Source organism: Bacillus sp. FJAT-29790, from assembly GCF_019039215.1.
In the GTDB taxonomy this organism is placed as follows: domain Bacteria; phylum Bacillota; class Bacilli; order Bacillales; family Cytobacillaceae; genus Cytobacillus.
On record NZ_JAHNZZ010000001.1, the window covers coordinates 2,056,715 to 2,172,057 of the forward strand.

Consider the following 115,343-nt stretch of genomic DNA (forward strand, 5'->3'; position numbering starts at 1 on the left):
AAACCCAGCTTTTAATCCTAATTTAGATCCACCAATGGCAATATTAGCAGGAGAACCACCTACGTATTTCGAAAACGTCATCGTTTCTTCCATCGGACGGTTGTACTCAGTTGCATTTAAATCAATGCAAGCACGGCCAATCGCAATGATGTCGTATTCTCTTTGGGCATTAAATTCATATTTCATTTTTGATAACAGCTCCCTCAAACATTTTGTTAACGATTTAATATCCATTCATGATCAGGGTCGTTGTGGAATTTCCAAATTCTTGTCGGTCCCGCCATCACATTTAAATAATAGGATGTGTAGCCATCAGGAACACCCACTGGATGATACCCTACCGGTACAAGAACGACATCACCGTTCTCAACGGTCATTGTTTCATCAAGTGAACGATCATCTGTATAAACGCGTTGGAATACAAATCCTTGTCGCGGGTTCATTTCGTGATAATAACTTTCCTCTAAAAATGACTCCTCAGGTAAATTATCCCGATCATGTTTATGCGGCGGATAGCTTGACCAATTTCCGCTTTCTGTATAGACTTCAACAACTAGCAAACTATTAGCAGTTGGATCTGAATCGGGTAAAATATTGTGCACTAGTCGTTTATTATTTAGGATTCCTCTATTTTCGATCCCATTATCTGAAGCTTTAATCAGCTTTGTCGGCAATTGTTTTTCGGAAGGAGAATAGCATAATGCCACTCGAGCTTGGGTCACTGCTTCTACTTCAAAGGTTCGATCATTTGAGACATAAACACTATCTGTCGGTTTTTTTTCAAAAACGCTCTCACGAGTACCAAGGTTATCGAATCTTTCTTCGTTAGCCGTTACGTTTATTTTCCCTGTTAACGCTACAATACAGCATTCTCTCTTTACTAACTCTTCTGAATATTTAGAACCTGAAACTAGATCAACGATTTTAAATCCAACATATTCTAATGGAGAATCTTTTTCCGTCACCTCATGAACAAGAATAACTCCTGGTGAAATTTCACTATCTTTTGGTTTTCGAAGCAATTTACTCATATGATTACCTCACATTTTCTTCATTCTAATACGAATCTGATTTCGCTTACATTATTGAAAAGAAGGAAATGAACAGAGAAGAGTCGATTATTCCTTTTAATCATTTATCTAAAAACATCAATAAATGATACTCTCTCTGTTCCAATCTTATTTCCTTTCATTTCTCTTAACCTAAAAAGTTTCAGTCGTTTTTATTATTCGAAAGATGGTGCTTTATAGCGTGCTGTGACAACTTTTTTACGAGTATAGAAGTCAACACTGTCCTTTCCGTTAGCGTGTAAAGTACCAAAGAATGATGACTTCCATCCTGAGAACGGGAAGAATGCCATTGGGGCTGGTACACCTAGATTAACTCCCAGCATTCCCGCATCAATATTTTCACGGAAGTAACGGATTGAAGGAGCATCTGAAGTGAAAATACATGCGCCATTAGCAAATTCTGAACGATTGGCTGTTTCTACGGCTTCTTTTAAATTTTTTACACGCATGATAGACAATACTGGAGCGAATATTTCATCTTTCCAAATCGTCATTTCAGTTGTAACACCATCGAAAATAGTTGGACCTACGAAATATCCTTCATCTAATTGATGTTTGCGGCCATCAACAAGAAGTTCTGCTCCTTCTTCAATTCCTTTTTCGATATAATTAAGCGTACGTTTTTGATTTTCTTCTCTGATAACCGGTCCTAAGAATACACCATCATCTAGACCATTACCTATTTTAATATTTTCCGTTTTCTCAATTAGTTTTGCTAAAAACGCATCAGCAATCCCTTCTTCTACCGTTATGACAGAGGATGCCATACAACGTTCTCCAGCTGAGCCAAATGCTGAACCAATAATGTTAGTCGCTGCGTCTTCTAAATCAGCATCATTTAAGACGACAACATGGTTTTTAGCACCACCTAAAACTTGGACACGTTTTAAATTCTCGCTAGCTCTCTTGTAAACATATTCTCCAACAGGTTTAGAGCCGACAAATGAAATCGCTTTAACTTCAGGGTGATCTAAAATACCGTTAACGACATCATGTGCACCATGAACTACGTTGAATACACCTTTTGGAAGTCCGGCTTCTGTAAATAATTCTGCTAATTTCTCAGTTAATAATGGTGTTCTTTCAGATGGTTTCATAATAAATGTATTACCTAATGCGATTGCCATTGGGAACATCCAGCACGGCACCATCATTGGGAAGTTAAAAGGGGCAATTCCTCCAACGATACCAATTGGATAACGATAGTTTGTAGCTTCAACATCTGTTGCAATGTTAGCTAGGGAATCTCCCATCATTAATGTCGGCGCACCAGCAGCAAATTCTACATTTTCAATTCCGCGTCCAACTTCTCCTCTAGCTTCCGTAAGGTTTTTTCCATTTTCAATTGTGATTAACCGAGCTAATTCTTCACTATGTTTAATTAACAATTGATGAAAATTAAATAATACTCTTGCACGCTTTTGAACTGGCTCATTTTTCCACTTTGCAAATGCTTTTGCCGCAACCTCCACAGCGTACTCCACATCTTCTTTTGTTGAAAGCGGAACTTGAGCAATAACTTCTTTTGTTGCTGGATTATAGACATTTTCATATTGCGTCGTTTTACTCTCAACCCATTCACCATTTATGTAGTTTTTAATTTTTTTTACTTGTGTTAATACTTCAGACATGTTTTCGTCCTCCTTTAAATTTGCCTAGGCACAGATAATATGATTTATTTACTTGATTTTAACTCCTAATAATTGGGTTACACGTTAATTATTGTTACCTTCTTCGCAATGGGTCTGTTGGTTTCAAAAATGATATCGATTAAATAGTGGAATTTCGCTTTACTTTCACCAACACTTTTACAATTCTCACCTCTTTTTATATCATTTTTGTTATGTTTTGGTTAAATGTTGGTTATGTTTGATTACATAATAAAACTAAAAACGCTTACAGTCAATATATTTTAATAATTTATTTTTATCTGAATTATAAATCTTATAATAAAGGTCATAATTAATATGGTGTCTTTCACTCAGATGTCCTCACAAAATTGAAAGACAGAGGGTTGAAAAACCCTCTGTCTCTTTAGAAAATACGGAATTATTAAATTTGAGACTATGAATCTTTTTTTTAATATAAAAAGGGACAAAATATGGCAGTTTTTTTGAGTGTGAATTTTTAGAAATCCGAACGGATATTAGATCAATAGAGTAGACTTCATTTTTTCAGGTAATATCCTCTACCTCACTTTTTCTTAGTAGTCTCTTCATTCAAGTACAGAATACATTCTGTACTTAAATGAAGGGGCTAAGTTATTGGCGAACCCCATTATCAAGGCACGTTTTTTTAAAAAAGTGGACATCATACAAAATTGATGCCTCTCTTTCGTAAGCCTAGGTTGCTCACGCGGGTAGAAAAAGGTCATAACCAATTTTCGAGATCGATTCTGCTTGTGTTTGCTCGGCAGATCCGGATGTCATCCACCATCGCCATTCATTCTATCCTAGTCCTTGAGTACAGATTTTTTTAAGCCGTGATAACTTTATTGTTAACCGGCCGAATTTAGCGTAGAGATTTTCCAATGGTCCAAAATCATATGCCTTTAGCTATTTTTTCAACCGAGGCATTTATTTAAGAAAAACTTTCTACCATTGGCATTGGTTTTCATTTAATAGATATTTTTTAAATAGACATGATCATTCAGTAGATCATGTTCTTCAAGTTTTCTATATAAAGTAGCAAGGCTAATATTTAATTGAACTGCTATTTGTTTTTTCGCTTTAACCGAATGGCCATATTTACTTAGCATATTTTGAAGAATTTCCTTTTCATGGAGACTGAGCATAGCTTTTAAAGAAGGATATTCAGAGGAATAATCCTTTTTTTCTAACATTCGTAAAGGAAGACTCTGAGCTGTAATACGATCCGTTTGTTCCATGTTTACGGCGTACTCGACAGCATTTTCCAATTCGCGTACATTTCCCGGCCAGCGATATTTTTGAAACATTTCGATCACCTTTGGTTCAAACCCATAAATTTCTTTATTCAATGAATTTGTATGCTCGGATAAAAAATGGTTCATTAAAATTGGAATGTCTATCTGCCTTTCTCGCAATGGTGGCAGGTTTAGCGGGATAACATTTAAACGAAAATACAAATCAGCTCGGAACTCCCCTTCATGTACCATTTTCTCTAAGTTTTGATTCGTTGCTGCAATCACTTTAATATCAATTGGGATAAGACTGCTGCTGCCTACTCGTTCTACTTTTTTATGTTGTAAAACATGTAAAAGCTTTACTTGCAAGTGAAAAGGAAGGTCACCAATCTCATCTAAAAAAATGGTTCCTCCATCTGCCATCTCAAACTTACCGATTTTCCCTTCTTTATTGGCACCCGTAAACGCTCCTTTTACATAGCCGAACAATTCACTTTCAAGAAGAGTTTCAGGGATCGATCCGCAATTAACGGAAATAAAGGGGCCTGAGGCTCTTTTACTGGCATTGTGAATCGCCATAGCAAATACCCCTTTTCCCGTACCGCTTTCACCAGTTAGCATAATGCTTGAATTACTATTACTTACTTTCAGGGCCTGATACTTTAAACCTTTTATAATATTGCTTACACCTTTTACCTCGGAGAAAGATAAATCCTGTTCACTTGACGTTAAAGAATAAGCCAGCTTTCTAACGTCAGACATTTTACGAATAGAAGCAACGGCTCCATATACTTGGCTTTGGTTGGAAATAGGGGTGGCTGTTACAATGAAGTGGAAATGTTGTTTTGAAGTTTGGTAGATTTCTTCTTTCTCTGAATATCCTTTGCCTGTTTTTAAAATAGACAACATCGGTGATCCTGGCAAAATCTTTTCGAGTGGCCTCCCAATAATATTTTGTTTATCTTCATTAAGCAGCATTTCAACCGTGTGATTACAATGTGTAATCATACCATTTTTGTCGATAGCGAGAATACCATCTTGTATCGATTCAACAATTGTATTCAATTTATTTTTCGTTAACAGCAATTGTTTGGTCGTTTCCATTTCAGCCACTTTTCCAGTGATTAGTTCAGACATACGCCATAAGAAATTTAACATTTGCTTTTTGTTCTCAATAAGCCTGTTATGTTGTTCTTGATCAAAAGCCAAGAGTCCAATCACTCCAATTGCTTTCTCTTTATAAAGGATTGGACAACAAATTTCAGCTACTTCTTTCCGCTCACCTGTAAGTACGAGTGGATCATACATCGGATCATTCTGTGCATCCTCTACCACAAATGCTTGTTTGGTTGAGAGTATCCGCCCATATAAATAACCAGCCTCTTTTTTTCCGCCTTCTTCTTTCGTATTTATTCTATTCCTGCATTCACCTGTCCCAGCCATGACGGTCAGAGTCTCATCTACTATTTCTGTTTCAACTTTTAATGCTGTCGAAATTACATCTGCCACCTGTTGCACCAATTCTTGTATTCCCTTCAAAAATGTCATGCGTTCACTCCTCCTTCTTTAGAACTATATGTAACTTATTTCTATTTTCTTTTTAAAAACCCTTTAATTAAACGAATCTTCTATGTATTTATTAAGTAATGATGCATTTAATTACTTAGCAGTCCCAAACCACTAATGAAAAAAAATCCTTTATAATGGAAAGACAGGCTGTCTCCTGTTCAATTCCATTATAAAGGATTATATTAATGGACAAGAATGCGCTAACTTTTTATCAGTAAATAGGTTTCTTCTAATCTAAAAGTCTATTGAAATATCATGTTTCAGGACATAAAAATCGCTGTTGCAATCTTAAATTGGTTCTGTCGCTAGTAAATCCATTTTTTGATTTTCCATATGATAAAATTCCGACCTTCTATCTTTAAGTGGCGTTACTGAACCAATATTCCGATTTCTTCTCAATATCTCTAAGTCCACTTCTCCAACAATGATCGTTTCGATATTCGAATTACACTCTCCAACAATTCCTTTTTCGGGGAATGTAAAATCACATGGTGAAAAAATACCTGATTGAGCATACTGAACATCCATATGTGGAACATGTGTCAAATTCCCAGCCGTTCCAGCGATTACTGTATATACTTGATTTTCAATGGCCCTAGCTTGCGAACAATATCTTATCCTTAAATAGCCCTGCTGATCTTCCGTTGAAAACGGTGTAAAGATAATTTGTGCCCCCTTATCGACAGCAATGCGAGCAAGTTCCGGGAATAAAATATCATAGCTAATGAGCATAGAAATTTTTCCACAATCGGTGTCAAAGACATTGACCTCATTCCCCGGCTGTATCCCCCACCATTTTCGGTCATCTGCTGGAATGTGAATTTGACGCTGCCTGTCAATCGTACCGTCCCTCCGGAAAAGATAGGCAATATTATATATTGATTGGTTTTCCTCAACGAAATGGGAACCAGCAATAATATTCACATTATACTTTATGGCTAACTCCGTGAATTTCTTCAAGTATTGTTCCGTAAAGCTCGTCAACTTTTTCACTTGGAGACTAGGGATGTCTTCTCCGAGAAATGATAAAAGCTGCATAGTGAATGTTTCCGGAAAAACGACAAAATCAGATCTAAAATTAGCACTCGCATCAATAAAATATTCACATTGATTGGCGAAATCAGAAAATGAATCTATTTGTTTCATCATGTACTGCACAACTGAAATCCTTACCGGGAAAGCTCTCTTATAATGATGCCTTGCGTTCGGCAAATAATCCACGTTATACCATTCCATTAATGTGGCATGTTTAAGAGAAGCAGTATCATCCGATAAGTAATTGGAATTTACCCGTTTTAATACAAAGCCATTCATCATTTGAAAGGTTAAAACTGGGTCATAAAGATTTTGCTTAATGACTTCATCTACATATTCCCTTGCAGATAATTTATCAGAGTACTTATTATAATTAGGAATCCGTCCACCAATAATAATGCTCTTTAAATTCCTCTCCTGGCAAAATTGTTTTCTCGCTTTATATAGCCGTTGTCCTATTTTCATACCTCGAAAATCCGGATGAACAGCTACATCGATTCCATAGAGATTCAATCCGTTTGGGTCATGATTTCTAATTAATCCATTATCTGTTATTTCATCGTAACTATGGTCATCATCGTATTCATCAAAATCAACAATCAGGCTTGAACATGAACCAATAATTTTTCCGCCGTATTCGACACAAAACTGACCTTCAGGGAAGATTTTTAAATGGCTTTCTAAATGCTCAATCTCCCATGTTTCCATATTCGGGAATGCAAGTTTAGATAATTCAATGATTTCATTTAAATCTTCTGGTCTTATATTTCGAACAATTATTTTTTTATCAATGTTTAATGGTTCATTATTTGACATAAAGGCCAGTCCTTCCTTTGTCTCATTTGATTATTATTTTATTTTATTGTTGGCTGTTTTCGTAACTTTTGTTACTATTTAATCAAAAAGAGGTCTAGTGGTCTAGTTGATTTCCGCTCCAGGATGCTCGCTTTCCGCGGGGCGGGCGGTGAGCCTCCTCGGCGCCTTGCGCCTGTGGGGTCTCACCTGTCCCGCTGCTCCCGTAGGAGTCTCGCACCCTTCCGCTCCAATCAACGTCATACAAAATCTATTTAAAAACAACAATCATTTAGTAAAAAACTTATTGCTTGATTTCCGCCCAGACCCTGTCATAGATTACAGTGGACTCTCCAACATCTACTGCATGAATGCCTCTTTTAACTTCTTCCTCTGGAATTTCGACTTCTTTTCGTACATTCTCAGGCAAAAGCTTTAATGCTTCGATGTTTGGATTCGCATATGGATAATCCATCACAATCTCTTTGCTTACTTCAGGGCGGAGAATATAATCAATAAATATCAACGCATTATCCTTATGCTTCGCTCCTTTAGGAATAACAAAGTTATCCTGCCATAAACTCATATATTCCTCTGGATAGATTTTCTTTATTGCCTTGTTTTCCCGAATGGCCAAACTCGCTTCAGCCCCGAAGACAATTCCGCCTTTTACCTCCCCACTAGCCAATAGTGCTTTGGCATTATCGCCATCATACATTTTAATATTTGGTTTTAATTTCTTTAACCATTCACCAGCTTCTATAATTTCTTTTTCGTTTACACTATTAGGAGAATAACCTAATACGGCTAAAGCTGCTCCAAGCATTGATCTTGGATCATCAAGAACTACTAAACTATTTTTAAATTCAGGATCAAGTAAATCTTCGAAAGAGGTGACTTCCTTTTTCACGAGATCTGTGTTCATGACAATAAGCTCTTCTCCCCATAAATAAGGAATTGAATATTTATCATCCGGATCAGCATCTTTACCTAAGAACTCCTCGCCAATATTCTTGATATTAGGGATATTTTGCTTTCCAATTTCTTCGACAAAACCTTCTTTTACTAGCACATCAACGTAATAAAGGGAGGCAACAGCAAGGTCATATTGTCCTTTTCCAGCGCTTAATTTTGCGAACATTTCTTCATTTGAAGAATACGTACCGTAATTCACTTTAATACCTGTTTCTTTTTCGAAATCTTCAATTACTTTTTCAGGCAAGTATTCTGCCCAGTTAAATATATTTAGCACTTTTTCATTCGAATCTCCTGCTGTCGATTTACCTCCACAACCGCTTATAATAACGGACGTTAACAACAACACTGCAAATAGTAATCTGAATCTACCTTGAACCCTCAAAAGCTCCCCTCCTAAATTTGCATATTTCTATCAAAAAATTAGGCTGTTTTCGTAAACTTAGTTGCAATGTAAGCAAAAAGTGGTATAGTTGATTTCCGCTCCAGGATGCTCGCTTTCCGCGGGGCGGGCGGTGAGCCTCCTCGGCGCCTTGCGCCTGTGGGGTCTCACCTGTTTCGCTGCTCCCGCAGGAGTCTCGCACCTTCCGCTCCAATCAACTTCAGACATAACCTATAAAGAAACAAAAATCATTTAGAAAACAGCCCAAAGTTACTTTCCACTATTATCTTTTTCTCATCTGTAATCTTTGAGCAATAATAACGAACGTAAGTGTTACCGCAAGCATTAACGTCGATAAAGCGTTAATTTCTGGAGTAACTCCGTGCCGCACCATCGAGAAAATTTGCAATGGCAAGGTCGTACTTGCCGGGCCGGCAACAAAAAAGCTAACAATGACGTCGTCAATTGAAACAGTAAATGCTAACATAGCACTGGCGGCAATCGCCGGGCCCAAAATAGGCAAGGTGATTAAACGAAAGGTCTGCCACTCACTTGCTCCCAAATCCCTTGAAGCTTCTTCGATTGACTGATCAAATCCTTTTAATCTGGCATTAACCACCACTACAACAAATGGGATCGAAAAGGTGATATGAGCTATAAGAAGAGTGCCCATTCCTAATGGGATCTCTACCATTGAAAAAAATGCTAAAAGCGCAATACCCATAACAATTTCAGACATAACGAGTGGGACGTAAAGCATTGCATCTATTATTCCTTTTCCTCGAAAACGATACCTGTACATCCCTACGGCTACTAGTGTTCCAAGCATCGTTGCAATGACAGTGGAGATCAGTCCAACAGTAAGACTAATCTTTGTTGCTTGTAAAATACTAGAATTGGTCCATAGCTTCGCATACCATTCAAACGTAAATCCCTTCCAAACAGCATTGAGCTTAGAGTCGTTAAATGAGTAAACGACTAATATAACAATAGGGACATATAGAAATGAGTAAATAAATGATGCATAAACGATCGAGGACCATCGAGTAAGTTTACTCATATTACAACAACTCCGTATCATCAGTTTTCCCACCAGATACCTTTAAATAGAAGGTAATCATTAACAAGGTAAGGATCATTAAAATGATGGATGCCGCAGAACCAAACGGCCAGTCCCGCGCTGTTAGAAATTGATTTTTAATTAAATTACCAATGATCATTGTCTTTGCTCCGCCCATTAGATCAGATATAAAGAATAGGCCTAATGTCGGTATAAAAACTAGCAGAGAAGCTGCAACTACTCCCGGGAACGTAAGCGGCAATGTTACTTTTAAAAAGGTTTGCCATGGGCTAGCCCCTAAATCATTTGATGCTTCTAAAAATGTTTTGTCTAATTTTTCAATAGACGCGTATAATGGTAAAACAGCAAATGGAAATAAAGTATAAACGAAACCTACAAGAGTGGCGCCGCTATTATATAGCAAGGTGAGTGGTTCAGATATCAGCCCTACTTTTTGTAAAAGGGTGTTAATTACACCTTCAGTTCTCAACAAAACAATCCATGCGTAAGTACGTATTAAAGAATTCGTCCAAAATGGAACAATAACGAGCAATAACAACAACGTCCGGTGCTTAACTTGTGTCTTAGCAATAATATAGGCAAAAGGATAACCGAAAACGATACAAATTAAAGTAGTAGCAATCGCCATGACAAGCGATACGAAAATAATCCGTAAATAGAGGGGTTCAAAAAATCTGGTGTAATTTTCGAGAGTAAATGTATACTCAATTCCACCATATGTTCCCCTGGACATAAAACTTACTACCAATACTAGAAATAGAGGGATAAATAAAAACAGCAACAACCAAATTGTGACAGGAGATAATGTCCAAATTGCAGCAATGTTAATTTTTTTTTTGAAGATTTTATTTTCGGTTCGATGGAAACGCTTTCAACAAGCGTCGCTTTCGCCTTTTCCAATACTTCCCACCCACCTTCATTTAGTTTTTTATTAGAAGCTATTCTATTGGAGTCTGACTCCCCTTCGCAGAACAAAAAATAGTTTCTTATTTATCTTTTTAATGTATGTACAGATTGATGAACCCAAATCTAAGAAGTTAACAAGACAGAATTTTTCGGATGCCAACTAATATAAAATTGATCTCCTACCTCAATTGTCCCCCTATTTTCTTCTGTTTCATTTACCATCACTTGTTGTCTGTTAGGTAATGTAAATATCAATTTAGTTACAGAGCCAACATATATTTTTTCTTTAAAAATACATTTCATGACTGACATATTTTCTTCTGGAACGGAATGAATCATTGCTTTTTCGGGCCTGACAGCAACATATACTTGCTCTGGAATATCGTTTCCAAACATACGAGGCGCTTTGATTTCTTGCCCTCCGCAATCAATAAAAACAAATTGATCGTCCATCCCGGTCACATTACCTTCGAAGATATTTGTTTCTCCAATAAATTCAGCAATAAATCGGGTCTTTGGACGTTCATAAATTTCGTTCGGAGAACCAATCTGCTCAATAACCCCGTCATTCATAATAATGATACGATCTGACATCGTTAACGCTTCTTCCTGATCATGTGTCACATATATAAAAGTGATTTTAAGCTCCTGTTGAAGATGCTTTAATTCCACCTGCATTTGCTTTCTTAGTTTTAAATCAAGCGCCCCCAATGGTTCATCCAACAGTAATACCTTTGGATTATTTACTACAGCTCTAGCTACCGCCACACGCTGCTTCTGTCCTCCGCTTAGCTGATCAGGCTTTCTATAAGCAAATTTCCCCAACTGTACAAGTGTGAGGATTTTTTCTACTCGATTCTTAATTTCGCTTTTTGGTACTTTTTTCATTCTCAGCCCGTATGCAATATTATCGAATACAGTCATATGCGGAAATAAGGCATAGCTTTGAAACACTGTATTTACATCGCGCTTATATGGCTCAACATTGTTTACCATTTTTCCATCTACCCATACCTCGCCCTCTGTTGGTTGTTCAAAACCAGCAATCATCCTTAACGTAGTTGTTTTTCCACAACCTGAAGGGCCTAGCAATGTAAGAAATTCTCCAGACTTTACTGATATATTAATATCTTCCGCAGCGACAAAATCTTTAAATCTTTTAGTCACACTTTTAAGTTCAACCATTGTCTCACTCAAATTATCTCCCCCCTCAAAAAATGTTTCTATTTTTATTAATGCATTTTCTGTGCCAATCTTAAAAAAACAAGTAAATTTACAATAACTAAATCTATCGATTTCTCATTTATGATAATAATATTATCTTTACTTTACAAATTATTCTGAATTTTTTGATTAGAACGCATTTTATATCTGTATTTTAAATTCTTCTTTTCGTTTCTCATAAATAAAACATAATTATCAAAATTGAGAAGTTTTTCTTTATTTAATTCATAATAATATTTGATAGGTAGTTAAACCTTATCCTAGCAAAGATTATTTTTAGTTTTTCAGTCCCTATAGGAAAATCTTCAAGAAAGTTTGTCTAATAGTTTAAAGTAATACTTCATAATACTAACTGCTTTTGCATGCTGACTATAAAAAGGAATTGGCTTTAAGTGCGTTTTTTCTAACGGGTTTCTTCCTTCACCCGTTGCAAGAACATTTGCCGCGATCAATTTCCCCATTAAAGTCGACATTGCAGCCCCATGACCAGCGTATCCAAAAGCAAAATGAGTGCCGTCTTCTAATTGGCCCATATATGGGATTTTTTCTTTTGTAAACCCAACCTTTCCACTCCACTCATATTCGATATTAATGTTTTTCAATTCAGGAAAGACTTGCAGCATACCTGCATGAAGCTGCAAAAATAGACGTTTGGCATCACGCTTACTTGTTGTTCTTCCTGACCCACCAAACGCCAGACGATGATCTTCTGTTTTTCTAAAATAATATAACAAGTTTTTTGTGTCATAAATTCCTCGGTTTTTTTTAATTAATCCATTCAATATGTCTGGCGATATTGGTTCTGTTGCAATCATAATGCTTTCAACCGGTACTATTGTTCTACCAATAATCTTATGAAGATCCCCTGAATAGCCATTTGTCACGATAACGATATGATCAGCGATGACCCTGCCTTCATTGGTTGTCACTATCACTTTGTCTTTAGAATTTCTTTCAATTTTAACAGCTTCTGAGTTTTCAAAAACGGTACCTCCAAGCTGTTCAATTACCTTCGCTAACCCAAGCGCATAATTTAGCGGATGAAAAATAGCACTGTTCTCGTCAACACAGCCTCCCACATAAAGCGGACTATTCAATTCATGATGCAATTCTTGCTTTTCAATGATATTCACTTCGTATTCAAAGTCACGCATTAGTATTTCTTGTTCACGCTTTAAAGCCTCTAAGTGTGAAGGTTTGTAAGCAGCATTCAAGTGACCTTCCCTATGAAAATCACAAAGAATAGCATTTTCTTTGATTATTTTTTCTATAAGATCAATAGAGTCTAGTGTCATATGAAGCATTTGTTTCGCTTTGTTTAAACCATATTTCTTTGCTAGCTGACTCATGGATAGTACATAACCTGTTAACATTTGCCCCCCATTTTTTCCACTTGCACCGTCGCCAATCCTCCCTTTTTCAAGAATAGTCGTTTGGCAATTACTTTTTTGCAAGTGATATGCCGTTGACAAACCAGAAAATCCACCACCAATAATGACGACATCACATTCTTTATCTCCTGTTAGACTTGTCCGGTTAATTCGCTCCCTTTCAGTTGCTTCCCACACTGGATATTGTTTCATTTTCTCCTCAACCTACTTTCAAACAGCCGATTTTGTTTAAATTTCCATGTAAACGCCTTCGGAAGGTTTCCCTACACAAAGGAACATTTTTTTTGTTGAAAGGTTCATGATAATAGAAAAAATTGTTTCCATTCTCCTATGCGGAGGAATTTCTTCATTAATGAAATGATTAATGGAATCTGGATAATTAAATTGGTCTGAAAACCATTCTTTGAAATTATTTTCCGCTACCCTTTTATTTTGTGATATATGATGCTCAATTAGCTGCTTTGCCCGCTTCATTCTCACCATAGAATCCTCTTTAATACGTTCATTTGTATCAATTAGGCGTGATTTAATAAACGAAGAACAAATATGATTCGTATGAACAACGAAGCCATTTATACTTTCTTCAATATGAATACCTATAGGACTTACTTCCGTGTTAAAGACCATCCCATTTTGGCTGTCGGCAGAGCCAATTAAAAAGTTTGCAGTAGATGCCATTAACCCATTATCTATCCTTAAAATCGCCTCTGAATGAGTAAATGAGTTTAATATACTCCTTAACCCTAAGTGTATTGGAATCTGATCAGATTTTTTATCTGTTAACAGTGCGTTCAAACAAACACCAACCCCAGCGGAATTAAGACCTATTTTCCCAATGATTCCTCCCTCTGTTACCATTTTAATACTGGGTTTTTCAGACTGTTCTATTTCAAGATAGAGAAGACTCTCTGTTTGTGTTGATTTCCAATCCCAGTTTTGTCCGATGATTATACTTGAAGAAATTGGAGGCATGACTCCAATTGCCGTGCAACCATCTGAGAATTTCGTATATTTTCCCGACAAAGCAATTTCACTTCGTGCATTTAATGCTAAAATATCTTCAAAATCAACTCCAGCCCCGATCGCTACTCCTTCCATTTCTTCAATTAAGTCAATGTCATACTTGGAAATAGCTTCAATATGTTTCATTGCTAGTTCCCTTGCCTCGCGCCAACCAATTTGACTATACTCATAAAAAAGCTTTTCATAGGTTTCTAAACTATTCAGTACTTCTTTTTTTCCTTCCAATCCGTGCTTTTTTCCAATCTCTTTATAGGTACCTTGTAAATAAAGTTTTTTAATCATCAAACCACCCTTTTCTAAATACAATAAATAAAAAAAAGACCCTGAACTTAGCGTATTTTTTCCTCATAGCAACCATTTCGGAATATCGGTTTACAGAAAATCAATTTAGATTAAAACCAATCCTTTTAATCAGTATGCAAATTACATGCCAAAAGAAAAACCATTTTATTCATCATGGCACTTTTTTGATTTTTGTTTTTAAAAAACAGTAAGTACTGAAGCAAATAAACTTTTTCTAAATTAAGTTGCATTGTGTGCAAAATAGACGCATCAAAGTCAAAATGGATACATATTCAGAGAATTATGGAGTACCAAGTAGCTTCACGTCTGTAGCAAAAATAACAATCACTAAGAAATTACCTTCATCAAACCGTTTCAATAGATTTTCTCATTAGTAAGAAAGTAAAATTAGATCGCAGTCTGACACTTGAACAGATTTGCTTTTGCATAAGCATTAATTGGTTGAAAGATCTTATTTCGCAATAAAAACAGAAATTTCTAATAAATGAGAATATTATTATTTAAACTACTATCAAAAATTCTTCACACATCTACACTATACAAAATTTTCACTATTGCTGTTTGATTACTCTACGTTTTCAGCCCAGTAATACACAAAATCAAAGGAAAATTGCTTAACTTATAGTACAGAACCAGAATAATAGCTGTTAAATAATTCTGTATCTAGTTTTAAATACTTAGTAGAATCATCATCACTCCGTTTCATCTTTGAAAAGTTTAAATCCCCGCTCTTACGAACAGGGATTATTCTTTGACTTTAAAGATAAAATAAACAGGTTCAGTACTAAGTCTCAATATAAAATATGAAATTCTCAAATCCTTGATAAATTATTAATGTAGAGAGCAATGGATGATAAAGAAAACTCATCTATTAACGAAGTTTGTGTAGGTGAACACAGTGGCATAGTTACACTATTATTCCTTACCAATTACTGGGAAAATCAAACACCACTTCATTCTCACTTACCACTGATTCAGGCCATCTTTCGGAAATGGTTTTCGACTTTGTAAAGAAGCGGGCGGTGTCAGGTCCGAACATATGGCCCTCGCCAAATTTTGAGCGCTTCCAGCCGCCGAAGTTGTGGTAGCCGACAGGGATTGGAATTGGTACATTAATCCCTACCATGCCTACTTGAATTTCTTCAGCGAATTTTCTTCCGGCATATCCGTTCTGCGTAAATATCGTGACTCCATTTCCAAATTCATGCTCATTGATCAATTCAATGGCTTCGTCAAGACTATTTACACGGATAATGATTCGTGCCGGTCCAAAAACCTCTTCGCGGTAAATTCGCATGTTAGGAGTAACATGGTCTAAAAGGGTTGCGCCAAGATAGAAGCCGTTCTCCTCTTCTACCCGCGGATTTCTCCCGTCTACACATAGTTGCGCACCCTCTTGAATACTTTCCTCAATAAATCTTTCTACATTTTCCTTCGATTCTTGGGTAATTAAAGCACCGAAGTCTGCACTTTCATCGTTATATGCACCGACTTTCAGCTCTGCTACCCGGCTTTTTAATTTTGCTACGAATGCTTCCGCTGTTTTCTCCCCGATTGGAACAGCTGCTGAAATCGCCATGCAGCGCTGAGAAGCAGCTCCATATGCCGCTCCAAGAAAAGCATTCACCGCATGATCTAAATTCGCATCAGGCATGATGATCATGTGATTTTTTCCTCCGCCAAATGCCGCCACGCGCTTATGATTCCGGCAGCCTTCCTCGTAAATATATTCGGCAACCCTCGTAGAACCAACAAAAGAAATGGCAGGGATTTCGGGATGAGATAATATCGCATCCACCGTCTCTTTATCGCCGTTAATAACATTCCATACGCCATCAGGCAAACCTGCTTTTTTCCAAAGCTCTGAGAAAAATAACGCCGAATTCGGGACACGTTCCGATGGCTTCAAGATGACCGCATTTCCGCAAACTACCGCCATCGTAGTCATCGCAACTGGTACCATAAAAGGAAAATTAAACGGGGAAATAGCCGCAACAACTCCGAGAGGCTGTTTAATGGAGAAAGCATTAATATCTCCGCCAACATTTACAGAGTATTCACCTTTTAACAAATGTGGAGCATTAATGGCCAAATCTACGGATTCAAGTCCTCTACCAATTTCCCCTTTTGCATCGGAAATTGTTTTGCCGCTCTCAAGACCGATCATTTCTGCCAGCCGATCCGTTTCTTCGATTAAAAGACTTCTAAAGCGATGGATAATTTCCACTCTTTTTGCAACAGACGTTTTAGCCCAGCCAACAAAGGCCCTTTTCGCTAATTCAACTGTTTCATTCACTTCCTCTACAGAAGCATACGGACATAAAGCTGTTATTTCACCTGTCGATGGCTTAAAAACCTTTCCAAAACGGCCACTCCTTCCCGCTGTCTTTTCTCCGCCAATAAAATGATATAATTTCTCCATTTTAACTAGCCTCCTATTTTGTCATTCCGTTGATTTACTACCTTCTTAAATTCTTTCATATGAATCCTCTATTTTATGACTCTCTTATTTATAGTTGAACAATGCTGTTTCTATTCCTAAAAAAATTTCTGTATTTTTAAATAATTATCCCTTGACAAACACACATGACTTCCTTCATAATCAACATTAAAATTCAGAACGATAAACAAAGCGATGATTAAGGCTAGTAAATGGGAAACGGCGAAAGAGAGTGAAGCTCAGCGGCTGAAAGGCTTCACCGTCCACTTGACCATTGAACCTATCTTATGAGCTGTTAGGTAAACCTAAACGTGCTTCCGGCGTTATCGGACTCGAGCTGCCTTTTTCAAAGAAAAGCGCAATGTACACTTCTTGCTATTTAAAATCAGTTTTTTCTGAATGGAAGAATGTACAGGTGTTTCTCTTGTTTGAATTGAAAAAGGTAATTGAAGGTGGTACCACGGAAGCAAAGTCCTTTCGTCCTTTACAGGATGAGAGGACTTTTTTATTTTCTCAAAAATAAGGAGGAATCGATTATGAAAAAACTGGCTATTATCGGGGCAGGTTCAATGGCAGAGGCTTTAATATCTGGAATTGTTGAAAATAGATTAATGGACAGTGGTCAAATATGGATCACAAACAGAGGAAATCAAGAAAAACTAAACGAGTTGCAAACACAATATGGTGTTCAAACAACCTATCAACTGGAGGACCTTTTTAAAGGTACCGAGATGGTCATTTTAGCTATGAAACCAAAAGACGCAGCTAACGCTATTACACTTATTAAGCAGCATTTAACGAAGGAGATGCTCATTGTTTCCATATTGGCTGGTGTATCAATAGACAGTATCGAACGGCTGTCAGAAAAAACACTTGCTGTTGTAAGGGCCATGCCGAACACATCAGCTGCAATCGGAAAATCGGCAACTGCCCTGGCAGTCAATGACAAAGTGTCTGAAGTACAAATGAAGCTTGTGAAAGAAATGTTTGAAACCGTCGGCCTGACAACCATAGTAAAAGAAGAGCAGCTAGACGCCGTAACCGGATTGTCAGGAAGCGGGCCTGCATATATTTATTATCTTGCAGAAGCAATGGAAAAAAGTGCAATCGACATTGGGCTCGAGAAACAAATGGCGAAAGAATTAATTGTTCAAACATTGCTTGGAGCAGCTGAAATGTTGTCCAAATCCACTAAAGAACCACAGCAGCTCCGGAAAGAGGTAACAAGCCCAGGCGGGACAACAGAGGCAGGAATAAAAGTTTTGGAAGCCTATGGCGTCCAGCATGCATTCATTGATTGTATCAAAGAAGCCACCGCACAATCGAGGCGGCTTGGTCAAACGTTTAGCAATGGGGTAAAGGTATAAAATAACTATAATGCTTTAAAAGGGTTAATTCTTTTTCAATTTTGGGAGGCACTGCTATACTAGGCCTATAATATTTTTTAAAAATAGAGTCAAGCAGAAATTCGTTGATATATTGAGAGTTCCGTTAATATGTTTAGCGTAGCTTCACTTATTTTTGAAAAATAACAAAGGAGGCCCTTTTATGGAAGCAAAGCTTTTTACCCCTTTTACAATTAAAAATACAACGTTTAGAAACCGGATTGTCATGTCCCCGATGTGCATGTACTCCTGCCATCATGAAAACGGCATGGTTGAAAATTGGCATCGGACCCATTATACAAGCAGGGCTGTTGGCGGGGTCGGGCTGATCATTGTTGAAGCGACGGCAGTTACCCCACAAGGCCGGATCTCATCGCGGGATTTAGGCATATGGAGCGACGAACACGTTAACGGTTTAAAAGCGCTGACAGAACTCATCAAAGAAAACGGGGCCTCAATCGGCATCCAGCTTGCCCATGCAGGAAGAAAAGCGGTGCTAGAAGGCGAAATCGTTGCCCCATCCGCCCTTGCCTTCAATGAAAACATGAAAACACCAAAAGAAATGACGAAAGATGACATTCGTGAAACGATCGAAGCATTCAGACTTGGAGCAGAAAGAGCAAAAAAGGCTGGTTTTGAAGTAATCGAAATTCACGGGGCGCATGGCTACCTCATTAATGAATTTCTGTCTCCGCTAACTAACAAGCGCACAGATGAATACGGTGGTTCACAAGAAAATCGTTACCGCTTTCTTCGAGAAGTAATTGAAGCGGTAAAAACCGTGTGGGATGGTCCCCTATTTGTCCGAATTTCGGCAAACGATTATCATGAGGAAGGCTTAACCGTTGGAGATTATGTACAGATAGGCCACTGGTTGAAAGAGCAAGGTATTGACCTAATCGATGTCAGTTCTGGCGCTGTCGTCCCGGCTCGAATACCTACTTTCCCTGGCTATCAGGTTAAATTTGCTGAAAAAATTAAACAGGAAGCCAATATTCCGACAGGTGCTGTTGGCTTAATTACTTCCGGCATTCAGGCAGAAGAAATTTTGCAAAACGAACGTGCTGATTTGATCTTCATCGCTCGTGAACTGCTACGGGACCCTTACTGGCCGCGATCAGCCGCTAAAGAGCTTGGTGCGAAAATCGAATCACCGAAACAATATGAACGAGGATGGATGTAAGTTTATTGAATGTTCCTTAATTTATAGAAAACTGCTAATTACACAACAGGGATGGACCTAGCAAGATCCATCCCTGTTGCTTTTTTAGTGTGATTATATATATTCATCTGAGTTGATTGGAGCGGAGGGCACTTTACTCCAGCGGGAAATAGAGGGAGCGGGAGCCTCCCCGCGGAAAGCAAGTGCCCGCAGCGGAAATCAACGGACAAACTTTGAAGGCTAAAAACAAAAAATATGCGAAATGAGCCTTTAAAAAAGATTCAAAGAATCAAGAAATACGACAATAATAACAAGTGGCACAATATAGCGCATCAAAAAATACCAAGCTGTAAAAAATGGGTTTAACGTCCTTGATCCCTGGATAATTTCACTTTTTAAGATGTCTTTCTTCATTCGATAAGAAACGAAGATGGAAATTAATAGCGCTCCTGTTGGCAAAAGGATGTTGCTGACGAGAAAATCAGCACTGTCGAAAATCGATTTCCCAAAAATCGTCACGTCAGATAGGGTACTAAATGATAATGCAGATGGAATGCCAACCACAAAAATAGCTGCTCCTATCACCCAAGCCAAGCTGCTTCTCCCTTTCCCATTTTTGATCTTTAATGCCGCGACGATTATTTCAAGGATCGAGAAGGCAGATGTAAGAGTTGCAAATAAAAACAGTGCAAGGAAGAGCAATAAAAAAACTTTTCCGAATATGATCTGATCAAAAACGGACGGCAAGACAATAAAGAGGAGTCCTGGACCAGCGGCTGGTTCAAAACCCAACGAAAACACGGCGGGAAAAATGGCAAGTCCAGCTAAAATCGATATGAAAAGATTCATGATTACAACCGAAAATGCCGGCTGGATTAGGCTTTCCTTTTTCGATAAATAAGAACTATACGTGACCATCACTGAGACCCCAACACTTAATGAGAAAAAAGATTGACCCATTGCAAACAAGACACTTTCAGAAGTCAGGCTTGAGAAATCGGGCTTTAGAAAGAAGGCTACCCCTTCCATCGCGTTATCCAGAGTAAGCGAGCGAGCAATCAAAATGATGAATAACAGGAATAGAGCTGGCATCATTATTTTACTCATCTGCTCAATCCCTTTTTGAACGCCTCTTGCAACAACAACGATAGTAATGACTAAAAATATTCCTTGGGAAATGACAACATGTACCGGGTTGGACACGGCGCTTTCAAACAAGGCTTCATAATCGACTGAACCATGGGCCCCAATCTCACCTGAGACACTGTAGTATAAATATTGAATAACCCAACCGCCTATCACACTATAAAAGGATAAGAGCAGAAAACACGAAAATACTCCGAGATAACCAATCCAATGCCATTTCGATGCTGGCGCAATCGCCTTATACGCAGAAATTGCTTCCTTTCCCGTACTGCGTCCAATCACAAATTCACCAAGTAAAAGCGGAAACCCGATAAGCAGGGAAAAGATTAAAAATAATAAAATAAAAGCTCCGCCTCCGCTAACACCCGTTACGTACGGAAGTTTCCAAATTGCACCGAGCCCGATCGCTGACCCGGCAGATGCTAGTATAAAGCCAATTTTCGATGACCATTGTTCATCCTGCTGCATAATTGCTCCCCCTTTATTATTAAATCCTGCCGTTTAGATAACTACCCAATTTCCATGCCTACCCACTAAACATTTGAGAAATACAAAAAAAGCCACAACTTCTAAAAGGGACGTGATTGCTTCACGCGGTACCACCCTTTTTGAAAGCTTGTGACTTTCCACTCAATATGTTAACGGAATAACCGTCCCTGCTGCAAGTAAAAGCGAATGAACTAGACACCTGTCTAGTTTCAAGAACTTCTCATCTTTTGATAAAGAAAAATGCAGCAAAGAAAAGCTCCAAGATGAAATTCATCTTACCTTTGTATCAGTTTTCACCGGACACTGACTCTCTACTAACAGGGAGATAAGACTTAATAGATTCTCTTCATAGCTTTATTACTATAATATTTGGTTAACTGAAATTATAGTATGCTCTTACAGGCAAGTCAATAAGATTCTACAAGAATAGATGAATTGAGCGAAAATTATTATATTGCGAGTGCGAAATTGACTCGAATCAGCGAACCAAAGCCCCCTTCATTTTTCAATCGGGAGTGAAATTTCTTTAAAATCCTCAGCAATTACAGTATTAGGAAATATCGCTTGTGATTCCTTTTCGAGCCGGGTCCAATCTTCTCGATTATATCTGGAGCTAATATGAGTTAAACAAAGTTTTTTCGCCCCTGCTTTTTGGGCTATTTCAGCAGCTTGTGTAGTTGTAGAATGATAGTATTCAAAAGCAAGTTTTTCTTCCCCATTTGAGAATGTCGCTTCGTGAATAAGCAAATCCGCATCCAAAGCTAAATGAACGGCCGCCTCACAAATTCTCGTATCACCAAGTACGGTTACGACACGCCCTTTTTGTGCTGGCCCGAGAAAAGGTGCCGCTTCAATGATTCTCCCATCCTCAAGCTCTACCGTTTCGCCATTTTTAATCTTTTTAAAAAGAGGTCCAGGTTTTATCCCTGCTTCGATCAACTTTTCTGCCAGTAGTGTCCCTGGTCTATCCTTTTCGGCAATTCGATACCCATAGGAAGGAATGCCATGTTCAAGAAGTCTGGCTTCGACTATAAATTCCTCATCTTCGAAAATCAAACCTTCTTCAACTTCAACAACCTTTAATGGATATTTCAAAAAAGTCTGGCTGACAGAAAAGGAGATATCCACAAATTCCTTCAACCCTTTTGGCCCATATAAAATCACTTCTGTTTCTCCCCCCTGAAAGGAACGGCTTGACAAAAGGCCTGGAAGCCCATAAATATGGTCGCCGTGAAGGTGGGTGATAAATATTTTCTCAATCCGCCTCGGTTTAATCGATGTATGTAAAATCTGATGCTGAGTTGCTTCCCCGCAGTCAAAAAGCCAGATAGCTCCCCTTTCCTCAAGTAATTTCAATGCGATAGAAGTGACATTTCGCTGCTTGGCAGGCATCCCAGCCCCAGTTCCTAAGAAAAAAACATCCATGGTAAAACCCTCCGTTAGTTCTGATTGTTTCCATCATACTACAGGAATATATTAGCTACAATTTTTCATCCATACAGAGGTACATCCTACTATTGTGGATAACAACTATTCATTTTGAGGAAGCTAATAGTATTAACTTTTAAAAATATCTAAATTTCAGCATCTATTGAAATTGTTATTCTTAACCGACAGATTGTGACATTCAGATAATAAACATCCATAGTTGCTTGGCTTGATTAAATGATTCTAACGAAAATTGCGATAATTTAATTCCCTCCCTTTCATTGGCTCCATTATTCTTTTATTATGTTAGCGAAAGTATTAATATTGTATGGTATAGTTTTTGGTAGAAGATTTTAAAATGTCGCTCATGTGGCGATATTTTTACTGTCGTTATCGAATTTTGATTGAAAAGAGGTCCATAAAACGTGAAAAAAGATGAAAAACCGACCGCATTGATTATGATTTTCGGAGCAACAGGGGATTTGGCCAATCGAAAATTGTTCCCATCCCTATACCGATTGTATAAAACAGGAAAGCTCTCAGAGCGTTTTGCTGTTATCGGTATTGCTAGAAGACCACTATCGAATGAGGAGTTCCAATTAAGTGTAAAAAATTCCATACAAACCGCAGTTGATAATAATGAGGACATAACTGAATTTATTTCTCATTTTTATTATCATTCGCATGATGTCACGGATTCGAGTTCCTATTTGGCTTTGAAAAAAATGGCCGCGAAATTGGATAGCCATTATGCTTTAGAAGGAAACCGCATTTTTTACTTGGCAATGGCCCCTGAATTCTTTGGCACGATTGCTGAACATTTAAAAGCAGATGGATTAACTGATGTCCAAGGATTTAAACGTCTTGTCATCGAAAAACCTTTCGGACACGATCTAGAGTCTGCGAAACAGTTGAATAAACAAATTAGACAATCTTTTTCCGAAAATGAAATTTATCGGATTGACCATTACTTAGGAAAAGAAATGGTGCAAAATATTGAAGTGATTCGTTTTGCAAATGCGATTTTTGAACCGTTATGGAATAATCGTTATATTTCAAATATCCAGCTAACGTCGAGTGAAGTGCTTGGTGTAGAGGAACGGGGTCGTTATTATGAAAATAGCGGTGCTCTTAGGGATATGGTTCAAAACCATATGCTGCAAATGGTCGCTTTACTCGCCATGGAGCCTCCGATTCGTCTGACTACCGACGAAATCAGATCGGAGAAAGTTAAGGTCTTCCGTGCGATGCGTCCATTAGAGGGAGATTTGGTCAAGGATTATTTCGTTCGCGGCCAATACGACAAGGGCATCAACGATGGTAAAGAGGTTCCTGCTTATCGAGAAGAGCAGATGGTTGATCCGCAGTCAAATACGGAAACTTATGTTGCCGGGAAGCTAGTGATCGATAATTTCCGCTGGGCCGGAGTACCAATCTATATACGGACAGGTAAAAGAATGGAAGCGAAATCAACAAAAATCGTCATTCAATTTAAAGATATTCCGATGAATTTGTATTACCAAAGCGAGCAAACACTTAATCCAAATTTGCTCGTTATCCATATTCAGCCCGAAGAAGGCATTACCCTCTACTTAAACGCTAAAAAGGCAGGACAAAATATGGAAGCAACACCTGTAAAGTTAAATTTTGCGAATAAAGGGATAGATGGAATTAATACGCCTGAAGCTTATGAGAAGCTGCTTTTTGACTGCATGAACGGAGATGCGACGAACTTCACCCACTGGGATGAAGTAGCCCTGTCATGGAGCTTTGTCGATAAGATTTCTGAAGTGTGGGAAAATACAAAAGCAGAAAACTTCCCGAACTACAAATCAGGAACGATGGGACCGCGTGAAGCTGATGAACTATTAGAAAAAGACGGGTTCTTTTGGTGGCCAGTAACGGATTTAGATGTGAGTAACTGCTAAGCGACAATTCATTGTGGGTACAAAAAACAGCCTAGACAATCTTATCTGGGCTGTTTCCTTTTACAAGTTTTGCATCACTATTCGCGAGTTACATACTTCTATTTGCAAATTCTTCATCTCTATTCGCAAGTTTCACACTTCTATTTCCAAATTAACACTTCTACTCTTTTTTGTAAGGGAAATCATGTAAAAAGTCTTTATTAAAACTTGTTTCCGCGCCAATGTTTTGTTGCTGTTTTTTTATTTCTGGCAGCATTACGGCATTTTCAATAATATGAGCGCCATATTTTTTGCGCAATGCGGCCATTGTTTGAAAAAGTGGTTCTTTCTTCGCTTCTTTTTCAAAACTGAAAAGATCAAGCTGTTTAACAGCCTCGGTTTGTTCAACTAAATCCATGCCGGTAATCCCAAGAAGACGAACCGAATTTCCACTCCAATGTTTTAAGAACAGCTGCTTTGCCATTTCAAAGATTTCATCTTCCTGCTGAATCGGATTGTTAAGTTTTCGGCTTCTTGTAATCGTCTTTCTATCCTTGAACCGGATAGTTATGCCTAATGAGGCAGCAAGGACCTTTTTTCTTTTTAGTCTAACGGAAACTGTTTCAGCTAGCTTTGCTAATACATAAAGCAGCTCCTGCTGATTAGAAATATCCCGCGGCAAGGTTGTTGAATTTCCGATACTTTTAAACTCAGCGGCAGCCTCGGGATCAACAGGCCTCCGATCATTCCCATTCGCTTTTTCCTTCAGACGCGGACCATTGATTCCAAGAATCGATTTTAGCTGGATTTCATTCGCCTTTGCTAAATCACCAATCGTCCGAATTTGGATCGTCCGCAATTTCTCACCGGTCTTTTTCCCAACTCCATGCATTTCCTCTACATCCATCGGCCAAAGAACCGATCGCACATCTCTTTTCCGCAGCACGGTTATTCCCATCGGCTTCTTCATGTCAGAAGCCATCTTAGCGAGAAATTTATTTGGCGCAACCCCAATGCTGCATGGCAAATCAAGCTGCTGTAGAATTCGTTTTTGAATCGTATCAGCAATTTCTAGAGGTGTTCCATACTCATAGCTTTCTGTTATATCCACATAGCCTTCATCAATCGAGACAGGTTCAACGAGGACAGAATATTGGCTTAAAATCTCAAACATCCCAATGGAAGCAGCCCGGTACCGATCGAAGTTAGGCTTTTTTACAATCAGCTGCGGACAAAGCTTCTTCGCTTCCCATAAAGGCATCGTTGTTTTTACACCAAAGCTTCTTGCTTCATAGCTGCACGTTACAATGATCCCTCGCCGTTCCTCTGGATTGCCAGCAATGGCCAAAGGCTTCCCTTTTAAAGAAGGATGATAGGCCATCTCCACTGATGCATAAAAACTATTCATATCAACATGCAAAATGACACGCCCATTTTTCGGATACATTTGTTTCATGCCGACACTTCCTTGCACGTATTCTCCTTATATTTTAACAAAATGAGCTAGTTTGTTTCATCTTTAAACAAAAAAACAGAGGTTCATCTTCAACCCTCTGCTCAAATGTACTTATATAGTTTCTTTTTGGGACTTCATAAATTCCTGTATTTCTCTAATCCCATCAAGTGAGTTAACCAATATAGACGGGTCAATCATGGTGACTACTCGTGAATCCAGGTTTGCGATGCCTGAAAAATAAGTCGTCTTTTGGTAACCAATCAGCCCTACCTGCTTTAATTTATCAGCTGGGATATCAATGATTTCCTTTGCATCTGCCACAATTACACCGATCGAAAGCGCATCGGTCTGTAAAACTAGCATTTTAGTTAATTCATTAGCCCCAATTGACTGGTTATAAAGTATTTTTCCAAAATCAACAACTGGAATTAGTTCACCTCTAACTTTAGTAATCCCATTCACATAATTAGGTAAATGAGGGATTGGAGTAATCCCGTCCACTTTTTCAATTGAAATCACAAATTGGATCTGTATTGCATATTCTTCCTGCCCAACTTGAAATACTACGACTTTATTTGTTTCTTCCATAGCAAAACCCTCCTGTGATCAAGTGGGTATATTTCCCCTATATATATATTACAAATATACCATAACTGTTGGAATAAGAACTAGTCAATAGATACAAAATTACTAGATAAAGTGAATCTTCCATCAGTAATAATCGGGATAAAAGAAAAATAATAATAATTTCATAAAAAAAGAATTAGGAGCCTAATCTTCTGTATCATCAAGGCCCTAATTCTATCCCATAGCTAATATTTATTTAGTTGCCTTCAACTGATTGTATTGCTCAACAATCCCTGCAAACAATTTCAATGTTGGACCAAGCTGTGTATACTTCTCAATCGCTGTTTCTAGTCCGTATTCCTTGATAACAGTTTGAACTTGTACTGCTTCCTTATCACCTTGATAATCATACATGAAAGCTGCGGCAATCCCTTTCAAAAGATATTCAGGCTCTTTTCCAGTCACTTCAGCATATTGTCTTGCAGGGCTAACCAGGCGGTCGTTTGGTCCAAGCTTACGAATCGGTGAACGTCCTACTCTTGTGACTTCGTCAACAATATAAGAATTAGAGAAGCGTCCGATTATCTTTTGAATGTATTTCATATGGTCAGCTTGGTTGAAGCCGTATTTTTTTACTAAAAATTCACCGCTTTCTTTAAGCGCCCCCTCAACCAAGTCGCTAATTTGCCGATTCTTCATTGCCTGATTGATGGTGTCCACTCCGAAATAATAACCAAAGTAGGCAGCCAACGCATGCCCTGTATTGACAGTGAATAGCTTACGTTCAATATAGGGTACTAATTCTTGAACATATGTGATTCCTTTAACAGGCGGTTTTTCTCCGATAATCTTTGGCTCCTCTACCACCCATTCATAAAACGGTTCAACCTTCACCATGAGTTTATCTTCATTCACTTGATTCGGAACAATGCGGTCGACCGTGGAATCCGGAAAGCCAAAGAGCCCTTCAAATTTTGACTTTTCGTTAACTGTTAATTTTTCAAAAATCTTCTCTTTTAAAAGTGAACTGCCGCCAATCATATTTTCACATGCAATAATATTTAGTGGGGTATTTGTTTGTTCCACACGTTTGCGCAAACCATCCGCAATTAAACCTGAAATCATAGGAAGAATATTTGGCCCGATCGCAGTTGTTACTAAATCAGCTTCTGCAATTGCAGCAATCACTTGCTCTGGGTTTGACGCACTATTGATTGCTCTTACATTTTTAATCATAATCTCTTCTTGCATCTGGTCTGCAAGCACAACCCGATACTCTTGTTTTTCATTTAGTAAACGGACAATTTCGTCGTTTACATCTACAAAGCAAGTTTCATACCCGGAATGATATAATAAATTCCCGATAAATCCGCGGCCGATATTTCCCGCTCCAAAGTGGACAGCTAACATATTAGTTTACCTCTTCAAAGATTGCTAAAATTTCATCCGCTGATTTTGCGGAAACCAGCTTCTCAATATTTTCTTCTTCTGAACAAACAATCGCAATCTTAGATAGAATATCTAAATGTTCATTATCTTTACCAGCAATTCCAATTAATAGCTTTACGATGTTTCCAGCACCGAAGTCCACACCTTGAGGAACTTGAATGAAGGAAATTCCCGATTCTTTAACAAACGACTTCGACTCCTCGGTACCATGTGGAATCGCTACAAAATTACCCATGTAAGTAGAGGTTAATTGTTCTCTTTCAAGCATTTTTTCGATATAGTTTGAGTCCACATAACCTTTTTCCACAAGAATGCTTCCTGTTAATTTAATTGCTTCTTCTTTAGATGCTACAGCGGCATTTAATAAAATATTTTCTTTTGCCAAAATGGATTTCGTCATGATTAAACACTCCTAAATTCTTGTAATTTCTCATTGAAAAATTGATCCAATCTTGCTGTAAGCAATCCTGCTATCTTGACATAGTCTTGTGATTGAAAAACGGCTATATTTTCTTCACTTTCAATTAACAATGAGCTTAAATAACTTAACACTTCTAATGCTTTTTCCGATGTATTTGTAGGCGATAGCAGTAATACTAAAAACTTCATTTCCACTTCATTTTCATCCATACCGGCAACCTTTATTGGCGTTTGCAGGACAGTTATACCAAAGCTCGGATGCATCACATGTGGTGAAAGTGTATGAAATAATGCCATCCCCGTTTCAGGAATACCAATTGCCCCAAGCCTTTCTCTTTCAAGGAGTTTCTTAACGACAGCTTCTATATCGTCAATTTTTTGTTTATTAAAGAGCTTTAGACAAGCTTGAGTTAATATTTCTTCTTTAGTTATGTACCCGCTTATTTCGTTTACTTCAAACCCCTTAAGTATAGTGCCAATCGTTTCCGCATATTCGCGGATACGATGCATTTCCTCAATTAACTTGGCTGCACTCTTTTTGCTCACATTGGCATTGAACGTGACTGGGAGATGTTTTTCGGTAATGTTCACGATCCTATATTCATTGATAAAGGAACGAATCTTCTCAATCTCATCTTTATTTAAAAATGGATTTACCACAATATAATCTAATTCATAATCCGGAATAGGGATCGTGGAAATCACTAATTGATAATCAGCACTTTTCATTCTTCTAAATTCCATGACAGACACATTTTGGATATGCTTTAGTTCAGGGAACTCTTTTTGTAATCTTGTTGCTAGCATTTTAGATGTACCAATCCCACTTGAACAAACTACAAGAGTTTTAAAGTTTATAAGCTCTCTGTTGCCCATAACCGCTGCTCCAAAATGCATGACAAGATACCCTATTTCCTCTTCAGGAACATAAAAACCATGCAATACCTGCTCTGCTGCCTGTTTGACGATTACAAACAAATCAGCATAATCTCGTTTAATTTTATCTAACAATGGGTTACTTATCCCCATCTTTTGCTTCATTCGATAGATAGCTGGCTTTAAATGCATGACAAGTCCTTCAAACAAGGAGCGATTTGCCGATAAGTCCATTCCGATGGATTTCCCAACATTTTCAATTAGGTTCTTTGTCATAATGGCAACCTGTAAGCTGGTATCCTCGTTAAAATATTCATTATCATGCCTTAGCTTCGCACCTTTTAAGTGCATAGTTATGTATGCAATCTCTGCCTCAGGTATGTTAATAGTAAAAACTTGCTCCAATTGAGCAACAATTTTTTCTGCAAATTTGTATTCTTTCGTTACTTTTTGATTATCCAAATAGGATTGATTAATAATAATCCCTTCGCCTTTTAGTATTCGTTCCACAGCCAATGCTAAATGAACGACTAAACCAATATAGGCACTATCGGCCATCGAAAAAGGTAGTTCCTGGACAATCGAACTCACTATTTTTTCAACAGTAACGAGCTTTTTCTTTTCAACAAGTCCCATAAGTCTTTCAGAGATGGTATGAATTTGCTGGACCGATCGCTTTTGAATATTTTCACGTGTCAATGAGAGAATTTCTGATTCATCAAGATATTCAGAGATTAGACTGCTCATGGCCCTTCTTTTAGCGCCTTCATCACCTTCTAATTCAACTCCATAGCCTCTTCTTCGAATGAGCGCTAAACCAAAGGTTTGTAATCTCTCTTCCAGTTTGGTTAAATCAGCACTCACCGTAGCAATCGTAATATTTAAATCGTTGGCAAGACTAAGAAGTTTTATAGGTTCATTTGTTTCTAATAGCTCACTTAAAATAATGGTTTGTCGTTCATCCGGCGTATATTCTGTATGCGAGAGATTAAACAAATGCAGCTCCAGTTCGCGAATTTTGTTATGTTCACCTATTATTTGGACGCCAACCCCTGATTTTTTCAGTAATGAGAGGTTGTATTCCCCGAGAATAATCTCTACGTTTTTTAAATCCCGATGGATCGTCCTTCCACTTACACCAATTTGATCTGCAAGATCTTTCACGGTCATTTCATCCGTATTCTTAAATAAGATTTCAAGGATTTGTCTTTCCCTTGCGGAAATATACATACTTCTCACTCCCTCAAAGTCGACCGTCAACCTTCAGTCTTACGATGTTGCCAAAATTTCTAATGACAATATAAATTTTATCCCCATCTATCCCACTATACAACAGAAGCTTTATTATTTAGTCAACTTCATTGTTGACATTATTAAAATGGACGAAAGCCTAGCACATTGCATCTAGGCTTTTTGTTACACTATTTCTTTAAATTATTTACTAATTCCTCATACCTAGGACTATTTAAAAAGTTTTCTACTGAAATATGCTTAGCGATTGGAAGTTTTGCTTTTGCGCGGTCTGTTAAGTCTTTGTGGGTAATGACCACATCAGCGTCTTCTGGTAAATTGTTAATTGCTGTGTTAATTACCGTTACATCTAAGCCAGCCTTTTGCATTTTGTTTCTTAATATAGACGCACCCATTGCACTTGATCCCATACCAGCATCACAGGCAAAAACAATTTTGTTTACATTTTCAGGATTAATAGCATCTTGTGCGCTTGTTAAAACTGAAGAAACAGAGCTTTTCTTGCCTTTCATTTCTTCCATCTTTGCTGCCGCGGAAGATAAATCCTCATCAGTTGCTTTGCTTGTCTTCAAGATTAATGACGCCACAGCGAAGGAAACAGCTGTCGCTACTAATACACCGGCTAATACTCCGACATAATTTCCTTTAGGAGTCATCGCAAGCAGGGCAAAAATACTACCTGGTGATGGCGCTGCCACAAGACCTGCATTAAAAAGGTTAAACGTGAATACTCCACTAACTCCCCCTGCTATTGCTGCAAGTAAAAGCTTCGGTTTCATTAAGATATATGGGAAGTAAATTTCATGAATTCCACCTAAGAAGTGGATAATTACTGCACCTGGTGCTGTTTGTTTCGCTGTTCCTTTTCCAAACAACCAGTAAGCAAGCAGGATACCTAATCCTGGGCCAGGGTTTGTTTCTAGTAAGAAGAGAATTGATTTACCGACTTTTGCCGCTTGATCAATTCCTAAAGGGCTTAAGATCCCATGGTTTATCGCATTATTAAGGAATAGTATTTTGGCTGGTTCAATAAAGATATTTGCTAATGGCAATAGGTTTGCATTAACAATCACTTCAACACCTTTTGCTAAGGCCTTACTTAAGCCTTCAACAACTGGTCCAACGCCTTTATAAGCTGCTAATGTTAAAAGACCACCTATAATTCCTGCAGAGAAGTTATTAACTAACATTTCAAATCCAGATTTGATTTTACCATGAATAGCTTCGTCAAATTTCTTAATGACGTATCCTCCGATTGGCCCCATAATCATGGCTCCTAAAAACATCGGAATATCTGTTCCGACTATTACACCCATAGTAGCCGTCGCCCCTACGACACCACCGCGAATGTCATAAACCATTCGACCACCGGTAAATCCAATTAATAATGGCAGTAAGAACGTGATCATTGGGCCTACAAGTGTAGATAGGTCCTCATTAGGCAGCCAGCCCGTTGGTATAAATAATGCTGTGATAAGTCCCCAAGCGATGAAGGCCCCAATATTCGGCATAACCATACCGCTTAAATAACTGCCGACCCTTTGTATTTTTACTTTTACATCTGATTTATCTTTAACTGATTCATTCATCTCTTCTTCCCCCTTCAACTTATTTGTTGTAACCTTATACACTTAGATTAAAGCGTTTTCAATAATCAATCAATTTAAACAAAACTTCATTTTGTCATTCGGATTGTTGCCAATATTTATATTTCTTTACAAAACGATGAAAAACCAGAAAACTTCTAATTTTTTTCACCTGTAACATTGAAATAAAGTTTGATCAAATTAACTTCTCACAAACAGCAAAAAAGAGAACCGATTCGGTTCTCTTCCCTTGCTATTGTGCAGTTACTTCTTCAATGATCGCAATCACCAACTCAGCGAGTTTATTTAATTCTTCAATTGGCATACGCTCATTTGTTGTATGGATTTCTTCATAGCCGACAGCAAGGTTAACTGTTGGGATGCCGAAGCCTGCGATAACATTTGCGTCACTGCCACCACCGCTATTCAATAGCTCACAGCTGCGGCCGATTTTAGCTGCAGCCGCGCGGGCTACTTCGACGACATGGTCACCAGCGCCAAATTTAAAGCCAGGGTACATGATCTGTACTTCAACTTCTGCTTTCCCACCCATTTCTTCAGCCGCACTTTCAAAGGCTTCCTTCATTTTGCTGACTTGCTGCTCCATTTTTTCACTAATAAGGGATCGTGCCTCAGCTAAAATATCGACATGATCACAAACGATATTCGTCTGCCTTCCCCCTTCAAAGCGGCCGATATTAGCAGTCGTTTCTTCATCAATTCGTCCTAGAGGCATTCTAGAAATCGCTTTGGCTGCCATTGTTATTGCTGAAATGCCTTTTTCCGGCGCAACGCCCGCATGAGCTGTTTTTCCAAGAATCGTTGCTTTCACCTTTGCTTGGGTTGGGGCAGCGACAATAATATTGCCAACTTTGCCATCACTATCAAGAGCATAGCCGTATTTCGCTTTAATTAAAGCAGGATCGAGGGCCTTCGCACCGACTAAACCGGACTCTTCTCCAACCGTAATAATAAACTGAATTGTGCCATGTTCAATGTTTTGTTCTTTTAACACTTTAACAACCTCAAGCATGACAGCTAGACCTGCTTTATCATCAGCGCCTAAAATGGTCGTGCCATCCGTTACAACATAGCCATCTTTAATTGATGGCTTAATTCCGTTTCCAGGCACGACCGTGTCCATATGAGATGTAAAATAGATCGGATCGACGCTCTCTTTTGCCCCTTGAAGTGTACAAATCAAGTTTCCTGCCCCATGGCCAGTCACTGCTGTTGTATCATCTTCATACACTTCCACACCTAAATCCCGGAATTTCTTCTTTAACACCTTTGCAATTTGTGTTTCATACTTTGTTTCCGAATCGATTTGAACAAGCTCTAAAAATTCATTTAACAATCGTTCGTGATTAATCATTAAAGTTGGTACCTCCAAATATTATATGTTTACTAAGCCAAGTATACGCCTCTGCATTCTATTTGCAAATATAACAGGATTTTTGCAAATAAAGTGACTTTTTTGCAAATACATTTGGGTTTTACAACGGAATATTACCGTGCTTCTTTTTTGGGCGCGTTTCCTTTTTGTTCCTTAACATTTCGAGTGACTGGATGATCTTTATTCTTGTTTCACGCGGATCAATCACATCGTCGACCATTCCCCTGCTCGCTGCCACATACGGGTTCGCGAATTTTTCGCGATATTCTTCGATTTTCTGGGCTCTTGTCGCTTCCGGATCCTCGCTATTTTGGATTTCTCTTGCGAAAATAATATTCGCTGCCCCTTGTGGTCCCATCACCGCTACCTCTGCATTTGGCCAGGCAAACACAAGGTCGGCGCCAATCGATTTACTGTTTAAGGCTACATACGCACCTCCGAATGCTTTTCTTAAAATAACCGTAAGCTTCGGAACTGTCGCTTCTGAATACGCATACAATATTTTCGCCCCATGACGGATAATCCCGCCATGCTCTTGTTTAACACCAGGGAAGAATCCTGTTACATCCTCAAACGTAATCAGCGGAATATTGAAAGAGTCACAAAAACGAATAAACCTTGCCGCTTTATCGGATGAATCAATATCAAGGCCACCCGCCATAAATTTCGGCTGATTACAAACAAGGCCAACGACTTCACCTTTGATTCTCGCTAAACCGACAACGATGTTTTTGGCAAAATCCTGCTGAACTTCCATAAAGGAGTCAGCATCTACAACCTGTTCAATCACTTTACGAACATCATAAGGACGAACTGCATCAAATGGAATGACATCCGTTAAATCCGGACGATAATCATCATCCTCGTTAAGCTGAATAAACGGAGGTTTCTCCTCATTGTTTTGCGGCAGGAAGCTAAGTAGTCTACGAACCTGTCTGATCACTTCTTCCTCCGACTCCCCCTTAAAATGTGCATTTCCACTAATCGTATTATGTACTCTTGCACCGCCTAAGTCTTCAGGGGATATTTGTTCCCCCGTTACTGTTTCAATCACTTTCGGACCCGTAATAAACATTTGGCTCGTTTTCTCAACCATGAACACAAAATCCGTAATTGCCGGAGAATAAACTGCTCCGCCCGCACAAGGCCCCATGATTACAGAAATTTGCGGAATCACACCTGAATAAATCGAATTCCGGTAAAAAATATGCCCATAGCCATCAAGTGAGACAACACCCTCTTGAATTCTTGCTCCACCTGAATCATTCAAACCGACAAACGGTGCTCCATTAGAAGCTGCTAAATCCATCACATTCGCAATTTTCTTCGCGTGCATTTCGCCAAGGGCGCCCCCAAACACGGTGAAATCCTGGGAAAATAAAAAAATCGGCCTTCCATTCACTTTTCCATAACCAGTCACAACTCCGTCGCCTGGTCCTTTTTGCCCTTCAAGTCCAAAGTCCGTGCAGCGATGTTCAATAAAAGGATTTAACTCAACGAAAGTGCCAGGATCGATTAATAACTCAATCCTTTCTCTTGCCGTCAGCTTCCCTTTTTCATGCTGCTTTTCTATTCGTTCATCGCCTCCGCCCATTTCGATCTCCCTGCGGCGATCATATAATTCATTTATCTTTTCGTAAATGTCTGCCATATTCTTATTTCAATCCTTTCTTTTCGCAAAATTCATATAGGACGCTTCCTGTAGATTTTGGGTGCATGAAAGCAACTTGCGCTCCTCCAGCCCCCGCTTTTGGCATCTCATTAAGCATTCGGATTCCTTTTTCTTTCATTTCATTGATCCGCTCTTGGATTGAATCCACTCCTAATGCTACATGGTGAATGCCTTCGCCGCGTTTTTCAATATACTTAGCAATTGGGCTCTCAGAACTTGTCGGTTCTAGTAACTCAAGCTTCGTTTCTCCGGCTTTCAGAAACGCAACCTTCACCTTTTCACTATCGACTTCTTCGATTCCAAGAAGCGGAAGTCGAAGTATTTCTGTGTAAAATGGCAGAGCCTCTTCTAGTGAACGGACGGCAATTCCAATATGGTCTACTTTTTTAATCAAGCCTGTTCCCCCCTGCTCGAATTACGATTTATGAATAACTGTTTACGTAAACTTTGTTGCTATTTAAACAAAATAAGGTACAGTTGATTTCCGCTCCAATCAACTAAAAAAGTATTAAAAAACGAATACTTTAACTATTCGCTAATTATGTCGAAAATCCTTTTAAAATCGAGCGGTTGTTCAATTTGAATTTTCTTAGTAAAATGGATGTAAGAGAATGATGTTTATGAGGAGGAATGAAATTGTCTAATAGAAAAGCAAGAAAGATTATTGTTTATTTAATGATATTTGCCATGCTTGCATCAACACTCTTAGTAGGAGCAGCCATGTTTTTTTAATAGATTATTAAGAAGAGCGCAAGGAGCCTAAAGCTAGACAGTTCACTGTCTTAAAAAAAGTTATACTTTCTACCCATTGAAAAAGGGCTGTATCTCCTACAGTCCCCTTTTTTCATTTAATTGCACCGTATTCTTTTCCCAGCTTCTCATAACTCTCCGCAGAAGTAACGACTAATATTTTCGTGCCGATCGGAACTAAATCATATAAGGATTCAACCGCTTCATTTTGTAATCGAATACAGCCTTGGGATATATATTTTCCGATGGAAGCCGGATCGTTTGTGCCATGAATCCCATATGTCCTTCCATCTGTCTCTGCAGCGTCAAATCCAATCCATCTTGACCCTAATGGATTATTAGGAGCTCCGCCCACGATATCTTTTTTCCGGTAATAAGGTTTCACTGCTTTCACAGTGATTGTAAAAAACCCTTCAGGTGTTAAATCCTCAGTCTTCCCAGTTGCGGCTGTAATGACAGTTTGCACCTTGTTATCATTAATAAATGCTACTTCATTCGTCTTTTTATTGACAATCACAAAAGGATCCCCAGGCGTTGGATTTAGACCTAGGGGCCAGATGGGCGAGAGAACAAAAGTAATCAACATAGCGGAAACGAACTTAAGCATGCAAACACCTGCCTTGTTCTTTTCCTTAGTTTATCCCGCATTAACGGGCAGTATCCCCCACTTCAAGGAATCCAATAAGCTGAAGTAGGGGGACTGCCCGTAAAAGCCCGCCTTAGGAACACAGACTAAAAACGCCACGTCCTCGAAAAAGAAGAGCACTTTTTCTTCGTGCGATGATTATGCTGACGAAGCTTTCCTTATCCTGTGGCAACGTCTGCGTGACCCACTTCCTGTGGGCCGCAACTAACCATCAGTGGAAAAGATCAACCCCTGATGGAAGGTTCACCTTAACCGAGCTCCTCCCGAATGATTCACATTCTTCCCTTTATTTAGCCCTTGAAAAGAGCTTTTAATTAATAAGTACTGCTCCATTTCTTTTACAAATTGAAAAAGGGCAGCACGAGCTTCAAATTCCTCGCGGGTTTTTGGCAAATCCATTTCAACAAACGAATCCCTCATTGTATTCAGCTTCTTTAAAAACTGGATTGCTGTATTTCCCGGATGGATATTTTCTGACAATTCCTCAATGAAATCAGCAATCATCTCACTTTGGTCGACCGTATGGGTAACAGAAGTGACGATTGGCATGACCCGTTCAATAATCTCGAATTGTTTTTCCCTCATTTTAAAATATTGATAATATAAATTTTCTTCACGCAAAAAGTGATTTTCCACATCTCGATATGCTAACGTTTCGGCCTCGTTGATTAATTGTATCGTTTCTGTTATTTCCATTCCATCCCAATTACTTTCATTCATCCGTAAATAAATCACAATCTCATCAAAAATACGCTTAAAATTTTCCTCGATTTCTATTTGATATTCCTCCAGCCTGCGATCAAGGCTCGGCATATAAAGATTCGCCATAAGGGCAACTCCAATACCAATAATAATTATGCCCAATTCATTAAGAAGCAGCTCGCTTGTCACATGACCCGCTGAGTAAATATGCAGAATGATGACGGTGCTGCTGACAATTCCGTCACTCACTTTAAGCATGACAGCTGTTGGAATAAACAATAATAATAGCAAACCAATCATTAAAGGATGGTACGAAATACCTTCAAATAAGATGGCTGAAAAGGCCATTGCTATTAAACAAGCGAAAAATCGAGCCCAGGAGATCTGTAGTGATTTTTTTTTCGTAGCTTGTATGCAAAGGATTGTAATAATACCTGCCGAAACATAATTCTCAAATCCAAGTATTTGTGCAAAAATAATAGCTGCTGGCGTTCCAATTGCTGTTTTAATCGTTCTGTAGCCTATTCGAAACTTCATCTGATAATATCCCCTATAAAGTCCAATTGTGGTAGATTCTCAATCAAATTCGCCTTGGCGTATTTACGCCCAGATTTTTACCTTAGCTTGCTCAATAAATTCCTTAAAAAATCGAAAGGCTCGCCGGAGGCTTAACTTTATTCAGCGGGAGTTTGCCCTCCCTCTAAATTGGATACCTATTTGCATTCATCTCGCCACTTATATCGTTTAGAGACTTCTGCTGAATAAAGTTGAAATTATCTCCAAAAAAAGAGAAGATGATCAAATTTGATCATCTTCTTCAATAGATTATACTTTTTAGAGCATTTTTTGCAAGAAATCCTTCGCACGATCAGAAGAAGGGTTCGTAAAAAATTCTTTTGGTGGAGCATCCTCCACAAGCACGCCACCATCCAAAAAGAGCACACGATCAGCAACCTCTCTCGCAAAACCCATCTCATGGGTGACAATTGCCATCGTCATCCCGGTATGTGCGAGTGATTTCATTACATCTAATACTTCCTTTACCATCTCCGGATCAAGCGCGGATGTAGGTTCATCAAACAACATGACATCGGGCTGCATGGCAAGTGCACGAGCAATCGCGACACGCTGTTTTTGCCCTCCTGATAACCGGTTCGGATATTCGTTGGCTTTAGAAGATAAGCCGACTTTTCCTAACAGTTCAAGGCCTGTCTTCTCTGCTTCCTGTTTCGACAAGCCCTTCACCTTCATTGGTGCATAAGTTAAGTTTTGCAGAACTGTCTTATGGGGAAATAAGTGGAAATGCTGAAATACCATCCCAACTTTCTGACGCACCTTCATAATATTTGTTTTCTTATCTGTAATATCTTGGTCATTGATTAAGATATGTCCACTTGATGGCACTTCTAGCAAATTGATGCAGCGAAGAAAAGTAGATTTTCCCGATCCTGATGGACCAATAATTGCAACAACTTCCCCATTTTTGATCGACGTCGATATTCCTTTCAAGACTTCGAGCTTCCCATACGTTTTATGCAAATTTTCTACCTTAATCACTGCGTCTCATTCTCCTCTCGACCGCTTTACCAAGGAATGTTAATGTAATGACCATTAAGTAATAAATAAGTCCTGCTAATAGTAATGGTTCAATGAAACGGAACTTGTCCGCTCCGACCTGATAGGCTCTGCGCATAATATCCATAACTCCGATTGTTGTCACAATCGCAGATTCCTTTGTCAGCGTTATAAACTCATTCATTAAGGCTGGCAAAATATTTTTCAATGCCTGTGGCAGAATGATATTTAGCATCATCGGCCGATATGGAACGCCAAGCGCCATTGCTGCTTCACTCTGGCCCTTATCAACAGCCAGAATCCCCGCACGAATAATTTCAGAAATATAAGCAGAAGAATTCAATCCGAATGCTAAAACAGCTGCCACATATGGCTCAATTTGGTACCCAAAGATTTGCGGGGAGCCAAAATAAATGATCATTAGCTGTAAAACCATAGGCGTACCCCTGAATATGGATGTATAAGCATCCGCAATCCATCCGAGGGCTTTAATCGAACTAATTTTAAATAAGGATAGAATAATTCCAAGTAAAAATCCTAATATCCCTGCCGCAAATACAATTTGGAGTGTCACACCAATTCCTTTTAATATATAAGGCAGGGAAGGCATAATAGAAGAAAAATCAAAGTTCATCCTGTAAACCAATCCTCTCACTATCGAATAAAGTGAAAACTTCCATTAGTTGGTTTGATATCTGTTAATCTGCGATAGAATCGTAAAGAGAAATACGTTCAGAAAACAAAAGTCTTCTGAACGCTTCATCATTATTTTCCTTCAAACCATTTATTAATGATTTTCTCAACCTCGCCGTTATCTAACATTTCTTTCAATACTTTATTGAACTCCTCTGTAAGTTCACTGTTCTTCGGAAATGCGATGGCATAACCGCCATCAGCATCTTCAATTGTGAAGCCCTCTAGGTCAGAATCCTTTGCTAAATATCCATTTGCAACTGTATCTTCAATAAGCGCAGCATCAAAACGTCCTGCCTTAATCTCCTGAATCAATTCTGGAATCCGATTGCGGTTTTCAACCTTCATATCTACTTCTTCTGTTAAATCCTTCGCTTTTTCTTCCTGAATGGATCCTAATTGGACTCCGACTTTTTTCCCGCTAAGTTCTTCAACTGAAGTAATCCCGCTGTCTTTTTTAGAAACAATCATATGCTTTGAAGTATAGTAGATTTCACTGAAGTCTACACTATTTTTTCTCTCATCAGTCGCAGACATAGCGGACATAACAAAATCAACCTGCCCGGATTGTAGCGCCTGAATTAAACCGCCAAAATCCATATCACGTATGTCCAAATTATAACCCAGCTTTTCTGCTACAGCTTTTGCAATATCAATATCTAGCCCGATAATATCATCGCCTTTTGCTGTATCAATGAATTCAAACGGCGAATAGTCAGCAGAAGTTCCCATTTTCAATGTTTTTTTCTCATTTGAATTATTTTCACCTGAACCATTGTTTTTATTGCTTGTACCACACGCTGCCAGTAACCCAACTATTAAAACACTTACAACAAAATATGAGAATATTCTTTTCATCAAAATATTTTCCTCCTATAATTTTTCGAATATTAGTAATTTTCATAATTACAATTATATTATTATTGATCTTCTATCAATTTTCAAGTGTTTCAGTGAAAATTAATAGTTATTCTCTAAAATGTATTTTAACACACCTTCATATTTATGCAATAAAATCATTAAATATAAAATATATTATTATAATGTTTTATTATTCCGAAAAACACAAAAAAAAATCCCGGATGTCCAAAACCGGGATTTTTCATATTCATTAAAGATCTTCGCAAAATTGTTCAAATGCATTCTGAAGCTTTTGGACGACTGCCATTGGTTCGTGGCCTTCAATTTCATGCCGTTCAATCATCGTGCAAAGCTTGCCATCTTTCAACAGTGCAAAGGATGGAGAGGATGGCGGATATCCTGTGAAATAATTACGAGCTGTTGCTGTTGCTTCTTTATCCTGGCCGGCAAATACTGTAACTAAGTGGTCAGGGCGCTTATCATAGTGTAAGGAATGAACGGCAGCAGGACGGGCGATACCGCCGGCGCAGCCGCAAACAGAATTAATCATCACAAGCGTTGTTCCTTTTTGTTCAACAGCCTTTTCGACCTCTTCCGGTGTTTTTAATTCTGAATAGCCAGCAGACACCATTTCTTGGCGTGCCTGTGTAACAATATCATTCATAAATAAATTGAAATCCATATTCATCAAATTCGCTCCCCTACAAAAATTAGAATTGCTTTACATACATCATACCAATTGTAGCGTATTAATTTCAATTAAGAGAATCGAAATGTGTCATTCAAGCGCTTGTTTCATAGTTTGGCCGATAAATTATGAAATTTGGCCGTTAAATGGAGATAATTGGCCGTTAAACCTTAAATTTTGGCTGATAAACATCAATAATTGGCTGATAAATTGAAAAATACCAGTTTTAAAAAAACTGCCAATAGGATGGCAGCTTTTTACGTAAGGTTCTTCATATATACATTGAAAAGCTCTTCAACTGCTGAGGTTACTGTACGATCCCCCGAAATGACTTCGTTTTCTATTTTCGGCAGAAGCTGCTTAACGTCTTGATGATAGAAAAAGCTGAATTGCAGCTGATCGATAATCATCGAATAAATCCATTCTTTCGTTTGTGTTCTTCGTCTGTCTTCAAAAACGCCTGAGCTCTTCGTTTTCTCCTCAAACGTTTGAATCGTTTGCCAGATTTCTGTCATCCCCTCTTGATAGAGACCTGAGCACATAAATGCCTTCGATTCCCAGCCTTTTGTGGCTGGCTGAAGGAAATGCAGGATGCGATTATATTCATGCTTTGTTTTTAATGCCAGCGTTTTGTTCGACCCATCTGCTTTATTAACGACAATCGCATCAGCCAGTTCCATGATCCCTTTTTTCATCCCTTGCAGCTCATCGCCTGCACCTGTCAATACAAGCAGCATGAAAAAGTCAACCATATCCCTGACAATAACTTCACTTTGGCCGACGCCGACGGTTTCAACAAGAATCACATCAAAACCGGCCGCTTCACAAAGGAGCATCGTTTCCCTTGTTTTTCTGTGAACACCGCCTAGCTTGCCGGCTGACGGTGAAGGTCGGATAAAGGCCTTCGGGTTTCTTGAAAGCTGCTCCATTCTCGTTTTATCGCCAAGAATGCTGCCACCGCTAATACTTGAGCTTGGATCAACAGCAAGGACCGCAACCTTTAAACCAAGATCACATAAAAAAGTACCAAATGCTTCTATAAATGTGCTTTTTCCCGCACCTGGAACACCCGTAATCCCAATTCGAAGCGCTTTGCCCGAATGGGGAAGGAGTTTTTGCAAAAGAGCCTGCGCATGTCGAAAATGATGCTCAGCGTTGCTTTCAATTAAAGTGATCGAACGGGCCAGCAAACTTCTGTTTCCCTTAAGGATTCCTTCAGACAATTCCTCTATATTTAGTTCTGATTGAGCTCTCTTTTGGAATTTCCCTTTCTTTACAAAGTTTGAAGGTCTATGATCACTTTGAACACCTTTTCGCACGATGCTTGAAAAATTCTCTGGATTTTTTTCATCAAACCATTCTGGCTTTTTATCCATTTATTGTGCCACTTCCTCATAGCCAAGCCGGCTATAAATCACTCGAATCACCTTTTGAGCTGCAACCGGAATGACTGTTCCAGGTCCAAAAATAGCAGCTGCCCCATGATCCAGTAAATATTGATAATCCTGCGCTGGGATAACCCCGCCAATAACAACGAGAATATCTTCACGTTCAAGCTTTTTAAGCTCTTCGATCAGCTGAGGAAGAAGTGTTTTATGGCCTGCTGCAAGGGAACTTATTCCAATTACATGGACATCATTTTCCACCGCTTGAATCGCCGTTTCTTCAGGAGTCTGAAATAATGGGCCGATATCAACATCGAAGCCTAAGTCGGCGAATGCCGTAGAAATCACCTTTGCTCCCCGGTCATGCCCATCTTGACCCATTTTTGCAATTAGAATCCGGGGCCTTCTGCCTTCATTTTCTAAAAATTCATCGGTCATATTCTTTACTTCCGTAATTTCTTCCTCATTTGAAAAAGCAGAACTATAAATGCCGCTAATGGACCTAATCATTGCTTTATGCCGATTTGCTACCTTTTCAATGGCATCCGATATTTCACCAAGAGTCGCTCTTTCTCTTGCTGCTTGAATAGAGAGCTTAAGCAGATTTCCTTCTCCTGTTTCAGCTGCCTTTGTGATTGCCTCAAGCGCTTTGAGCACCTTTGTCTCATCTCTTGAAGATTTTAAACGGGCAAGCTTCTCGAGTTGTTTTGAACGAACAGCAGTATTATCAATGTCTAAAATTTCAATTGGTTCTTCTTTTTCCAAACGGTATTTATTGACACCGACGATTATTTCTTTACCCGAGTCAATTTGCGCCTGCCTTCGTGCTGCTGCTTCTTCAATTTTCATCTTTGGCAAGCCCGTTTCAATCGCTTTCGCCATTCCGCCTAAATTTTCAATTTCTTCGATATGCTCCCACGCACGTTTAATTAGATGATCTGTCAAAGCCTCGACATAATAGGAGCCGCCCCAAGGATCTATGACATTCGTAATTCCGGTTTCTTCCTGAAGAAACAGCTGGGTATTCCGGGCAATTCGAGCAGAAAAATCCGTTGGCAAGGCGATGGCTTCATCCAGCGCATTCGTATGAAGAGACTGTGTGTGCCCCATTGCCGCTGCATGCGCTTCAATAAGCGTTCTCGTTACATTGTTAAAAGGATCCTGCTCTGTTAAACTCCATCCCGAAGTTTGGGAATGAGTCCTTAGTGCCATCGATTTCGAATTTTTCGGTTCAAATGTTTTCATCATTTTTGCCCAAATAAACCGAGCGGCGCGCATTTTCGCCACTTCCATGAAATAGTTCATGCCAATTGCCCAGAAGAAGGAAAGCCTCGGTGCAAAGGAATCGATATCAATTCCGGCCTTTAGACCTGTTCTCACATATTCCAATCCGTCTGCAAGTGTGTACGCTAGCTCAATATCAGCAGGTGCTCCCGCCTCCTGCAAATGATATCCTGAAATACTAATACTGTTGAATTTCGGCATGTATTTTGACGTATATTCAAATATATCAGCAATAATCTTCATCGACATTTCCGGCGGATAAATATAAGTGTTCCGAACCATGTATTCTTTTAAAATATCATTTTGGATCGTTCCTGAAAGTTTCTCCTGGCTGACTCCCTGCTCTTCAGCTGTCACAATAAAGAAAGCCATGATCGGCAGGACGGCCCCGTTCATCGTCATTGAAACAGACATTTGGTCAAGTGGAATGCCATCAAATAGGGTTTTCATGTCCAGTATGGAGTCAATTGCCACTCCTGCTTTTCCAACATCACCGACAACTCTTGGATGATCAGAATCATAGCCCCGATGTGTCGCCAAATCAAAAGCAACCGATAAGCCTTTTTGCCCCATTGCTAAATTTCGGCGGTAAAAAGCGTTGCTTTCTTCTGCCGTTGAAAAGCCGGCATATTGACGTACTGTCCATGGCCTGTTTACATACATCGTTGGATAAGGTCCTCGTGTATAAGGGGGGAGACCTGGTTTATCGTCTAGATGCTGAAAATTTTTAAGATCCTCTTCCGTATAAAGCGGCTTTACTTGTATCTGCTCGTTTGTTTCAAAAAGGAGATCCTCAATCGACTCGTTTAATTCTTCTTCCGTTTTCTTTCTCCATTCTTCCTTTGACAGCTGCACGCCATCGAAAAGGGCGATCTTTTTGAAATCAGGCTTCTTGGTCATCACTTGCCACCCCCATCTCATTCAGCAGAGAAGTTAGAATTTCATAACAATTACTTCGAATATGAATGAAATCTTTTATACCTGCCTGCTTCAAAGTTTGCTGATTGCTCTCTTCAGGAAGGCCAGCTAAAAATACGGTAACATTCGGCTGCTTTTCTTTAATCAGACGAATAATAGCCACTGCGAGTTCATCATATTGCTTATTTGTTCCGCAAATAAAGTAATGCTTTAGATTTGTCTTTTCAATAAAATCCAGTACCATTTCCGGGTTAGAAATGTCCTGACTTTTTACGGCCTGGATTCCACCAGGGGCAAGAAAGCCGGTCATAAAATCAGCTCTCGCTTTATGCTCCTTTAATTCCCCTAAACAAATAAGTCCAGCCCTCGGCTCTCTTCCAGACTGCCTGATTTTTTCCGCTGCCCGCCGCAAGCGTTCAAATGGCTCAGATAAACGCAATTGCGGGATTCTCTTACTTTCCACTTTGATTATGCTATTTATGTTTTCCCCCTCACTCTGAAGGGGCTGCTCATTTATATTGGCAAAAATATTTGTGCCAATTATGCTTTGTTTTCTTTGAAAAATATCTTTGCTTCTTTTCTTTAATACGTCTGCAATCTGATCTTGAATCCAGCCGGACTTTAATACTTCAGCCATTCCTCCTTTTTCTTCAATCTGAAGGAAGAATGCCCATGCTTTCTCGGCTAATTCATTTGTTAAATGCTCCACATACCAGGACCCGCCAGCTGGATCTGCTACCTTCTGCATATGGGCTTCTTCCTTTAGAATCAGCTGTGTATTGCGGGCGATTCTGTCGGAAAATGGAGCAGACTTTCCTTCCGGTTCATTAAATGGACTTACATGCAGGAACTGTATGCCGCCAAGGACAGCTGCAAAAGCCTCATTTCCTGCCCTCAATAAATTGACATAGGGATCATAAGAGGTTTTAGTAAAAGACGACGTTTCAGCTGAAATGACCATTTTTCGATCCTCTGCTTTTGCCCCGTATGCTTCGGTTACTTTATCCCAAAGGAATCTTGCCGCCCGGAGCTTGGCAATTTCCATAAAGAAATTTGCACCGATCGAAAATTTAAAAACCATTTTTGTTAGAATTTTTTCGAGGCTGACTGATCGCTCAATCAACTGTTGTAAATGGCAGACTCCCGTCGATAAAGCAATTGCCAGCTCCTGCACGGCATTTGCCCCGCCTTTATGGTAAACACAAGTGTCAATTAAAATAGTCCGCAGCTCTGGCATATTGCTATCTGCTGATTTAATCACTTTGACCCATTCATCATAACCCTCATCGAATGATTGTACTGAGCCACTGACAGCGGCTGCAGCTAATGGATCCATTCCGATATAGCCTGAAATTTTTTTACTGTTAGGTAGCTGTGACAACTTGGAGAGAATAAGCGCTTGGTGCAGATTTGTTTCTATACTAAAAGGATATTTAGCATAGATATCCTCGACAACTTTTTCAAAATCATTCATATTCATTTTATCTGTATCAAGCGAAATTGCAGTCTGACCTTTTTCAAAAGATGAAAGCAGTGTTCTTTTTAAACTTTCGTCGTCTTCAGCCTCCAGCTTTTGCGCGATTTTCCATTCGCCTGTAAGATATCCTAGTGAGTTGGCACCCCTTCTATAATCAGAATGCCCCGGATATTGGGATACCTCCTGAACTTTAAAATCCTCCTGTGAATAAAGCGGTTTTAATTGAATATTTTCATACGTATTTTTTGATAATGAATCAATGGACTTTCCTTTTAACGTTTCTTCTGCTTTTTGCTTCCAAGCTTCTAGGGTTTGTCGCTCAAACGTTTCTTCAAACATCTTATTTATTGTCATAATAACTGTCTAATCTAGACAGCTTCCCCTCCCTTCATTTTATCCTATGACGCAGCTAATTAATGCAGGAAAGTCAGTTCCATTTCTGTTCATGATCAAAGGATACCGCAATTGTACCAAAATTCAAAATTATCATTTCATAACTATTTTAATATACATATTAAAATCTAGCAATTAGTATGAAGGATTGATTATGCTTAATTTGTGAGAAAAACAAAGCTGAAGTTGAAGGATTTATTAAAAAACCGCTGCAAAGAATTTGCAGCGGTTTTAGTGAATCGATATTAATAAACAGATGTCGTTTCTTTCGATGTGTTTTCAAGAATTTCTTTAATACGCTGTAAGAATCGTCCGCAAACGAGACCGTCCAATACGCGATGGTCAAGGGACATACATAGGTTGACCATATCGCGGACAGCGATCATTCCGTTGTTCATGACAACAGGACGTTTTACAATTGATTCAACCTGTAAAATGGCTGCTTGCGGGTAATTAATAATTCCCATTGATTGAATGGACCCGAATGAACCCGTGTTATTTACAGTGAAAGTTCCACCTTGCATTTCTGCTGATGTCAATTTCCCACTGCGAACTTTCGCTGCAAGCTCATTGATTTCACGCGCAATACCTTTGATCGTTTTTTCATCAGCATGTTTAATAACTGGAACAAACAAGGCATCTTCTGTCGCAACAGCAATTGAGATATTAATGTCTTTCTTTTGAATAATTTTGTCGCCAGCCCACATAGAGTTTATTTGCGGGAACTCCTTAAGCGCCTGTGCAACAGCTTTTACAAAGAAAGCAAAGAACGTAATGTTGAAGCCTTCTGTTTTCTTGAATTCGCCTTTAATCGAATTACGGTAATCAACAAGATTGGTTACATCCATTTCCATCATTGTCCAAGCATGCGGAGCTTCATGCTTACTGCGCAGCATGTTCGTAGCAATTGCTTTACGAACGCCAGATACAGGAATTTCAATGTCACCAGGTAATACAGGTACATTTGGAGCTGGAGCTGCCGGTTTTGTTGGTGCTGGAGCTGTCGCTTTTGCAACAGGAGCTGCTTGTACAGGAGTCGCTTTAGCTGCCTCCACATTCGCACCTGCTTTTGGAATGTTTCCAGACTCAATGATCTTTGTTAAGTCTTTACGTGTTATACGGCCGCCTGCACCTGTTCCTGACACTTGACTTAGGTCAATGCCATGCTCTTGTGAAAGCTTTAACACTGCAGGAGAGTAGCGAACTTTGCTACCGCCTTCTCCTACAGGTGCTGAAGTAGCCGCTGAAGTTTGGACCGGTGCATTGCTAGTTGTTGGTGCTGTTGGAGCTTCTGATTGAGAAGCTGGTGCTGTTGCCGGCTCCATTGCACTTCCGCCTTCAGTTTCAATCGTAAGGATGACTGCTCCTACTTCGTAAGTTTCGCCTTCCTCAGCGATTAACTCTTTAATAACTCCAGTAAATGAAGATGGCACCTCTGCATTTACTTTATCTGTCATTACTTCTGCAAGTGGATCATATTTATTAACTTTATCGCCAACGGAAACGAGCCATTTACTGATCGTACCTTCCGTTACACTTTCACCTAATTGAGGCATTTTAATTTGTTCAATTGCCAATGGGTTTACCTCCTTCAACGACTATTAATATTCAGCAAGCTCTCGCATTGCTTTTTCTACTTTATCTGGGTTTACCATGAAATATTTTTCCATTGTTGGAGCATATGGCATGGCCGGTACATCTGGGCCTGCAAGGCGCATAATTGGTGCGTCCAGTTCAAATAGGCAATTTTCAGCAATAATAGCTGAAACTTCGCCCATAATGCTTCCTTCTTTGTTGTCCTCTGTTAACAGTAGAACTTTACCTGTTTTGGAAGCAGCTTCAATAATTGCTTCTTTATCAAGAGGGTAAACTGTTCTTAAATCGAGAATGTGAGCAGAGATACCATCCTTGGCTAATTTTTCTGCTGCCTGGAGAGCGAAATGGACACATAATCCGTAAGTGATAACGGTAATATCCTCACCTTCTCGCTTCACATCTGCTTTACCGATTGGCAATACATAATCATCATCAGGAACTTCGCCTTTGATTAAACGATAAGCACGTTTATGCTCAAAGAAAAGGACAGGATCTTCATCACGGATGGCAGCTTTTAATAAACCTTTTACATCATATGGAGTAGAAGGCATTACAATTTTTAGACCAGGCTGATTTGCAAAAATAGCTTCAACAGACTGGGAATGGTATAATGCACCATGCACGCCCCCGCCATAAGGAGCACGGACTACGATCGGACAACTCCAATCATTGTTCGTACGGTAACGAATTCTTGCTGCTTCAGAAATAATTTGGTTTACTGCCGGCATAATGAAATCGGCAAACTGCATTTCAGCGATCGGGCGCATTCCATACATTGCAGCTCCGATCCCAACCCCTGCAATTGCTGATTCAGCAAGTGGCGCATCGATGACACGATCTTCGCCAAATTGATCATATAATCCTTGGGTTGCTTTAAATACCCCACCTTTTAATCCTACGTCCTCACCTAGAATAAAAACTTTTGGATCTCTTTCCATTTCTTCGCGGATCGCCATTGTTACCGCATCAATATAAGAAATTACAGCCATGTTTGTTCCCCCTTACTATTCAGCATATACATATTTCAGTGCATGTTCCGGTTCAGCATACGGTGCATTTTCTGCGTAATCCGTTGCTTCATTCACAATGCTCATAATTCGATCGTTAATTTCTTTCTCTTTTGCATCATCCAAAACACCCGTTTCTTTTAGATAAGCAGTAAAAGTAAGAATCGGATCTTTCGCCTTCATTTCTTCTACTTCACCTGGCGCACGGTAAGCGCGGTCATCATCATCTGAAGAGTGTGGCGTTAATCGGTAACAAATCGTTTCAACTAGTGTTGGACCCTCTCCACGACGTCCTCTGTCTGCCGCTTCTTTAACGACTTTATAAACTTCTAGTGGATCAGTTCCGTCCACAGTAAATCCAGGCATACCATAGCCAATTGCGCGATCTGAAACATTTTCACACGCTAATTGTTTTTCGATTGGAACAGAGATCGCATACTTGTTATTTTCACACATAAAGATAACAGGAAGTTTATGAACCCCTGCAAAGTTGGCACCTTCGTGGAAATCACCTTGGTTGGAAGATCCTTCACCAAACGTAACGAATGTAACTAAGTCTTTTCCTTCCATTCTGCCTGCAAGTGCGACACCAACGGCATGTGGAACTTGTGTGGTAACAGGAGATGAACCCGTTACAATCCGATTTTTCTTTTGACCGAAGTGACCAGGCATTTGGCGTCCACCAGAGTTTGGATCATCGGCTTTTGCAAATGCAGAAAGCATTAACTCTTTTGCAGTCATCCCAAATGTCATAACAACTCCCATATCACGATAGTATGGAAGAATATAATCTTTCTCGCGATCTAAAGCGAATGCAGCACCAACCTGTGCAGCCTCTTGACCTTGACATGAAATAACAAACGGAATTTTACCAGCACGGTTTAAAAGCCACATGCGTTCGTCAACGCGGCGCGCTAAAAGCATGGTTTCGTACATTTCCAATACTTTTTCATCGCTTAAACCTAAATCTTTATGACGATTTTTAACCATTTTGTAACCTCCTAAAAAAAATATGTAAGGAGAGCTGACAAGCTCTCAAAAGTTTTTTATCCTAGTTCAGTTTCACTTTATCCGTGAATCGCTTTACCATCAACAGCTAATGCTGCTTCGCCAATTGCTTCCGATAATGTAGGGTGTGGATGAATCGTATTTGCGATTTCCCAAGGTGTTGCATCTAGAACGCGAGCAAGGCCAGCTTCGGAAATCATATCTGTTACATGCGGACCAATCATATGAACGCCGAGAATATCATTCGTGTCCTCATCTGCAATTATTTTCACAAAGCCATCAGATTCACCGAAAACAAGGGCTTTTCCAATCGCACGGAAAGAAAACTTACCTGTTTTCACTTTAAACCCTTTTTCTTTTGCTTCATCCTCCGTATACCCTACACTTGCAACTTCAGGTGCACTGTAAATACATTTTGAAACAAGGCTATAATCGATTGCTGCCGGATTTTCCCCTGCAATATGTTCAACAGCGACAATACCTTCATGTGAAGCTACGTGTGCAAGCTGAAGTCCGCCAATCACATCACCAATTGCGTAGATATGAGACTCCTTCGTTTGGAAAAATTCATTTGTTTGAATAAAGCCTTTTTCTACTTGAATATCCGTATTCTCAAGGCCAATTCCTTCAGTATTTGCTTGGCGGCCTACAGAAACAAGAAGCTTTTCAGCTTTAAATTCTTTCTGCTCACCTTTTACTTCTGCAGAAATGGTAACCCCTTCTCCTTTTTGAAGCGTTTCCGGAAGTACCTTCGCACTCGTAACGATTTTCACGCCTTTTTTCTTCATTAGGCGCTGCATTTCCTTAGATACTTCTTTATCTTCTGTAGGAATAATTCGGTCAGCATATTCAATCACAGTTACTTCTGCACCGAAGTCAGAAAGCATAGAAGCCCACTCGATTCCAATGACTCCTCCGCCAACAATGATAATCGAATTCGGAACTTCTTCCATTGCTAATGCCTCATCCGAAGTCATCACTTGATCGCCAATTTCTAGGCCGGGTAATGTTCGTGGACGTGATCCTGTTGCAACAATAACGTTTTTCGGAATAAGCATTGCATTTTCTTCGCCATTGTTCATTTCCACTGAAATCGTCCCAGGCATTGGGGAGAAAATCGATGGACCTAAAATGCGGCCAAGCCCTTCAAATACATCAATTTTACCTTGCTTCATTAAATGCTGAACACCTTTATGAAGCTGGTCAATAATTTTATTTTTTCTGTCTTGAACTTTTCCAAAGTTGACCGTTACGTCACTTGTCATAATCCCAAAATCTTCACTGCGTTTTGTCGTAGCATAAACTTCGGCACTTCTGAGCAGTGCTTTACTTGGTATACAACCGTTATGTAAGCATGTCCCGCCAAGCTTACCTTTTTCCACTAAAGCTGTTTTCAAGCCCAGTTGTGAAGCACGGATAGCTGCAACATATCCGCCAGTGCCGCCACCAAGGATGACTAAATCGTATTCTTCTGCCACTTTTATTTCCTCCTAATCAATGAACTGCTGTTTGTTTCGTTGCAGTTCCAGGATATTCCTTTTCGGTTTCTTCTCCGCATAATACCCGAAGCGCACCTTCTGCTAAAGCTTGTAATTCATTTTCGCCAGGTTGAACAATGACATCAGCAATCCAATTAATGCGGTCACTGATTTCTTTGACGAATTCTTTCCCGTATGCAAGTCCGCCAGTTATAACGATGGCATCAACTTTACCTGCAAGAACCGCACTTGCGGAACCAATTTCTTTAGCTACTTGATATGCCATTGCCGAATAGACAAGTTCTGCTTCTTTATCGCCGTTCTCAATCATTTTCTCAACTTTTACAGCATCATTCGTTCCTAAATAACCGACAAGCCCGCCCTGACCGACAAGCTTCTTCATAATTTCTTCACGATAATAGCTGCCGGAATAACATAAAGAAACTAGATCACCTACTGGAACAGTACCTGCGCGTTCAGGACTAAAAGGGCCGTCCCCATGCAAACCATTATTAACGTCTACAACTCTGCCTTTATGATGAGCACCGACAGTGATTCCACCGCCCATATGGGTAATAATTAAGTTTAGCTCTTCATACTTTTTCCCTAATTCCTTTGCAACTCTTCGCGCTACAGCTTTTTGATTTAAGGCATGGAAGATGCTTTTTCTTTCAATCAAGGAAAAGCCAGAAACACGTGCAATTGGGTCTAACTCGTCAACTACGACTGGGTCAACGATAAAAGATGGAATATTTAATGCGGTTGCTATTTCATATGCTAAAATACCGCCAAGATTAGACGCATGCTGCCCTGCAAAGCCTTCACGTAGATCTTTAAGCATAGTATCGTTCACAGCATATGTTCCGCCTTCAATCGGTCTTAACAATCCGCCACGTCCGCAAACAGCACTCAATTTAGAAATATTAATGCCTTCCTTATCCAATGTTTCAAGGATGACATTTTTACGAAATTCATACTGCTCTATAATGTTTTCAAATGAATTAATGACATCTGCATCATGGCGTAATGTTTTTTCAAAAATAGATATTTCATTATCGAAAACTCCAATTTTCGTTGAAGTAGAACCTGGGTTGATGACGAGAATCCGATGGTTTTGTTCTTGCACTGTCAAACCTCCATTAAAAAGCGGTTCTGCCCATCGGAATGCAAGGATTTCTCGGTTGCAGTATCCGATAGGCTGCGATTTTACCGCTTTATTTTTTCTAAGTGAGTTAAGAACTTTCCTCTTTCCTTATTTACGACGGCTTAAAATGTGATGGCCGTTTTGTAAAAACTGGCTGCGGGAATTTTTCATTCTTTCAATACGCTCTTCGGCTAAACGATCTGCTGCTTTATATGTTGGAATCCCATCACGTTTTGAGATTTCAATTACTTTTTCAATATTATTGTAAAGTCCTTCAACTTTTTTCATTGCACGCTCTGCATTATATCCATAAAGCTCGTCAGCAACGTTGATAACTCCACCAGCATTGATTACATAGTCTGGAGCATAAACGATGCCCATTTCATGAATAATATCACCATGACGTTCTTCTTTTAATTGATTATTAGCAGAACCAGCAATTACTTTCGCTTTGAATAGAGGAATTGTTTCATCGTTAATTGTTGCGCCTAGTGCACATGGTGCATAAATATCACAATCAACTCCGTAAATTTCATTTGGCTCAACTGCTTTTGCACCAAAGTCGTTAACCGCACGTTGAACTGCTTCTTTGTTAATATCAGTAACGATTAATTTGGCACCTTCTTCATGTAAATGTTTACATAAGTTGTATGCTACGTTACCAACACCTTGGACTGCTACTACTTTACCTTCTAATGAATCAGTGCCAAATGCTTCTTTCGCAGCTGCTTTCATCCCTACATAACAACCGTAAGCTGTTACCGGAGATGGGTTTCCTGAAGAACCGAATGCAGGAGAAATCCCTGTAACATAGTCAGTTTCTTCGTGGATTAGATCCATGTCAGCAACTGTAGTACCTACGTCTTCAGCTGTGATGTAACGTCCGTTTAAACCTTGGATATAACGACCGAACGCGCGGAACATCTCTTCGTTTTTATCTTTGCGAGGATCACCGATAATAACGGTTTTCCCTCCACCTAGATTTAGACCAGCTGCAGCATTTTTGTAAGTCATCCCTTTTGCAAGGCGTAATGCATCCTCAATTGCTTCTTCTTCAGAAGCATATGTCCACATACGAGTACCGCCTAATGCAGGTCCTAATGTCGTATCGTGAATAGCAATAATTGCTTTTAAACCTGATTGTTTATCCTGACAAAATACTACCTGCTCGTAATCATACTTTTCTAGATATTTGAAAATTTCCATTTTATAATTCCTCCTCGAGTTTGTGTGTTTTATTCTATTTGGCTTTGTTAAACAATAGATGCAGAGCAAATGGCCAATGCCAATGAATAAAGCTTACTTTCAGCCGAATCGGCTCTAGATGTTAACACAATTGGTGCTTTTGCGCCGGCAATGACTGCACCGACTTTCGCATTTGCAAAATAAATTAATGATTTATAAAGGACATTCCCTACTTCAATTGTAGGAACTAATAAAATATCTGCACGTCCTGCGACTTCGCTCTTTATTCCCTTATGTTCTGCAGCAATGGAAGATACTGCATTATCTAAAGCAAGAGGTCCGTCAACGATACAATCTGTCAATTGTCCGCGCTTATTCATCATAGATAAAGCGGCGGCATCTAGGGTTGCCTGCATCGCAGGGTTTACCACTTCAACGGCAGCAATCGGAGCGATCAACGGCATATCAATCCCGATGCTTTTTGCAATTCCGACAGCATTTTTCGCAATTTGCGCCTTCTGCTCTAAATCTGGCGCAATATTCATGGCTGCATCTGTAATAATAGTAAACCGGTTAAAGCCCGGCACTTCGAAGACAGCAACATGGGATAGTACATTTCCAGCACGTAATCCATATTCTTTATTTAATACAGCTTTCAATATGGTTGCGGTCGGAACATTTCCCTTCATTAAAACATTCGCTTCATTTAATTTAACAGCTTTAACAGCATGTTCTGCTGATGCAGCTTTTGAAGGCGCGTGAATGATTTTAAGATTTTTGTTTGTCGCGAGATCACCATGGTGTTCTTCTATTATTTGAAGAATTTGTTCCTTATCTCCAAACAACAAGAATTTAGCCAAGTTGCGTTTGAGTGCTTCAGCAACGGCTTCAATCACCTCATGATCTTCTGCAGCTGCAACCGCTACAGTTTTTTCTTCAAATTGGGTTGCTCTCTTAATAAGCGAATCCAACTCCATAATCTCAACCCCTTTACAAGAAAAGCGTGGTCGACTATGAATGCCACGTCCTCGAAAAAGAAAAACACTTTTTCTTCGTGCGATGATTACGCTACCGAAGCTTTCCTTTTCCTATGGCAACGTCGACACTAGTACATCCTGTACGTCAAAGCTGACAGTTGTCTAACTTCAAAAACGCTATTTTCATTATTAATAAAAATATTGCTGCACTCTCTTTCAATATATGCAAGAAGCGTGCCAAGTTAAATTATATTGAAAACGCTTTATTTTTCATACTAAGTATGAAAAAATCTGCACAGGATGAAAATTATTGCATGCCATAATTCGCAATTCCGTGTTTTTCAAGTTTGTAATATAGGTTTCTGACAGATAAACCGAGTGATTTTGCAGTCAGTGTTTTATTCCCTCCCATTTGTTGCAGGGTTTGCAAAATCATTTTCTCTTCATATTTGTCGACTAATTGAGCCAATGTTTTTGGGGGGATGGCAACAGAAAGTTTGGTTTCATCTTGGCCTATCGTTTCTTTTTTGCTTAATTCAGGGACATGATGTTCATCAATATCGATATCATTATAGTTCATGAAAATGATCGCCCTGCCAAGGATATTATCAAGTTCCCTTACATTACCTGGCCAATCATAGTCCATTAGCTTGTCAATTGCTGCTTCTGTTACACCCTCTACATTACGTCCATATTCAAGATTGATTTTTTGGATCAGCCTGCCGCAAAGCAAAGGAATATCTTCTTTTCTTTTTCTAAGCGAAGGGATGTGAATTGGCATACGATTTAATCTATAATACAAGTCTTCCCTAAATGTGCCTGCCGCAATTCCTTTTTCCAAGTTAACATTTGTTGCTGCAATCACCCTTACATTGATCTGAATGGGCTTTGTCCCACCTACTCGGGTGATTTCTTTTTCTTGCAGAACTCTGAGTAGTTTCGCCTGTGTACCCGCGGTCAATTCGCCGATTTCATCCAAGAAAATACTTCCATTGTTCGCTTCTTCGAATAGCCCTCTTTTCCCGCCCCGCTTTGCTCCTGAAAAAGCGCCCTCCTCGTAGCCAAAAAGTTCACTTTCCAATAAGGATTCGGATAAAGCAGCACAGTTCACACGGATGAATTTGTTGTATTTTCTATCGCTGGCATTATGTATGGCATGGGCAAATAGCTCTTTCCCTGTTCCAGATTCTCCCCTAAGCAGGACGGTTGCGGGCGTTTTTGCTCCAAGCCGTGCTTGCTCGATGGCAATTTTCATTTCCTCAGAATCACCTATAATATCTTCAAATGAATATTTAGCTTCAAGCGTTCGAATGATTTGCCGTGCCCTATTCAACTCTCTGTTTAAGTTTTGGATCTCAGAAACATCATGAATAACGCCGACACTCCCCTTTAATATTCCATCGACTATTACAGGAGCAACGTTGACAACAACTTCTTTTTTCTTCGGTCCTACCCGCATAGGAACTCCTCTAACAGCTCTTCGCGTTTGCAGAACCTTCATATGTACACTCTCACCTTCAGAAATATCGGCGGTCGCAGGTTTCCCGATAATCTGTTCCTCGGATAGCTCAGTAATCCGCGAGTAAGCAGGATTAATTAATAACCCTCTCCCATTCTCATCAACTACGGAAATGGCTTCATCACTTGATTGGATAATTGCTTGAAGCATTGTTTGGATTTCTTTTAAATTTGTTATCTCTTCGGCAAGTTTCATCACTTCCGTACTATCTTTAAAAACAGAAATTGCACCAATAAGCTCGTTATCCTCGCCTACCATCGGAATTCTAGTTGTTATTATTTTCAAACCATTATTTAATAGTAGCTCTTGGTTTGCTTCAACCCTTCTTGTCTCCAATACTCTCGGCAATTGACTGCCGGAAATAACTTCGTAAATATGCCGGCCAATTGCTTGTTCTCGCCTAGTTCCCGTCATTTTTTCGGCACTCCGATTAAATAGAATGACTTTGGAGTCTTTATTAATAACAATCATCCCATCACCGGTCGAATTAAAAATAAGGTCATGTTTATAGGTTTCATTTTGAATCCCAGTAATCAAATCCTCTTTTTCCTCAATTAGCCCAGCGATTAAAAAGGCTACGCTTCCAGGAATTAATACCGCGTTTTTTCCCATCGCGTCACGAAGTTCAAAAAAAACATCTTTGTCACCAGTGACTTCCACAATAATATCGATATCTTGTTTAATAAGCTGTCGCCAGTCTGTACCTGTTAGAATGCCTTCCTCTTTTGCCATTAATAGGCCAGGGGCTTCCGGGTTACGATCAACAACAGCTATAACTTCTAGCATGGCTGTTTCTTTCATTATCTTTAAGATCGCTGTACCGCCCTTACCAGCTCCAACGATCATTACTGTCTGCATTTATTTACCTCCTCTCTATAATCAAATTCGCTTGGCGTATTTACGCCTAGATTTTTATCGAGCTTGCTCGATAAATTCCTTTAAAAAATCTGAGGCATCCGCCGGAGGCTTAACTTTATTCAGCTAGGGTTTGAACCCCCACTGAATTGGATACCTATTTGCATTCATCTCGCCACTTATAAAAATGGGAGACTTCTGCTGAATAAAGTTGAAGGTTATTTCATGAAAAAGATCTTATTTTTGCAAGATATTTCATATAACCATATTTTAAACATAAATTGCAGCGCTTGACAAATTTCTGTATTGATTTAATATTTTTAATAAAGGAATGGATACAGAGCAATCGATATATCCCTTTAAGGAAATGGGTGCATGGTACGCCATTTGAGACATGATTACGGAAATGAAAGGATCGCCATGATTAGAATTTTTGCGTTAATTATTCTATTAATACCGGGTTTTCTTGCTGCCTACGGAATTAAATTAATGAGAGATATGGTTTTTGGTATTTTACAAACACCCTTTTCTTATTTATGGCTGCAGTTTGTTGCTGGTCTTCTATTGTTTATTATTGGGCTCGGGTTTGTAGCAGGCTTTGTTCTTTATCGTGATCGAAAAAGAAATAAAGTACAGGCCCGCTTTAAAAAATAGGCTATGTTAAAGCTCATTGTTGAAATATTGCTATTTTGCTGTTGATTAGAGCGGAGATCAACAGGAAAGTTTAACAAAGTCAAAAATAAAAAGTCATGGAGGTCGCTCCATGACTTTTTTTCTCCTTATTCATATTGCTTCCTGACTCTCAATGCTTTTACTGGATCGTCTGTAATAATCGCGCTGCATCCTGCTGCAAATAATCGGTGCATATCTTGTTCCTTATTTACTGTATACGGCCTTACCGAAATACCATAATCCAAAGATAACTGGATGAACTTATTAGAAGCGACTTTATATTTGGGATGCATCCCTTTTGCTCCGATCGATCGGGCATACACCCATGGCATATAAAGGTTTTCAGAAAATAAAGGAGCTGTTTCAATCTCTGGGGCCATTCGATAACAATTGACGATGCTATTGTGGTTAAATGAAGATAGAATAACCCTGCTTGTCATGTCATAGGAACGTACAAGGCTGATCACTTTTTCCTCCATCCCAGCGTAAGGAAAAACGCCATTTTTTAATTCAATATTGCAGATCAATTGATTCGTTTTCATCCACTCCATAATTTCAATTAAAGAAGGAATCGGCTCTTTTTTCATCATCGTTTTTTTTTGAAAACCGGCATCTAGCTTTCTGATCTCATTAAAGGTAAAATCTTTAACAAAGCCCTTTCCGTTCGTTGTCCGGTCTACTTTCTCATCATGAATGACAACGACCTCGCCATCCTTTGTCAGCTGAACATCAAGCTCTATCCCATCGGCGCCTGACATTTCGGCTTCTTTAAATGCTTTCATCGTATTTTCGGGATATATGGCAGAATATCCCCTATGCGCAAAAATTAATGTCATAAAACCGCTCCCTTATATTGAATTGGAGGACTGAAAGATGAAACCTTTACAAATCTCGCCAGAAACAGCGATCATGCTTGCAGAAAAGTTAAAGCTTCCACTTGAACAAATTATGCATATGCCTCAGCATATTCTAATTCAGAAAATGATGGATCTTGAAAAAGATCAACAATCGACAAAGAAATAATGATTCTGAACAAATTGGAAAGACCTCCACTGTTTTTGGGAGGTCTTTTTTAATAAAAATTATATGTCCTAATATTAAAAACAGACCGCTAAAGTACGATCTCACTTCCTTTTCACATTTATTGATTCTTGTCTTTTGTAAGTTGCTCTTTATTTTTCGTTCCTGGCGGCTGCTCAAGCCAAGCATTATTAATCATTATATAAGCTCCATCTTTAGCAAATTGTGCGATTTCCAGCGATAATCTTTCATAATTCAAAACAAGGTCCGTCCTTTGACTTGCAGCTGCTGCTGTTGCATAGTTCCCCATCCCTGCAGCACTTAATAAAGATAGTTGAAACATAGCTATTTTATCTGAAAAAGTTGGAGTAGTTGAATCAGTAATCGCAATATCTGGCGGAACAGGTGGGTGTATTTTATTATTGAGAAGTGTTTCTCCAAATATTCGAACGTGTTTCGACGATATTTCACTTCCTCTAAACATCCATTTTTGAATATTTTCTCTCGGCGATGTTTGAGAAAAACTAAGTGCAAGCTTTTCACCCATAATATTCGTTTGAATATTCATATATAGGTGTGATATTTCAACTGCATTTAATGGCCGCTGTTTGCTAAATAAAGAAAATCCACTCAAGTATTTTTTACTGTCTACAAAATCTGTTTCTGTTGGATAAGGAATATACGGAGACCTTATAAATAAACCTTTTGAAAGGGAGATATCTGTACTTCTATCGTATAAATCGGACTTATTTGAAGACTTTCCTTGAATAATGTTCTTATATCCTTTCTCGCACTCATGGCAATAAATCCACTGTATGCTAGTAATCCGACCTTTGCCATATGGTTAATGTATGTAAGCATAAACATATCGGTATATAACCGTGGCGCGTCTAAATTAACATCTTCACTTGAGAATCCCGTGGGTAATGGCAATTGTTCCTTCTCAAATAACAAGGTTAATTTTCCTAAATGTGAAGCAGAGATGTCATATGCAAACTGAATAATGCCTTGAATTTCTTCATCTTCGACAATTCTCAGAAAATATCCTAAAAAACAACTAGCCATACTATTGTTCATGTAACTAGTCCAAATACAAGCTATCTCAGATGAAGTCAGATCTGTACGCTTTTCTGTCAATGTATTCCCTCCATAGTAGATATATGTCCTCATTATCCTTTACGAACATTAGGATTTTATTACATCGCTCGGTAATAAAATCTTAATCAAGGACAAAAAAGGAGGAATTGAGAATATTTTCGTTCTTTGCCTGAAGTAAATATAGGAAATTTAAACAAAAATAAAAGACCAACGAATTCACCTTCATCGGTCATTGAAGTTTTAAGTTATCAATCATTCTATATAAGACTTAAATCGTTTGCTTAAAATTAACTTAAAATGTTTTTATCAACTTTCTAAGAAGCCTTATGTTCCAAGCGAAGTTTATCAGCAACCATCGCGATAAATTCGGAATTCGTCGGTTTGGCTTTCGACATGCTGACGGTATATCCAAACAAAGATGAAATGGAATCGATATTGCCACGGCTCCATGCGACTTCGATCGCATGCCGGATTGCTCGTTCTACGCGGCTTGCTGTCGTATTGAATTTTTTAGCAATATCCGGGTATAGCACTTTTGTAATGGACCCAAGGAGTTCGATATCGTTGTATACCATCGAAATAGCCTCACGAAGATACATATACCCCTTTATATGTGCAGGCACACCGATTTCGTGAATGATACTCGTAATGCTTGCGTCGAGATTTTTTGGTTTGGATTCTACTTGAGTCCGGAAGGTGGAAGTAGATTTTCTAATAACTGGATTTGATTTTCCACTTACTTGACGGATGTGGTTTGCAAGATTTTCCATATCAAACGGTTTTAGAATAAAATAGGATGCGCCTAAATCGACTGCTTTCTTCGTCACATCCTCCTGTCCAAAGGCTGTTAGCATAATAACATTCGGAAGATGGGGTTTGTTTATGCCACGCAGCTTTTCAAGCACAGCAAGCCCATCTAAATGAGGCATAATTATATCTAAAACGAGAACATCAGGATCTTCTTGTTCCAGAATATTCAGGCACTCCTGTCCATTGTGGGCTACGCCTACTACCTCCATGTCATCCTGGGAAGAGATATATTCATCTAAAAGCCCAACAAGCTCCCTGTTGTCATCTACAACACAAACTTTGATTTTCTTCACGTATACTTTCCTCCTCGATCCATATGTTTCTAATTATCATCTATTATTTATTCTAATTGAGAAATTCGACAATGCAACAGAAATCCCTTTAGTTTTTTTAAATTTTTCTCAAATTCACAGGAAAATCATTGGTTTTCTCTTATTTTCTTTCCTATTCGACTATTTTCGCTAAATGTCATAATTCGGGTATTAAATTTGTCGAATAATCTTTATGCTTCCATCATAACACAAAACGATGAAAGCGTCTTTTGTACATTTTTCTATCATTTATGCTAAGGTTTCTCCATTTTATGCGGAATCTTTCCGAAACTCTTTTATTTTCTTGGCGATATTAAACAATATTGTTGTTATAACCAACGGGTTCGATTTACCTTCCGAGAGACGGGTTTTGCATTTGCCATAGACAAGGAAAGCTTCGGCAGCATTAACATAGCACGAAGAAAAAGTGAATTTCTTTTTCGAGGACGTGGCATTTTTGTCGACCAGGCAAAATCGGCCCGCTAATATCTTTATCAACATTGTTAATTAACAAAGCCATTTTCATAAAGAAAAGGACGGATAGAAAATACCCGTCTTTTCCTTTTGCTTGTATTAAGATGCTTTTTCCGCCTGTTTTTCATATATATCAATTCCTGCTTCATGAAGCATCCATTCGATGTGAACGCCATAACCTGAAGTTGGATCATTTACAAACACATGGGTGACAGCTCCAACAACTTTATCATTTTGAATGATCGGGCTGCCGCTCATTCCCTGAACAATCCCACCTGTTTTAGCCAAAAGCTTTGGATCAGTTACTTTAATGACCATGCCCTTCGTAGCAGGGAATTTTTGTGGGATCGTACTCACAATTTCGATATCAAAAAGATTTACTTCATCATCTTCAACAACTGTTAAAATTTGCGCTGGACCTTCTTTTACTTGATGAGATAAAGCGATTGCCATCGGTTTATCGAAGATTCCATTTTTAATTTTCTGATTCAGTTCTCCAAAAATTCCGAATGGACTATTTCTAACAATATTACCTATCACTTCCTTATCCTCCGAAAAACGTGCCAGCTTCTCACCCGGATTTCCATTACTTCCTTTTTCGATCGAAGTAACTGTTGAGCGAACAATTTGTCCATCCCCGACGACAATCGGTTTCTTTGTATCCATATCTGAAATGACATGACCTAATGCTCCGTACTTTCTGGATTCGGGATGATAAAAAGTCATTGTTCCGATTCCCGCTGCAGAATCGCGGATGTATAATCCGAGTTTATAGGAGCCCTCTCCTTTCTCCTTAAGCGGAGTTAATTCTGTTGTAATTTTATCGTTTTCTCGATTTACTACAATATGAAGGGGATTGCCTGATTTTCCAGCATCCTGTACAAATGGGGCTACGTCTGCCATTTTTTCGATTGTTTTTCCGTTTATTGCTGTAATAATATCGCCAATCCTGATTCCCGCTAGTTCACCTGGCGATGATTTCCCATCAACTGTATTCACTTGATGGTGACCAACGACAAGCACACCGATCGTATTGAGCTTCACGCCAATCGATTGACCTCCTGGAATGACTTTAAAATCCTTTAATACGTTAACATCGACTTTTTTAATCGGAAAACCTGCATAGTCTAGAAGCATTTCGTTTTCCCCTCGTTCTTTTGCTTGAAGGAAAACCGAATGAGAATCCTGTTTAAGAGCAATACTGGAATTATCTGAAGACAACCCTGCTGATACCATTTCTGCCTTTGCCAGCTCTAACTGTTGGCCTTCAAAAAGGGTAATTGTTGCGGGCATATGCACATACTCTTGAAAGGGTTTTGAGAAACCAATTGCAATTAATGAAACAAGGAGAATTCCACCAATTATTTTTCTTACTGCATCTATTGTCAAAATATTTCACTCTCCTCGCTTCTAATCCATCAACGTCAAATGGCTACATCTTTAATTTTGCCTGTAAAGCACGCATTTATAACTGGTATGACGATAAAAAAAGCTATCCTTCTTTGGATAGCTTTTCAATGTATCTTTATTTTGTTTGCGAGTTGAAGTAGTTCCTTAGCGTGTTCCTTTGTTAAATCTGTAATTTCAACGCCTGAAATCATCCGACCTATTTCTTTGACTTTTTCAGTTTCATTTAATGATTTGACGGTCGTTTTCGTTCGGCCGTCTTTAATATTTTTTGCGATGTATAGGTGAGTGTCGGCCATTGCTGCAACCTGCGGCAAGTGAGAAATACATAACACCTGGGAGTTTACTGCTACAAAATGAATTCGTTCAGCGATTGCTTGAGCAACTCTACCACTGACACCCGTATCTACTTCATCAAAAATGATGGAAGTAATCCCTTGATGTTTAGAGAAAATACTCTTTAATGCCAGCATTATTCTGGAAAGCTCTCCGCCTGAAGCAATTTTCGAAAGTGGTTTTAATGGTTCGCCCGGATTTGTGGAAATATAAAATTCTGCCCGATCAATGCCATTTTTCATAAAATTCTCAGAATCCGTTTCAAATTTAACCTCAAATACAGTCTTCTCCATATAAAGCTCTTTTAATTCTTTATGTAATAACTTTGTAAAATTTTGTGCGGATTTTTTGCGTAAATTACTTAGTTCTTCGGCTTCAATTAGGAGGTCTTTCCTTAGGGAGGCAGCTTCCTTTTCCAAGTGATCAATATGTGTCTCCTTATTTTGAAGGGTTTCGATCTCTTCTTCGATTTTCGAAGCGTATTCAAGGATTTCTACAACCGTCTTCCCGTATTTCCGCTTTAATTGGTGGATTTCATTCAGTCTGTCTTCGATCACTGTCAGTCTTCCAGGATCATACTCAAGAAAATCCATCTCGTTTCTTATTGTCCGGGCCGCGTCTTCGAGTTGATAAAAGCTATTTGAAATGGACTCTGCCAACTCTTTATAGGAAGGATCCAATTCAGCAGCATCTTGAATATGCCCCATCACAAGACCGATCCAATCGAGCCCTTTTTGCTCTCCTTGAAGGCCGGAATACCCTAACTGTATCGAATCATAAATACGCTCAAAATTACTTAATTTTCGCTTCTCTTCAAAAAGTTCTTCATCTTCATTTATTTTTAAATTTGCTGTTTGGATTTCATCCAGTTGAAATTGGATTAAATCTAATCTATGAGCCATTTGCTGATCATTTTCAGTTAAGTTTTTCAAATGTTTAAGAGTTTGTTCATACGACTGATAAACTTCCTGATATTCAAATAAAGCAGAAGAAATTTCCCCTCCACCATATTGATCAAGAAGAGATATATGCATTGTCTCATCCATTAGTTCTTGATGCTCATGCTGTCCGTGAATATCTATCAGTGTACTTCCGATTTCCCTTAACGTAGAGTTCGTTACAAGCTTGCCATTTACTCTGCAAACGCTTTTTCCAGTTTTGGAAATATCTCTCCTCAGCACAACCATTCCGTCTTCGATATCAATGCCAATTTCACTGGCTTTTTTATAGCATGGATGATCTGGATCTTCCAGTTGGAATAGACCTTCAATTTCCGCCTTTTCCTCTCCATGCCGGACAAATTCGGAAGAACCTCTGCCGCCTACAAGTAAGTGGATCGCATCAATAATGATCGATTTTCCAGCACCTGTTTCCCCGCTTAAAACCGTTAAGCCGTTTTCGAAAGAAACAGACAGGCTTTCTATAATAGCAAAATTCTTAATCGATATTTCACCTAACACTGTAAATCACCTCTAAATCAAATTCCCCTTGGCGTATTTGTGCACAGATTTTTACCTTAGCTTGCTTGATAAATTCCTTTAAAAAATCTAAAGGCTCGCCGTAGGCTTAACTTTATTTAGCCGGAGTTGAACCCCCGCTTGATTGGATACCTATTTGCAGTCATCTCGCTACTTATACCGTTTAGAGACTTCTGCAGAATAAAGTTAAAGCATATCAAGAAAACGGTTTGAAATCGTTTCTGTATCTTCAGGTGTTTTACAAATGATTAAGCAAGTATCATCCCCGCATATCGTCCCAAGGATTTCTTCCCAGTCCAAATGATCAATGAGTACTCCAATTGCATTTCCATTCCCAGGAAGCGTTTTTAACACTAGAAGGTGGCCTGCAGAATTAACTCCGACAAATGCATCCATTAAATTTCTTCTTAATTTTTGTAATGGATTAAAGCGATGGTCTGCGGGAAGACTATATTTATATCTGCCGTCCATTAAAGGAACTTTAACAAGATGCAGCTCTTTAATGTCTCGTGAAACGGTTGCCTGTGTGACATTTACACCCGCGTTTTTTAATTCATCGACAAGATCATCTTGCGTTTCAATATCATTATTTGTAATAATCTCACGAATTTTAATATGCCGTTGACCTTTATTCATTTAATCACCTCAGTTTGTAAAAGACGGAAATAAAGCTTATCTAAAAGATAAATTCCTGTTAATCCGCGAAAATAACCTATTTATATGTTAGCTGATTTTCGCAATAATGTACAACTTTTCTCCCAAATCGAACTCCATATCAACTATTATTCGATGATCCTCGACAAAATTCCTTTCGATTAAATAAAAGAAAAAAGAATTTAAATTGTTGACATAGCCACGGGTCGATTTACCTTTTAAGAGGCGGGTTTTGTATTCGCAAATAGGCTCTCTTTAGACAAATCGGGCCCGCTAATACTTATTTATCAACATTTATAATGCCATATTATAAAAAAACAATAAAAGGAATAAGCCGAAGCCTATTCCTCATCATTTGTTTGTTTCGTTTTTAGTTCTATATGGGCTTGTTTCACAACTTCAAATGGGGCAATCTTAAGTAGGTTTTCTCCGGTTTCCTTTTCGCCTGACCAAAATAGATGCAATAAGAATTCAATATTGCCATCTCCGCCAGTAATCGGCGAAAACGAAAGATCCTTCGCATCGAATCCAAGGCTAAGTGAGAGGGCAATCATCGTTTGAACGACATTTTCATGCACCTTTGGATCTCGTACAATCCCTTTTTTTCCAACCTGGTCTCTTCCTGCCTCAAACTGTGGCTTCACGAGTGCAACAACATCACTGCCAGAAACAAGCAATGTCTTTAATACAGGAAGAATTAGCTTTAATGAAATAAAGGAAACATCAATGGATGCAAGATTGGGCATGCCTGCTGAAAGGTCGGCAGGCGTAACATAGCGGAAATTCGTTCGTTCCATAACGACTACCCTTTCGTCCTGCCTCAATTTCCATGCGAGCTGATTATACCCAACGTCGAGGGCATAAGACATTCTGGCCCCGTTCTGTAAGGCACAATCCGTGAAGCCGCCTGTTGAAGCGCCAATATCGAGCAGGATCTTATCAGCCACGTCCAAATCGAACACCTTTAAAGCCTTTTCTAGTTTAAGCCCACCCCGACTCACATAAGGCATGACCTTGCCTTTCACTCTAAGGGGAATATCACTGCTTACTTTCTCGCCTGGTTTATCTAGGCGATTCTCATTGCTGAAAACAAGACCTGCCATAATCGTACGTTTCGCTTTCTCCCTCGTCTCTGCTAGGCCTCTTTCCACTAATAATACATCTAATCGTTCTTTCTTAATTTTCATGCTTTATGCCCTTTTTTGTTTTTTTCTTGCCAAGATATTGATTCTGTCGACAACTGCTCCGGCAGTCATTCCAATTTCCTTTAAAAGCTCATCGACGCTTCCATGTTCAATAAATTGGTCAGGAATGCCCATCCGATCGATTTCAATATGATGATAACTATTTTCATGAGCAAATTCTAGAACTCCACTTCCAAAACCACCCTGAAGTACCGCTTCTTCAATCGTTAAAATTGGAATATCTTCGTTAAATAACTCTATGAGCATTTTTTTATCCATTGGCTTAATGAATCTTGCATTAATTACCTTGATGGAATATCCCTGTTTTTCTAAAATATTTGCCGCTTCCATTGCCATTGGAATCGTCGTTCCAAATGTTAAAATGGCTGCATCCCTTCCCGGTTTGAGAACCTCCCAAGTACCGATTGGAATGGATCTCAATTTCTCGTCCATCGGAACACCGATTCCGTTCCCGCGTGGAAAACGCATGGCGATTGGCCCATCATCATATTTTACCGCAGTATAGACCATGTTTTGCCCTTCATTTTCATCTTTCGGCATCATCAATACAAGATTAGGTACATGCCTTAAGAAAGCGATATCGAACACACCCTGATGTGTTTCCCCATCAGCGCCTACTAAGCCGGCACGATCGATCCCGATAAAGACATTCAAATTTTGGCGGCAAATATCATGAACAACTTGATCATACGCACGCTGGAGAAACGTAGAATAAATAGCTAGGAAAGGCTTCATATTCTGCGTAGCAAGTCCCGCAGCCATTGTAGCAGCATGCTGTTCAGCAATTCCTACATCATACATCCGTTCAGGAAATTCACTTGCAAAGCCTTCAAGCTTTGAACCAACCGGCATAGCCGGGGTAATAGCGACAATCCTTTCGTCTTCTCTAGCAAGCCTACGAACCGTCTCACTAACTAGCTTACTCCAAGCTGGGGGAGTATGAACCGGTTTGACAAAATCGCCTGTATCAATTTTATATGGGCCAGTACCGTGCCATGTGCCTGTTGTATCACTTTCAGCCGGCTGATAGCCCTTCCCTTTTTTCGTAATAACATGAAGAAGAACAGGGCCTTCCGTTTTCTTTGCATAGCTGAGATTTTCAAATAAATCTTCATAGTTATGACCATCTACAGGACCTAAATACGTAAAGCCCATTTCCTCAAAAAACATGCCGGAAACAAAAAGATATTTCAGGCTGTCCTTTAATCTTTCAGCCGTAGAAGCAAGCTTTCCGCCTACTGCAGGGATTTTTTTCAAAAGAACCTCGAGTTCATCCTTAACCCATTGGTATTTTCCGGCTGTTCGAAGTCTTCCAAGCACATTGTGTAGAGCCCCTACATTCGGAGCAATTGACATTTCATTATCATTTAAGATCACAATCATATTCTTTTTTTCATGGCCGATATGATTTAATGCCTCTAAAGCCATGCCGCCTGTTAACGCTCCGTCACCAATAACTGGAATGACATATGAATTCTCTTTCTTCAAGTCCCTGGCAATTGCCATCCCCATTGCTGCTGATAAAGAAGTCGAGCTATGCCCCGTTTCCCAGACGTCATGTTCGCTTTCAATCATTTTTGGGAAACCGCAAAGCCCTTTATATTGCCGCAATGTATCAAATTGATTTGCACGTCCGGTTAAAACTTTGTGTACATACGATTGGTGACCAACATCCCAAATGATTTTGTCTTTTGGACTATCGAAGCATTTATGCAATGCAATGGTTAGTTCTACGACACCTAAATTAGGACCGATATGACCACCCGTACCAGATAAATTTTCAATCAAGAATTGACGAATATCCTGACTTAAAGCTTCCAGTTCTTTATTCGAAAGCCCTTTTAAGAATGAAGGGTCTTTAATTTCCATTAGATCCATTCGGCGGATCACTCACTTTCATTTTTTCTTCCGTTGTTTAGCTATTATTATAACAGTAAGAAATATTTCCTCAAGAAAAAGGAAGCAATTCCCTAATTAAGGGAATTTATTTGTTCCAAAATTTAATGATCTCTCGAAGCAATCAGATTTGTGATTTCCTCGAGCAAATGTGTATTTAACCCTGTTTCCTTAAGTTTCGCGTTTGCCAGTTCAATATGTTGGACCAAGGCCCGCTTAGCACCATCCAAAGTCAAAATGGATGGATAGGTGCCTTTTTTATTCGTTTCGTCACTTCCAACAGGCTTGCCAAGTACATCCTCTGTTCCCTCTAAATCGAGAATATCATCGCGGATCTGAAAGGCAAGCCCGAGATGGTAAGCAAACTTAGAAAAAGTATGGATTTTTTCCACATCAGATCCGGCTAAGATTGCTCCAGAAATAATGCTGCATTCAAGCAGCTTGCCTGTTTTATGAACATGAATATACTCTAAATCACTTAATGTTAATTCTTTCTCTTCCCCGCTTATATCAGCAACCTGTCCGCCTACCATTCCTTCAGCTCCGGCAGCTTTCGCCAATTGGTTGATAAGCGCCAGCTTTGTTTCAGCACTAGCAAACTCGCTTGAGGTTTCCCCTATTAATTGAAAGCTATACGTTAATAATGCATCACCCGCCAAGATGGCAAAAGCATCTCCAAACACCTTATGATTAGTCGGCTTTCCTCTTCGTAAATCATCATTATCCATACTCGGCAGATCATCATGAATTAATGAATATGTATGGACCATTTCAATGGCAGCAGCGGTTGTTAAGCCCTTCCTAGGATCTTGACCAAAGGAAGCTAAAGTGGCGAATAGAAGCAAAGGCCGAATCCGCTTTCCTCCAGCCTCCAAAGAATAAAGCATTGATTCTTTCACAACCTGCGGAGCATTCAACTTGTTTATACTTTCCCTCATTTTATTTTCTAGTAAAGCCTTGTGAGTACTAGCAAATGATTCCAATGATTTCTGCAGCAAAATTACTCCTCCTCGGAAATATCGAAATTTTCTTTCCGCCCATCTTCTGTTAAAATCTGTGTAAGCTGGGATTCGACATTTTTCAGCTTGTCATGACAAAGCTTGGAAAGCTCCATTCCCTGCTTATAAATATTAATGGCTTCTTCAAGGGGGACGTCCCCTTCTTCCAGTTTTTCGACAATTACTTCTAGTTGCTCCATAGCCTCTTCAAAGGTAATCAATCTTTCTGAAGACATATTTATCACTCCTCTATATTCATCACCCGGCAAGTAAATGTCCCATCTGATACCTTTACTTGGACTTGGTCATTTGGATTAATTTGTTTGACCGTTTTGATTAATGTATCTTGATCGGAATAAACAAGGCTGTAACCTCTGTCCATAATCTTTAATGGGCTTAAAGCCTCCAAAGTGGTAATCATATGTGAAAAATCCTTTTCTTTCGCTGTCAAAATTTTTCCGATGGCCCGATTCAGCCGTTTTTTTGATTTTTCCTGCTGCTCTTTGGCGTTCTGGATTAATTCATTCGGGTGACTTCGATGCAATCGTTTTTGCAGATTTCCCGATTGATCCAACTTAAGCTCAAAAAGCTTTCTCGCTCCCTTTTCAAGCTGTTCAGTCCACTTATCTACCTGTTCTAGCTTTTGCTCATATAATTTCTGCGGATAGCGGAAGGCATATGATTTTTGGATTCTTTTAAGCCTTTCATTCTGCAATGATAATTTTTCCTTTAACGATCTAATTAGCCGGGACTGCCTGTCCAAAATTCTTTCTGTTAAATCTTCGACATGTGGAACAGCCATTTCTGCAGCTCCTGTAGGCGTCGGGGCCCTTAAATCGGCTACAAAATCGGCAATCGTAAAATCAGTTTCATGTCCGACGGCAGCAATAATTGGAATTTGCGAGTTAAAGATTGATCTTGCCACTGACTCTTCATTAAATGCCCAAAGTTCTTCTATCGATCCGCCGCCGCGCCCAATGATTAATACATCGGCTTCTTTTCGGGTATTAGCCGTGTCAATTGCCTTGATAATTGAAGGGGCAGCCTGTCCGCCCTGTACAACTGCGGGGAAAATAAGGATATTAGCAACGGGATAGCGTCTTTTAATTGTTGTCAGTATATCCCTAACAGCCGCACCCGTCGGTGAAGTGATAATGCCGACTGTTTTCGGAAACTTCGGGATCGGCTGTTTATGTTGCCGGGAAAACAATCCTTCTTTTTCAAGTTTTACCTTCAACTGTTCATATGCTAAAAATAAATCCCCGATTCCGTCCGGCTGCATTTCCTTTATGTATATTTGATATTGCCCGCTCGGTTCATAAACAGAAAGGTCGCCTTTGATCAGGATTTGCATTCCGTTTTCAGGAGAAAACTTTATGGACCGGCTATAACTCGAAAACATTACAGCAAGAATGCGCGCTTTTTCATCCTTTAATGTAAAATACATATGGCCGCTGGAATGCTGTTTAAAATTCGATATTTCTCCCTTTACCAATACATTCTGAAGGTGTGGATCCACATCAAACTTTCTTTTTATGTATTTCGTGAGAGCATTGACCGTTAAATAGCGCTGTTCCTTCATAATCGTCTCCTTTATAGCGGGCATTTTTTCCGAATATGTGCATAATTCCGTGTTTATTTTTGTAAGGCTGTTTTAGCATATATTGTTGTTTTGCTTACAAAGTTTGCCCGTTGATTTCCGCTGCGGGCACTTGCTTTCCGCGGGGAGGAACGGAAGCCTCCTCGGCGTAACCGCCTGCGGGGTCTCCCGCTTCCCTCTATTCCCGCAGGATACTGAATTTACATCCTTGAATCTGCGCACGCACAAAGGAAATGCGATAGCATTTTCGAGGATTCAAGCACCCTCCGCTCCAATCAACTCAGATTGTTATATAAAATCACAGTAAAAAACAACAAAGTTTACGAAAACAGCCCTGTGAAAAGAGGCCTTTCACGGCCTCCCAAACAAAACTGCCCTTCCATTATCAATTTAGTTCCTCCATCCGTCACGTCTAAAACGGTTCAGGAAATCAGAATCACTAAAAGCATAATTAAAAGGGCAGAATTATGTAAGATTAATTATTGCATTGCAAGGTTTTTCTGAATCGATTTCGCTGCTTTTAATGTATTAAACATGAGCATTGCGATGGTCATCGGACCAACACCGCCTGGAACAGGGGTAATGAAACTCGCTACTTCTTTAACCCCATCGAAGTCCACGTCGCCGCAAAGCTTACCTTCACTATTCCGATTGATTCCGACATCGATTACGATGGCACCTTCTTTAATATGATCCTTTGTAATCACATTGATCTTCCCGACAGCAGCAACTACGATATCTGCCTGTCTAGTAAATTCTTTCAAATCCGGTGTACGGGAGTGACAATAAGTAACCGTTGCATTCTTATTTAGAAATAACTGTCCTACAGGCTTTCCAACGATATTGCTTCGTCCGACTACAACCACATGTTTACCCGTGAGATCTACATTGATAAAATCTAGCATCTCCATGACTCCATATGGTGTGCAAGGTAAATAAGTATCTTGGCCTGTCATCATGCGTCCAATATTGACCGGATGAAAACCATCTACATCTTTTTCAGGTGAAATCGTCTCGATCACTTTTACTTCATTAATATGGTTTGGTAATGGCATCTGAACAAGGATCCCATGAATTTCCGGATTATTGTTTAATTCAATTACTTGGTCTAGAAGTTCTTGTTCACTAGTCGTTTCAGGAAGTTTAATTAATACGGAATGCATTCCAAGATCTTTACAAGTTTTTTCTTTACTGCCTACATATGTTTGAGAAGCTGGATCGTTTCCTACTAATATAACGGCTAAGCCAGGAAGGATCCCTTCATTTTTAAGTTTTTCGACTTCTTTAGCAATTAGCGCCTTTTTTTGTCTTGCAATCTCTTTTCCGTCAATTAATTGTGCGGTCATGTTGACTCCTCCTAATTCATAATCAAATTCGCCTTGGCGTATTTGTGCCCAGATTTTTATCGAGCTTTGCTCGATAAATTCCTTCAAAAAATCTGAGGCATCCGCCGGAGGCTTAACTTTATTCGGCCGGGGTTTGAACCCCCTACTGAATGGATACCTATTTACATTCATCTCGCCACTTATATCGTTTAGAGACTACGGCTGAATAAAGTTGAAGGGAACCGTTCGTTAACAATCTTCACACTTCTTGTTTGATCTTTGAAAGAACCCCGTTTATAAATTTACTCGATTGATCATCCCCATACAATTTTGCAATTTCTATTGCCTCATCGATAACGACATTAGCAGGCACATCCTCACTGCAAAATCGGAGTTCATAAACGGCTAATCTTAGAAGATTTCTATCTACGGTTGCCAATCTCTCTATTGTCCATTTTTCAAGGTGCTTCTTAATTGATTCATCGATACTGTTTTGGTTTTCTACTGCACCGCTCACAAGCTTAGTTAAATAATTATTATTCGGAGCACCTTCCAAAACATGTTCAATTGCTGAGTCAATTTCTACTTGGCTCACATCAATTTGAAATAAAGCTTGTAATGCTTTCTCTCTTGCTATTCTTCTTTTCATTCTATTCTTAACTCCTTCTACAGGGAAGATTTCAGGTATAAGCAATAAGGCTAAATCCTTCGCGCAAACTTTAAATCATTAGCAATCCATCAAGCCTTTGAAAAAAGAGTGCTGCCTGAAATATCGCAAACAATTATAATTATTATCATTTATGCCATTTCTAAGTTCAAAAATACATAATAAATAATAACATAAGTATTCCGTATTCGCACCGAATCCCATGAAAATTTCCCGCGTTAAGACAAATATCGACTTTCATCTACAACTTTAGCAGATAATGATGCAAATGAAAACGATTTCCATAAAAAAGAGGATGACCCTTTGAATGAGTCATCCGCGCTAATGTGTATTTACATTTCTTGTTCGTATTCAATTTCATGCTTTTGATTTTCGAACATGATTCCTACGACGTGAATATTTACTTCCTGAGCATCAAGAGCAGTCATATTCAATAATGCCTGACGGATATTATCCTGAATTTTTTGTGCAACGCTAGGAATGGATACCCCAAACGTCATAATGCAATAAACGTCCACTTTAATGCCTTCTTCAGAAAGCTCGACTTTTACGCCTTTACCGTGATTTTTCTTTCCTAGCCGCTCAACAACACCTGAAGCAAAATTCCCGCGCATTTGCGCAACTCCTTCAACCTCTGATGCCGCAATACCGGCAATAACCTCAATGACTTCGGGAGCAATCTCAACTTTACCGAGGCCAGTGTTTTCATGATTCATTTCAAGAATGTTATTTTCGCCCATCATTACACCTCCGTTTTATTTATTTCTAAGGCTGTTTTCATATATTGTTGTTTTTAGACTACAAAGTTTGCCCGTTGATTTCCGCTGCGGGCACTTACTTTCAGCGGGGAGGGACTGGAGCCTCCTCTATTTCCCGCAGGATCTGAATTTACATCCTTGAATCTGCCCACGCACGAAGGAAATGCGATAGCATTTTCGAGGAGTCAAGTGCCCTCAGTTCCAATCAACTCAGATAGTTATATAAAATCACAGTAAAAGACAACAAAGTTTACGAAAATAGCCATTTCTAAAGTAAGTTTACAGTTTAGCACTAGACATCATATGCTTTCTCACATCACATCGTACAATTCAAGAAACTTCGTGTTAAATTGCCCCTCCACGAACTTTTCATGGCTAAGAAGCTTCAAATGAAACGGAATCGTCGTATGAACGCCCTCGATAACAAATTCACTTAGCGCTCTTTTCATCCTAGAAATTGCCTCTTCTCTAGTACTCCCATGTGTGATGACTTTCGCAATCATGGAATCATAATAGGGTGGAATTGTATAACCTGGATAGGCGGCAGAATCGACACGAACACCAAAACCACCAGGCGGAAGGTACATCGTAATTTTGCCCGCAGATGGCATAAAATTCTTTTCAGGATTTTCGGCATTGATTCGGCATTCGATTGACCAGCCTGTAAATGTTAAATCAGCTTGAGTGAAACTTAACTTTTCACCGGATGCGATATTAATCATTTCTTTGATTAAATCGATCCCTGTCACCATTTCAGTAACTGGATGCTCAACCTGTATCCTTGTATTCATTTCCATGAAATAAAACTCTCGGTTACGATAATCATAGATAAATTCGATCGTGCCAGCACATGTATAACCAGCCGCTTTAGCCGCTTTTACAGCAGCCATTCCCATTTCGTTACGAGTTTCCCCGTCTATAGCAGGTGAAGGTGTTTCTTCAAGAAGCTTTTGAAGTCGCCTTTGAACTGAACAATCCCTCTCGCCAAGGTGAACAACGTTACCAAAGTTATCTGCCATCACTTGGATTTCAACATGACGGAAATCTTCAATAAATTTTTCAATATAAACGCCAGAGTTTCCAAAAGCTGTTAATGCTTCCTGCTGGGTAATATTAATTCCGTTCACAAGTTCCTGCTCATTCCGCGCTACTCGGATTCCTTTTCCACCGCCTCCAGCTGTAGCTTTAATGATTACTGGATAATCAATTCTGTTAGCAAGTTCAATGGCTTCATCAATATCCTTGATAATTCCGGTAGATCCCGGCACAATCGGGACACCTGCTTCCTTCATCGTTTCTCGGGCGATATCCTTTGTCCCCATCTTCGTGATTGCTTCCGGAGAAGGGCCGACAAAAATAATATTACATTCCCTGCAGAGCTCGGAAAAGTCTGCGTTCTCAGCTAAAAAGCCGTAGCCGGGATGGATCGCATCACAATCAGTAAGCTTTGCGACGCTAATAATATTCGTAAAATTCAAATAACTATCTTTCGATGCTTTCGGACCGATACAATATGCCTCATCGGCAAGTTGAACATGAAGAGATTCTCTATCAGCCTCAGAGTATACGGCTACAGATTCAATCCCCATTTCTCGGCAAGCACGAATGATGCGAACAGCGATTTCTCCTCTGTTTGCAATTAACAGTTTTTTTATCATCCTGTTACCGCTCCTTATTCAGGCTTTACTAAAAATAATGGCTGGCCGTATTCTACTAATTGTCCGTCTTTTACTAAAACTTCAACAACTTCCCCATTAATTTCAGCTTCGATTTCATTAAACAGCTTCATCGCTTCTACTATGCAAACGATTGAATCCTTTGATACTTTCGAACCCGCTTTCACATACGGATCCGAATCCGGTGTTGATGATTGATAGAAAGTTCCCACCATCGGAGATGTAATCTTATGTAGATTTAATGTATCCGCCTCGATTTCTTTTACAGGCACTTGAACGACAGGTTCGATGATTGTTTCCTGTTTGATCGCTGCGGGCTGAACTGCTCCTGGTGCTTTAACTTCCGCGGCTAATGGCTCGGCAGGCTGTGAAACTACGACTGTTTCTGCTGTCTTCTTTTTCATTTTAATTTTCGAACCTTCATGCTCATAAACAAACTCATCAATATTAGACTGATCAACTAGCTTGATCAATTCACGAATTTCTTGTACTTTTAACATCTTGGCACCCCTCGGTTTCAATGCGCTAATTCCTTGCTACTGTATTACAGCAAAATCAAGCGAAATTAGCACAGCGAATAATTTAAGACTAGATACGAATATCATACGATAAGATCCTAATGAAATTCAATATTTGATTAGGACTATGAAAAATATTCTACTTTATTTTAACATAGTTAGCCATCATCTGTTGTGCTACTATTTTATTTCTGTAGCTAATGCGCATGATTCTATTGAGCATTTAATTCGATTACAGCAAAAATAGCGGGGAGCATTTGCCCCGCTATTTTTAGTTTCGTTCCATGTTCCACTCTTATTTCTATACTTCAGTCGCTTCCACTTTTCTTACTTCCCGATTTGAAATTCTACGACAACTGCTTGCAGATTTCCTATTTCATTATTGACTTCACGGATAATATTGTTCGCCGCTGATCGGGATTGTTTCTCAGCTTTTACCGTAATGCGGACGTCCTTTCCATCTGCACGGACAAGGACATCTTCATAATCCATCGCCCTAATTAGTGTTTCAAGCATTTCTTCTTTTTGAGCAATTTCGTTCAGCTGATCAATTTGATCTTTTGCTTTACTCCGCTCTTCCGCAGGAAGATCTGTTTGCCCCATCGTAACTGTTAAATCTTCTTTCATTTTGCTGCGCTCATCATTCAGCTGAAGACGCAATGCCTCAAACATTTCATCACTGGCAGTATTTGTAGTAATCGCACTTCCTTCACCTGTTTCTGTTGTTCCTGCTTCTTTATCAGTCTCTTTATTTTCCTTTTCCTCCATTGCTGCTAAGTCATTTCCTTTTTGTTCTGGTGAGGTAATATAGTAAACTGATAATACTACGACTAAACTTAACATTGTTAATAACCAAACGGTTTGTTTTTTCAATAACATCTATGAATCCCCCTTAGTTTTTTTAGGCATGACAGCTACTCTATGGCTTGGGACATCTAGCGCCCTTGTGACAGCTTCTATGATCCATTTTTTCACTTGAATATTATCGGCACCTTTTGCAACAACTAGGACACCTCTAATTTCCGGCTTCTTTGTTTCTACTATAATAGGAACCTCTTTTTCCCCACTCCTGATAATGACGAGCTGCTCTTCCTTAGATTGGTCCTCTACTTTTCTTTTGCCGCCTTCACGATCGATTTCATCTGTTGTCTGCGTTTTATTTGTTCGATTCTTCTCTAATACTTGTTTCTCAGTTGCATCGACATTTACGACGACCGTCACATCTTCCACACCGACAATGGCATCAAGTGCATCTTTTAATTGTGCTTCATATGCCCTTTCATAACTAGCAATCACGTCATTTCCCTCTTTTTGTTTCTGGCCAAAAGTAGGCACTTCATCATCCTTCGCCACTGCCTGATTATTAAAAACCGGCAAATCATTTTTAGACGATTCATCTTTAAAGAGCATATTACTTATGAGCATAATCACTGCCCCAAATAGAAGAACAAGAAGTAAATATTGATATTTTCCTTGCTTTTTATCAGGCTGCTCCTCTTTCGAAAGCCATTTTTTCAACCATGTGAAAGGCCCTTTTTCTTTATCCATCTTTTTTCATGTTCCTCCCTTCTACCAGAACTTCGATTGTTTTTTCATTTACATTCCACTTTTGAGCGAGCAGAGAAGCTACTTTTTCTGTCGCGTTGTTTGGTCTGTTCGAAGGAAGAGACTCCTGGGTACTTATTTCTACTTTTTTGACCACTTCAACAGCATCAGCTTCTACGTCTTTATACTTTAATTGAACCATTACCTTCTTTAGGTTATCCGGAAAGGCATGCTCGTCATATTCGTCTACTGCAAGTTTAATGTTTGTAATTTCCAATCCGTACTGTTCCATCAACTCCTCTTCTGCATCCGTTTTTAACTGGACAGCCATCTGTTCTAAAATATATGCATGTTGAGAGGCTTGTATTTCTTTTTTCTTCATTTCTATTAAATTTTCCATCTTTTTTTCTTCAGAAGCTTCGAAAACAGGAACGGAGGCAAGTGCTTCTTCAAAATCATGAGAGATCAGTTTCAACACTGGCGTCAAGATAACCGCTATTAGCAAAAGTCCAGTTACCATTTTTGTGTATTTTTGGAAGTTTGAGTTAGGCAGTAGCATATCGATGACGGTAGCCAGCAGAATAAATAAAATGATATTCGTGATCCATTCCTTGATAAATTCCATCTAAGCCCCTCCTACCTGACCATCATTGTCAAATTTCCTGCTGCGATAATGACTGTAATACTTAAGAAAAACATTAACGATACGATGGCTAAAGCAGCAAATACATAGATGACACTTTTGCTGATAATGTCGAGGCAGGAGATAATTGGACCTCCACCTAGAGGCTGCAATATGGCTGCAGCAAATTTATATATGAACGCAATCATCAATATTTTGATTGCAGGGAAAGCAGCGATGATCAGTAAGATGGCTACCCCAGCTAAACCTACAGTGTTTTTTAATAGGACAGAGGCACTGATTACTGTATCTGTTGCATCCGTAAACATTCTGCCAATGACCGGAATAAAATTCCCAGTTATGAATTTCGCTGTCCGGATTGTAATTCCGTCCGTTACCGCTGCAGAAGCTCCTTGGACTGAAATGACTCCTAGAAATATGGTTAAGAACATACCGAGAAGTCCAATGCTCCAATTTTTCAGCAAATTAGCAAGTTGTGTCACTTTGTAATTCTCCGACATGGTACTGACAATGCTCAACAAGGCTGACAGAAACAATAATGGCAGAATGACATATTGAATCAACATTCCGCTCATGTTCATCAGAAAGAGGATGACGGGATGAAAGAACGCAGCCGATACAAGCCCTCCAGATGAAGCGATAAGAGCAAGTAACAACGGAATCAGCGCCAGAATAAATGAAATCATCGTATCGATTGCTTCTTGTGTATAGCTGATTGCAACATGGAAGCTATTAAGTGCGATGATGATTAAGACCATGAACACGATCGCATAAGCCGCTTTGCTCACCGTGCTTTTTTCAAAGGAGTTCTGAAGCGACTGCAGAAACATACTGAAAACGGTAAGGAGAATTAATGAGCCCAGCAGCTTACCATTAACGATAAATTCGTGAAAAACGAACTTCGTGACACCCGAAACCCATTCCTTGAAAGAGAATTTTTTATCTCCTTTAATGAATTCATAAAGGCTGCCTTTTTGGCTTTCCGGTAAAAAACCGCTATATTTGGTGCTTATTTCTTCCCAAAAGCTTTTCAATTCATCGATATTGAGAGAATCAAGCTGCGAATCAAGAATTGCTTGCGGGTTAATTGCTTCATTTCCTTCATTCGTATGTGGAGAGGCTTGTACATCTTGAGCTAATAAAAAAAAGAGTAGCAAATTTAGAAATAGGATTTTCTGCAGCCGTTGCTTCATCATTACACACCTCGTTTTAAAAAAGGCTGTATACGTTCACCATCATATTGATATTTCACAAATATAGCAGGAACCAACCTGCGTTAACTTGGGATCATTTGAATAATAGTTTCGATCATAACGGTAAGGATCGGGATGGCCATGGCGAGGATTAAGATTTTCCCTCCTAATTCAATTTTGGACGCGATCGCTCCTTGGCCAGCATCCTTTGTGATTTGAGCTGCAAATTCAGCAATATAGGCAATTCCGATAATTTTTAAGATCGTTTCGATATAAATCATGTTTACTTTTGCATTAACAGCGATTTTTTCGATCATATGGATAATCGAATAAATTTGGTCGACTAAGAAAAGGAAAATAGCACAACCGACAAATACTATCAGCAAAAAGGCAAAATTCGGCTTCTGTTCCTTCACGATTAAGGCAAGGAACGTAGCAACGAGCGCAACTCCAACTATTTGAATAATTTCAATGGGGGAGCCCTCCCTTACCCTTGAAATAAGAACACGGATTTAATTTTTTGAAAGAGGTCGTCGACGATCGATGCAACCATAAATAGGATGTAAATAAAACCGAATAGTGTCACCCACTGGGCATATTCTTTTTTTCCGACTTGGTCAAGGATCGTATGCAAAAAGGCAACAACAATTCCAACGCCGGCAATTTTAAAAATAATATCTACCTCTAAGCCCATAAACTTCCCTCCTAAAAATCTGACCCGCCCTGTTCATCTCTTGCTTTTCTACATTAATAAAATAACTAGTAATAGCCCTGATAAAAATCCCAGGCTCTTTACCATCTTTTCGTATTTGGCCTGCTTTTCATAGGCGTCTGCTTCTTCTCGTTCTAAATGGGAGAGTGTCAGCATGATTTGCTTTTGCTGCGATAGACGATCATGCCGGCCTAATGTTTCCCCGAACTGCTTCATGATTTCAAATTCGCCTTGTTTAAAAGCAGTAAATTTCCATATTTCCTTTAAACTTTGTTCCCAGGCGTCTTTAACTGTTGTTTCCGATTTTGTCAGTTTTTTCGCAAAAGCTTCAAAAAACCGCGATAATGGCTTCGACAATTGAGCCGCGAGCCTTCTCGCCGCTTCATGCAGTGGAGTATGGCCATACATAATTTCCGCCTCTAATGACTGAAGGGCCGATTTTAGCTGCCTCAACTGACGGGGCCGTTCATTCAGATGCCTTGATGCTTCAAATCCCGTCCAGGTGGTGGCAATAATAATGAAAATGGCACCGATTAATTTCATCATTCATGTCACTCTCACTTCATATCGAATCTCTTTTCCGTTGCGATCCTTTATACTCGCCACACTGCCTGGGCCATTTTTTCGATTCAATTCAATAAAGCGCTGGAATATCCCCATCTCTAGGACAGGCTTTATGGTCGGCCGTTTGCTGATTTCCTCTAATGAGCTTCCATGCGTCGTCATGATCAGTTTAATTCCTGCATTTACTGCCTCCATAATCGCATCGGCATCTTCTTTTCTGCCGATTTCATCGACGATCAGCACATCTGGACTCATGGAGCGAATCATCATCATCATGCCCTCCACTTTCGGACAGGCATCTAAAACATCAACCCGCGGACCAAAAGTCATTTGTGGAATCCCATTTACACTGCCGGCAATTTCTGAACGCTCATCGATAATTCCCACTTTATAAGCTTGAAAACGTGCATTTATGTCACCACTTGAAATGATCCTTGCAATATCACGTAGAAGCGTCGTTTTCCCCGTTTGCGGTGGACCGATAATCATTGTATGAAGCCAGCCGCCATTAAAAAGATGGGGTACGAGCTGATCAGCTATCCCAATCTGTTCCCTGGCAATCCGAATATTGAAAGAGGAAATGTCTCTAATTGCTTTAACTGCGCCACCCTCGAGGATGACTTTTCCAGCTAAACCGACTCGATGGCCGCCTTCGATTGTGATATATCCCCGCCGCAATTCCTCCTCAAGGGTATAAATAGAAAAATGGCTAATCTTGTTCAACAAATGAACCGCATCCTCTTGTCTTACGATATAAGATAAAAAGCGCGGGATTCCCTTGATTGTCAATTCAAGCGGTCTATTAATCCGAACCCGTATTTCTTCTAATTCAAATAATGCTTGAGGAGGGATGTTCATCAATTTTTCGGCAATCTTTTTTGGCAAAAAGGCTAGAATTGTTTCCAGAGCTATTCCTCCTTTTAGAGTGAACTATTTTATTTTTAATTGGACTAGCTTCTCACTACTTAAAATGTATGCCCACATTAATACAATATGACTTTGAATTTTGAGTAGTTTTTTCATTCGGCCACCCGCTTTAATGATTATTAATCGCGAAGAATACTAAAGATAATTTGGTAAGATAATCTTAGGCAGGAGTGAGAAAAAGATGAATAATCGTTTTTACAGCATGTTAATCACTATATTCATTGCCGGAGCTAGTATCTCAAGTTTTAACATTTCAGAGGTTGCAGCAAGCCAAATGCAGTTTTCTCGTTTGAAGGCCATTACAAATACAGTAAAAGAGGAAGTACGTGCCCGTCCAAAAAACGTTATTCTTATGATTGGCGATGGAATGGGAGTCGGACAAATAGAAGTAGCAAGGCAAATGGAATATGGAAAAGATGGGAGGCTTTTTCTGGAATCTCTTCCAAACGTAGCTTTAATCCATACGTATTCAGCTAATAACGCTGTGACCGATTCTGCTGCTGGCGGAACAGCCCTTGCAATTGGCAAAAAAACCAAAAATGAAATGATTGGCGTAACAGCCGAAGGAGCAGAGTCTGAGAGTATTTTAGATTTATTTAAAAAAGACGGCAAGAAGACAGGTGTCATATCAACCAACATGGTTACGGATGCAACCCCAGCCGCCTTCACAGCCAGTGTTTCGAACAGATGGACCGGACAGGAAGAAATCGCCCGCCAGCAGCTAAAAAATAATGTGGACGTTCTGTTAGGTGGAGGTGCAGACTTTTTCGGTCCAAAAAAACAAAATGGGAAAGATTTGACGAAGGAAGCCATAAAGAATGGATATACTTACGTCACGAATCGGAATGAACTCCTAAGTGCTACGGGTGCTAAGCTGCTCGGCTTATTTCATCCTTCATATATGAGCTACAAGTTGGATCGTAAATTAATTAAAAGCAATGAACCTAGCCTAAAAGAAATGACTGAAAAAGCGATCGAATTTTTATCAAAAGATAACAAAGGATTTTTCGTCATGGTAGAAGGAGCACGCATTGACCATGCTTCACATGCAGCAGATATAACAAGTGTCTGGAAGGAAGTAATTGAATTTGATCACGCTGTTAACTATGCCGTCGATTGGGCAAAAAAAGATGGGAACACGCTCGTAGTCGTAGTTGCTGACCATGAAACGATGGGATTATCTGCAACAGAGCCATTAAATATTGAAGGCCTCAAAAAGGTAAAAGCGACGCCTGAATTTATGGTGGGCCAGTTTGTTCGTAATAAAGATGGAGGATATGATCCATACAGCATTAAAAGCACATTGAAAAAATATGCAAATATTGACCTGACGGAACGGGAGATAAAACAATTTAGTAAAAGAATTAAAAGCACAGAAGGAAAAGTTTATCCCCAATATCTCGCTGCCTGGGAATTAGGAAGCCTCATTGCTGAGCGCAATCATGCTGGAGTAGTCAATCGTAAAGTCCGATCAATCAGTTCCACTGGAGGCCATACAGCCAATCTGATTCCATTGTTTGCATTTGGAAAAGGAGCGGAGATCTTTGATGGGGTACTTGATAATACCGATGTTCCTAAGAGGATTGCCATATTGATGGGATATGAGTTTTAACAAATTTCCGTTTCCTTGAAAATAAATTTCTGCAGGGGCGTTTCTCAAAAACCTAAAAAAGCGAATGTTGCTATTCCTTCAATCGTACATTTTAAAGAAACCTTTTGATGGAAAGCGGGGAGAGAAATTTGTATCATCATCAATCTTCATATCGTTCAATTCCAAAATCTAAAATTAGTAGCATAGACAAGCCCAACGTAATAAGAGTTACTGGTGAGGGAAAGGTAGCTGTACAGCCAAATAAAGCGGAAGTAACCTTAGGGGTTTCCACAGAGGATAAACAATTAATGAAGGCTCAGGAAGACAATGCCACGAAGATATCGAAAATCAAAAAGACACTTAATCATCTTGGTATACCTGATGAGCAAATTCGAACAGTCAATTATTCGATTTCTCCACAATATGATTATGTTGAAGGGAAGCAAGTTTTTAGGGGCTATAAAGTTGAACACTTGCTCCTTCTAACGATTGATCAAATTGAACACACAGGCTTCGTCATTGACACTGCTGTCAGCAATGGGGCGAATATCGTTTCTATGATTAAGTTTGCGATAGCAGACCGAAACCAATATGAGCAGCATGCATTATCTTTAGCCGTGATTAACGCATATCAAAAGGCAGAAACAATTGCTGGCACTATAAGAGTGCAATTAACAAAAGCACCTATATTAATAACTGAAAATATTCGGCAACAAGGGGAGCCTATCCCCTTTCAGACCACCGCATTTGTTAAAAGCGAGGCCACGACTCCGATCCAGCCTGGAACAATGGAGATTATTAGCCACATTACAGCCGAATTTGTCTATCATTATTAACTATTTATGAGAAAAAAACACCTTGTAAAAATTCATCACGCGCATAATAAAAAGCAATAACCGAATGGTCATTGCTTTAATAACAAGTTTATAAGAGCCGCCTTTGCCGCCGATTTTTATGGAGTTTCAAACCTGCTCCTCCAGGTGGGTGTCCGCAATTGCCTTCTCAACGTCCTCTCTTCTAGGAGGCATGTTGTTCTAGCAATGGTTTTGAACTCCCTAATACTAAATAAAGGTTGAAACTTCATATACAAGCGAACAACGCAGCTTCTGTATAACTATCTTACCGAAAATCGTACATTTTCACAAGAGGAAATCCATGGCATCCTTTAGAAATGCACTGATTTTTATTTAAGCACGTGAAACATATGATCCTTCTTCTGTATTAATAATTAATTTGTCACCTTGGTTAATGAAGAAAGGAACTTGAACGATGAGGCCTGTTTCAAGTGTAGCTGGCTTAGAGCCGCCAGAAGCTGTATCACCTTTAATACCAGGCTCCGTTTCAGTCACTTCTAATTCGACTGATTTAGGAAGCTCAACTCCTAGAGTTTCACTTTGATACATCATAATATGAACTTCCATATTTTCCTTTAAGTACTTTAACTCATACTCAATGGCTGTTGCTGGCAGTTCAATTTGCTCATAAGATTCAGTATCCATGAATACATGCTGATCTCCACTTGCATATAGATATTGCATTTTGCGGTTATCTATTTGCGCTTTTCCTACTTTTTCACCGGCACGGAATGTCTTTTCCTGGATCGCACCATTACGAAGATTACGAAGTTTCGAGCGTACGAACGCAGCTCCTTTTCCTGGCTTAACATGCTGGAAATCCAGAACGCGCCAAATCCCGTTGTCTACCTCTACAGTTAATCCAGTTTTAAAATCATTTACAGAAATCATGTAAAATCCTCCTAAAAATTAAAGAAATTAAAGAATGATCAGTTCCTTCGTTGAATGTGTCAATGATTCATTATGATCTTTTGTTATTAACGTATCATCTTCAATCCGAACTCCGCCAAGTCCCGGTATGTAAATGCCAGGTTCTACTGTTACCACCATGCCAGGCTCAAGAATAATCTCGGATTTAACGGAGAGGGCTGGGCCTTCATGGACCTCCAAACCTATGCCATGACCAGTCGAATGTCCGAAGTATTCTCCATAACCCTTTTCGGTAATATAATCACGTGTTAACGCATCTGCTTCTTTCCCGCTCATTCCAGGCTTAATGCCTTCCATACATCGTAATTGTGCTTGCAAAACGACATCATAGATTTCTTTCAGCTTATCCTCAGGTTCTCCAATGGCGATCGTTCGGGTGATATCTGAAACATACCCTTTGTAATAAGCACCGAAATCCAGTGTGACAAAATCACCTTTTTCAATTACTTTATCACTTGCCACCCCATGCGGAAGGGCCCCCCGGCAGCCAGATGCTACGATAATATCAAAAGACGATGAAGCAGCGCCTGCTTTTCTCATAAAGAACTCTAATTCATTCGAAACGTCAAGCTCTGTTAATCCTGGACGAATGAAATCAAGAATATATTTAAATGCAGCATCCGCAATGTCCGCTGCTTCCTTTAATATCTTAATCTCTGCTTCAGTCTTAATCAAGCGTAACTTTTCAAGCTCGCCAGAAACAGGCACTAATTTTGATCCAACAGCTTTTTCATAAGCTTTATAAGCAGAGAAAGTTAAATGGTCCTGTTCAAAGCCAAGCTTTTTGATGCCAAGCTTTTTTGCCTGTACAGCCACTTCCTCTGGGATTACTCCCGCATGCTTGACGATTTCATAGCCCACACACTGTGTAGATGCTTGTTCAACATAGCGAAAATCGGTAATAAACTGTGCTTTTTCCCCACTAATAAGCACAACGCCTGCAGAGCCAGTAAAATTCGTCATATAACGGCGATTAAATGAACTCGTTATTAAAATTCCGTCAATATTTAGCTTTTCAAAGCTTGCGCGAAGCTTTTGCAATTTCTCCAAATTATTCTCTCCCCTTCGTTATCACTGTTCTGCAAGAAATAAATAATAGTCCTTTTTAGTGAAAAAGAATTTTAACAAGAACATTCTATCACAAAATAATTCATTTCCACTACCGAAAAAAGTGAAACGATTTCCAGCGGGTTAATATATGGCCTACAGTATTTTCCAAGTCGGGAGGCTGCCACAAGCAGCTCGCTTCTCCGTTTATCCCAGGCAAATCAATTCGGGGCTTTGCTCTCTCTTTTCTCTTTATATTTTATTTCGCTTTCTTCAAATGAAATGGAATATCCTATAAATATACCATATAAAATGTAAAAACATAGCGAAGTAATAATGGTGTTTCTCGCTAAATCTTTAACAGGACCTATTCCAGGGAAAATGGGATTTAAGACGAAAAAGACGAGCATAAAAAGGGCAATGCCATAGCCCATACCAACGAAAATACTTGGAAATCTTCGCAATGTAGCATAATAAATAAGCGATACCCCTATAGAAACCACTCCGATCATGAGAATCGAAAGGACTGTCCCAAGCCAGCCTTTTTTCCAGGCCCCGATCATCCACGGGTCCAAAATTACATTGGGATGAATTTCAGTTAGATTAAGAATATACGCCAAATAAGCGATTCCACTCCAGAAGATTCCCCCAATTAATCCAGTTAAGATTACTAATGTTAAAAAAGACATCGGTATTTCTCTTAAATTTTGTCCATCCTGTTTTTGTTCTGCCATTTTTACACCTCCATTTATTATTATGTCCACTTGCATTTATTCCCTTGCATGATAATAAAATTAGTATTCAAATACTATTTAAGAAAAGCGCTGAGCACTTAGAAAGAAAAAAATCTCCTTCCTAGAGGTTTTTTAGTATTTTTAGTAGAATAAAGATAGGTATGTACAGCTTTGATGGATTTGTGCTTCGAATGAAGTGTAACCTGCCCTGAACTTCTATTGGTATATTGTTTTCTTCATAGCTAATTCTTAGTATCAACGTCATAATCAGCTGTTAAATCCGAGTTCATATTAGGTTGGTGTTAAGATATGTCTAAAGTACAAAAGCCCACTTATGGGGGCCAGGCGGTCGTAGAAGGCGTCATGTTTGGCGGCAAGTATCATTATGTAACGGCTATTCGCCGAAAAGACGATTCAATTGAATATTTCGAGGTTCCGCGCAAGTCAAATCCCTCCTTTCAGTTTCTAAAAAAGATACCGTTTATTCGAGGGATTATTGCGATTATCGAAGCCAGTGCAAATGGCTCTAAACATTTAAATTTTTCAACAGAAAGATTTGATTTGGATCCTAGTGAGGATCATCAGTTAAAAGAAGAGGAAGGTTCAAAATTAACGATGTGGCTCGGGGTGGCTGCAATCGGAGTCTTATCCTTTCTTTTTGGAAAGTTTATTTTCACACTCGTTCCCGTTTTTTTAGCAGCATTAACAAAGCCCATTTTTTCCAGTGATTTGTCACAGGTTTTAATCGAAGGTTTGTTCAAATTGTTGTTACTGCTTTGTTACATTTACTTTGTATCTCTCACCCCAATCATTAAAAGGGTGTTTCAATACCATGGAGCGGAGCATAAAGTAATTAATGCGTTCGAAAATGGCAAAGAACTTACCGTAGAAAATGTGCAAGCTCAATCACGGCTTCACTACCGCTGCGGGAGCAGTTTCATTTTATTTACTGTTATCGTTGGTGTCTTTGTTTACTTGCTTGTCCCAACAGAACCATTATATGTCCGGGTTCTAAATCGGCTTGCTCTCATTCCCGTTGTTCTAGGAATTTCATTTGAGGTTTTACAGCTTACAAATAAAGTAAGAAATATCCCTGTTTTAAAATATTTAGGGGTTCCGGGTTTATGGCTTCAGCTTCTGACAACGAAGGAACCAAAAAATGACCAAGTAGAAGTCGCTATTCTTTCGTTCAAAGAACTACTAAAGAAGGAAAAAGAAACAGCTGACCTCATTAAAACAGAGGAAATTGTTTAAAGTGAAACTTTCATCAGTGGATGTCTTTTCCACTGATGGTTAGTTGAAGCCCACAGGATGTGGCGTTCTTAGTCCGTGATTCCATTTCGGGCAGTTACGGGCAGTTATTCCCCACTTTTCTCTCTTCATTTTCTCTAAATTATGAAATTTGGGGATTACTGCCCGTTAATCTGCGATAATTTTGTTGTACTAAGTTTAAAAGCTTGATTAAATGCTCATCATGCTCATAGGGAGGTGGCTTTCTTGAAAAATCGGATTTCACTATTCATCATTTCCGGACTCATCCTTCTTGCTGTCCTGGGAATAACCGCCAGTATGATTTCAGATCCTGCCGGTTTTTTGCGTAGAATAGCTGTCATTTTATTAGTTGGTGCTGTAGTTTTTTACATCGCTCGGCGTTTTTATAAAGCTAGCCCTGGTAAACAGGAGCACCGGGCATTTATTCGAGCAGCAAAAAAATCAAAAAAGCGATTTCATAAAGAAACAGGAACGGGCAATAACCGTAAATCAAACAGCGGTTCCTTGTCATCCCTTAAAAAAGTGAAAAAAAAATCATCTACACATTTGACCGTAATAGAAGGCAAAAAAGGCAAAAAGAAAGATCGGGCTTTATTTTAGGAGGCTCGATCTTACTTTTTGCAATTAGAGCTGTTTTTTGATGAACAGATTACATATGAAATAAACATTAATATCTCCATTGAGAAAAGAATTCCTTTGCACATTTGCTCCCAAAATCAAATAGGGCTTGCTTTTTATTCTTTGTTAATTGGAATTCTGTCAATAGAACGCCCTCTGTCGGAATAAAAATAATGTTTTTGACATGCTTTTTAGAAATATACCTTGCATCATGGGAATCTTTCATTGTCTCAAACAGGGCCTCAAACATTTGAATCGCATTGCGGATTTTATTTGTGGGGCGTTCATTCATATTATGACTAAGCTTTACCCCTAATACGGGTCTAACTTGGACGACATTATCTGTATCGAATAACCACATTGGAAAATTACTAAGCACACCCCCGTCTACGATTAAGTTTGTATTTTTATCCGTTTGAAGCTTAACAGGCTCGAAAAAATAAGGAAGGCTGCAACTCATTCTAATTGCTTTGGCAATTGGGAAAGAACCTGGGTCTATCTGATAATGTACTAAGTCATCCGGCAATACGATAAGCCGGCCATTTGTTAAGTCTGATGCAACAACACGCAAAGACTGGTATGGAAGGTCAGAAAAAGTCCTTATCCCCTTTGCCAGTAGCTTCTCTTCAATCCATTTTTCCAGTGCATCTCCCTTGTATAAACCAAGTCGCCAGTATAGCAGAATCCATTTTGTAACAGAAAAAGGGATAAAGGAATATCGCGCATCAAGAAACTTTTCCAAATTAAGTTCATCGATTAATTGATAAATTTCTTCACTTGTATATTGAGCGGCAATTAGCGCTGCGACAATGGCTCCCGCACTTGTACCAGCTACCCTCTTGAAGCGAAAACCTTTTTCCTCTATCCCTGCATAAGCCCCAACAAGAGCAAATCCTTTAATTCCTCCTCCTGAAAAAACACCGTCTATATACATGTAAGCCACTCCTATCGATGTACTTACTTGATCGCTTGATACATCTTTAATCAGGGACATGGAAAAATAGTACGGTAGACAAGGAGATTTTTTTAATAAACCAAAAAAGAAGATGGACGAAAATCCCCATCTTCTTTTTGGTTATTATTTAAAGGCTCTTTTCACATATAATGTGTTTTTAGCCTTCAAAGTTTGCCCGTTGATCTCCGCTCCAATCAACTCAGATATTTATATAAAATTAAACTAAAAAAAGCAACAAAGTTTACGAAAATAGCCTTTTTAAATTACAATCCGCATTTTAATTGGGCATTACAATTCGTACATGTATTGCAGCCGCCAATTTCTTCTACGTTTCCTTTGCGGCAAACCGGACAAGTATTTCCAACTTCTGAGCCAATCGTCACACTTGTTGAACGAAGGTCGCTAATTGTATCGACAAGGACCACATGCTGCTTTGTTTTTTCCTTTTTGGCAAAGCTAGTATCATCAAAGCTGTTTTCTTCCGCTTTCAAGGTTAGTACTTGTGAATCACGAGAGCCATCAACATAGACAGTTCCGCCTTTTGCCCCGCCGCGGTATAGGCGTTCATACACCTTTTCCACTTGTTCAACACTGTATCCTTTAGGCGCATTAACCGTTTTACTGATCGAACTGTCGATCCAGCGCTGAATGATACATTGAACATCTGCATGCGCTTCAGGTGCTAAATCCATCGCAGCAATAAACCATTCTGGAAGGTTATTCGGATCCGCTTCCGGATTCTTATCCAAGTACTCTTGAACAATATCCGCCTTTACTTCAATAAACTTCCCAAGACGGCCGCTTCTGAAGTAAGAGAACGAGAAGTAAGGTTCAAGTCCAGTACTTACCCCGACCATTGTCCCTGTGGACCCAGTTGGAGCCACGGTCAGAAGATGAGAATTACGAATACCATTGTTTAGAATTTGCTCTCGTACATCTTTAGGCATTTTTTGCATGAAGCCTGTTTCTGTAAATGCTTTTCGAAGACGGTTTGTTTCTTCTGCTGTTTCCCCTGTTAAGAATGGGAAGCTTCCTTTTTCTTTAGCCAGTTCTACAGACGTACGATAAGCTGTCGTTGCGATTGTTTCGAATACTTTATCAACAAGGATATTTCCTTTTTCAGATCCGTACTCTGTTTCACAGTAGATTAGTAAGTCGTGAAGACCCATAACACCTAAGCCAACACGGCGTTCACCAAGTGCCTGTGTTTTATTGTCTTCAAGGAAGTATGGAGTTGCATCAATTACGTTGTCCTGCATGCGGACTCCGACTTCCACCGTACGTTCTAATTTTTCAAAATCAACCGTTTTGTTTTCCTTATCGGCCATTTCTGCCAAGTTAACAGCTGCTAAATTGCAAACAGAATATGGTGCGAGAGGTTGCTCGCCACATGGATTTGTTGCAACGACTTTTTGTCCATAGCTTTTAGCATTGGTCATGTCGTTGGCATTATCGATAAAGAAAATACCTGGTTCAGCTGAGTATGTTGCACAAATATTGATTAGGTTCCAAAGCTCTTTCGCTTTGATTCTTCGGTAAACCCGCACTTTATGGCCAAGTTTCTCCCATTCACGTACGTCTCCTACTTTATGCCATTCTTTATTGTAGATGTGCATTTCCTCTTGTTCGTAGCCTTCAACATCTGGAAAGCGAAGCTCATATTCAGCGTCTTTCTCAACAGCATCCATGAATTCTTTTGTTAGGCATACTGAAATGTTGGCACCTGTAAGGAATTCAGAATTGTGAACAGAATACGTGCCCCCTGTTTCCAACTTCTCCTCTGCATCGCGAATAATGTTCTCACTAAAACCGCCAAAACCAGGAATATGCTTGTAATTAATGATCCCCTGGTACATGGCTTCTTCCTGAATAGTAAAAGGAGTAAATTTTAATTTTTCTTTTGCGTATTTCTTTATCGTTTCATCATTTGTCGTTTCAAGCAGGAATCGTAATATTCTAGGATTTTGCATTTTAGAAATGATGAATTCAATAATGTCAGGGTGCCAATCCGCTAACATGATCATCTGGGCGCCTCTGCGCGAACCACCCTGCTCAACAAGATGTGTCAGCTTCGCAATATCATCAAGCCATGATACGGAGCCGGATGATTTTCCGTTTACCCCTCTGGCCAATGTGTTTCTCGGCCTTAATGTAGAACCGTTTGTACCGACCCCGCCGCCGCGGCTCATAATTTCCATGACTTGCTTGCGGTGTTCAGAAATGCCTTCCCGGGAATCTTGGACAAAAGGCATGACGTAGCAATTAAAGTATGTTACATCAGTCCCCGCTCCTGCACCATAGAGAACACGGCCAGCTGGGATAAAGTTTAAATTCGCTAGTTCATTGTAAAACTTCTCAAACCATTCTTTCCTTTTCTCCTCCGTTGTTTCAACAGATGCAAGACCAGTTGCATTACGCTTAGCAATTTGTTCATAAAAAAGCTCCAGCGGCTTTTCGATCACGTCAAGCGATTTGGTAATGATCCCAGTGCGTGCTTCTTCAGGGTCATCAAGCACACCTCTGTAATCCTCTTCCACTAACACTTTTGCTGATTTATTTTCCCAATCAATTTCTACAATGTAGCCAAGACCGCGGGCAGGGAACTTTGGGTCTTCTTTTATGGTGAGTACGACGAAGTCTCCATTGGATAACGTAATCTTCTCAGTGTCTTTGAATGTATACCTATCCAGCATGACTAAGCGGGAAACGCCTTTGTGGGTCATATTCATATCAGGGGTGATAGGATGTACTTGCGGAAATAGACTGATGTCCTTATTCAGGCGCTCAATATCCAAACTCATTTTTTGTCCTAGTGCAACAGACATTATGACAACTCCTTCAAAATATTATTCAGTTGTTCTAATAAAATAGTAGTTTTAGGTAATTCTAGTTGTAGAAATAAATTTACCATATCAAAACACCTAAATCAACATATAGTATCTAAAATATTTTCGACACCACTATATATTGTGTTTAGTTCATGAACACTTTATTTTGTCAAAAATAAAATCAACTAGAATCGGGAGAGAAAAAGAGAGATTCATAGATTTATGACATATTTAGATAAATTTCAATATATTTCGCGGCTTGCACTTTTGTTAAAGACAAAACAAAAGCACGGGAATTCACCAGTGCTTTTTGTAACTAGTCTTTATTCTTAGGAATGAACTCAAAAATTTTGCCTGACTCAAAGCTGTCCACTAAGCGATTTAGCCATTCATAATAGGTAAGTGCTGACTTTAATTTCTCAATATCAAGCATCGCTGCCGTTCGGATCTCTTCCTCGGTTTCTTCAGAACTCACTAAACACTCAAGGTCTGCTATTGACTTTGTCATAGCAGACATATTCATCGAAACACCTGATCGCCACTTTATAGTAAAAAAGTCAGAAAAGGTTTGATACCAATCTTCTTCAGCTTGATACAAATCCTTCCTCATTCCCTTTTTCCAAACCTTCTCCACCATCTTAAGCTCCAGTAAGCTGCGAACTGAGGTGCTCATACTTGTTTTGCTCATCCCGAGCTCTTCCTTCATTTCATCCAGCGTCATCGGGTGATCTTGGAAATATAACATTCCATACAAACGTCCGATCGAATCAGTGACTCCATATAAATTCATATTTTGTGCAATTGCTTCGATCACTCGCTCTCGTGCATGGTGAAGCTGTTCTTTCCCATCCATGTTCACATTCACATCCATAAATGTAAATTTTGCGATTTCTTTCTGAATTTTCCTTAGGGATAACTAGAAAATGCAATAATCATTTATTAGACTAACATGTTTTTTTTGAATGTAAAGGGGGATTCATTGAAGCATATGGGAGGAAAATAGAGGAAATGTAAGAATAACGCACGTACAGTATGTTCAGTTTTTACTGTATGAACTTTACGGCTGAATATGACGATTTAACAGCTTTGCTCTCTTTTTCTAGAACTTATACAATTAGAAGGTCCTTTTTGTGCGGCAATTTAAGAACGAGGTGATTGATTTGAGTGAACAAATTTTTAAAATCAGTGTCAAAAACGTGACAAAAATTTTTGGAAGGAATTCCAAAAAAGCATTACAACTTTTAAATGAAGGAAATCCCAAGGACGATATTCTAAAAAAGACAGGTTCAACTGTAGGAATTAATCAAGCAACATTTGATGTCAGTGCAGGAGAAATTTTTGTCATTATGGGGCTATCAGGAAGCGGTAAATCTACATTAGTTCGCACATTAAACCGGCTAATCGATCCGACGATCGGCGAAGTTTGGATTGACGGAAAAGAGATTACAAAAATGAAAAAAGATGAGTTAAGAGAGGTTCGGCGCAAAAAAATCAGCATGGTGTTTCAGAAATTCGCCTTACTTCCCCATCGAACTGTGCTCGAAAATGCCGAGTATGGCTTGGAAATTCAAGGTAAAGAAAAGGATGTACGGAAGCACAAGGCCTTGAATGCCTTGAAGTTAGTTGGACTTGAAGGGTATGAAAACCAGCTTCCGGAACAGCTGAGCGGCGGCATGCAGCAGCGCGTCGGGTTAGCAAGAGCACTCGCGAATGATCCGGATATTTTATTGATGGATGAAGCATTCAGTGCATTAGACCCATTAATCCGGAAAGATATGCAGGATGAATTACTCGAGCTTCAATCAAAAATGGAAAAAACAATCATCTTTATCACTCATGATTTAGATGAAGCACTTCGAATTGGTGACCGGATTGCGTTAATGAAGGATGGCGAGATCGTCCAAATCGGATCACCGGAAGAAATATTAATGCACCCATCCAACAACTATGTTGAAAGATTTGTAGAGGATGTCGATTTATCTAAAGTATTAACGGCCAGTCATGTGATGAAAAGAGCGGAGACGGTACAAATTGATAAAGGCCCACGGGTTGCTTTACAAATGATGAAGAAGCTTGGGATTTCAAGCATTTACGCAGTGGATAGAAAGAAAAAACTGCTTGGAGTTATCCATGCTGCGGATGCGAAAACCGCTGCTGAGAACGGACAGTCATTACAAGTTACCCTTGATCCGAACGTTCAAAAGGTTGCCGGGGAGACTTTGTTAACCGACTTGTTTGATAAAGTATCTACCGCCATCGTTCCCGTAGCCGTTGTTGATAAGGATGATCGCATTCATGGGATTCTTGTAAGAGGAGCAGTTATTGGCGCTCTTGCGGGGAATAATGCGGCTATAAATGATTTGGAAAAGGCAAAAAAAGAAGCGGCTGCTGATCAGTCCATAAAGGGGGAAATTTAATATGGAAGGCTTATTGCCAAAATTACCGATTTCCGTTTGGGTTGACCGTTTTGTTGAGTGGCTGACAATCACTTTTGAAGCCGCTTTTGACGGGATATCAGAGGGGCTTGAAAGGATTGTAGAAGGATTGGTAACCGGACTCGGATTTATTCCTTTCTATATTTTTATCATTCTATTAGGTTTATTAGCTTGGAAGGTAGCCTCTAAGGGAATTGCACTATTTTCGGTTATCGGTTTATTTTTTATCGAAAATTTAGGTTACTGGGATCCGATGCTCGAAACCCTTGCTCTAGTCTTGTCTGCTGTATTCATATCTGTGGTACTAGGTGTCCCCGTTGGTATTTGGGCTTCTCAAAATAGGAAAGTAAAACGAGTTGTTATCCCAATTTTGGATTTTATGCAAACAATGCCTGCATTTGTCTATTTAATCCCTGCCATCTTCTTCTTTAGTATTGGAGTTGTACCCGGTGTGGTCGCATCTGTTATTTTTTCGATGCCCCCTACCATCAGGATGACTATATTAGGCATTCAGCAAGTTCCCGCGGATATTATTGAAGCAACTGAAGCATTTGGCTCTACAATGAGCCAGCGTTTGCTGAAGGTACAGCTGCCGCTTGCAACGCCGACCATCATGGCAGGTATTAATCAAAGCATCATGCTCGCATTATCCATGGTCGTCATTGCTTCCATGGTAGGAGCTCCTGGTCTTGGAGCAGATGTCTACCGTGCTGTTACACAAATTCAAATTGGAAAAGGGTTTGAGGCTGGTCTTGCGATCGTGGTCATCGCGATCATCCTTGACCGGATTACCCAAAATATCGGAATTAAAAAACAAGGGGGAAATATGTAATGAAGAAAAAATGGATGTCTGCAATAATCGTCCCTGTCCTTGCATTAGGACTTGCTGCATGTAGTTCTAACGAGGCCAATAGCAACGAAAACAAGGCTGTAAAAGGAACAATTGGGGAAAAGCTTAATCACAAGATCATCGGCATTGATCCCGGTGCGGGGTTAATGAAAGCAACAGCCTCTGCGATTGAAGAATATGAGCTTGATAAATGGACTTTAGTAGAAGGTTCAGGAGCTGCAATGACTGCTGTATTAAAAAAAGCTTATGACAAACAGGAACCGATCATTGTGACAGGCTGGACTCCTCACTGGATGTTTTCAAAATATGATTTGAAATATTTAGATGATCCTAAAGGGGTTTACGGTGAAGGAGAGAATATCCATTCAATCGCACGTATTGGACTGGCCGAAGATCATCCTTCCGCATATAAAGTACTTGATCAATTCCACTGGTCCGCAACGGATATGGAGGAGATTATGGTCAAGGTAATGGATGGGGAAGATCCAAAAGAAGCTGCAAAAGCTTGGGTAGAAGCGAATGCTGAAAAAGTCGCTGAATGGACAAATGGCGCTGAGAAGGTAAATGGCGATAAAATTACGATTGGCTATGTTGCATGGGATAGTGAAATTGCCAGTACAAATGTGGTGGCGCAAGTGTTAACTGATCTTGGATATAAAGTAACCCTTCGCCAAATTGAAGCAGGTCCAATGTGGACAGGTGTTTCTGATGGAAGTCTGGACGCACATGTTGCCGGATGGCTGCCAATAACCCATGCGGACTACTATGAGAAATTCGAAGGCAAATTTGAAGATCTAGGTGCTAATTTAGAAGGTACAAGAATTGGATTGGTAGTTCCAGCTTATATGGATATTGATTCGATTGAGGATCTTAAAAAATAAAAAAAACAGAAGGCAATGTCAATTAGGCATTGCTTTCCGTTTTTTACGTGCTTTTAAAAAAACGGCCTCAGCCGCTCCTATCTTTTATAATTCCACTCATCATTTTCATAGCGTTCTTTTGCTATTTTTTGTACGTAAGCCATTTCATCAGCCGTCAGCTCGTAAGGCTCCAATTCAATATTGAGACCATCAGCAAATCCTTTTTTAAAAGCTTTTTTCGCTTGTTCTAACGTAATTTTTTCTTTGCTTATTTCATTAATTGCTACAGCTTTGTTTTTAAAAGCCCTTTGCATCCGCTCTTTCACTCTATCATTCGGGTATTTAAATAAACTAAATAACTTGTCCTCATCTAAATCAAGTAGGATTGAGCCATGCTGAAGGATGACTCCTTTTTGCCTTGTTTGTGCACTTCCAGCTACTTTCCGGCCTTCGACAACAAGTTCATACCAGCTAGGAGCATCAAAGCAAACGGCAGATCGCGGATTTTTAAGTGATTCTCTTTCCTCTGCTGTTTTTGGAACAGCAAAATAAGCATCCATCCCTAAATAATGAAATCCTTTTAATATTCCTTCTGAGATCACCCTGTATGCTTCCGTAACAGTCTTTGGCATATCTGGATGTGCTTCAGGTACAATCACGCTATATGTAAGCTCATGTTCATGTAGCACGCCCCTGCCGCCCGTCGGACGACGGACAAATCCGAGTTTATGCGCTTTCACTGCCTCCATATCGATTTCTTTCTCCAGCTGTTGAAAATAGCCGATCGAAAGGGTAGCAGGGTTCCAGCCGTAAAACCGGATCACAGGGGGCATTTTCCCCTCGCTATTCCAGTCAAGGAGCGCTTCGTCTAAAGCCATATTAAAAGATGGTGATCCCTCACCCGAATCAATGAAATACCATATTTCTTTTGTCATAAAAAAACCTCTTTTACGAATGTTTATTTCAAATTCAGTGTTTTTTAATAATATCAAGCACTTTTCGATATGTATCGAGCACTTTTTTAATTCTATCAAGCACTTTTCCGCATCTATCGAACACTTTTTCAAGTACCATATTCGTTATTTAGTCTATCAAATTATCGGTCAATAAACAAAGGAAGAAGATTTTTAAGCGGATTTTTATTAATTTAGCTGATTTCCTTTACTCATATCAGGAAAGGCCTATATAATATAGTTGGCTTAGCTTAGTTTGAAAGGAGAAAGACATATTGGAAACACTTTATTTCCTGCTTATTATTTTAGGTGGAATCATTACTTACTCTGTTGTTACATGGCTGTATCAGCGGAGAATTGTCAAGACGCTGACTGAAGAGCAATTCCGTGAGGGCTACCGAAAAGCCCAATTAATTGATGTTCGTGAACCAAATGAGTTTGATGCCGGACATATTCTTGGCGCTCGGAACATTCCTATGTCCCAAATGAAAATGCGAATGAAAGAACTTCGTCCAGACAAACCTGTTTATTTATATTGCCAGAGCGCAATGAGAAGCGGAAGAGCTGCCCAATTACTGCACCGCAAAGGCTATAAAGACCTTTCACATCTTCAAGGCGGGTTTAAAAAGTGGGGCGGCAAAATAAAAGCAAAAAGTTAATCGTAAAATCCTCTGCAATTTATATGCAGAGGATTTTTTTTAGATTTTAATGCGGACGATTCATACCCATACCCATGAAAAAAAGACTGGCCCCCAAAGGAGCCAGTCTAGTAAATTTATTGTTTTTGATAACGCAGTACCGGTTTACGGGCAGCCATTGTTTCATCCAGACGACCGATAACAGTTGTATGCGGCGCTTCCTGAACGATTTCTGGATTTTCTTCTGCTTCCTTAGCAATTTGTATCATTACATCGATAAACCCATCCATTGTTTCTTTTGATTCTGTTTCAGTTGGTTCAATCATGATACATTCTTCCACATTTAATGGGAAGTAGATTGTTGGTGGATGATATCCGAAGTCAAGGAGACGCTTAGCAATATCAAGCGTACGAACACCTAATTTCTTCTGACGCTTACCACTCAAAACAAACTCATGCTTACAGTGTCTATCAAATGGAAGATCATAGAATTCTTGCAGTCTTCTCATCATATAGTTTGCATTCAATACAGCATATTCAGTTACAGCTTTCAAGCCATCTGGACCCATTGAACGAATATACGTGTAAGCACGGACATTGATACCGAAGTTTCCATAATAAGGCTTAACGCGTCCGATTGATTGCGGACGGTCATAATCAAGGACAAACTCATCACCTTGTTTAACTAACACTGGCTTTGGAAGGAATGGAATTAAGTCTGCTTTCACTCCAACCGGACCTGAACCTGGTCCACCGCCGCCGTGAGGACCTGTAAAGGTTTTGTGTAGATTAAGGTGAACTAAGTCAAAGCCCATATCTCCTGGGCGTGCCTTTGACATTACAGCATTAAGGTTCGCTCCATCATAATAAAGCTTTCCGCCTGCCGCATGAACAATCTCAGCCATCTCAAGGATGTTTTCTTCAAACAATCCTAAAGTGTTTGGGTTCGTCAGCATTAGTGCTGCAGTATCTTCGCCAACTACTCTTCTTAAATCGTCTAAGTCAACAAGACCTCTTTCATCTGATTTAACAGTGATCGTTTCAAATCCAGCACATGTTGCAGATGCAGGATTTGTTCCGTGAGCAGAGTCAGGTACGATTACTTTTGTACGCTTCATATCGCCATTTGCTTCATGGAAAGCACGGACCATCATCAACGCAGTCCATTCGCCATGTGCTCCAGCTGCAGGGTTAAGTGTTACTTGATCCATTCCCGTAATTTCAATTAAATGCTCCTGTAAGTCATACATAAGCTCTAATGCACCTTGAACAGAGCTCTCATCCTGTAATGGATGAAGATGTGCAAAACCAGGAATACGGGCAACATTTTCATTGATTTTCGGATTGTATTTCATTGTACAAGAACCAAGAGGATAGAAGCCAGAATCAACACCATGGTTTCTGTTAGAAAGAGCTGTATAATGACGCATAATATCAAGCTCTGAAACTTCTGGCAGCCCAAGCTCCTCTTCTCTAATATACCCTTCAGGGATCAGTTCATTTAAATCTGTTTCCGGAACATCCATTTCCGGGAGGCTATAACCGATGCGACCGGCTCTGCTTAGTTCGAAAATGAGTGCTTGATCATCCTTATGCATGGTAATCCCCCATTTCATTAACAAATGTATCGATTTCTTCTTTTGTTCTTAATTCAGTTACAGCAACTAGCATATGGTTCTTCAGGTCTGAATAGTCCCTGCCTAAATCATAGCCGCCGATGATGCCTTTTTTAAGAAGCAGTTGATTCACTTCTTTGACAGGCTTATTTAATTTAACAACGAACTCATTGAAGGAAGGCCCTTCAAATACAATCTCAAAGCCCTTTTCTTTAAATTGCTTTTTCGCATAATGCGCTTTTTGGATATTTGCAACTGCCATTTCCTTAACACCTTTTTTACCAAGAGCTGTTATCGCAACTGATGCAGCAAGAGCATTAAGTGCTTGGTTCGAACAAATATTAGAAGTCGCTTTATCACGGCGGATATGTTGCTCACGTGCCTGCAAAGTTAATACAAAGCCACGACGGCCTTCATCATCGACTGTTTGTCCAACAAGACGCCCAGGAACTTTTCTCATCAATTTGTCAGTAACCGCAAAATAGCCACAGTGCGGGCCGCCAAATGCGGTCGGAATGCCAAATGGTTGTGCATCGCCTGCTACGATATCGGCACCAAATTTGCCTGGTGGTGTTAGGGCGCCTAGTGATAATGGATTGCTAGATACAACAAACAGTGATTTATGAGCATGAATAATCTCTTCGAGTTCCTTTAAAGGTTCAACCCGGCCAAAGAAGTTCGGATATTGAACAATAACAGCTGCAACATCATTGCTAACCATTTCTTTCAATGCATCGATATCCGTAACTCCGTCTTTTTGCGGAATTTCTACTACTTCAATGAATTGACCTTTACAATAAGATTTAACGACATCTTTTGATTCCGGATGCACTGCACTTGAAACCAAAACTTTTTTCCTGCGCGTATGCCCTGCACTCAATGTAGCAGCTTCCGCAAGAGCAGTTCCTCCGTCATACATGGATGAGTTTGCAACATCCATGCCCGTCAATTCACAGATCATTGTCTGGAATTCAAAGATCGCCTGAAGCTCTCCTTGAGAGATTTCCGGCTGGTATGGTGTATAAGCTGTATAAAATTCAGAACGAGAAATTACATGATCAACAATGATAGGCATATAATGATCATATACTCCTGCTCCTATGAATGAAGCGTTGCTCCTCAAATCCGCGTTTTTTTGTGCAAGCTGTGTAAGCTCTTTCATTAAAGCAGTTTCTGTAGCTGCGGGCTTGATATTATATTCGCCCTTAAATCTAACACGTTCAGGAATATCATTGAATAATTCTGCGACCGAGTTTACACCGATAGTCTCAAGCATTTCTTTCTTATCAGTCTCTGTCATCGGTAAATAACGATGTTTCATCATTCATTCTCCCCTCCTATTATTTTCCTCTTTTATAAAAAGGTGTAGCAGCCACAATTGCTTTGAGGCGCTTTCCGCGAATCTCAACTTCTACTTCAGTTCCAGGAACTGCGATGTCTGTTTTTAACAGGGCCATCCCGATATTTTTCTTCAATGTAGGTGATTGTGTTCCTGTCGTTACTTCACCAACCAGCTCTTCCCCTATGTAAACAGGGTAGCCATGACGTGGAATTCCACGATCAATCATTTCAATTCCTGTTAATTTTCTTGTCAGTCCGTTCTCTTTTTGATTCACGAGAACATCTTTTCCAATGAAATCAGCTTCTTTATTCACCTTAACGGCAAACCCAATTCCAGCCTCGAGCGGAGAGATTTCCGGCGAAATTTCCTGGCCGTAAAGAACAAGACCTGCTTCGAATCGCAGCGTATCACGAGCGCCTAATCCACATGGCAGAATCCCTTCTTCTTTACCAGCTTCAAGGATTTCAGTCCAAATGGCAACTACATCTTCTGCATCGCAATAAACTTCAAAGCCGTCTTCACCCGTATAGCCGGTTCTGGAAACTAATGCTTTTTTTCCATTCAGATCTACATCCTTCTGGAATTTAAAGAAACCAATATCTGCTAAATTTGTTTCATTTGCAAGTTTTTGAAGGATTTTCTCTGCTAATGGGCCTTGAATGGCAACTTGGGCCATACGCTCAGAAAGATTTGTAATTTCTACATTGCCTTCAAGATGGTCTTCAAGCCATTTGTAATCTTTTTCAATATTTGACGCATTTACAACAAGCAAATAATGATCATCTTCATATTTGTAGACAAGTAAATCATCAACAACCCCGCCATTTTCATAACACATGGCTGTATATTGGGCAGCAGAGTCTTTTATTTTAGAGATGTCATTTGTCATCATTTTTTGAAGGTACGAAAGGCTGTCAGAACCCTTTACTTCAATTTCACCCATATGGGATACATCAAACAAACCAGCTTTAGTACGGACTGCTTCATGCTCTTCTTTGATGCTTGAAAACTGAACTGGTAGATCCCAGCCTCCAAAGTCGATTGTCTTCGCACCATAATCTTTGTAAACATCAAATAATGGTGTACGTTTTAACTGTGACATTCACTTGTCCCCCTTTTAAACTATTTGAAAGAGTTGATAATTCACCGAAAACCGGACACTTTCCTTTTGGGAAATTACCCCTAATTGAATAATATCCACAAAAAAAGGACAAAGTATCCCCTCTAAATATGAGAAGATCTCTGTCCTTGCACCTGAAAGTTTACCTGATCGGCTTTCCCCTTTGGTGGCTCCCGAAAAAAGAGCACTCTCCAGAGTTGCGTCATACAAGAGTTCTTTTGCCTGAGAGATTCACAATTTTCATTGTTTGCTCCTTCGGCGCTACTAATGTAGTCTCTCCTCTTGTAATCATCCGCATTTATAAATTTTTCCAAGTTGGTTCATACTAAACGCAAATGGCATCCTTACAGGCACCAAATATGATGAAAGTATAAAAGCCTAATTATTTCCTTCATCCTAAACACAAATTGAAAATACTTAAAAATTATTTCGATAAACTAATTTAAAGTGGCAAATTTCAAAACTTTCAAAGCTAATATTATCCTACCATTAGAATTGTATTTCGGCAATGGCTATATTTTTTTAGTTTTAAAGAAATGCGGAAGCGCCTTGATCACCCCCGACAAGCACAAGACGAGCCTCTCGGAAAGGTGAGCTCTACCTTTCAGGATTGGCTTGTGACCTCGAGGGGGTAGGCGCTGGAGCTAGACAGTTAAAGGAGCTGTTTTAGATGACGGTGCAAATTGATTTTGATTCCTCATGGCAAGAAGAATTTATTAAAAGAATCGAAAATGATGGTCCTTGGGGAAACTGGGAGCTTTATAAGTTAGCTGTAGAAGTGGAGAACAATACAATTATCCCCCAGTTTGAGGGGCTTCAGGCTCCGAAGCACCTGTCAGGATTGACTCCATTGCCGCACCAGCTTGAAGTAGCTAAGCAGGTCGTTGAAAATATGAATGGAAAAGCGATCCTAGCAGATGAAGTCGGATTAGGGAAAACGATTGAGGCAGGATTAATATTAAAGGAATACATGATTAGGGGATTAGTAAAAAAAGTGCTAATACTAGTACCTGCCTCCCTCGTTACACAATGGGCGATCGAGCTGAATACGAAATTTTTCATTCCAGCGGTTACTCAGCGAAAGAGCTATGTGTGGGAACAATGCGATGTCGTAGTATCATCGATCGATACAGCAAAACGAAATCCTCACAGGGATATTATTTATAATCAAAACTATGACCTAATCATTATTGATGAAGCCCACAAGCTGAAAAACAATAAAACGAAAAACTATGAGTTCGTCCAAAACCTAAAAAAGAAATTCTGTTTATTACTGACTGCCACACCCATACAAAACCGGATCAGTGAAATCTTTAATTTGGTTTCCTTATTGAAGCCAGGGCATTTGGGAAATGAATCTGCCTTTTATGAAAAATACCATAAAGATTCACGCTCGTTGAATGATAATGAACACCTCAAAGAACTTGTGAATAAAGTAATGATTCGAAACCGCAGAGCTGATACTGGAATTGAATGGACGAAGCGAAAGGTCGAGACGCTGCCAATTGAATTTTCCAAGGAAGAAAGAGAACTTTATGAAGCGGTCACGAATCTTCGTACTGAAGGGGACTGGGGAAACTCAAGTCCATTTTCTGTTATGACACTCCAGCGGGAAGCATGCAGCAGTCGGGAAGCGGTCTTTTTCACTTTAAAGAATATGCTTGAAAGGAAAGAGGAGCCGCGGGAGACTTTTCAACAACAGATTGAATATTTAATCTCCAAGGTGGAGGCAGTACAAAAAAATTCAAAAGCAGTAAAGGCGCTCGAATTAATTCAACAAATTAATGATAAGGTCATCATTTTCACCGAATATCGCGCCACCCAAATGTATTTGCAATGGTTTTTAAAACAGTACGGAATTACGTCTGTTCCATTTCGGGGCGGATTTAAAAGAGGAAAAAAAGACTGGATGAGAGAGCTTTTCCAAAAAAATATTCAAGTGCTTATTGCGACAGAAGCCGGTGGAGAAGGGATTAACCTCCAGTTTTGCAATCATATTATCAATTTTGATCTTCCTTGGAACCCGATGAGGCTCGAACAAAGAATTGGCCGTATTCACCGGCTAGGGCAGGAAAAAGATGTGATGATCTATAATTTCGCAACAAAGGATACTGTCGAAGAACATATATTAAAGCTATTGTATGAGAAAATACATCTCTTCGAGAAAGTTATCGGAGATTTAGATGATATTCTCACGAAGCTGGACTTTGGGAATTTTGACGACCATTTAATTGATATATTCGGAAGATCAGCTTCTGAGGGAGAAATGAGAATCAAAATGGAGAATTTAACTTCGATGATTCATTTAGCTGAAGAAATAAGGGATGGTGAAATTAATGCAGCAACAGGAAATTCATAAATTCCTTGAGCAGTATTTCCAAGCGAACTCTTGTAATGTGACGAAAAGCGGTCCTGGTTTCATGACTGTACAGTTAACAATTGAGCTTGATAAAGAGCTGATGAACCGGCCCTTTTACTGGCATTACCTGGAGAAAACAGGTGGCACACCTAATCCAATGCAGCTAACAATGATTACAAACCCACAACTTGTACCCGAAAATATCAAGGGTGAGACGATTCATTTTGGCTCGCCCCGCCTGCACCAAATTTTCGAGTCAACGAAAAATCTAGCAGGCTATATTCGCTTGTATGAAAAACACAAGCAAACACCAGGAGTTCAGATGCCATTAAGGCCATGGCTAGGAATAAATGTTCGCATATCTTATCAATGTGATCGCAAAAGAGATGTGTTTAAATCCATTGGTTTACAATTAATAAATGGACAAATGGTCGAAGGATTTCATAATAAACTGCTTGATTTAGAGCTTACACCAAAAATTCCGGATTATTCATTTACCTTGTCTCCCCTTATCATGCCAAAAAGCGGAATCTCAAGGGTCGAGAAATTCTTAAAATCTGAAATTGACCTCGAAGATCACACATGGGCGGAGGAAGCAAAAAAACGTTGGCAAAAAGATCTGAATCTACTTGAGCATTTTTATGAGGAAACGGAAGAAAAAGACGAAAGCTATGAAATTGAGAAAATGGCTTTAAAAGAACAATACGAGCCAAAAATTACAATTTCTATTATTAATGGCGGTTTATTCTATCTAACAGATTTGGCTGTTTAAATCAAATTCACCTTGGCGTATTTGCGCCCAAATTTTTACTTAGCTTGCTCGATAAATTCCTTTAAAAAATCGAAAGTCTCGCCGTAGCCTTAACTTTATTCAGCCGAGGTTTGAACTCCCACTGAATTGATACCTGTTGCATTCATCTCGCCACTTATATCGTTAAGAGACTTCTGCTGAATAAAGTAAAAAAAGGGTCAGACCCCACATCATCAATATTTTGTTGAATGGATACATACATATCCACAACAGATAGAGAGGTCAGACACTTCCTAAAGTGATTAGCTTTTATTTTTTTTCCTCTTTTTTACGCTCTCGAACAAAACATAAGGGACAACCCCGAACCACTTAAACAAAAAGGGTTCTTTCGTATCCTTTTTCTCTAAGCGGTGCCTTTTCCGCTCATCTTTTGGCTGGTCAATATATTTAACGACTGTTTGAGTAATGTATTTCACATAATCATTTGAATTCATGGTCACACCACCCTTAACTATTTACTATTTTCAAAAAAATACTTGTACTTAGAACTGTAATAATCACATGGAGATGTTTTGTCCGGCTTGTGCGGAGGGTCAAAGGTCGGACTTGAAGCAACCGACATTCACCGATTCCCTATATATATATCGCAGATTAACGGGTAGTAAAGCCCTCACTTCAAGACTTAGAGGAATCGATGAGGATAAGTAGCGGATGAAGAAAACCCCAACTGAATGAAGTTTCACTTTATGTGTCCATTCAGTTCAAGTATGCCCATGAATGGTGCTATTCAATCCTTTGCAGGAACAATTCAAAATTTATTCTACCTTCCTTATCCCCAGTCATTTTTTTCGTTCCATTTGATCACTTTTCCCGCATCTATGTCATAGTAACCAAAACTTGTTAGTTCAAGGTCCCCTCCCATCTTTAAAGTAAACGTCACCTTAAACAGACTGTCTGTAAGTTTTAACGCGCTGTATTCAACTTGTCCACCTGAAAAGGTGAAAACCCCCGAGAAGCTATCATCATAATCCCATTCGAATAACAGGACTTCTGTTTGTTTCATTGCGCTTAAAAAATAATATTCCTGTTTCATGATGATCTCTGATTCTTTGAAAAACCTCTTTTCCGCTAAGTATTGTTCAAGTTGAATGGTAAGCAACACAAAAGTGAGCAAGATTAAGCAAATTGTGAGTGGATACGTAAACCCTCTTTCATTACGGACCAAGTACCAAAAGCTCTGTTTATTACGGACCATACTCTTCCTCCAGCTCGATATAGGAGTATAAGGATGATGCATGTGATTGATTAAATAAATCTTTTACGGTTAGTTTTACTCCATTTTTTATCCGGAAAAATTGTAAAGAACCTACTTGCTGCAGAACAATTTCATGTCCCTTGAAATCCACTCTTCTCCGGATATTTGTTCCGTATCTTTCATACAAGATTACCTGGCCATTTCTTCTCAATGCGATTCTCTCATTTGATACATCCATTACCTCCGACCCACGCATTTCCTTTTTTAATTGATTCACAAAAACATGCCACTCCATTATTTGCGTTCTGGCATCGAACTGATCATTTTGAAAAAGGTATTTAAAGCTAAGGGGAAGAAACGAAACAATTAATAGAAAAATCGAAAATGCATACAGCATCTCTAACATCGTAAATCCGCTATTATTCGAAAACCTCACACTTTTTATATGCTTTTCGGAGAATATCTTCATACTTAACGCAAACCTCCATAAGGGCGTACCCATCATGTGTTTCCTGAACGATTTCATACACCGTTCGATCAATGATGAGCGATTTATTAACAGGTCTAGTCCCCTCCATCTTTGCTTCCTGCAAAATTTCATATAATGCTTGCGTACCTGCAAAATCCCGGCGCAATTGAACCGATTGGTTAACTACATTGATGATCAACGGAAAAATGACACCCGCGATTATTAACCACGCGGATAAGCTTAATAGCACTTCTGCCAAGAAAAAACCATTATTCTTTCGCCACATAAAATCTTCCCATTCCGATTAAAAATGTAAACCGGTACTTTTCCTTCCCAGCATTAATATAGAATGAACCAAATTGATTAACAGTCCCATTGGGCGTAAAATGGAAAAATATTTTCATTGATCCCTTCTCAACGGTAAACAGGTCAGGATATTCCCTCCTAATTATGCCATCCCCGCTATCGAAATTTGTTCTTATATAATACATCTTCTTTTCTGGAACAATATTTACATTCACTTCTGATTGATGGGAAATGGCGTAGCTTTGAGCAAAATACAGATCTGACTTTAACTGTGTAAAAAACAGTTGTTTTTCAAGAAATAAAAACTGGGGTTTTATCAGAATACCTGAGATCGAGGCAATGATGAGGAAAACACTCAAGACAAACAGAGATTCCAATAATGTAAATCCGCCTTCTGAGCTTTTCATTAAGATGTAGGTTCCTTTGCAGATGTAACTTTTCCTTCAGCTGAAATGGAAATTTTATCTCCATTAGGACAAGAAGTTTCATCCTCGTTAAGGTACTCTTCCCTAACTAGCTCATCCACATCTGCCGGCGGCTTTCTCTTGTCTATTTCATACGCCTGAGCCTGAGCTTGCACCATTTTCACAAAAGCCTCACAGCCCTTACTGTTTATTTTTGAATTATGCTTCGTAATATTCGGAATCGTGATGATTAACAGTACAGAGATAACGAGCAATACGATCATCATCTCAATTAGCGTGAAGCCATTTTCACTTTTTAACAACTTTAATTTCATTTTTAAATCCCCTCCAGTAGATGAAACATTGGTAATAATACGGCTAAATACATCGAAACAATCAAAAAACCGATGAGCAAATACAAACAGGGCTGAATGGTTTTCAGCAACTTTTCTGTCCTTTCTTCGAGAAGATTTAAGCAGTGCCTGCTGAAGAAGAATAACTCTTGATCGAGCTTTCCATTCTTCTGCCCATGTCTAATGATGTGCAAAAGCTCTGTTTCAAAAAATGGATAATTTAGCAATATATCCTCTAGCCTCTCCCCCTTTCGTAAGCTAATTTTCATTTCTTTGCCTAGCTCCTTATAAAGTGGCTGCTGATCATTTTTTTCAAACAAACTAAGCGCTTCATGGACGGACAAACCACTAGCCAATAAATAACTAATTTGGACAGAGAAATAATGAGTGTAGTACAGCTTAAAAAAATAGCCGATAATCGGAATTGAAACGAGTATTTTTTTTTGTTTGATTTGAGTGTAGTTTCGAAATTTCAAAAAATAGTAGCAAAGAAAAACGAAGAAGAATAGGCACGCACCTGTGATGAGGAACGGTAGGATGTCCCCGAAGAAATAGATGACTTTCGTGAAGAAATTCGGCTTCAGCTTCATTGAGAGAAATAAAGACGAGAATCTCGGCAATATCACATTCTCGACAAAGATAAACAATACGGCAGTAATAAAGATTAATAATAAGGGATATGCAAGTAATTTCTTAAGCTGTTCAAAGTCTTTGTCCCTTTTCAGCATCATCTCGCTTCCATCTTTGAAAGCACTCGCAAGCCCCCCATGCTGCTCCGCAAAATATACATAGCCAATCAAATTTGGATTGAATTTCAAATTTGCTAAAATCTGATAAAACGGATAACCTTCCCTTAAATCGGCGAGGGACTTTGCGACCTCCACTTTTTTATTTTCGGGAAGCTGGAATAGTAAAGATTCAAGGGCCTCCGATAGCGGATATCCCCGTGTTAGAAGTTCGCCTGTTCTTTTTAAAAAATGACTCTGTTCTTGGAGGCTCCATTTACACTTTTTCATTATCAAGTACCCACCGGTCATACTCAGTTTCTTTAATATAGCCAAGTGCAATTCCCTTCTTAATGACTTCCTTTATTCTCGGATACATGATTGCTTCTTCTTCCCCTCTCGCCACTCTCAATGCTGCATTTAATGCCCTGCCATTCAATAGTTCAAAAATACTGGCCCTTTTCCACCTCCCATAACAATAACAAAAAGGTGAACATTCCCCTTGGCAATATGGACAGGTCAGTTCTACAAGCCTTTGCGCAGTTACAGCAACAAGCGTCTGTTCAATTTCAACCCAGTTAACGCCGAATTCGTTCAATCTGTAGATCGCGCCTTTTGCATCACGCGTATGCATGGTCGATAAAACTAAATGGCCTGTAAGTGCGGCACGTACGGCAATCTTTGCTGTTTCTGCATCCCTTATCTCTCCGACCATAATAATATCGGGATCATGCCTTAAAATCGCTTTTAGACCTGTTGAATAAGAAACGCCTGCTTTTTCATTTACTTGAACTTGGAGTACCATGTCGTGTTCTTTTTCGATGGGATCTTCGAGTGTGATGACATTGCGGCTGAACATGTGGGAGGTTTCATTTAAAAGTGAATAAAGAGTTGTAGTTTTCCCCGATCCAGTAGGACCAGTAAAAATAATTAATCCATGGGCATGTTTTAATAAAGCAAGCATTTTTCGAGTCATGGCTGGAAATAAGGAAATTTGAAAGAAAGGAATTTGTTCCTGCTGAGGGAGGATTCTGATGACAAGGCTCTCATTATGACTGGAAGGAAGGGTTGAAAACCGAAGTCCAATCATCTGCCCATCAATCAAATGGGAGTATGCACCGCTTTGCGGCCGTCTTTTTTCTCCTATGTCCATTGAAGCAGTGAATTTAAAATGGGAAATGAGTCTATCACATTCTTCTTTTGGGAGGGAATGCCTTGGAAGTAATTTGTTCGCGAGGCGCAATTGAATGAGTGTGTCTCTTCTGCGGGGGACAATATGAATGTCTGAAGCATGGTTTCTAACTGCATCTTTGATAATTCGTTCGGCTAACTTTTCGATTGTGTTCAACTGAACATCACACCACCTTTTATTGGAATATATTAATTATTCGACTTTATTTTATAATCTCCTTCTTTTTTTGACAAATTTTTCGCATTCAATTTTCACAAAATAAATAGAGGCAGTTTTCCCCAGTTCCTTTAGTATTTGTGTCTATTGTCCCGAAAAAAATGTGAACATTTTATAAACTTATGGTGAATATAGTGTTAACCCACTACACCTGTACTATAATGAAGTCATTATCCGGTCTGAGGTGAGCATTGGTGGAACAAACATTAAAAATTACAAATGTTTTATCTGATCCAACACGCTATTATATTTATCAATTCATCACGAAGATACATAAAGAAGTAACTGTACAGGAAATTGCCGAAAAGTTTAATATCCATCCAAACGTTGCAAGACTTCATCTATCGAAGCTTGAAGATGTAAGCATGCTTGTCTCTTCGACACAGAAAACAGGAAAAGGCGGCAGGCCAAGCAGGCTTTATCGCTTATCAGAAGACGTCATTCAGCTTCATTTCCCGTATCGGGACTATCAGCTCCTTTCCAAGATTGCGATGCAGACAATGCTTTCTTTAGGTGAGGCAGGCAAGCAGGCATTATATGAAACAGGAAAGAAATTTGGTCAGGAATTAATCGAACAAGAACTAAACCGCTTTTCCCAAAATGATGAAACCCTTTCTTTCGATCAAAAATTAAATATCATTAAAACAGCAGCAACGATGTCCGGTTTTTACCCCGAATTCGAAGCAAATCAGGAAAAGACCAAAATTTACTTCCAAATTTTTAACTGCCCGTTCAAAGAAGTGGCACTAGATCATACTGAATCTGTTTGTAACATGCACTTCGAATATCTAAAAGGAATGTTTGAAGCCGTTTTTAATTCGATCGAGTTAGAGGAAAAGGAGAACATGATCAGCGGCTGCGAATCTTGTTCTTATCAGGCTCTCGTCACAATTTAGCCATAAAGTGAAACTTACACGTACCAACAAGTTGCTCGTTCGTACAATTGGCGGGAATTTCGCTGTCCATTAATCAAATATAAAGAGTGTTTACTTTTAAGCTACATTTAACTTATAATATGTAATGATGTACTGTCATGGCAAAAGGAGGGATACATATGGATCGTATGTACAGAGTGTTAGGATTTTGGACGGGAATTTTCGCTGTCATGTTCTATTTAGGCGATATGTATACCACGTCATTAATCTTCTTCGGCCAAACAGGATTTTTCCTGCTTTTAAGCTACTTAAAGCTTACCGAACGGATGTATATGTATGTTTTTGCAGCTTATTTAACCGTGTTTTTCGTAGGCTTTACCTACTGGTCAACATTTATGATGACTCCAGGGGCTGGCGGGCACTAATAAGCTACTTAATAAAAAAGCGATGGGACCCCATCGCTTTTTTATTATGGCTCTTTTCGCATATATTGTTGTTTTTAGCCTTCAAAGTTTGCCCGTTGATTTCCGCTGCGGGCACTTGCTTCCGCGGGGAGGGACGGGAGCCTCCTCGGCGTTACCGCCTGTGGGATCTCCCGTTTCCCTCTATTTCCCGCAGGAGTCAAGTGCCCTCCGCTCCAATCAACTCAGATTGTTATATAAAATCATACTAAAAAAGCAACAAAGTTTACGAAAACAACCTTTATTATTTCTCCATCCCCTTTTTCTGCAGAATCACATGAAATGCAGAGCTCATCCCAGATGGCATGATCAGACTGCGAATCGCCCGGTTTCTTTTGCTTATTTCCGAAAATGGATTAGGATCATAATTCTCCTGTAAATCCTCTAAAATGCCAGTATGAAGTAAAAATTCATCTTGGCGCCATTTTTTGATAAACTGTAATCCTTTTTCGTTACCTAGACGGATCAATGAATCGAAATGAACGTGACTTGTAATATCCATTTCTCCGGGATGCTCTAAGATATTGTTGATTTGCTGATGTTTATAATACCCTCTTAAGCTTCCATCCCTTCTCCCTGGCTCTAGCCACTCTTTATTGGAGTAACCGTAATCGACAGTCAGCACCAGTCCCCTTTCTAGCACTTTTGCAATTTCAGAGATCATATTCTCCATCTGCAATGGAATTTCGATTCTTTGGTTCTCTTCTAATGTCAATCCACTCGCTTCTAAAAATGACCGTATCCGATCATTCCCCAATGGTACCGTCGTTTCCGCCAGTTGATCACTTTTTATGGTTACCAAAACCTCCATTAAACGACCGTCATGTTTTTCAATCACATGAACTGGAAAAGCATCGAACAGCTCATTTGAAAAAATTAAACCATGAAACGAGGATATTACCTCAAGACTTGCTATTTGCTTGACTCTTTCATTAAAAATAATTTGTTCCTGCTGCAATTTCCGATGATACGGACTTTCTTCCAAAATATAATAATGGATTGGGTCTGTTGAAAGGGTATTCCATTCTTCAATAAAGGCTTTAGCAAATCGCCCTGTCCCTGCCCCGATTTCACATATAGCCGAAGGAAGATCATATTCGCGAACTTGTTTATAAAACCAGTTCGCAAGCGACCGTCCGTAAATATCTGAAATATTGCTAGAAGTTATAAAATCCCCTTCTCGTCCAATTTTATTTTTTTCTTTCATGTAATATCCATATTGCGGATGATAAAGGGCCTGTTCAATATATTCCTCGTATGTAATCCTTTGCAGGGGTTTTTTCAATATATAATCTTTGAGATAATTAATCATAAATGCTCCTTTTGTTTGTTTTCATTATTGACACAGTGTTAACTTTATTATATTGTAATATTAGTAGCTTAACTATATCCCCTCCCATTATTTGAATAGAACATCCCCCAGAAAAGCCCTTCTCATATGAGAAGGGCTTTTCTATTTACTAGAGGAACCGAATCTTTGAAGTTAGATAACTGTCTAGCTCCACAAGGAACGCTACGGAAGCATAAGCATCGCACGACTAAAAGCGATAGCTTTTAGGAGGAGCGCCCAGCGACTATTAGACTTCCCTCTCCTCCTTACGATAAGTCAACATCGAATCGCTTCGCTCTTCGTGTTTTCCTTTATCTCATCCGGAGCGGTCCAGTCCATACGTCGCTATCCGGGCGCTTCCGCTTTTCTATTTAAAAACCATTTAAAAAGGGATTAGAGTCCATTTCCTGCTCAATGGTTGTTGCTGGCCCGTGTCCAGGCAGTACAATCGTTTCTTCAGGTAAAGTGAGTAATTTATCATGAATGCTTCTTAGAAGCTGGTTATGATTCCCCCCGCGGAGATCTGTGCGCCCGATGCTGCCGCTAAATAACGCATCCCCGGCAACAACTAAACCAGTTTCCTTAAAGTAAAATGACAAACTTCCAGGTGAATGTCCAGGCGTTTCAAAGATTTGAAACGAAAAATCACCAATATTCATCTCTTTTTCAGCAGTAATCAAATGATCTGCTGGTTTTCCGCTAACAAGCTTCCCCATGTCAAAAAATTGCGAGCCATTTAATGCCGGATCAAGCAGCCAATCGGCCTCTTTTTTGTGAATATAGACAGGAATTGCAAATTCATCCCTGATTTCATCCACTGCTCCAATATGGTCAAAATGGGCATGAGTCAAGATAATCGCAAGCGGATTTAATTTGTTTTGACGAATAAAATGGCTAAGCTTTTTACTTTCTTCACCCGGATCAAAAATTAAGCATGTATTATTTTCCTTTGACAATACATAACAGTTCGTTTGTAATGGTCCTAAAGCAAGCGGGTACCATTTCATTAGAAACACCTCCATTTAGATATAATCAGCTAGTCTTATTTTACACTATATTAGCAAAAGATTTAAAGGAAACACCCTCACATTACCCATTTCAAGGAGAAAACAATGAAAATAATTTATGGTGTTGAAGCAAATTATATTATTGAAGAAGTTCCCGAATGTAAGGAACTGATCGAGGGCGAGACGACAATATTTGATTATCATGATTCTACATTTATCTATGAAACCAAAGAAGATGCCTCCCTTGCAGAGGATTTATTAAGGGAGGTTGGGCTATTCGAAAATCAAACTGATCTTATTCTCGTAGGCGAAGGAGAAAAAGGAGATACATTTTTTGATTTTGGGATGGAGTCATCACATGGCACTTATCTTCTAAAAGAATTGCTGTGTGCTTTTTCGATTGTTAGAGGAAATTCTGATGCAATACAAATGGCTACCTTTCAGCTTCAGGAACATTTCATCTTTAAGGCTGAAAGCGATATTGCAGCCATTTATTTTGCGGAACTGCATCTACAGGATTTAATAGAGGGGATTGCCGTGGCTTACGACATAGAAGTGTCATTCTTTGAACTCGACAAATGACGGAAAAAACTATAAAATATAATACGAATGTAAAAATAGGCATTACATACAGGTTCCTGACCTGAAATATGATTTTCACAGAGCATTCATCTGCTTATCATAACAAAAAGGGGGCTATTCTGATGGGACTAGTTATTATTTTCGGTTTAGTAGCTATTTTGGCGGCTTTTGGTACAATTAGTTCACTTAAAAACAAAAATCTTCTTGGTTTTGTTTTTGCAGCTGGATCATTTGTCATTTTCGGCGGTTTTGCCTTAATGACAGCAATTAACAGTGGTTACCCTGCGGTACACTAAGAAAAGCGGAAGCGCCTCGATCACCCCCGACAAGCACAAGACGATCCTCCCGGAAAGGTGAGCTCTACCTTTCAGGATTGGCTTGTGAACTCGAGGGGGTAGGCGCTGGAGCTAGACACTAAATCCAAAAATCTGCAAAAGGGAGGACTGCCTTATCGTAGGCAGTCCTTTTACTTTTATCCCTCTAATTGACTTAAAACTCTTTCTACCTTATCTTCCATTCTTC

The 115,343-nt window shown here is 39.3% G+C and carries 104 protein-coding genes, 1 other RNA gene, 1 pseudogene, 1 riboswitch and 1 other annotated feature (2 of these 108 running past the window's edge); of the genes and pseudogenes, 20 read left to right on the top strand and 86 right to left on the bottom strand.

Going from position 1 to position 115,343, the window contains the following annotated elements; genetic code table 11:
- The 12 genes from iolC to BGM26_RS09845 all read right to left on the bottom strand — a co-directional run.
- Positions 1 to 186, bottom strand: partial view of a 5-dehydro-2-deoxygluconokinase gene (iolC, locus tag BGM26_RS09790; RefSeq protein ID WP_217039640.1) — the 5' portion only. The gene continues 792 nt to the left of window position 1, outside the view; only the first 186 of its 978 coding nucleotides appear in the window; its start codon is at positions 184 to 186; its stop codon lies beyond the left edge, outside the window.
- Positions 187 to 215: 29 nt separating this feature from the next.
- Entirely contained in the window at positions 216 to 1,031 is an 816-nt protein-coding gene (gene iolB / locus BGM26_RS09795) for a 5-deoxy-glucuronate isomerase (protein ID WP_217039641.1), read from the bottom strand.
- A 194-nt stretch (positions 1,032 to 1,225) separates the two neighbouring features.
- Positions 1,226 to 2,701 (bottom strand): methylmalonate-semialdehyde dehydrogenase, encoded by a 1,476-nt coding sequence (gene iolA, locus BGM26_RS09800; RefSeq protein ID WP_217039642.1) that lies wholly within the window; start codon positions 2,699 to 2,701, stop codon positions 1,226 to 1,228.
- A gap of 986 nt (positions 2,702 to 3,687) precedes the next feature.
- Positions 3,688 to 5,502 carry a sigma 54-interacting transcriptional regulator gene (locus tag BGM26_RS09805; RefSeq protein WP_217039643.1) on the bottom strand — a complete coding sequence of 605 codons (1,815 nt, stop codon included), beginning with the start codon at positions 5,500 to 5,502 and terminating at the stop codon, positions 3,688 to 3,690.
- Between the two features lie 309 nt (positions 5,503 to 5,811).
- Positions 5,812 to 7,374 carry a bifunctional GNAT family N-acetyltransferase/carbon-nitrogen hydrolase family protein gene (locus BGM26_RS09810; protein WP_217039644.1) on the bottom strand — a complete coding sequence of 521 codons (1,563 nt, stop codon included), beginning with the start codon at positions 7,372 to 7,374 and terminating at the stop codon, positions 5,812 to 5,814.
- A 280-nt stretch (positions 7,375 to 7,654) separates the two neighbouring features.
- Positions 7,655 to 8,710: an ABC transporter substrate-binding protein gene (locus tag BGM26_RS09815; protein ID WP_217039645.1), complete on the bottom strand. Its 1,056-nt coding sequence runs from the start codon at positions 8,708 to 8,710 to the stop codon at positions 7,655 to 7,657.
- Positions 8,711 to 8,990: 280 nt separating this feature from the next.
- Entirely contained in the window at positions 8,991 to 9,767 is a 777-nt protein-coding gene (locus BGM26_RS09820) for an ABC transporter permease subunit (protein WP_217039646.1), read from the bottom strand.
- Between the two features lies 1 nt (position 9,768).
- The gene (locus BGM26_RS09825) at positions 9,769 to 10,611 is read right to left on the bottom strand and encodes an ABC transporter permease (protein WP_367949332.1); all 843 of its coding nucleotides are present in this window, start codon (positions 10,609 to 10,611) and stop codon (positions 9,769 to 9,771) included.
- A 206-nt stretch (positions 10,612 to 10,817) separates the two neighbouring features.
- Positions 10,818 to 11,879: an ABC transporter ATP-binding protein gene (locus BGM26_RS09830; RefSeq protein ID WP_217040730.1), complete on the bottom strand. Its 1,062-nt coding sequence runs from the start codon at positions 11,877 to 11,879 to the stop codon at positions 10,818 to 10,820.
- A 344-nt stretch (positions 11,880 to 12,223) separates the two neighbouring features.
- Positions 12,224 to 13,501, bottom strand: a complete 1,278-nt coding sequence (locus tag BGM26_RS09835) for an NAD(P)/FAD-dependent oxidoreductase (protein ID WP_217039648.1) — start codon at positions 13,499 to 13,501, stop codon at positions 12,224 to 12,226.
- Positions 13,502 to 13,537: 36 nt separating this feature from the next.
- Entirely contained in the window at positions 13,538 to 14,614 is a 1,077-nt protein-coding gene (locus tag BGM26_RS09840; protein WP_217039649.1) for a C45 family autoproteolytic acyltransferase/hydrolase, read from the bottom strand.
- 943 nt (positions 14,615 to 15,557) lie between these two features.
- The gene (locus tag BGM26_RS09845) at positions 15,558 to 17,057 is read right to left on the bottom strand and encodes a CoA-acylating methylmalonate-semialdehyde dehydrogenase (RefSeq protein ID WP_217039650.1); all 1,500 of its coding nucleotides are present in this window, start codon (positions 17,055 to 17,057) and stop codon (positions 15,558 to 15,560) included.
- Positions 17,058 to 17,611: 554 nt separating this feature from the next.
- Here BGM26_RS09845 and proC point away from each other — a divergent pair.
- Both proC and namA read left to right on the top strand, forming a co-directional pair.
- Positions 17,612 to 18,442, top strand: a complete 831-nt coding sequence (proC, locus tag BGM26_RS09850) for a pyrroline-5-carboxylate reductase (RefSeq protein WP_217039651.1) — start codon at positions 17,612 to 17,614, stop codon at positions 18,440 to 18,442.
- 181 nt (positions 18,443 to 18,623) lie between these two features.
- Complete coding sequence (namA, locus tag BGM26_RS09855; protein ID WP_217039652.1) at positions 18,624 to 19,643, top strand: NADPH dehydrogenase NamA; 1,020 nt, start codon at positions 18,624 to 18,626, stop codon at positions 19,641 to 19,643.
- Positions 19,644 to 19,892: 249 nt separating this feature from the next.
- On the opposite strand, the gene BGM26_RS09860 is transcribed toward namA, so the two are convergent.
- Positions 19,893 to 21,236 (bottom strand): sodium-dependent transporter, encoded by a 1,344-nt coding sequence (locus BGM26_RS09860; protein ID WP_217039653.1) that lies wholly within the window; start codon positions 21,234 to 21,236, stop codon positions 19,893 to 19,895.
- A 103-nt stretch (positions 21,237 to 21,339) separates the two neighbouring features.
- Positions 21,340 to 21,616 (bottom strand) — a binding site (T-box leader).
- A gap of 139 nt (positions 21,617 to 21,755) precedes the next feature.
- Entirely contained in the window at positions 21,756 to 22,682 is a 927-nt protein-coding gene (gene rnz, locus BGM26_RS09865) for a ribonuclease Z (protein ID WP_217039654.1), read from the bottom strand.
- A 461-nt stretch (positions 22,683 to 23,143) separates the two neighbouring features.
- Between rnz and zwf the strand changes: the two genes are divergently transcribed.
- Entirely contained in the window at positions 23,144 to 24,613 is a 1,470-nt protein-coding gene (zwf, locus tag BGM26_RS09870; protein WP_217040731.1) for a glucose-6-phosphate dehydrogenase, read from the top strand.
- 160 nt (positions 24,614 to 24,773) lie between these two features.
- Here zwf and BGM26_RS09875 read toward each other — a convergent pair whose 3' ends face one another.
- The 9 genes from BGM26_RS09875 to mce all read right to left on the bottom strand — a co-directional run bounded on the left by BGM26_RS09875 (position 24,774) and on the right by mce (position 35,659).
- Positions 24,774 to 26,048 (bottom strand): DNA polymerase IV, encoded by a 1,275-nt coding sequence (locus BGM26_RS09875; protein ID WP_217039655.1) that lies wholly within the window; start codon positions 26,046 to 26,048, stop codon positions 24,774 to 24,776.
- Between the two features lie 111 nt (positions 26,049 to 26,159).
- Positions 26,160 to 26,636 carry a chemotaxis protein CheW gene (locus BGM26_RS09880; RefSeq protein WP_217039656.1) on the bottom strand — a complete coding sequence of 159 codons (477 nt, stop codon included), beginning with the start codon at positions 26,634 to 26,636 and terminating at the stop codon, positions 26,160 to 26,162.
- 231 nt (positions 26,637 to 26,867) lie between these two features.
- Positions 26,868 to 28,025: a mannitol-1-phosphate 5-dehydrogenase gene (locus BGM26_RS09885; protein WP_217039657.1), complete on the bottom strand. Its 1,158-nt coding sequence runs from the start codon at positions 28,023 to 28,025 to the stop codon at positions 26,868 to 26,870.
- Position 28,026: 1 nt separating this feature from the next.
- Positions 28,027 to 28,464 carry a PTS mannitol transporter subunit IIA gene (locus tag BGM26_RS09890; protein WP_217039658.1) on the bottom strand — a complete coding sequence of 146 codons (438 nt, stop codon included), beginning with the start codon at positions 28,462 to 28,464 and terminating at the stop codon, positions 28,027 to 28,029.
- Between the two features lie 2 nt (positions 28,465 to 28,466).
- Positions 28,467 to 30,590 (bottom strand): BglG family transcription antiterminator, encoded by a 2,124-nt coding sequence (locus BGM26_RS09895; protein ID WP_217039659.1) that lies wholly within the window; start codon positions 30,588 to 30,590, stop codon positions 28,467 to 28,469.
- A gap of 191 nt (positions 30,591 to 30,781) precedes the next feature.
- The gene (locus BGM26_RS09900; protein WP_217039660.1) at positions 30,782 to 32,200 is read right to left on the bottom strand and encodes a PTS mannitol transporter subunit IIBC; all 1,419 of its coding nucleotides are present in this window, start codon (positions 32,198 to 32,200) and stop codon (positions 30,782 to 30,784) included.
- 250 nt (positions 32,201 to 32,450) lie between these two features.
- Positions 32,451 to 33,572, bottom strand: coding sequence for a M20/M25/M40 family metallo-hydrolase (locus tag BGM26_RS09905; RefSeq protein ID WP_217039661.1), 1,122 nt, complete (start codon positions 33,570 to 33,572; stop codon positions 32,451 to 32,453).
- 121 nt (positions 33,573 to 33,693) lie between these two features.
- Complete coding sequence (locus tag BGM26_RS09910) at positions 33,694 to 35,244, bottom strand: acyl-CoA carboxylase subunit beta (RefSeq protein WP_217039662.1); 1,551 nt, start codon at positions 35,242 to 35,244, stop codon at positions 33,694 to 33,696.
- A gap of 4 nt (positions 35,245 to 35,248) precedes the next feature.
- Positions 35,249 to 35,659 carry a methylmalonyl-CoA epimerase gene (gene mce / locus BGM26_RS09915; protein WP_217039663.1) on the bottom strand — a complete coding sequence of 137 codons (411 nt, stop codon included), beginning with the start codon at positions 35,657 to 35,659 and terminating at the stop codon, positions 35,249 to 35,251.
- Positions 35,660 to 35,895: 236 nt separating this feature from the next.
- Here mce and prli42 point away from each other — a divergent pair, with 236 nt between their 5' ends.
- The gene (gene prli42 / locus BGM26_RS09920) at positions 35,896 to 35,997 is read left to right on the top strand and encodes a stressosome-associated protein Prli42 (protein ID WP_254119193.1); all 102 of its coding nucleotides are present in this window, start codon (positions 35,896 to 35,898) and stop codon (positions 35,995 to 35,997) included.
- A gap of 112 nt (positions 35,998 to 36,109) precedes the next feature.
- Here prli42 and BGM26_RS09925 read toward each other — a convergent pair whose 3' ends face one another.
- The 17 genes from BGM26_RS09925 to BGM26_RS10005 all read right to left on the bottom strand — a co-directional run bounded on the left by BGM26_RS09925 (position 36,110) and on the right by BGM26_RS10005 (position 57,409).
- Positions 36,110 to 36,622: a L,D-transpeptidase gene (locus BGM26_RS09925; protein ID WP_217039665.1), complete on the bottom strand. Its 513-nt coding sequence runs from the start codon at positions 36,620 to 36,622 to the stop codon at positions 36,110 to 36,112.
- 282 nt (positions 36,623 to 36,904) lie between these two features.
- Positions 36,905 to 37,900, bottom strand: coding sequence for an aromatic acid exporter family protein (locus BGM26_RS09930; RefSeq protein WP_217039666.1), 996 nt, complete (start codon positions 37,898 to 37,900; stop codon positions 36,905 to 36,907).
- A gap of 297 nt (positions 37,901 to 38,197) precedes the next feature.
- Positions 38,198 to 38,920, bottom strand: a complete 723-nt coding sequence (locus BGM26_RS09935; protein WP_217039667.1) for an amino acid ABC transporter ATP-binding protein — start codon at positions 38,918 to 38,920, stop codon at positions 38,198 to 38,200.
- Complete coding sequence (locus BGM26_RS09940; RefSeq protein WP_217039668.1) at positions 38,913 to 39,572, bottom strand: amino acid ABC transporter permease; 660 nt, start codon at positions 39,570 to 39,572, stop codon at positions 38,913 to 38,915. The genes BGM26_RS09935 and BGM26_RS09940 overlap by 8 nt, the downstream gene beginning before the upstream one ends.
- A gap of 131 nt (positions 39,573 to 39,703) precedes the next feature.
- Entirely contained in the window at positions 39,704 to 40,489 is a 786-nt protein-coding gene (locus BGM26_RS09945; RefSeq protein ID WP_217040732.1) for a transporter substrate-binding domain-containing protein, read from the bottom strand.
- Positions 40,490 to 40,742: 253 nt separating this feature from the next.
- Positions 40,743 to 41,180 carry a BrxA/BrxB family bacilliredoxin gene (locus tag BGM26_RS09950; RefSeq protein ID WP_217039669.1) on the bottom strand — a complete coding sequence of 146 codons (438 nt, stop codon included), beginning with the start codon at positions 41,178 to 41,180 and terminating at the stop codon, positions 40,743 to 40,745.
- Positions 41,181 to 41,437: 257 nt separating this feature from the next.
- Positions 41,438 to 42,556 (bottom strand): methylmalonyl Co-A mutase-associated GTPase MeaB, encoded by a 1,119-nt coding sequence (gene meaB, locus BGM26_RS09955; protein WP_217039670.1) that lies wholly within the window; start codon positions 42,554 to 42,556, stop codon positions 41,438 to 41,440.
- The gene (gene scpA / locus BGM26_RS09960) at positions 42,557 to 44,749 is read right to left on the bottom strand and encodes a methylmalonyl-CoA mutase (RefSeq protein ID WP_217039671.1); all 2,193 of its coding nucleotides are present in this window, start codon (positions 44,747 to 44,749) and stop codon (positions 42,557 to 42,559) included. It lies immediately after the preceding gene.
- Positions 44,733 to 46,598: a methylmalonyl-CoA mutase family protein gene (locus tag BGM26_RS09965; RefSeq protein WP_217039672.1), complete on the bottom strand. Its 1,866-nt coding sequence runs from the start codon at positions 46,596 to 46,598 to the stop codon at positions 44,733 to 44,735. Before BGM26_RS09965 ends, scpA begins: the two co-directional genes overlap by 17 nt.
- A 284-nt stretch (positions 46,599 to 46,882) precedes the next feature.
- Entirely contained in the window at positions 46,883 to 48,214 is a 1,332-nt protein-coding gene (locus BGM26_RS09970; RefSeq protein WP_217039673.1) for a dihydrolipoamide acetyltransferase family protein, read from the bottom strand.
- 24 nt (positions 48,215 to 48,238) lie between these two features.
- Positions 48,239 to 49,222 (bottom strand): alpha-ketoacid dehydrogenase subunit beta, encoded by a 984-nt coding sequence (locus BGM26_RS09975; protein ID WP_217039674.1) that lies wholly within the window; start codon positions 49,220 to 49,222, stop codon positions 48,239 to 48,241.
- 15 nt (positions 49,223 to 49,237) lie between these two features.
- The gene (locus BGM26_RS09980) at positions 49,238 to 50,230 is read right to left on the bottom strand and encodes a thiamine pyrophosphate-dependent dehydrogenase E1 component subunit alpha (protein ID WP_217039675.1); all 993 of its coding nucleotides are present in this window, start codon (positions 50,228 to 50,230) and stop codon (positions 49,238 to 49,240) included.
- Between the two features lie 77 nt (positions 50,231 to 50,307).
- Positions 50,308 to 51,726, bottom strand: coding sequence for a dihydrolipoyl dehydrogenase (gene lpdA / locus BGM26_RS09985; protein WP_217039676.1), 1,419 nt, complete (start codon positions 51,724 to 51,726; stop codon positions 50,308 to 50,310).
- A gap of 16 nt (positions 51,727 to 51,742) precedes the next feature.
- Positions 51,743 to 52,852 carry a butyrate kinase gene (buk, locus tag BGM26_RS09990; protein WP_217039677.1) on the bottom strand — a complete coding sequence of 370 codons (1,110 nt, stop codon included), beginning with the start codon at positions 52,850 to 52,852 and terminating at the stop codon, positions 51,743 to 51,745.
- A gap of 126 nt (positions 52,853 to 52,978) precedes the next feature.
- Positions 52,979 to 54,076: a branched-chain amino acid dehydrogenase gene (gene bcd / locus BGM26_RS09995; RefSeq protein WP_217039678.1), complete on the bottom strand. Its 1,098-nt coding sequence runs from the start codon at positions 54,074 to 54,076 to the stop codon at positions 52,979 to 52,981.
- A 47-nt stretch (positions 54,077 to 54,123) separates the two neighbouring features.
- The gene (gene yqiS, locus BGM26_RS10000; protein WP_217039679.1) at positions 54,124 to 55,032 is read right to left on the bottom strand and encodes a phosphate butyryltransferase; all 909 of its coding nucleotides are present in this window, start codon (positions 55,030 to 55,032) and stop codon (positions 54,124 to 54,126) included.
- A gap of 307 nt (positions 55,033 to 55,339) precedes the next feature.
- Positions 55,340 to 57,409, bottom strand: coding sequence for a sigma-54 interaction domain-containing protein (locus BGM26_RS10005; protein WP_217039680.1), 2,070 nt, complete (start codon positions 57,407 to 57,409; stop codon positions 55,340 to 55,342).
- 417 nt (positions 57,410 to 57,826) lie between these two features.
- Between BGM26_RS10005 and BGM26_RS10010 the strand changes: the two genes are divergently transcribed.
- Positions 57,827 to 58,060 (top strand): DUF2627 domain-containing protein, encoded by a 234-nt coding sequence (locus tag BGM26_RS10010; RefSeq protein WP_217040733.1) that lies wholly within the window; start codon positions 57,827 to 57,829, stop codon positions 58,058 to 58,060.
- Between the two features lie 125 nt (positions 58,061 to 58,185).
- Here the strand turns inward: BGM26_RS10010 and BGM26_RS10015 are convergent, their stop codons facing one another.
- A complete protein-coding gene (locus BGM26_RS10015; RefSeq protein WP_217039681.1) occupies positions 58,186 to 58,914 on the bottom strand; it encodes a glycerophosphodiester phosphodiesterase in 729 nt (242 codons plus the stop codon).
- Between the two features lie 37 nt (positions 58,915 to 58,951).
- Between BGM26_RS10015 and BGM26_RS10020 the strand changes: the two genes are divergently transcribed.
- Complete coding sequence (locus tag BGM26_RS10020; protein ID WP_217039682.1) at positions 58,952 to 59,101, top strand: YycC family protein; 150 nt, start codon at positions 58,952 to 58,954, stop codon at positions 59,099 to 59,101.
- 118 nt (positions 59,102 to 59,219) lie between these two features.
- On the opposite strand, the pseudogene BGM26_RS10025 reads toward BGM26_RS10020, so the two are convergent.
- The 23 genes and pseudogenes from BGM26_RS10025 to spoIIIAA form a co-directional block, all read right to left on the bottom strand.
- Positions 59,220 to 60,235: pseudogene (locus tag BGM26_RS10025) on the bottom strand (DUF3231 family protein).
- A gap of 275 nt (positions 60,236 to 60,510) precedes the next feature.
- Positions 60,511 to 61,299, bottom strand: coding sequence for a sporulation transcription factor Spo0A (gene spo0A, locus BGM26_RS10030; RefSeq protein WP_217039683.1), 789 nt, complete (start codon positions 61,297 to 61,299; stop codon positions 60,511 to 60,513).
- Positions 61,300 to 61,890: 591 nt separating this feature from the next.
- Entirely contained in the window at positions 61,891 to 63,180 is a 1,290-nt protein-coding gene (gene spoIVB / locus BGM26_RS10035; RefSeq protein ID WP_217039684.1) for a SpoIVB peptidase, read from the bottom strand.
- A gap of 125 nt (positions 63,181 to 63,305) precedes the next feature.
- Entirely contained in the window at positions 63,306 to 64,994 is a 1,689-nt protein-coding gene (recN, locus tag BGM26_RS10040; protein WP_217039685.1) for a DNA repair protein RecN, read from the bottom strand.
- A gap of 204 nt (positions 64,995 to 65,198) precedes the next feature.
- Complete coding sequence (gene ahrC, locus BGM26_RS10045) at positions 65,199 to 65,648, bottom strand: transcriptional regulator AhrC/ArgR (protein WP_217039686.1); 450 nt, start codon at positions 65,646 to 65,648, stop codon at positions 65,199 to 65,201.
- A gap of 359 nt (positions 65,649 to 66,007) precedes the next feature.
- Positions 66,008 to 66,853: a TlyA family RNA methyltransferase gene (locus tag BGM26_RS10050; RefSeq protein WP_217039687.1), complete on the bottom strand. Its 846-nt coding sequence runs from the start codon at positions 66,851 to 66,853 to the stop codon at positions 66,008 to 66,010.
- Positions 66,854 to 66,856: 3 nt separating this feature from the next.
- The gene (gene dxs, locus BGM26_RS10055) at positions 66,857 to 68,749 is read right to left on the bottom strand and encodes a 1-deoxy-D-xylulose-5-phosphate synthase (RefSeq protein ID WP_217039688.1); all 1,893 of its coding nucleotides are present in this window, start codon (positions 68,747 to 68,749) and stop codon (positions 66,857 to 66,859) included.
- A gap of 122 nt (positions 68,750 to 68,871) precedes the next feature.
- The gene (locus BGM26_RS10060) at positions 68,872 to 69,762 is read right to left on the bottom strand and encodes a polyprenyl synthetase family protein (RefSeq protein ID WP_302053246.1); all 891 of its coding nucleotides are present in this window, start codon (positions 69,760 to 69,762) and stop codon (positions 68,872 to 68,874) included.
- Between the two features lie 5 nt (positions 69,763 to 69,767).
- A complete protein-coding gene (xseB, locus tag BGM26_RS10065) occupies positions 69,768 to 70,001 on the bottom strand; it encodes an exodeoxyribonuclease VII small subunit (RefSeq protein WP_217039689.1) in 234 nt (77 codons plus the stop codon).
- 5 nt (positions 70,002 to 70,006) lie between these two features.
- On the bottom strand, positions 70,007 to 71,347 hold the full coding sequence (xseA, locus tag BGM26_RS10070; protein WP_217039690.1) for an exodeoxyribonuclease VII large subunit: 1,341 nt from the start codon (positions 71,345 to 71,347) through the stop codon (positions 70,007 to 70,009).
- Between the two features lie 497 nt (positions 71,348 to 71,844).
- The gene (gene folD / locus BGM26_RS10075; RefSeq protein ID WP_217039691.1) at positions 71,845 to 72,711 is read right to left on the bottom strand and encodes a bifunctional methylenetetrahydrofolate dehydrogenase/methenyltetrahydrofolate cyclohydrolase FolD; all 867 of its coding nucleotides are present in this window, start codon (positions 72,709 to 72,711) and stop codon (positions 71,845 to 71,847) included.
- A gap of 238 nt (positions 72,712 to 72,949) precedes the next feature.
- Positions 72,950 to 73,339 (bottom strand): transcription antitermination factor NusB, encoded by a 390-nt coding sequence (gene nusB / locus BGM26_RS10080; RefSeq protein WP_217039692.1) that lies wholly within the window; start codon positions 73,337 to 73,339, stop codon positions 72,950 to 72,952.
- 350 nt (positions 73,340 to 73,689) lie between these two features.
- Positions 73,690 to 74,097, bottom strand: a complete 408-nt coding sequence (locus BGM26_RS10085; protein ID WP_217039693.1) for an Asp23/Gls24 family envelope stress response protein — start codon at positions 74,095 to 74,097, stop codon at positions 73,690 to 73,692.
- Between the two features lie 329 nt (positions 74,098 to 74,426).
- The gene (gene accC, locus BGM26_RS10090) at positions 74,427 to 75,773 is read right to left on the bottom strand and encodes an acetyl-CoA carboxylase biotin carboxylase subunit (protein WP_217039694.1); all 1,347 of its coding nucleotides are present in this window, start codon (positions 75,771 to 75,773) and stop codon (positions 74,427 to 74,429) included.
- Between the two features lie 14 nt (positions 75,774 to 75,787).
- The gene (gene accB / locus BGM26_RS10095) at positions 75,788 to 76,291 is read right to left on the bottom strand and encodes an acetyl-CoA carboxylase biotin carboxyl carrier protein (protein WP_217039695.1); all 504 of its coding nucleotides are present in this window, start codon (positions 76,289 to 76,291) and stop codon (positions 75,788 to 75,790) included.
- A gap of 345 nt (positions 76,292 to 76,636) precedes the next feature.
- Positions 76,637 to 77,188 (bottom strand): SpoIIIAH-like family protein, encoded by a 552-nt coding sequence (locus BGM26_RS10100; RefSeq protein WP_217039696.1) that lies wholly within the window; start codon positions 77,186 to 77,188, stop codon positions 76,637 to 76,639.
- Positions 77,189 to 77,857, bottom strand: coding sequence for a stage III sporulation protein AG (gene spoIIIAG, locus BGM26_RS10105; RefSeq protein WP_217039697.1), 669 nt, complete (start codon positions 77,855 to 77,857; stop codon positions 77,189 to 77,191).
- A complete protein-coding gene (gene spoIIIAF, locus BGM26_RS10110) occupies positions 77,850 to 78,479 on the bottom strand; it encodes a stage III sporulation protein AF (protein ID WP_217039698.1) in 630 nt (209 codons plus the stop codon). Before spoIIIAF ends, spoIIIAG begins: the two co-directional genes overlap by 8 nt.
- 11 nt (positions 78,480 to 78,490) lie before the next feature.
- Positions 78,491 to 79,690, bottom strand: coding sequence for a stage III sporulation protein AE (gene spoIIIAE, locus BGM26_RS10115; protein WP_217040735.1), 1,200 nt, complete (start codon positions 79,688 to 79,690; stop codon positions 78,491 to 78,493).
- An 83-nt stretch (positions 79,691 to 79,773) separates the two neighbouring features.
- On the bottom strand, positions 79,774 to 80,163 hold the full coding sequence (gene spoIIIAD / locus BGM26_RS10120) for a stage III sporulation protein AD (RefSeq protein ID WP_217040736.1): 390 nt from the start codon (positions 80,161 to 80,163) through the stop codon (positions 79,774 to 79,776).
- Positions 80,164 to 80,177: 14 nt separating this feature from the next.
- Positions 80,178 to 80,384, bottom strand: a complete 207-nt coding sequence (gene spoIIIAC, locus BGM26_RS10125) for a stage III sporulation protein AC (RefSeq protein WP_009794945.1) — start codon at positions 80,382 to 80,384, stop codon at positions 80,178 to 80,180.
- A 48-nt stretch (positions 80,385 to 80,432) separates the two neighbouring features.
- The gene (gene spoIIIAB / locus BGM26_RS10130; RefSeq protein ID WP_217039699.1) at positions 80,433 to 80,948 is read right to left on the bottom strand and encodes a stage III sporulation protein SpoIIIAB; all 516 of its coding nucleotides are present in this window, start codon (positions 80,946 to 80,948) and stop codon (positions 80,433 to 80,435) included.
- Positions 80,949 to 81,872: a stage III sporulation protein AA gene (gene spoIIIAA, locus BGM26_RS10135; protein WP_217040737.1), complete on the bottom strand. Its 924-nt coding sequence runs from the start codon at positions 81,870 to 81,872 to the stop codon at positions 80,949 to 80,951.
- 202 nt (positions 81,873 to 82,074) lie between these two features.
- Between spoIIIAA and BGM26_RS10140 the strand changes: the two genes are divergently transcribed.
- Together BGM26_RS10140 and BGM26_RS10145 are read left to right on the top strand one after the other, a co-directional pair.
- Entirely contained in the window at positions 82,075 to 83,505 is a 1,431-nt protein-coding gene (locus tag BGM26_RS10140) for an alkaline phosphatase (protein ID WP_254119197.1), read from the top strand.
- Between the two features lie 128 nt (positions 83,506 to 83,633).
- Positions 83,634 to 84,320, top strand: coding sequence for an SIMPL domain-containing protein (locus BGM26_RS10145; protein WP_217039700.1), 687 nt, complete (start codon positions 83,634 to 83,636; stop codon positions 84,318 to 84,320).
- Between the two features lie 90 nt (positions 84,321 to 84,410).
- Here BGM26_RS10145 and ssrS read toward each other — a convergent pair.
- From ssrS to BGM26_RS10165, 4 genes are all read right to left on the bottom strand, one after another.
- Positions 84,411 to 84,593: non-coding RNA, 6S RNA (gene ssrS / locus BGM26_RS10150), on the bottom strand.
- A gap of 78 nt (positions 84,594 to 84,671) precedes the next feature.
- On the bottom strand, positions 84,672 to 85,229 hold the full coding sequence (gene efp, locus BGM26_RS10155; protein WP_217039701.1) for an elongation factor P: 558 nt from the start codon (positions 85,227 to 85,229) through the stop codon (positions 84,672 to 84,674).
- A gap of 27 nt (positions 85,230 to 85,256) precedes the next feature.
- Positions 85,257 to 86,318 (bottom strand): M24 family metallopeptidase, encoded by a 1,062-nt coding sequence (locus tag BGM26_RS10160; RefSeq protein ID WP_217039702.1) that lies wholly within the window; start codon positions 86,316 to 86,318, stop codon positions 85,257 to 85,259.
- 218 nt (positions 86,319 to 86,536) lie between these two features.
- Entirely contained in the window at positions 86,537 to 87,049 is a 513-nt protein-coding gene (locus tag BGM26_RS10165; protein ID WP_217039703.1) for a YqhR family membrane protein, read from the bottom strand.
- 309 nt (positions 87,050 to 87,358) lie between these two features.
- Between BGM26_RS10165 and BGM26_RS10170 the strand changes: the two genes are divergently transcribed.
- Positions 87,359 to 88,303 carry a DUF1385 domain-containing protein gene (locus BGM26_RS10170; protein ID WP_217039704.1) on the top strand — a complete coding sequence of 315 codons (945 nt, stop codon included), beginning with the start codon at positions 87,359 to 87,361 and terminating at the stop codon, positions 88,301 to 88,303.
- Positions 88,304 to 88,546: 243 nt separating this feature from the next.
- Positions 88,547 to 88,921, top strand: coding sequence for an SA1362 family protein (locus tag BGM26_RS10175; protein ID WP_217039705.1), 375 nt, complete (start codon positions 88,547 to 88,549; stop codon positions 88,919 to 88,921).
- Positions 88,922 to 88,988: 67 nt separating this feature from the next.
- Here the strand turns inward: BGM26_RS10175 and BGM26_RS10180 are convergent, their stop codons facing one another.
- The 3 genes from BGM26_RS10180 to BGM26_RS10190 form a co-directional block, all read right to left on the bottom strand.
- Positions 88,989 to 89,873: a patatin-like phospholipase family protein gene (locus BGM26_RS10180; protein WP_217039706.1), complete on the bottom strand. Its 885-nt coding sequence runs from the start codon at positions 89,871 to 89,873 to the stop codon at positions 88,989 to 88,991.
- A 284-nt stretch (positions 89,874 to 90,157) separates the two neighbouring features.
- Positions 90,158 to 92,719, bottom strand: coding sequence for a vitamin B12-dependent ribonucleotide reductase (locus BGM26_RS10185; RefSeq protein ID WP_217039707.1), 2,562 nt, complete (start codon positions 92,717 to 92,719; stop codon positions 90,158 to 90,160).
- Positions 92,720 to 93,038: 319 nt separating this feature from the next.
- Positions 93,039 to 93,575 carry a GbsR/MarR family transcriptional regulator gene (locus tag BGM26_RS10190; RefSeq protein ID WP_217039708.1) on the bottom strand — a complete coding sequence of 179 codons (537 nt, stop codon included), beginning with the start codon at positions 93,573 to 93,575 and terminating at the stop codon, positions 93,039 to 93,041.
- A 301-nt stretch (positions 93,576 to 93,876) separates the two neighbouring features.
- Between BGM26_RS10190 and BGM26_RS10195 the strand changes: the two genes are divergently transcribed.
- The 3 genes from BGM26_RS10195 to BGM26_RS10205 are packed head-to-tail and all read left to right on the top strand — an operon-like array spanning position 93,877 to position 96,888.
- Entirely contained in the window at positions 93,877 to 95,139 is a 1,263-nt protein-coding gene (locus tag BGM26_RS10195; RefSeq protein WP_217040739.1) for a quaternary amine ABC transporter ATP-binding protein, read from the top strand.
- A gap of 1 nt (position 95,140) precedes the next feature.
- Complete coding sequence (locus BGM26_RS10200) at positions 95,141 to 95,989, top strand: ABC transporter permease (protein WP_217039709.1); 849 nt, start codon at positions 95,141 to 95,143, stop codon at positions 95,987 to 95,989.
- Positions 95,989 to 96,888, top strand: a complete 900-nt coding sequence (locus BGM26_RS10205; protein WP_217039710.1) for a glycine betaine ABC transporter substrate-binding protein — start codon at positions 95,989 to 95,991, stop codon at positions 96,886 to 96,888. Before BGM26_RS10200 ends, BGM26_RS10205 begins: the two co-directional genes overlap by 1 nt.
- 77 nt (positions 96,889 to 96,965) lie before the next feature.
- On the opposite strand, the gene BGM26_RS10210 is transcribed toward BGM26_RS10205, so the two are convergent.
- Positions 96,966 to 97,802, bottom strand: a complete 837-nt coding sequence (locus BGM26_RS10210; protein WP_217039711.1) for a lipoate--protein ligase family protein — start codon at positions 97,800 to 97,802, stop codon at positions 96,966 to 96,968.
- Positions 97,803 to 98,095: 293 nt separating this feature from the next.
- Here BGM26_RS10210 and BGM26_RS10215 point away from each other — a divergent pair, with 293 nt between their 5' ends.
- The gene (locus tag BGM26_RS10215; RefSeq protein WP_217039712.1) at positions 98,096 to 98,479 is read left to right on the top strand and encodes a rhodanese-like domain-containing protein; all 384 of its coding nucleotides are present in this window, start codon (positions 98,096 to 98,098) and stop codon (positions 98,477 to 98,479) included.
- 116 nt (positions 98,480 to 98,595) lie between these two features.
- On the opposite strand, the gene gcvPB is transcribed toward BGM26_RS10215, so the two are convergent.
- Genes gcvPB through gcvT form a run of 3 tightly spaced genes read right to left on the bottom strand, consistent with a single transcriptional unit; the run spans position 98,596 to position 102,518 of the window.
- Positions 98,596 to 100,056: an aminomethyl-transferring glycine dehydrogenase subunit GcvPB gene (gene gcvPB, locus BGM26_RS10220; protein ID WP_217039713.1), complete on the bottom strand. Its 1,461-nt coding sequence runs from the start codon at positions 100,054 to 100,056 to the stop codon at positions 98,596 to 98,598.
- Positions 100,049 to 101,395: an aminomethyl-transferring glycine dehydrogenase subunit GcvPA gene (gcvPA, locus tag BGM26_RS10225; RefSeq protein ID WP_217040740.1), complete on the bottom strand. Its 1,347-nt coding sequence runs from the start codon at positions 101,393 to 101,395 to the stop codon at positions 100,049 to 100,051. Before gcvPA ends, gcvPB begins: the two co-directional genes overlap by 8 nt.
- 19 nt (positions 101,396 to 101,414) lie before the next feature.
- The gene (gcvT, locus tag BGM26_RS10230) at positions 101,415 to 102,518 is read right to left on the bottom strand and encodes a glycine cleavage system aminomethyltransferase GcvT (protein ID WP_217039714.1); all 1,104 of its coding nucleotides are present in this window, start codon (positions 102,516 to 102,518) and stop codon (positions 101,415 to 101,417) included.
- A 218-nt stretch (positions 102,519 to 102,736) separates the two neighbouring features.
- Positions 102,737 to 102,828: riboswitch (glycine riboswitch) on the bottom strand.
- 378 nt (positions 102,829 to 103,206) lie between these two features.
- Between gcvT and BGM26_RS10235 the strand changes: the two genes are divergently transcribed.
- Together BGM26_RS10235 and BGM26_RS10240 are read left to right on the top strand one after the other, a co-directional pair.
- Complete coding sequence (locus tag BGM26_RS10235) at positions 103,207 to 104,895, top strand: DEAD/DEAH box helicase (protein WP_217039715.1); 1,689 nt, start codon at positions 103,207 to 103,209, stop codon at positions 104,893 to 104,895.
- A complete protein-coding gene (locus BGM26_RS10240) occupies positions 104,873 to 105,667 on the top strand; it encodes a YqhG family protein (protein ID WP_217039716.1) in 795 nt (264 codons plus the stop codon). Before BGM26_RS10235 ends, BGM26_RS10240 begins: the two co-directional genes overlap by 23 nt.
- 281 nt (positions 105,668 to 105,948) lie before the next feature.
- Here BGM26_RS10240 and BGM26_RS10245 read toward each other — a convergent pair whose 3' ends face one another.
- The 8 genes from BGM26_RS10245 to comGA form a co-directional block, all read right to left on the bottom strand.
- Entirely contained in the window at positions 105,949 to 106,140 is a 192-nt protein-coding gene (locus BGM26_RS10245) for a YqzE family protein (protein ID WP_217039717.1), read from the bottom strand.
- Positions 106,141 to 106,475: 335 nt separating this feature from the next.
- On the bottom strand, positions 106,476 to 106,901 hold the full coding sequence (comGG, locus tag BGM26_RS10250) for a competence type IV pilus minor pilin ComGG (protein WP_217039718.1): 426 nt from the start codon (positions 106,899 to 106,901) through the stop codon (positions 106,476 to 106,478).
- Positions 106,891 to 107,370 (bottom strand): competence type IV pilus minor pilin ComGF, encoded by a 480-nt coding sequence (comGF, locus tag BGM26_RS10255; RefSeq protein ID WP_254119202.1) that lies wholly within the window; start codon positions 107,368 to 107,370, stop codon positions 106,891 to 106,893. Before comGF ends, comGG begins: the two co-directional genes overlap by 11 nt.
- The gene (locus BGM26_RS10260; protein WP_217039719.1) at positions 107,321 to 107,656 is read right to left on the bottom strand and encodes a phosphatase; all 336 of its coding nucleotides are present in this window, start codon (positions 107,654 to 107,656) and stop codon (positions 107,321 to 107,323) included. The genes comGF and BGM26_RS10260 overlap by 50 nt, the downstream gene beginning before the upstream one ends.
- Complete coding sequence (gene comGD / locus BGM26_RS10265) at positions 107,640 to 108,083, bottom strand: competence type IV pilus minor pilin ComGD (RefSeq protein WP_217039720.1); 444 nt, start codon at positions 108,081 to 108,083, stop codon at positions 107,640 to 107,642. The genes BGM26_RS10260 and comGD overlap by 17 nt, the downstream gene beginning before the upstream one ends.
- Positions 108,083 to 108,415, bottom strand: a complete 333-nt coding sequence (gene comGC, locus BGM26_RS10270) for a competence type IV pilus major pilin ComGC (protein ID WP_217039721.1) — start codon at positions 108,413 to 108,415, stop codon at positions 108,083 to 108,085. The genes comGD and comGC overlap by 1 nt, the downstream gene beginning before the upstream one ends.
- A gap of 2 nt (positions 108,416 to 108,417) precedes the next feature.
- Positions 108,418 to 109,449 carry a competence type IV pilus assembly protein ComGB gene (gene comGB / locus BGM26_RS10275; RefSeq protein ID WP_217039722.1) on the bottom strand — a complete coding sequence of 344 codons (1,032 nt, stop codon included), beginning with the start codon at positions 109,447 to 109,449 and terminating at the stop codon, positions 108,418 to 108,420.
- Positions 109,436 to 110,506 (bottom strand): competence type IV pilus ATPase ComGA, encoded by a 1,071-nt coding sequence (gene comGA / locus BGM26_RS10280; RefSeq protein WP_217039723.1) that lies wholly within the window; start codon positions 110,504 to 110,506, stop codon positions 109,436 to 109,438. The genes comGB and comGA overlap by 14 nt, the downstream gene beginning before the upstream one ends.
- A gap of 254 nt (positions 110,507 to 110,760) precedes the next feature.
- Between comGA and BGM26_RS10285 the strand changes: the two genes are divergently transcribed.
- Positions 110,761 to 111,462 (top strand): helix-turn-helix transcriptional regulator, encoded by a 702-nt coding sequence (locus tag BGM26_RS10285; protein ID WP_217039724.1) that lies wholly within the window; start codon positions 110,761 to 110,763, stop codon positions 111,460 to 111,462.
- Between the two features lie 158 nt (positions 111,463 to 111,620).
- Complete coding sequence (locus BGM26_RS10290; protein WP_217039725.1) at positions 111,621 to 111,866, top strand: DUF2626 domain-containing protein; 246 nt, start codon at positions 111,621 to 111,623, stop codon at positions 111,864 to 111,866.
- A 280-nt stretch (positions 111,867 to 112,146) separates the two neighbouring features.
- On the opposite strand, the gene BGM26_RS10295 is transcribed toward BGM26_RS10290, so the two are convergent.
- Both BGM26_RS10295 and BGM26_RS10300 read right to left on the bottom strand, forming a co-directional pair.
- Positions 112,147 to 113,214 (bottom strand): class I SAM-dependent methyltransferase, encoded by a 1,068-nt coding sequence (locus BGM26_RS10295; protein ID WP_217039726.1) that lies wholly within the window; start codon positions 113,212 to 113,214, stop codon positions 112,147 to 112,149.
- A gap of 389 nt (positions 113,215 to 113,603) precedes the next feature.
- Positions 113,604 to 114,239, bottom strand: a complete 636-nt coding sequence (locus tag BGM26_RS10300) for an MBL fold metallo-hydrolase (protein WP_217039727.1) — start codon at positions 114,237 to 114,239, stop codon at positions 113,604 to 113,606.
- 105 nt (positions 114,240 to 114,344) lie between these two features.
- Here BGM26_RS10300 and BGM26_RS10305 point away from each other — a divergent pair, with 105 nt between their 5' ends.
- The gene (locus BGM26_RS10305) at positions 114,345 to 114,821 is read left to right on the top strand and encodes a hypothetical protein (protein ID WP_217039728.1); all 477 of its coding nucleotides are present in this window, start codon (positions 114,345 to 114,347) and stop codon (positions 114,819 to 114,821) included.
- 122 nt (positions 114,822 to 114,943) lie between these two features.
- Positions 114,944 to 115,117 (top strand): DUF2759 domain-containing protein, encoded by a 174-nt coding sequence (locus BGM26_RS10310; protein WP_217039729.1) that lies wholly within the window; start codon positions 114,944 to 114,946, stop codon positions 115,115 to 115,117.
- 176 nt (positions 115,118 to 115,293) lie between these two features.
- Here BGM26_RS10310 and BGM26_RS10315 read toward each other — a convergent pair whose 3' ends face one another.
- Positions 115,294 to 115,343, bottom strand: the final stretch of a protein-coding gene (locus BGM26_RS10315) for an MTH1187 family thiamine-binding protein (RefSeq protein WP_217039730.1). It continues 265 nt past the right edge of the window; 50 of the gene's 315 nt are visible here — the last part of the coding sequence; its start codon lies off the right edge, out of view; its stop codon occupies positions 115,294 to 115,296.

What these genes read in the sequence shown, in the direction of transcription:
- iolB (WP_217039641.1), bottom strand. Translation starts at nt 1,031, where the DNA reads ATGAGTAAATTGCTTCGAAAACCAAAAGATAGTGAAATTTCACCAGGA.
- iolA (WP_217039642.1), bottom strand. Translation starts at nt 2,701, where the DNA reads ATGTCTGAAGTATTAACACAAGTAAAAAAAATTAAAAACTACATAAAT.
- BGM26_RS09805 (WP_217039643.1), bottom strand. Translation starts at nt 5,502, where the DNA reads ATGACATTTTTGAAGGGAATACAAGAATTGGTGCAACAGGTGGCAGAT.
- BGM26_RS09810 (WP_217039644.1), bottom strand. Translation starts at nt 7,374, where the DNA reads ATGTCAAATAATGAACCATTAAACATTGATAAAAAAATAATTGTTCGA.
- BGM26_RS09820 (WP_217039646.1), bottom strand. Translation starts at nt 9,767, where the DNA reads ATGAGTAAACTTACTCGATGGTCCTCGATCGTTTATGCATCATTTATT.
- BGM26_RS09830 (WP_217040730.1), bottom strand. Translation starts at nt 11,879, where the DNA reads ATGGTTGAACTTAAAAGTGTGACTAAAAGATTTAAAGATTTTGTCGCT.
- BGM26_RS09835 (WP_217039648.1), bottom strand. Translation starts at nt 13,501, where the DNA reads ATGAAACAATATCCAGTGTGGGAAGCAACTGAAAGGGAGCGAATTAAC.
- BGM26_RS09840 (WP_217039649.1), bottom strand. Translation starts at nt 14,614, where the DNA reads ATGATTAAAAAACTTTATTTACAAGGTACCTATAAAGAGATTGGAAAA.
- BGM26_RS09845 (WP_217039650.1), bottom strand. Translation starts at nt 17,057, where the DNA reads ATGGAGAAATTATATCATTTTATTGGCGGAGAAAAGACAGCGGGAAGG.
- proC (WP_217039651.1), top strand. Translation starts at nt 17,612, where the DNA reads ATGAAAAAACTGGCTATTATCGGGGCAGGTTCAATGGCAGAGGCTTTA.
- namA (WP_217039652.1), top strand. Translation starts at nt 18,624, where the DNA reads ATGGAAGCAAAGCTTTTTACCCCTTTTACAATTAAAAATACAACGTTT.
- BGM26_RS09860 (WP_217039653.1), bottom strand. Translation starts at nt 21,236, where the DNA reads ATGCAGCAGGATGAACAATGGTCATCGAAAATTGGCTTTATACTAGCA.
- rnz (WP_217039654.1), bottom strand. Translation starts at nt 22,682, where the DNA reads ATGGATGTTTTTTTCTTAGGAACTGGGGCTGGGATGCCTGCCAAGCAG.
- zwf (WP_217040731.1), top strand. Translation starts at nt 23,144, where the DNA reads ATGATTTTCGGAGCAACAGGGGATTTGGCCAATCGAAAATTGTTCCCA.
- BGM26_RS09875 (WP_217039655.1), bottom strand. Translation starts at nt 26,048, where the DNA reads ATGAAACAAATGTATCCGAAAAATGGGCGTGTCATTTTGCATGTTGAT.
- BGM26_RS09880 (WP_217039656.1), bottom strand. Translation starts at nt 26,636, where the DNA reads ATGGAAGAAACAAATAAAGTCGTAGTATTTCAAGTTGGGCAGGAAGAA.
- BGM26_RS09885 (WP_217039657.1), bottom strand. Translation starts at nt 28,025, where the DNA reads ATGTTAGCTGTCCACTTTGGAGCGGGAAATATCGGCCGCGGATTTATC.
- BGM26_RS09890 (WP_217039658.1), bottom strand. Translation starts at nt 28,464, where the DNA reads ATGACGAAATCCATTTTGGCAAAAGAAAATATTTTATTAAATGCCGCT.
- BGM26_RS09895 (WP_217039659.1), bottom strand. Translation starts at nt 30,590, where the DNA reads ATGTATATTTCCGCAAGGGAAAGACAAATCCTTGAAATCTTATTTAAG.
- BGM26_RS09900 (WP_217039660.1), bottom strand. Translation starts at nt 32,200, where the DNA reads ATGAATGAATCAGTTAAAGATAAATCAGATGTAAAAGTAAAAATACAA.
- BGM26_RS09905 (WP_217039661.1), bottom strand. Translation starts at nt 33,572, where the DNA reads ATGATTAATCACGAACGATTGTTAAATGAATTTTTAGAGCTTGTTCAA.
- BGM26_RS09910 (WP_217039662.1), bottom strand. Translation starts at nt 35,244, where the DNA reads ATGGCAGACATTTACGAAAAGATAAATGAATTATATGATCGCCGCAGG.
- prli42 (WP_254119193.1), top strand. Translation starts at nt 35,896, where the DNA reads ATGAAATTGTCTAATAGAAAAGCAAGAAAGATTATTGTTTATTTAATG.
- BGM26_RS09925 (WP_217039665.1), bottom strand. Translation starts at nt 36,622, where the DNA reads ATGCTTAAGTTCGTTTCCGCTATGTTGATTACTTTTGTTCTCTCGCCC.
- BGM26_RS09930 (WP_217039666.1), bottom strand. Translation starts at nt 37,900, where the DNA reads ATGAAGTTTCGAATAGGCTACAGAACGATTAAAACAGCAATTGGAACG.
- BGM26_RS09940 (WP_217039668.1), bottom strand. Translation starts at nt 39,572, where the DNA reads ATGAACTTTGATTTTTCTTCTATTATGCCTTCCCTGCCTTATATATTA.
- BGM26_RS09945 (WP_217040732.1), bottom strand. Translation starts at nt 40,489, where the DNA reads ATGAAAAGAATATTCTCATATTTTGTTGTAAGTGTTTTAATAGTTGGG.
- BGM26_RS09950 (WP_217039669.1), bottom strand. Translation starts at nt 41,180, where the DNA reads ATGAATATGGATTTCAATTTATTTATGAATGATATTGTTACACAGGCA.
- meaB (WP_217039670.1), bottom strand. Translation starts at nt 42,556, where the DNA reads ATGGATAAAAAGCCAGAATGGTTTGATGAAAAAAATCCAGAGAATTTT.
- scpA (WP_217039671.1), bottom strand. Translation starts at nt 44,749, where the DNA reads ATGACCAAGAAGCCTGATTTCAAAAAGATCGCCCTTTTCGATGGCGTG.
- BGM26_RS09965 (WP_217039672.1), bottom strand. Translation starts at nt 46,598, where the DNA reads ATGACAATAAATAAGATGTTTGAAGAAACGTTTGAGCGACAAACCCTA.
- BGM26_RS09975 (WP_217039674.1), bottom strand. Translation starts at nt 49,222, where the DNA reads ATGGCTGTAATTTCTTATATTGATGCGGTAACAATGGCGATCCGCGAA.
- BGM26_RS09980 (WP_217039675.1), bottom strand. Translation starts at nt 50,230, where the DNA reads ATGGTTAAAAATCGTCATAAAGATTTAGGTTTAAGCGATGAAAAAGTA.
- bcd (WP_217039678.1), bottom strand. Translation starts at nt 54,076, where the DNA reads ATGGAAATTTTCAAATATCTAGAAAAGTATGATTACGAGCAGGTAGTA.
- yqiS (WP_217039679.1), bottom strand. Translation starts at nt 55,032, where the DNA reads ATGGAGTTGGATTCGCTTATTAAGAGAGCAACCCAATTTGAAGAAAAA.
- BGM26_RS10005 (WP_217039680.1), bottom strand. Translation starts at nt 57,409, where the DNA reads ATGCAGACAGTAATGATCGTTGGAGCTGGTAAGGGCGGTACAGCGATC.
- BGM26_RS10010 (WP_217040733.1), top strand. Translation starts at nt 57,827, where the DNA reads ATGATTAGAATTTTTGCGTTAATTATTCTATTAATACCGGGTTTTCTT.
- BGM26_RS10015 (WP_217039681.1), bottom strand. Translation starts at nt 58,914, where the DNA reads ATGACATTAATTTTTGCGCATAGGGGATATTCTGCCATATATCCCGAA.
- BGM26_RS10020 (WP_217039682.1), top strand. Translation starts at nt 58,952, where the DNA reads ATGAAACCTTTACAAATCTCGCCAGAAACAGCGATCATGCTTGCAGAA.
- ahrC (WP_217039686.1), bottom strand. Translation starts at nt 65,648, where the DNA reads ATGAATAAAGGTCAACGGCATATTAAAATTCGTGAGATTATTACAAAT.
- BGM26_RS10050 (WP_217039687.1), bottom strand. Translation starts at nt 66,853, where the DNA reads ATGAAAATTAAGAAAGAACGATTAGATGTATTATTAGTGGAAAGAGGC.
- dxs (WP_217039688.1), bottom strand. Translation starts at nt 68,749, where the DNA reads ATGGATCTAATGGAAATTAAAGACCCTTCATTCTTAAAAGGGCTTTCG.
- xseB (WP_217039689.1), bottom strand. Translation starts at nt 70,001, where the DNA reads ATGTCTTCAGAAAGATTGATTACCTTTGAAGAGGCTATGGAGCAACTA.
- xseA (WP_217039690.1), bottom strand. Translation starts at nt 71,347, where the DNA reads ATGAAGGAACAGCGCTATTTAACGGTCAATGCTCTCACGAAATACATA.
- folD (WP_217039691.1), bottom strand. Translation starts at nt 72,711, where the DNA reads ATGACCGCACAATTAATTGACGGAAAAGAGATTGCAAGACAAAAAAAG.
- nusB (WP_217039692.1), bottom strand. Translation starts at nt 73,339, where the DNA reads ATGAAAAGAAGAATAGCAAGAGAGAAAGCATTACAAGCTTTATTTCAA.
- BGM26_RS10085 (WP_217039693.1), bottom strand. Translation starts at nt 74,097, where the DNA reads ATGGGCGAAAATAACATTCTTGAAATGAATCATGAAAACACTGGCCTC.
- accC (WP_217039694.1), bottom strand. Translation starts at nt 75,773, where the DNA reads ATGATAAAAAAACTGTTAATTGCAAACAGAGGAGAAATCGCTGTTCGC.
- accB (WP_217039695.1), bottom strand. Translation starts at nt 76,291, where the DNA reads ATGTTAAAAGTACAAGAAATTCGTGAATTGATCAAGCTAGTTGATCAG.
- BGM26_RS10100 (WP_217039696.1), bottom strand. Translation starts at nt 77,188, where the DNA reads ATGTTATTGAAAAAACAAACCGTTTGGTTATTAACAATGTTAAGTTTA.
- spoIIIAG (WP_217039697.1), bottom strand. Translation starts at nt 77,857, where the DNA reads ATGGATAAAGAAAAAGGGCCTTTCACATGGTTGAAAAAATGGCTTTCG.
- spoIIIAF (WP_217039698.1), bottom strand. Translation starts at nt 78,479, where the DNA reads ATGGAATTTATCAAGGAATGGATCACGAATATCATTTTATTTATTCTG.
- spoIIIAE (WP_217040735.1), bottom strand. Translation starts at nt 79,690, where the DNA reads ATGAAGCAACGGCTGCAGAAAATCCTATTTCTAAATTTGCTACTCTTT.
- spoIIIAC (WP_009794945.1), bottom strand. Translation starts at nt 80,384, where the DNA reads ATGGGCTTAGAGGTAGATATTATTTTTAAAATTGCCGGCGTTGGAATT.
- spoIIIAB (WP_217039699.1), bottom strand. Translation starts at nt 80,948, where the DNA reads ATGATGAAATTAATCGGTGCCATTTTCATTATTATTGCCACCACCTGG.
- BGM26_RS10140 (WP_254119197.1), top strand. Translation starts at nt 82,075, where the DNA reads ATGAATAATCGTTTTTACAGCATGTTAATCACTATATTCATTGCCGGA.
- efp (WP_217039701.1), bottom strand. Translation starts at nt 85,229, where the DNA reads ATGATTTCTGTAAATGATTTTAAAACTGGATTAACTGTAGAGGTAGAC.
- BGM26_RS10165 (WP_217039703.1), bottom strand. Translation starts at nt 87,049, where the DNA reads ATGGCAGAACAAAAACAGGATGGACAAAATTTAAGAGAAATACCGATG.
- BGM26_RS10170 (WP_217039704.1), top strand. Translation starts at nt 87,359, where the DNA reads ATGTCTAAAGTACAAAAGCCCACTTATGGGGGCCAGGCGGTCGTAGAA.
- BGM26_RS10180 (WP_217039706.1), bottom strand. Translation starts at nt 89,873, where the DNA reads ATGTATATAGACGGTGTTTTTTCAGGAGGAGGAATTAAAGGATTTGCT.
- BGM26_RS10185 (WP_217039707.1), bottom strand. Translation starts at nt 92,719, where the DNA reads ATGTCTGTTGCACTAGGACAAAAAATGAGTTTGGATATTGAGCGCCTG.
- BGM26_RS10190 (WP_217039708.1), bottom strand. Translation starts at nt 93,575, where the DNA reads ATGGATGGGAAAGAACAGCTTCACCATGCACGAGAGCGAGTGATCGAA.
- BGM26_RS10200 (WP_217039709.1), top strand. Translation starts at nt 95,141, where the DNA reads ATGGAAGGCTTATTGCCAAAATTACCGATTTCCGTTTGGGTTGACCGT.
- BGM26_RS10205 (WP_217039710.1), top strand. Translation starts at nt 95,989, where the DNA reads ATGAAGAAAAAATGGATGTCTGCAATAATCGTCCCTGTCCTTGCATTA.
- BGM26_RS10210 (WP_217039711.1), bottom strand. Translation starts at nt 97,802, where the DNA reads ATGACAAAAGAAATATGGTATTTCATTGATTCGGGTGAGGGATCACCA.
- gcvPB (WP_217039713.1), bottom strand. Translation starts at nt 100,056, where the DNA reads ATGCATAAGGATGATCAAGCACTCATTTTCGAACTAAGCAGAGCCGGT.
- gcvPA (WP_217040740.1), bottom strand. Translation starts at nt 101,395, where the DNA reads ATGAAACATCGTTATTTACCGATGACAGAGACTGATAAGAAAGAAATG.
- gcvT (WP_217039714.1), bottom strand. Translation starts at nt 102,518, where the DNA reads ATGTCACAGTTAAAACGTACACCATTATTTGATGTTTACAAAGATTAT.
- BGM26_RS10235 (WP_217039715.1), top strand. Translation starts at nt 103,207, where the DNA reads ATGACGGTGCAAATTGATTTTGATTCCTCATGGCAAGAAGAATTTATT.
- BGM26_RS10240 (WP_217039716.1), top strand. Translation starts at nt 104,873, where the DNA reads ATGCAGCAACAGGAAATTCATAAATTCCTTGAGCAGTATTTCCAAGCG.
- BGM26_RS10245 (WP_217039717.1), bottom strand. Translation starts at nt 106,140, where the DNA reads ATGAATTCAAATGATTATGTGAAATACATTACTCAAACAGTCGTTAAA.
- comGG (WP_217039718.1), bottom strand. Translation starts at nt 106,901, where the DNA reads ATGGTCCGTAATAAACAGAGCTTTTGGTACTTGGTCCGTAATGAAAGA.
- comGF (WP_254119202.1), bottom strand. Translation starts at nt 107,370, where the DNA reads ATGAAGATATTCTCCGAAAAGCATATAAAAAGTGTGAGGTTTTCGAAT.
- BGM26_RS10260 (WP_217039719.1), bottom strand. Translation starts at nt 107,656, where the DNA reads ATGTGGCGAAAGAATAATGGTTTTTTCTTGGCAGAAGTGCTATTAAGC.
- comGD (WP_217039720.1), bottom strand. Translation starts at nt 108,083, where the DNA reads ATGAAAAGCTCAGAAGGCGGATTTACATTATTGGAATCTCTGTTTGTC.
- comGC (WP_217039721.1), bottom strand. Translation starts at nt 108,415, where the DNA reads ATGAAATTAAAGTTGTTAAAAAGTGAAAATGGCTTCACGCTAATTGAG.
- comGB (WP_217039722.1), bottom strand. Translation starts at nt 109,449, where the DNA reads ATGAAAAAGTGTAAATGGAGCCTCCAAGAACAGAGTCATTTTTTAAAA.
- BGM26_RS10290 (WP_217039725.1), top strand. Translation starts at nt 111,621, where the DNA reads ATGGATCGTATGTACAGAGTGTTAGGATTTTGGACGGGAATTTTCGCT.
- BGM26_RS10295 (WP_217039726.1), bottom strand. Translation starts at nt 113,214, where the DNA reads ATGATTAATTATCTCAAAGATTATATATTGAAAAAACCCCTGCAAAGG.
- BGM26_RS10300 (WP_217039727.1), bottom strand. Translation starts at nt 114,239, where the DNA reads ATGAAATGGTACCCGCTTGCTTTAGGACCATTACAAACGAACTGTTAT.
- BGM26_RS10305 (WP_217039728.1), top strand. Translation starts at nt 114,345, where the DNA reads ATGAAAATAATTTATGGTGTTGAAGCAAATTATATTATTGAAGAAGTT.
- BGM26_RS10310 (WP_217039729.1), top strand. Translation starts at nt 114,944, where the DNA reads ATGGGACTAGTTATTATTTTCGGTTTAGTAGCTATTTTGGCGGCTTTT.